Source organism: Pedobacter zeae (assembly GCF_014196715.1).
Taxonomy (GTDB): Bacteria; Bacteroidota; Bacteroidia; order Sphingobacteriales; family Sphingobacteriaceae; genus Pedobacter; species Pedobacter zeae.
The window spans coordinates 572,570-687,912 of the sequence record NZ_JACIEF010000001.1; the positions used below are offsets into that span (position 1 = coordinate 572,570).

General features: G+C 40.3%; 92 protein-coding genes, 1 tRNA gene and 2 pseudogenes (2 of these 95 running past the window's edge). 55 read left to right on the top strand and 40 right to left on the bottom strand.

What is annotated here, in order from left to right; genetic code table 11:
* From GGQ60_RS02280 to tsaB, 6 genes are all read left to right on the top strand, one after another.
* Positions 1–777, top strand: partial view of a sensor histidine kinase gene (locus GGQ60_RS02280; RefSeq protein ID WP_221235858.1) — the 3' portion only. Its footprint begins 285 nt before the window's first position; only the last 777 of its 1,062 coding nucleotides appear in the window; the start codon falls outside the window, past its left edge; the stop codon is at positions 775–777.
* A complete protein-coding gene (locus GGQ60_RS02285) occupies positions 755–1,489 on the top strand; it encodes a LytR/AlgR family response regulator transcription factor (protein WP_183759776.1) in 735 nt (244 codons plus the stop codon). Before GGQ60_RS02280 ends, GGQ60_RS02285 begins: the two co-directional genes overlap by 23 nt.
* A 443-nt stretch (positions 1,490–1,932) precedes the next feature.
* Entirely contained in the window at positions 1,933–2,091 is a 159-nt protein-coding gene (gene rpmH, locus GGQ60_RS02290) for a 50S ribosomal protein L34 (protein WP_010601723.1), read from the top strand.
* A gap of 65 nt (positions 2,092–2,156) precedes the next feature.
* Positions 2,157–2,555 (top strand): ribonuclease P protein component, encoded by a 399-nt coding sequence (locus tag GGQ60_RS02295; protein ID WP_183759777.1) that lies wholly within the window; start codon positions 2,157–2,159, stop codon positions 2,553–2,555.
* A complete protein-coding gene (yidD, locus tag GGQ60_RS02300; RefSeq protein ID WP_025142648.1) occupies positions 2,539–2,769 on the top strand; it encodes a membrane protein insertion efficiency factor YidD in 231 nt (76 codons plus the stop codon). Before GGQ60_RS02295 ends, yidD begins: the two co-directional genes overlap by 17 nt.
* A 377-nt stretch (positions 2,770–3,146) precedes the next feature.
* Positions 3,147–3,842: a tRNA (adenosine(37)-N6)-threonylcarbamoyltransferase complex dimerization subunit type 1 TsaB gene (gene tsaB, locus GGQ60_RS02305; protein WP_183759778.1), complete on the top strand. Its 696-nt coding sequence runs from the start codon at positions 3,147–3,149 to the stop codon at positions 3,840–3,842.
* A 2-nt stretch (positions 3,843–3,844) separates the two neighbouring features.
* Here the strand turns inward: tsaB and GGQ60_RS02310 are convergent, their stop codons facing one another.
* Entirely contained in the window at positions 3,845–5,257 is a 1,413-nt protein-coding gene (locus GGQ60_RS02310; protein ID WP_183759779.1) for a DUF5723 family protein, read from the bottom strand.
* Between the two features lie 49 nt (positions 5,258–5,306).
* Complete coding sequence (locus GGQ60_RS02315; RefSeq protein WP_183759780.1) at positions 5,307–6,875, bottom strand: hypothetical protein; 1,569 nt, start codon at positions 6,873–6,875, stop codon at positions 5,307–5,309.
* 90 nt (positions 6,876–6,965) lie between these two features.
* On the opposite strand from GGQ60_RS02315, the gene GGQ60_RS02320 reads away from it, so the two are divergent.
* The 3 genes from GGQ60_RS02320 (at position 6,966) to GGQ60_RS02330 (ending at position 10,960) form a co-directional block, all read left to right on the top strand.
* The gene (locus GGQ60_RS02320) at positions 6,966–7,352 is read left to right on the top strand and encodes a DUF423 domain-containing protein (RefSeq protein WP_183759781.1); all 387 of its coding nucleotides are present in this window, start codon (positions 6,966–6,968) and stop codon (positions 7,350–7,352) included.
* The gene (priA, locus tag GGQ60_RS02325) at positions 7,352–9,832 is read left to right on the top strand and encodes a replication restart helicase PriA (protein WP_183759782.1); all 2,481 of its coding nucleotides are present in this window, start codon (positions 7,352–7,354) and stop codon (positions 9,830–9,832) included. Before GGQ60_RS02320 ends, priA begins: the two co-directional genes overlap by 1 nt.
* Before the next feature lie 471 nt (positions 9,833–10,303).
* Positions 10,304–10,960: a protein-L-isoaspartate(D-aspartate) O-methyltransferase gene (locus GGQ60_RS02330; protein WP_183759783.1), complete on the top strand. Its 657-nt coding sequence runs from the start codon at positions 10,304–10,306 to the stop codon at positions 10,958–10,960.
* Between the two features lie 88 nt (positions 10,961–11,048).
* On the opposite strand, the gene smpB is transcribed toward GGQ60_RS02330, so the two are convergent.
* Positions 11,049–11,498 (bottom strand): SsrA-binding protein, encoded by a 450-nt coding sequence (gene smpB, locus GGQ60_RS02335; protein WP_183759784.1) that lies wholly within the window; start codon positions 11,496–11,498, stop codon positions 11,049–11,051.
* Between the two features lie 1,209 nt (positions 11,499–12,707).
* On the opposite strand from smpB, the gene GGQ60_RS02340 reads away from it, so the two are divergent.
* Positions 12,708–13,187 (top strand): TlpA family protein disulfide reductase, encoded by a 480-nt coding sequence (locus GGQ60_RS02340; RefSeq protein WP_183759785.1) that lies wholly within the window; start codon positions 12,708–12,710, stop codon positions 13,185–13,187.
* Positions 13,188–13,271: 84 nt separating this feature from the next.
* Here the strand turns inward: GGQ60_RS02340 and GGQ60_RS02345 are convergent, their stop codons facing one another.
* Both GGQ60_RS02345 and GGQ60_RS02350 read right to left on the bottom strand, forming a co-directional pair.
* The gene (locus tag GGQ60_RS02345; protein WP_183759786.1) at positions 13,272–15,137 is read right to left on the bottom strand and encodes an Nramp family divalent metal transporter; all 1,866 of its coding nucleotides are present in this window, start codon (positions 15,135–15,137) and stop codon (positions 13,272–13,274) included.
* The gene (locus GGQ60_RS02350; RefSeq protein ID WP_183759787.1) at positions 15,124–15,786 is read right to left on the bottom strand and encodes a metal-dependent transcriptional regulator; all 663 of its coding nucleotides are present in this window, start codon (positions 15,784–15,786) and stop codon (positions 15,124–15,126) included. Before GGQ60_RS02350 ends, GGQ60_RS02345 begins: the two co-directional genes overlap by 14 nt.
* A gap of 127 nt (positions 15,787–15,913) precedes the next feature.
* Here GGQ60_RS02350 and GGQ60_RS02355 point away from each other — a divergent pair, with 127 nt between their 5' ends.
* Positions 15,914–16,384 (top strand): Lrp/AsnC family transcriptional regulator, encoded by a 471-nt coding sequence (locus GGQ60_RS02355; protein WP_025142637.1) that lies wholly within the window; start codon positions 15,914–15,916, stop codon positions 16,382–16,384.
* 238 nt (positions 16,385–16,622) lie between these two features.
* Here GGQ60_RS02355 and GGQ60_RS02360 read toward each other — a convergent pair whose 3' ends face one another.
* The 3 genes from GGQ60_RS02360 to GGQ60_RS02370 form a co-directional block, all read right to left on the bottom strand.
* On the bottom strand, positions 16,623–17,285 hold the full coding sequence (locus GGQ60_RS02360; protein ID WP_183759788.1) for an alpha/beta fold hydrolase: 663 nt from the start codon (positions 17,283–17,285) through the stop codon (positions 16,623–16,625).
* The gene (gene ung / locus GGQ60_RS02365) at positions 17,285–17,965 is read right to left on the bottom strand and encodes a uracil-DNA glycosylase (RefSeq protein ID WP_183759789.1); all 681 of its coding nucleotides are present in this window, start codon (positions 17,963–17,965) and stop codon (positions 17,285–17,287) included. Before ung ends, GGQ60_RS02360 begins: the two co-directional genes overlap by 1 nt.
* A gap of 190 nt (positions 17,966–18,155) precedes the next feature.
* Positions 18,156–18,674 (bottom strand): thioredoxin family protein, encoded by a 519-nt coding sequence (locus tag GGQ60_RS02370; protein WP_183759790.1) that lies wholly within the window; start codon positions 18,672–18,674, stop codon positions 18,156–18,158.
* Positions 18,675–18,787: 113 nt separating this feature from the next.
* Here GGQ60_RS02370 and GGQ60_RS02375 point away from each other — a divergent pair, with 113 nt between their 5' ends.
* Both GGQ60_RS02375 and GGQ60_RS02380 read left to right on the top strand, forming a co-directional pair.
* Positions 18,788–19,327 (top strand): DUF2892 domain-containing protein, encoded by a 540-nt coding sequence (locus tag GGQ60_RS02375; protein WP_183759791.1) that lies wholly within the window; start codon positions 18,788–18,790, stop codon positions 19,325–19,327.
* A 115-nt stretch (positions 19,328–19,442) separates the two neighbouring features.
* Entirely contained in the window at positions 19,443–21,464 is a 2,022-nt protein-coding gene (locus GGQ60_RS02380) for a M3 family metallopeptidase (RefSeq protein WP_183759792.1), read from the top strand.
* A gap of 82 nt (positions 21,465–21,546) precedes the next feature.
* Here GGQ60_RS02380 and GGQ60_RS02385 read toward each other — a convergent pair whose 3' ends face one another.
* Positions 21,547–22,044 (bottom strand): YdeI/OmpD-associated family protein, encoded by a 498-nt coding sequence (locus GGQ60_RS02385; protein WP_183759793.1) that lies wholly within the window; start codon positions 22,042–22,044, stop codon positions 21,547–21,549.
* Between the two features lie 154 nt (positions 22,045–22,198).
* Here GGQ60_RS02385 and GGQ60_RS02390 point away from each other — a divergent pair, with 154 nt between their 5' ends.
* The gene (locus GGQ60_RS02390) at positions 22,199–22,753 is read left to right on the top strand and encodes a pyridoxamine 5'-phosphate oxidase family protein (RefSeq protein WP_183759794.1); all 555 of its coding nucleotides are present in this window, start codon (positions 22,199–22,201) and stop codon (positions 22,751–22,753) included.
* Positions 22,754–22,847: 94 nt separating this feature from the next.
* Here GGQ60_RS02390 and GGQ60_RS02395 read toward each other — a convergent pair whose 3' ends face one another.
* The 6 genes from GGQ60_RS02395 to GGQ60_RS02420 form a co-directional block, all read right to left on the bottom strand.
* Entirely contained in the window at positions 22,848–23,060 is a 213-nt protein-coding gene (locus GGQ60_RS02395; RefSeq protein WP_183759795.1) for a hypothetical protein, read from the bottom strand.
* Between the two features lie 126 nt (positions 23,061–23,186).
* Positions 23,187–24,896 (bottom strand): lysine--tRNA ligase, encoded by a 1,710-nt coding sequence (gene lysS, locus GGQ60_RS02400; RefSeq protein WP_183759796.1) that lies wholly within the window; start codon positions 24,894–24,896, stop codon positions 23,187–23,189.
* A 101-nt stretch (positions 24,897–24,997) separates the two neighbouring features.
* Positions 24,998–26,914 carry an AMP-dependent synthetase/ligase gene (locus GGQ60_RS02405; RefSeq protein ID WP_183759797.1) on the bottom strand — a complete coding sequence of 639 codons (1,917 nt, stop codon included), beginning with the start codon at positions 26,912–26,914 and terminating at the stop codon, positions 24,998–25,000.
* A 314-nt stretch (positions 26,915–27,228) separates the two neighbouring features.
* The gene (locus tag GGQ60_RS02410) at positions 27,229–27,555 is read right to left on the bottom strand and encodes a HesB/IscA family protein (protein WP_183759798.1); all 327 of its coding nucleotides are present in this window, start codon (positions 27,553–27,555) and stop codon (positions 27,229–27,231) included.
* 80 nt (positions 27,556–27,635) lie between these two features.
* Positions 27,636–28,049 carry a Fe-S cluster assembly scaffold IscU gene (iscU, locus tag GGQ60_RS02415; protein ID WP_039476200.1) on the bottom strand — a complete coding sequence of 138 codons (414 nt, stop codon included), beginning with the start codon at positions 28,047–28,049 and terminating at the stop codon, positions 27,636–27,638.
* Positions 28,050–28,168: 119 nt separating this feature from the next.
* Complete coding sequence (locus tag GGQ60_RS02420; protein ID WP_183759799.1) at positions 28,169–29,380, bottom strand: IscS subfamily cysteine desulfurase; 1,212 nt, start codon at positions 29,378–29,380, stop codon at positions 28,169–28,171.
* Between the two features lie 117 nt (positions 29,381–29,497).
* On the opposite strand from GGQ60_RS02420, the gene mce reads away from it, so the two are divergent.
* Together mce and GGQ60_RS02430 are read left to right on the top strand one after the other, a co-directional pair.
* Positions 29,498–29,905: a methylmalonyl-CoA epimerase gene (gene mce, locus GGQ60_RS02425; RefSeq protein WP_183759800.1), complete on the top strand. Its 408-nt coding sequence runs from the start codon at positions 29,498–29,500 to the stop codon at positions 29,903–29,905.
* 317 nt (positions 29,906–30,222) lie between these two features.
* On the top strand, positions 30,223–30,510 hold the full coding sequence (locus GGQ60_RS02430; protein ID WP_183759801.1) for a hypothetical protein: 288 nt from the start codon (positions 30,223–30,225) through the stop codon (positions 30,508–30,510).
* Positions 30,511–30,512: 2 nt separating this feature from the next.
* Here GGQ60_RS02430 and GGQ60_RS02435 read toward each other — a convergent pair whose 3' ends face one another.
* Together GGQ60_RS02435 and GGQ60_RS02440 are read right to left on the bottom strand one after the other, a co-directional pair.
* The gene (locus tag GGQ60_RS02435; RefSeq protein ID WP_183759802.1) at positions 30,513–31,202 is read right to left on the bottom strand and encodes a hypothetical protein; all 690 of its coding nucleotides are present in this window, start codon (positions 31,200–31,202) and stop codon (positions 30,513–30,515) included.
* Positions 31,203–31,210: 8 nt separating this feature from the next.
* Positions 31,211–31,378: a hypothetical protein gene (locus tag GGQ60_RS02440; protein WP_183759803.1), complete on the bottom strand. Its 168-nt coding sequence runs from the start codon at positions 31,376–31,378 to the stop codon at positions 31,211–31,213.
* A gap of 287 nt (positions 31,379–31,665) precedes the next feature.
* Here GGQ60_RS02440 and GGQ60_RS02445 point away from each other — a divergent pair, with 287 nt between their 5' ends.
* The 9 genes from GGQ60_RS02445 to GGQ60_RS02485 all read left to right on the top strand — a co-directional run bounded on the left by GGQ60_RS02445 (position 31,666) and on the right by GGQ60_RS02485 (position 38,626).
* Entirely contained in the window at positions 31,666–31,914 is a 249-nt protein-coding gene (locus GGQ60_RS02445) for a type B 50S ribosomal protein L31 (protein ID WP_025142617.1), read from the top strand.
* Between the two features lie 72 nt (positions 31,915–31,986).
* Positions 31,987–33,153 (top strand): putative sugar nucleotidyl transferase, encoded by a 1,167-nt coding sequence (locus GGQ60_RS02450; RefSeq protein ID WP_183759804.1) that lies wholly within the window; start codon positions 31,987–31,989, stop codon positions 33,151–33,153.
* A 2-nt stretch (positions 33,154–33,155) separates the two neighbouring features.
* Positions 33,156–33,608: an RDD family protein gene (locus tag GGQ60_RS02455; RefSeq protein ID WP_183759805.1), complete on the top strand. Its 453-nt coding sequence runs from the start codon at positions 33,156–33,158 to the stop codon at positions 33,606–33,608.
* A gap of 17 nt (positions 33,609–33,625) precedes the next feature.
* Positions 33,626–34,387, top strand: a complete 762-nt coding sequence (gene tpiA, locus GGQ60_RS02460; RefSeq protein WP_183759806.1) for a triose-phosphate isomerase — start codon at positions 33,626–33,628, stop codon at positions 34,385–34,387.
* The gene (gene prmA, locus GGQ60_RS02465) at positions 34,388–35,230 is read left to right on the top strand and encodes a 50S ribosomal protein L11 methyltransferase (RefSeq protein ID WP_183759807.1); all 843 of its coding nucleotides are present in this window, start codon (positions 34,388–34,390) and stop codon (positions 35,228–35,230) included.
* Positions 35,231–35,340: 110 nt separating this feature from the next.
* Positions 35,341–36,693 (top strand): UDP-N-acetylmuramate--L-alanine ligase, encoded by a 1,353-nt coding sequence (locus GGQ60_RS02470; RefSeq protein ID WP_183759808.1) that lies wholly within the window; start codon positions 35,341–35,343, stop codon positions 36,691–36,693.
* A 78-nt stretch (positions 36,694–36,771) separates the two neighbouring features.
* Positions 36,772–37,092, top strand: coding sequence for a helix-turn-helix domain-containing protein (locus tag GGQ60_RS02475; protein ID WP_183759809.1), 321 nt, complete (start codon positions 36,772–36,774; stop codon positions 37,090–37,092).
* A 119-nt stretch (positions 37,093–37,211) separates the two neighbouring features.
* Positions 37,212–37,691 carry an Lrp/AsnC family transcriptional regulator gene (locus tag GGQ60_RS02480; protein ID WP_183759810.1) on the top strand — a complete coding sequence of 160 codons (480 nt, stop codon included), beginning with the start codon at positions 37,212–37,214 and terminating at the stop codon, positions 37,689–37,691.
* 5 nt (positions 37,692–37,696) lie between these two features.
* Positions 37,697–38,626: an EamA family transporter gene (locus GGQ60_RS02485; RefSeq protein WP_221235859.1), complete on the top strand. Its 930-nt coding sequence runs from the start codon at positions 37,697–37,699 to the stop codon at positions 38,624–38,626.
* 136 nt (positions 38,627–38,762) lie between these two features.
* Here the strand turns inward: GGQ60_RS02485 and GGQ60_RS02490 are convergent, their stop codons facing one another.
* From GGQ60_RS02490 to GGQ60_RS02510, 5 genes are all read right to left on the bottom strand, one after another.
* A complete protein-coding gene (locus GGQ60_RS02490; RefSeq protein ID WP_183759811.1) occupies positions 38,763–39,881 on the bottom strand; it encodes a GNAT family N-acetyltransferase in 1,119 nt (372 codons plus the stop codon).
* A gap of 71 nt (positions 39,882–39,952) precedes the next feature.
* Entirely contained in the window at positions 39,953–40,144 is a 192-nt protein-coding gene (locus GGQ60_RS02495) for a hypothetical protein (protein WP_183759812.1), read from the bottom strand.
* 87 nt (positions 40,145–40,231) lie between these two features.
* Complete coding sequence (gene scpB, locus GGQ60_RS02500) at positions 40,232–40,798, bottom strand: SMC-Scp complex subunit ScpB (protein ID WP_183759813.1); 567 nt, start codon at positions 40,796–40,798, stop codon at positions 40,232–40,234.
* A 251-nt stretch (positions 40,799–41,049) separates the two neighbouring features.
* Positions 41,050–44,031 carry a ligand-binding sensor domain-containing protein gene (locus GGQ60_RS02505; RefSeq protein WP_311634554.1) on the bottom strand — a complete coding sequence of 994 codons (2,982 nt, stop codon included), beginning with the start codon at positions 44,029–44,031 and terminating at the stop codon, positions 41,050–41,052.
* A 13-nt stretch (positions 44,032–44,044) separates the two neighbouring features.
* Entirely contained in the window at positions 44,045–44,830 is a 786-nt protein-coding gene (locus GGQ60_RS02510; RefSeq protein WP_183759815.1) for a LytR/AlgR family response regulator transcription factor, read from the bottom strand.
* Positions 44,831–44,954: 124 nt separating this feature from the next.
* Here GGQ60_RS02510 and GGQ60_RS02515 point away from each other — a divergent pair, with 124 nt between their 5' ends.
* Together GGQ60_RS02515 and GGQ60_RS02520 are read left to right on the top strand one after the other, a co-directional pair.
* Positions 44,955–45,680 carry a ferritin-like domain-containing protein gene (locus GGQ60_RS02515; protein WP_183759816.1) on the top strand — a complete coding sequence of 242 codons (726 nt, stop codon included), beginning with the start codon at positions 44,955–44,957 and terminating at the stop codon, positions 45,678–45,680.
* A 19-nt stretch (positions 45,681–45,699) separates the two neighbouring features.
* Entirely contained in the window at positions 45,700–46,611 is a 912-nt protein-coding gene (locus GGQ60_RS02520; protein ID WP_183759817.1) for a ferritin-like domain-containing protein, read from the top strand.
* 154 nt (positions 46,612–46,765) lie between these two features.
* On the opposite strand, the gene GGQ60_RS02525 is transcribed toward GGQ60_RS02520, so the two are convergent.
* Positions 46,766–47,890: a CofH family radical SAM protein gene (locus GGQ60_RS02525; protein ID WP_183759818.1), complete on the bottom strand. Its 1,125-nt coding sequence runs from the start codon at positions 47,888–47,890 to the stop codon at positions 46,766–46,768.
* 209 nt (positions 47,891–48,099) lie between these two features.
* Here GGQ60_RS02525 and GGQ60_RS02530 point away from each other — a divergent pair, with 209 nt between their 5' ends.
* Both GGQ60_RS02530 and GGQ60_RS02535 read left to right on the top strand, forming a co-directional pair.
* Entirely contained in the window at positions 48,100–49,344 is a 1,245-nt protein-coding gene (locus GGQ60_RS02530) for a M16 family metallopeptidase (RefSeq protein ID WP_183759819.1), read from the top strand.
* Complete coding sequence (locus GGQ60_RS02535; protein WP_183759820.1) at positions 49,337–50,608, top strand: M16 family metallopeptidase; 1,272 nt, start codon at positions 49,337–49,339, stop codon at positions 50,606–50,608. Before GGQ60_RS02530 ends, GGQ60_RS02535 begins: the two co-directional genes overlap by 8 nt.
* A 120-nt stretch (positions 50,609–50,728) precedes the next feature.
* On the opposite strand, the gene ppnP is transcribed toward GGQ60_RS02535, so the two are convergent.
* The 3 genes from ppnP to GGQ60_RS02550 are packed head-to-tail and all read right to left on the bottom strand — an operon-like array spanning position 50,729 to position 54,920.
* Entirely contained in the window at positions 50,729–51,010 is a 282-nt protein-coding gene (gene ppnP, locus GGQ60_RS02540; protein WP_183759821.1) for a pyrimidine/purine nucleoside phosphorylase, read from the bottom strand.
* 5 nt (positions 51,011–51,015) lie between these two features.
* Positions 51,016–52,914, bottom strand: coding sequence for a DUF3858 domain-containing protein (locus tag GGQ60_RS02545; RefSeq protein ID WP_183759822.1), 1,899 nt, complete (start codon positions 52,912–52,914; stop codon positions 51,016–51,018).
* Positions 52,914–54,920, bottom strand: a complete 2,007-nt coding sequence (locus GGQ60_RS02550) for a DUF3858 domain-containing protein (protein ID WP_183759823.1) — start codon at positions 54,918–54,920, stop codon at positions 52,914–52,916. Before GGQ60_RS02550 ends, GGQ60_RS02545 begins: the two co-directional genes overlap by 1 nt.
* Positions 54,921–55,198: 278 nt before the next feature.
* Between GGQ60_RS02550 and guaB the strand changes: the two genes are divergently transcribed.
* From guaB to trxB, 7 genes are all read left to right on the top strand, one after another.
* Positions 55,199–56,668 (top strand): IMP dehydrogenase, encoded by a 1,470-nt coding sequence (gene guaB / locus GGQ60_RS02555; protein ID WP_183759824.1) that lies wholly within the window; start codon positions 55,199–55,201, stop codon positions 56,666–56,668.
* A 633-nt stretch (positions 56,669–57,301) separates the two neighbouring features.
* Positions 57,302–59,881: a TonB-dependent receptor gene (locus GGQ60_RS02560; protein ID WP_183759825.1), complete on the top strand. Its 2,580-nt coding sequence runs from the start codon at positions 57,302–57,304 to the stop codon at positions 59,879–59,881.
* Between the two features lie 331 nt (positions 59,882–60,212).
* Positions 60,213–60,806, top strand: a complete 594-nt coding sequence (locus GGQ60_RS02565; protein ID WP_183759826.1) for an LOG family protein — start codon at positions 60,213–60,215, stop codon at positions 60,804–60,806.
* Between the two features lie 171 nt (positions 60,807–60,977).
* Positions 60,978–61,439 carry a MaoC family dehydratase gene (locus GGQ60_RS02570; protein WP_183759827.1) on the top strand — a complete coding sequence of 154 codons (462 nt, stop codon included), beginning with the start codon at positions 60,978–60,980 and terminating at the stop codon, positions 61,437–61,439.
* A gap of 56 nt (positions 61,440–61,495) precedes the next feature.
* The gene (locus GGQ60_RS02575; RefSeq protein ID WP_183759828.1) at positions 61,496–62,035 is read left to right on the top strand and encodes a hypothetical protein; all 540 of its coding nucleotides are present in this window, start codon (positions 61,496–61,498) and stop codon (positions 62,033–62,035) included.
* 241 nt (positions 62,036–62,276) lie between these two features.
* Positions 62,277–63,905 (top strand): acyl-CoA carboxylase subunit beta, encoded by a 1,629-nt coding sequence (locus GGQ60_RS02580; RefSeq protein WP_183759829.1) that lies wholly within the window; start codon positions 62,277–62,279, stop codon positions 63,903–63,905.
* Between the two features lie 144 nt (positions 63,906–64,049).
* Positions 64,050–65,006, top strand: coding sequence for a thioredoxin-disulfide reductase (trxB, locus tag GGQ60_RS02585; protein ID WP_183759830.1), 957 nt, complete (start codon positions 64,050–64,052; stop codon positions 65,004–65,006).
* A 208-nt stretch (positions 65,007–65,214) separates the two neighbouring features.
* On the opposite strand, the gene pbpC is transcribed toward trxB, so the two are convergent.
* The 3 genes from pbpC to GGQ60_RS02600 form a co-directional block, all read right to left on the bottom strand.
* The gene (gene pbpC / locus GGQ60_RS02590; protein ID WP_183759831.1) at positions 65,215–67,596 is read right to left on the bottom strand and encodes a penicillin-binding protein 1C; all 2,382 of its coding nucleotides are present in this window, start codon (positions 67,594–67,596) and stop codon (positions 65,215–65,217) included.
* Between the two features lie 179 nt (positions 67,597–67,775).
* Entirely contained in the window at positions 67,776–68,324 is a 549-nt protein-coding gene (locus GGQ60_RS02595) for a transposase (RefSeq protein ID WP_221235860.1), read from the bottom strand.
* 232 nt (positions 68,325–68,556) lie between these two features.
* Positions 68,557–74,148, bottom strand: coding sequence for an MG2 domain-containing protein (locus GGQ60_RS02600; protein WP_183759832.1), 5,592 nt, complete (start codon positions 74,146–74,148; stop codon positions 68,557–68,559).
* A gap of 126 nt (positions 74,149–74,274) precedes the next feature.
* Between GGQ60_RS02600 and GGQ60_RS02605 the strand changes: the two genes are divergently transcribed.
* On the top strand, positions 74,275–74,781 hold the full coding sequence (locus GGQ60_RS02605) for a nuclear transport factor 2 family protein (RefSeq protein WP_229685067.1): 507 nt from the start codon (positions 74,275–74,277) through the stop codon (positions 74,779–74,781).
* A 166-nt stretch (positions 74,782–74,947) separates the two neighbouring features.
* Here the strand turns inward: GGQ60_RS02605 and GGQ60_RS02610 are convergent, their stop codons facing one another.
* Positions 74,948–75,352: a hypothetical protein gene (locus tag GGQ60_RS02610; RefSeq protein ID WP_183759833.1), complete on the bottom strand. Its 405-nt coding sequence runs from the start codon at positions 75,350–75,352 to the stop codon at positions 74,948–74,950.
* A 178-nt stretch (positions 75,353–75,530) separates the two neighbouring features.
* Positions 75,531–78,095 carry a type I DNA topoisomerase gene (gene topA, locus GGQ60_RS02615; RefSeq protein ID WP_183759834.1) on the bottom strand — a complete coding sequence of 855 codons (2,565 nt, stop codon included), beginning with the start codon at positions 78,093–78,095 and terminating at the stop codon, positions 75,531–75,533.
* Between the two features lie 387 nt (positions 78,096–78,482).
* Between topA and GGQ60_RS02620 the strand changes: the two genes are divergently transcribed.
* Positions 78,483–78,995, top strand: coding sequence for a glutathione peroxidase (locus tag GGQ60_RS02620; RefSeq protein ID WP_183759835.1), 513 nt, complete (start codon positions 78,483–78,485; stop codon positions 78,993–78,995).
* Positions 78,996–79,497: 502 nt separating this feature from the next.
* Here the strand turns inward: GGQ60_RS02620 and GGQ60_RS02625 are convergent.
* Together GGQ60_RS02625 and GGQ60_RS02630 are read right to left on the bottom strand one after the other, a co-directional pair.
* Positions 79,498–80,334: an MBL fold metallo-hydrolase gene (locus GGQ60_RS02625; protein WP_183759836.1), complete on the bottom strand. Its 837-nt coding sequence runs from the start codon at positions 80,332–80,334 to the stop codon at positions 79,498–79,500.
* Between the two features lie 45 nt (positions 80,335–80,379).
* Entirely contained in the window at positions 80,380–80,823 is a 444-nt protein-coding gene (locus tag GGQ60_RS02630) for a MarR family winged helix-turn-helix transcriptional regulator (RefSeq protein WP_183759837.1), read from the bottom strand.
* A gap of 173 nt (positions 80,824–80,996) precedes the next feature.
* Here GGQ60_RS02630 and GGQ60_RS02635 point away from each other — a divergent pair, with 173 nt between their 5' ends.
* Complete coding sequence (locus GGQ60_RS02635) at positions 80,997–82,229, top strand: MFS transporter (protein ID WP_183759838.1); 1,233 nt, start codon at positions 80,997–80,999, stop codon at positions 82,227–82,229.
* Between the two features lie 242 nt (positions 82,230–82,471).
* On the opposite strand, the gene GGQ60_RS02640 is transcribed toward GGQ60_RS02635, so the two are convergent.
* Positions 82,472–83,506, bottom strand: a complete 1,035-nt coding sequence (locus GGQ60_RS02640; RefSeq protein WP_188834840.1) for a LacI family DNA-binding transcriptional regulator — start codon at positions 83,504–83,506, stop codon at positions 82,472–82,474.
* Positions 83,507–83,603: 97 nt separating this feature from the next.
* Entirely contained in the window at positions 83,604–83,735 is a 132-nt protein-coding gene (locus GGQ60_RS22935) for a hypothetical protein (RefSeq protein ID WP_260300562.1), read from the bottom strand.
* A 230-nt stretch (positions 83,736–83,965) separates the two neighbouring features.
* Here GGQ60_RS22935 and GGQ60_RS02645 point away from each other — a divergent pair, with 230 nt between their 5' ends.
* From GGQ60_RS02645 to GGQ60_RS23135, 16 genes and pseudogenes are all read left to right on the top strand, one after another.
* Positions 83,966–87,115: a SusC/RagA family TonB-linked outer membrane protein gene (locus GGQ60_RS02645; RefSeq protein ID WP_183759839.1), complete on the top strand. Its 3,150-nt coding sequence runs from the start codon at positions 83,966–83,968 to the stop codon at positions 87,113–87,115.
* Positions 87,116–87,119: 4 nt separating this feature from the next.
* On the top strand, positions 87,120–88,838 hold the full coding sequence (locus GGQ60_RS02650; protein ID WP_183759840.1) for a RagB/SusD family nutrient uptake outer membrane protein: 1,719 nt from the start codon (positions 87,120–87,122) through the stop codon (positions 88,836–88,838).
* An 89-nt stretch (positions 88,839–88,927) separates the two neighbouring features.
* On the top strand, positions 88,928–91,954 hold the full coding sequence (locus tag GGQ60_RS02655; protein WP_183759841.1) for a SusC/RagA family TonB-linked outer membrane protein: 3,027 nt from the start codon (positions 88,928–88,930) through the stop codon (positions 91,952–91,954).
* Positions 91,955–91,975: 21 nt separating this feature from the next.
* Positions 91,976–93,679 (top strand): RagB/SusD family nutrient uptake outer membrane protein, encoded by a 1,704-nt coding sequence (locus GGQ60_RS02660; protein WP_183759842.1) that lies wholly within the window; start codon positions 91,976–91,978, stop codon positions 93,677–93,679.
* Between the two features lie 105 nt (positions 93,680–93,784).
* Positions 93,785–95,614, top strand: coding sequence for a glycoside hydrolase family 2 protein (locus GGQ60_RS02665; protein ID WP_183759843.1), 1,830 nt, complete (start codon positions 93,785–93,787; stop codon positions 95,612–95,614).
* The gene (locus GGQ60_RS02670; RefSeq protein ID WP_229685068.1) at positions 95,614–96,708 is read left to right on the top strand and encodes an endo-1,4-beta-xylanase; all 1,095 of its coding nucleotides are present in this window, start codon (positions 95,614–95,616) and stop codon (positions 96,706–96,708) included. Before GGQ60_RS02665 ends, GGQ60_RS02670 begins: the two co-directional genes overlap by 1 nt.
* 140 nt (positions 96,709–96,848) lie before the next feature.
* Positions 96,849–99,488, top strand: coding sequence for a glycoside hydrolase family 2 TIM barrel-domain containing protein (locus GGQ60_RS02675; protein ID WP_183759844.1), 2,640 nt, complete (start codon positions 96,849–96,851; stop codon positions 99,486–99,488).
* A 61-nt stretch (positions 99,489–99,549) separates the two neighbouring features.
* The gene (locus GGQ60_RS02680) at positions 99,550–102,009 is read left to right on the top strand and encodes a glycoside hydrolase family 2 TIM barrel-domain containing protein (protein WP_183759845.1); all 2,460 of its coding nucleotides are present in this window, start codon (positions 99,550–99,552) and stop codon (positions 102,007–102,009) included.
* A 10-nt stretch (positions 102,010–102,019) separates the two neighbouring features.
* A complete protein-coding gene (locus GGQ60_RS02685; RefSeq protein ID WP_183759846.1) occupies positions 102,020–103,207 on the top strand; it encodes an alginate lyase family protein in 1,188 nt (395 codons plus the stop codon).
* Position 103,208: 1 nt separating this feature from the next.
* Positions 103,209–104,381 carry a glycoside hydrolase family 88 protein gene (locus tag GGQ60_RS02690; RefSeq protein WP_183759847.1) on the top strand — a complete coding sequence of 391 codons (1,173 nt, stop codon included), beginning with the start codon at positions 103,209–103,211 and terminating at the stop codon, positions 104,379–104,381.
* Between the two features lie 59 nt (positions 104,382–104,440).
* Complete coding sequence (locus GGQ60_RS02695; protein WP_183759848.1) at positions 104,441–105,907, top strand: glycoside hydrolase family 30 protein; 1,467 nt, start codon at positions 104,441–104,443, stop codon at positions 105,905–105,907.
* 16 nt (positions 105,908–105,923) lie between these two features.
* Positions 105,924–106,748: an SDR family oxidoreductase gene (locus GGQ60_RS02700; RefSeq protein WP_183759849.1), complete on the top strand. Its 825-nt coding sequence runs from the start codon at positions 105,924–105,926 to the stop codon at positions 106,746–106,748.
* A 43-nt stretch (positions 106,749–106,791) separates the two neighbouring features.
* Positions 106,792–107,961, top strand: coding sequence for a mannonate dehydratase (gene uxuA, locus GGQ60_RS02705; protein WP_183759850.1), 1,170 nt, complete (start codon positions 106,792–106,794; stop codon positions 107,959–107,961).
* 403 nt (positions 107,962–108,364) lie between these two features.
* Complete coding sequence (locus GGQ60_RS02710; protein WP_183759851.1) at positions 108,365–108,598, top strand: hypothetical protein; 234 nt, start codon at positions 108,365–108,367, stop codon at positions 108,596–108,598.
* A gap of 222 nt (positions 108,599–108,820) precedes the next feature.
* Positions 108,821–108,894 (top strand) — tRNA-Arg (locus GGQ60_RS02715).
* Between the two features lie 158 nt (positions 108,895–109,052).
* A pseudogene (locus GGQ60_RS23135) lies at positions 109,053–109,295 on the top strand (putative glycolipid-binding domain-containing protein); the annotation flags it as partial.
* An 82-nt stretch (positions 109,296–109,377) separates the two neighbouring features.
* Here GGQ60_RS23135 and GGQ60_RS23140 read toward each other — a convergent pair.
* The 5 genes and pseudogenes from GGQ60_RS23140 to GGQ60_RS02745 form a co-directional block, all read right to left on the bottom strand.
* Complete coding sequence (locus GGQ60_RS23140; RefSeq protein ID WP_373284797.1) at positions 109,378–109,584, bottom strand: RidA family protein; 207 nt, start codon at positions 109,582–109,584, stop codon at positions 109,378–109,380.
* A gap of 460 nt (positions 109,585–110,044) precedes the next feature.
* Positions 110,045–111,145 (bottom strand): serine hydrolase domain-containing protein, encoded by a 1,101-nt coding sequence (locus GGQ60_RS02730; RefSeq protein WP_183759852.1) that lies wholly within the window; start codon positions 111,143–111,145, stop codon positions 110,045–110,047.
* A 197-nt stretch (positions 111,146–111,342) separates the two neighbouring features.
* Positions 111,343–112,531: pseudogene (locus GGQ60_RS02735) on the bottom strand (TraM recognition domain-containing protein); the annotation flags it as partial.
* A 456-nt stretch (positions 112,532–112,987) separates the two neighbouring features.
* Complete coding sequence (locus GGQ60_RS02740) at positions 112,988–113,974, bottom strand: S41 family peptidase (protein ID WP_183759853.1); 987 nt, start codon at positions 113,972–113,974, stop codon at positions 112,988–112,990.
* Positions 113,975–114,399: 425 nt separating this feature from the next.
* Positions 114,400–115,343 carry the 3' portion of a transposase gene (locus GGQ60_RS02745; RefSeq protein WP_183759854.1) on the bottom strand. 94 nt of this gene lie beyond the right edge of the window, so 944 of the gene's 1,038 nt are visible here — the last part of the coding sequence; the start codon falls outside the window, past its right edge; it ends in the stop codon at positions 114,400–114,402.

Genomic DNA, 115,343 nt, shown 5'->3' on the forward strand with positions numbered 1-115,343 from the left:
CTTCTCGTTTTTGCCGGTTATAAGGCTTATCAGGATTTCTATAATTTTTCCTTTGCTTTCCGCGGGCTCCTTTCTTTTATGTGCCTGGGATGGTGCGCATTGGCCAATATATTATGGTACAGGCTCGAAGAGCAATCCGAAACACACGAAAGGCTTACTGCAGCTAAAAGCCTGGCCAAAGAAGCAGAACTGAATAAATTAAGACACCAATTACAGCCACACTTTCTGTTTAACAGTCTAAATTCTGTATTTGCGCTGACCATGGTGAACCCGAAAGAAGCAGGGGTGATGATTACCAAGCTGGCTTCATTCCTTCGTGGTACCTTAAAACGAGATGACGAATTATGGGTTTCGGTAGAAGAGGAGATGGAATATATCCAATTATACCTTGATATCGAAAAAGTGAGGTTTAGCCATAGATTAAACGTAGAGGTAAATGTAGCCGAAGATACCCTGAAACTCTGCCTGCCCGGTACTTTGCTGCAGCCAATTGTAGAAAATGCAATTAAATTCGGGCTTTACAATACTTCTGCAGGCATTACCATTAAAATTGATGTTACCGTTGAATATAATATCTTACAATTGCGCGTACAGAATCCTTTCGATCCGGAGATGAAGGCCGCAGGCGGAACAGGTTTTGGTTTAAGTGCCATTAAACGCAGGTTATATCTGTTATTTGCAAATACCCATTTATTACAAACCGATATTGAGGCAAATAATTTATATATTACCACCCTAAAAATTCCACAGAAAAATGATCAGAACAATACTAATTGACGATGAGCCTTTAGCAAGAGATATTGTAAAATTTTATCTTTCCGATCATGCAGAAATAGAGGTTGTGGCCGAATGCAGTGATGGATTTGAAGGCTTAAAAGCAATTACCCAATACAAACCCGATCTGATTTTTCTGGACATCCAGATGCCGAAGATCAGTGGTTTCGAAATGCTCGAACTGGTAGAAGATAAACCTGCAGTTATTTTTACCACCGCTTTTGATGAGTATGCTATTAAGGCATTTGAAGTGAATGCAGTTGATTACCTGCTCAAACCGATCGATAAATCGCGCTTTGATGCAGCCATTAAAAAGTTGCCCAATAAATTAAACAAAACCGAAAATACCGAAGCAGTTTTAGATGCAGCCGCATTAAGTCCTGCGCAAAACAATAGGGTAGTGGTAAAAAAAGACGGCGTAATCAAAATTATCCCTGTAGCAGATATCAATTATTTGGAAGCAGATGATGATTATGTAAAATTAAGTACCGTTGAAGGTTCGTTCTATAAGAATAAAACCATGGCTTATTTCGAACAGACGCTTGATGCAGCCCAATTTATCCGGATACACCGCTCTTACATCATTAACCTGGCGCAGGTAACCAAAATAGAACTTAAAGAGAAAGACAGCTATGTGGTGTTATTAAAATCGGATATCTGGTTGCCGGTAAGTAAAACAGGCTATGTGAAATTGAAGGCGGCTTTAGGTTTGTAAGAAGATAGATTCTTTTAAAAGCGGATCATTAGTCCTAATTTATGGAAAGCAATCAACTGCGCAAATTATTGGTTGTCCTGCTTTCCGTTACAATCTTTTTTGCCCTTCAACTGTGCTTCAGGCAGGCAAAAAGGATTTCCACTGCCCTCAGATTTTTTTCGGTGGCAGGTGCTCCTATTAACAGCCTGTGTTCCTTTCCGGCGCATTAGATGATGTGCATCCCTTAGGCACGAATCCAGGGGTAGAAAAAGTGCAATACGCCTATTTTCGTTCCGCATCAACGTTTGACGAAAGTGATATATACAAGCCATTAGCCTCATTTTCCAAAAAAGATTTTCTACATTTGCATTTAAATAGAAAAATAATAATTAATCACTCTTGCATTTGTAGAGAAATCGCTTTATATTTGCACCTCTTAATTTTACAACAGATAATATACAGTCATGAAAAGAACATACCAACCTTCGCAAAGAAAGAGAAGAAACAAACACGGCTTCCGCGAAAGAATGGCAACAGCTAACGGCAGACGGGTATTAGCATCACGTCGTGCTAAAGGAAGAAAAAGATTAACAGTTTCTGACGAACGCAAGCATAAAGCATAATTTTTGATTGCTTTTCCGTTAATCCGGAATTGGCAGATCAAAATCTGCACTTATCAATCAAAACTATGTACACATTCAGGAAAGAAGAACGGTTATGCAGCAGGAAACATTTAGACCTGTTGTTTAAAAACGGTTCTTCTTTTTTATTATACCCTTTTCGCGTTTCTTATCTTTTTATCGATCAACCGGCTGATGTGCAGGCACAAGTGGTTATCAATGTTCCTAAAAAAAGATATAAACGCGCCATTGACCGTAATCTGCTCAAACGCCGCATCCGCGAGGCCTATCGCCTAAATAAACAAGATAAATTATATCTTCCATTACCTACCGATAGGGGATTGCTTTTGTTTTCCATCCAGTTTGTCGGTAAGGATAAGTATGAATTTGCTTTTATCGAGAAAAAACTGATCGCTACCTTTAAGCGTTTCCATAATTTAATCCAGCCCAATGAAATTCATCAATAAAATTTTTGGTTGGTTTTTTTTAGGTTTGATCAAAATATATCAATACGCCATATCACCTATGCTTGGGGCAAATTGCCGTTTTACACCAACCTGCTCACAATATGGTATAGAAGCCATTAAAAAACACGGACCCTTTAAAGGTGGCTGGCTGGCACTAAAACGCATTGGCAGGTGCCATCCCTGGGGTAAACACGGGCATGATCCGGTACCGTAACGGGGTTTATCAGGCATTAGTTCATTAGTTATTAGTTAATTGGTTCAATTTCATTGGTTTGCTTTTCAAATCGCTTGTTGTTTTATATAACGCCGGTCAAAGCGGCCATCACTTACACCGCATATCAGAACAGGGAAATCTATTTTTTTGGTTTTAATTGTCTTTAGATTACACTATCATCAATATTGTTCTGTAAAAAGTTGTTCGTCATGACTTTATAGTCGTTACTTTGCATTCAGCTAGGCCATAGCACGGTATCTTTGTTCTACTTAAATCCGGCCTAACTTACTTTGGACTTAGGACTAAAGACTGCAGACTAACGCTACCCATCTTCCATAATCCCTCTTCCATTTTCCATTTTTACTTATCTTTGCCTCATGGCTAAAATACTTCAAATAGAAACCGCTACAGCAATCTGTTCGGTAGCATTATCTGTTAACGGCGAAACGATTTCATTTAAAGAAGAGAAAGGACAAAATCTGCATGCCGCAAACCTTACTCTGTTTATTGATGAGGTGGTTAAAACTGCAGGGTTAGGCTACCGGGAATTGGATGCGATTGCCATAAGTAAAGGACCGGGCTCTTACACCGGTCTGAGGATTGGTGTTTCTACTGCCAAAGGGCTCTGTTATGCCTTAGATAAGCCTTTAATCGCCATTGAAACATTGGAAATGATGGCAGCAGGTTTTTTAGCTGAAAACCCGGGTTATTCAGGTTTGATCTGCCCGATGATAGATGCCCGGAGGATGGAGGTATATACAGCTGTTTTCGATCCTTTATTAAACCTGTTACTGCCAACTGAGGCCAAAATTATCGATGAAACAAGCTTCAGTACTTTTCTTTCTCAGCAAAGCATTACCTTTTTGGGGGATGGAGCTGCTAAATGTGCCGAGGTTTTAACACATCCGAACGCAACGTTCAACACAGGTAATTTTAATTCTGCACCCTATATGTCGAAATTAGCCAGCCAGGCTTTTGATAAAAATAATTTTGAGGATGTAGCTTACTTCGAACCTTTTTACCTGAAAGATTTTGTGGTTACCCAATCTAAAAAACAACAGGCGCAAGGTTAAGCTTATTTTCTTTTAAAGATCGAAAACAGGCTTTTAAAGAAACTGCCACCATCACTTTTATCATTAATGCCGGGTATGATATCGGCAAATTGTGGATGATTAACCACATTGCCAAATTTAATGCCTACCCCCATATAAAAAGAAGCACCATTAGGTCCGCTGCCTACAGAAGCATCCTTTTTAATTGTTCCGATGGTTTGGAAACTCGTTGCAACTAAATTATCGGTGCCTAAAAACAGTTCGAAATTGGGGGTTTGATATTTACCTTGTAAACCCACCATAAAAACACCGTTTAAATTATACAAAGGCGTTATGCTCCCCGAAAAATCGTTGGCAATAAAGGTATTTACAAAGGCAATATCTCCTCCTTTGTAAAACAGGTTTTTCGAAACAGCCAATGCAGGTTTATAAAAGCCATAACGTTTAGACAGGTAAACATCCAGCTTGGCATTGGTAGGGGCCAAAAACTTTTTAGGCTGCTGAGCAAGAAGAAAGATATCTTTTATCTCCTGGTTGGTATTGGATTGGTTACCCTCCAGGTTTTCGATCACTTTCGATTGATTTATGGTAGTGCGTTGTGTATTGCTCCGCCACCATATAAAACCCAGATCTTTAACGTTAGCCATTAAAAACAAACCTCTTTTGGTAGTATAATTGGTTCCAAAGCCCAATGATAAACCCGGGTTTTTGAAATTAGGGAAGAAATTTTTCTTGTCTACTTCGTTAAAATCAGAAAAGTTGGCCGAATAAGTTCCATCTAAACCGATCAGCATGGCCGAAGCGTCCGGATCGACATAGAGATAGGAATTGGAAATATCGAGTTTGTTATACAGGATTCCGCTCAATAAACTGGCTTTTAAACCAAAGGCAAGCCTCTTGTTCCAGTTTTCGCGGTAAGTAAAGCTGAACTGGTGGTAACTTTGTTCGTATCCTTTTGTATCGAATATGCCAGTGTATGGTCTACCTGGTGTAAAACGTTCAAAAGAATCAAAAATAGCCAGGGTTTCATTAGTGTAATCGATATGGGCATCCGACCTGATCTGCCATGCAAATCCCATTTCTTTTTGGTACTTGTATGATTTGAAGAGCCTGAAGGTGGCCACGTAAACGTTACTGTTTTCGAAAAAATGGTTAATTTCTCCCGTGCCGATCGGTAAACCCGAAGTATTGTACTCACCCTCCTGGGTTAATCTTCTGATAATGTATTTAGAGCTGCCCTTATTGATTGCGTTTACTCCAAAATATGGCAGAAAGAAATTCGAAGAAAATTTTCGCGACGAATCCAGCGTAAAGGATTTTTGAGAAGGGTTTTCGAATGCATCAAACATGGTTTTCGTGCCAAAAAGTGCATATTGTTGTGCATTTGTAACCCCAAAGCTGGTTAAAGCCAGTAAAACGAGTAAAAGTTTCTTCATGTAAATAGTTTTATTTGGGATAATTTTTATCAGCGGTTACTTAACGAAATTAACGGTTACTTAACGAATCTGGTATTTCTGGTTTTAAATATTTGTTTAAAAGCAAGTTAGTTATGAATTTGTTCCGGTCTGCACTCATCTGGTAATAAAAAGTATCGAAACTTTTTAAACCGCTATCGGCCCTTAAATGTTTGTAAAAACCCAATTGTATGGTGTTCCTGAAAATATCCGCCGAATTTTTAGCATTTATATAATAGCTTACATTCGAAGTAGTCGAAATCTGATTAACCGCATCCAAATACTGTGGGGTTTGGATCAAAAGCCTGTTATTTTTGTAATCATTTAAAAACGACTGGACGGTACTTGCATTATTGGCCATAATTAAATTATTATCTATTATGGTATAATATGGCCTTCCGAATTTTTTAAAAGGCTCGCCAAAGTAGCTGTATAAAATATCAGATGATTTAAATAGCCTGATGTCTTCATTGTAGTCGGCACTCACATCCAACAGGAGTTGTTTTACTTTTTCGCCATCTGATAAAGAAATTGCTCCTAATTTTTCGGTTGTGCTTAACTGGAAAAGTATAAACTGGTTTTTCGTATAAACTGGGAATATTGCATTCAGGTCTGTTCGATATTCGTCCTTTACTTTTTTGATTACTTCACTGCTTTTTTTGCTTAATTTCTTCTGTTCTTGCCAGTTATTGAGTTTTTTTAACCATGTTTTATACTCATCGTAGGCATACAGGGTATAATTTGCCGTATTGTCTGGCAATATATTCTGTATTGAAGTGCTTTGCGGGGCGGTGTTTTCAAACAGTTTAAGGTAGTTTTGCTGATCCTTTAACTCCGTATTTCCGCTAAAGAGGATCTTTTCTTTGCTAAAGTTGTAATTGAGTACTGCAAAGGTGTTCTGTTTATTAAAAATGGCAATTTCTCCGTTGATGTTTCCTGCAATGATATTCTTTAACAGTAAAGGAGCCTGGTTAAAGTTGATGTAAACATGTACCAGCACATTTTTAATCTGCCGGTTATTCTCTTTAATATAATCGGTAAATGGATTTTCAGATAAACGTACATTGGCATCGTTAATCAGCTTTAAGGAAGTAGAAACGGTTAAAACCTGACCGTGAACGCCAAGATAAACCAGCAAACTATCCTTTAACTTAATGGTGTAGAGTTCTTTTGAGCTTTTGCTGACTGCTTTCTTGGCTTTTAGTTCCGTGTAGAATTTTTTAATGTCGTTATGGGGCTGTACCTGTAAAGTGATCAGGAAATTTAAAGTTTTATTGGAGTCGGGCAATACACTAATGTATACCTGTTGATCTTTTAGGTATTTGTTAAGTCCATTATCATCTATGATTTCTGCTTTTAATCGTTTTAAGAGGTTCATTTTATCCTTTCCTAAAACCTTTTGGATAAGCTGCTGGCCTTCCATAATATCATAAAAACCTTTGTCGTTCTGAAAAGAAAATACCAGGGCGGCATTATTGGTTGCAGATTGCAGGGCAAGGTCTTTCGCATCATTATCTGTACCCAATTTCGAAAAATAGAGGTAAGCCATAAGGGCTACGCCTAAAAATAATGCACTTGTTAGAATTATGATCTTTTTCATCTACCGTGCAACAAATTTAATTTATTACATTGATTAGTGAGAAGTTCTGGGTCAATTTATTAATTTAGCGACTGCTACTCGCAAATCATTATGAATAAACGAATAATCCTTACTGCTTCTTTTTTTGGTGCTGTTGCTGTTTTACTGGGTGCTTTCGGAGCCCATGGTTTAAAAGCCTTAATCGATGGACCATCACTTGAAATATGGCAAAAAGGTGTTGATTATCAGTTCTATCATACCTTTGCATTATTATACCTTTCTACTTTTGCACGCTACCGGAACAAGCTGATCAATATTGCCTACTTCTGTTTTACATCTGGAATTATTCTTTTTTCAGGTTCGCTGTATTTGTTGGCTACACGGAGTATCTCGCACTTGGCTTTTACGGAGTTTATTGGTCCGTTAACACCAATTGGCGGACTTTTATTGGTGCTGGGATGGATAATGCTCTTTTTTGCTGCATTTAAAGATAAATAATGAACAGTTTTGAAAACGATATTTTTACAGAAAGAGAAACACTTTTTGTTGAAGTTATTTTGCCTTTATCTTTGGCGAAAAACTATACTTATCGTGTGCCCTTTGATCTGAACGATCAAATTGCCATTGGGAAACGTGTGGTGGTTCAGTTTGGGAAACACCGCATTTATACAGCGCTTATCAGTGGCATTACTACTGTTCCACCTATCGTATACGAAGCAAAATACATTATAGATGTGGTAGATGCCGAACCTGTAATTACACCTACCCAACTTAAATTCTGGAGCTGGATGACCGGCTATTACATGTGCAACGAAGGCGATGTAATGGCTGCCGCATTGCCTGCCAGTTTAAAACTGGCGAGCGAAACCATCCTGATCCTTCGCGAAGATTATAACGGTAATGCCGATCTCACCGATAAGGAGGAAATCATTATCGGTGCTTTAAAACAGCAGGAAAAGCTTACGGTTAACGATGTTTCTAAGCTGCTCGGACAGAAAACAGTATATCCGATCATCAATCATTTACTGGATAAAGAGTTGATCCTGGTGGCAGAAGAGGTGGTACAGAAGTATAAACCTTTGCTTAAATCGTTTGTAATATTGAACGATTTTTATAGCGATGAAGAGAATTTAAAGCAGTTATTCAATGTACTTGATAAAGCACCTAAACAATTGGATGCGTTGTTAGGCTATCTTAAACTGAAAAAATCTAATTTGCCGGTTTCTAAAGAACAGCTTTTGGCTGAAAGCAACTGCGGGCCGGCCGCATTCAAGGCTTTAACCGATAAGGAAATTTTCGTGGTAATGAAAAGGCCGGTTAGCCGTTTAGCCGTTCATGATGAAGAGTTTAATACCAATTTCGAACTGAACGAAAGCCAGCAGAAGGCTTTAAGCCAAATTAACGGGCATTTTGAAGAAAAAGAAGTGGTTTTGCTGCATGGGGTTACCGCATCGGGAAAAACACAGGTTTATATTAAACTGATCGAAAAAATTATCCAGAATACAGATGGGCAGGTGTTATTCCTGCTTCCCGAAATTGCATTAACCACGCAGATTGTTGAGCGTATAAAACATTATTTTGGCCATTCGATCGGGGTATACCATTCCAAATTTAACAATAGCGAAAGGGTAGAAATCTGGAATAAAGTAAGAACAGGTGCATATAAGGTAATTTTGGGTGCCCGCTCAGCTGTTTTCCTTCCTTTTCAGCATTTAAAATTAATTGTGGTTGATGAAGAGCATGAGTCATCTTATAAGCAATACGATCCTGCACCACGTTACCAAGCCAGGGATGCTGCTATTTACTTAGGGTACCTGCACCAGGCAAAAGTGGTTTTGGGTTCGGCCACCCCATCTTTGGAGAGTTATTATAATGCTTTACAGGGAAAATATGGTCTTGTAGAGATGAAAGAACGTTTTGGCGGGGTTCAGTTACCTAACCAGCAGGTAGTGAGCATTTCTGAAGAAACTAAGAAAAAAACAATGAGTTCATATTTTTCGAGTGTCCTGATCAAAGATATTGATCTCGCTCTTTCTAAAAAAGAACAGATTGTTTTGTTCCAGAACAGAAGAGGTTATGCCACCATTCTCATCTGCGCAACCTGTGGGTATACGCCGAAATGCGTAAATTGCGATGTCAGTTTAACCTATCATAAAAGCAGTGGCAAATTACACTGCCACTATTGCGGTTATCAGCAGAGCAGTGTCAATGTCTGTCCGGCTTGTGGCTCCGTTCATGTAGAGCAAAAAGGATTTGGTACCGAGCGTATAGAAGAAGAACTCAGATTACTTTACCCGGAGGTAAGCATTGCCCGTTTGGATATGGACAGCACCCGTACCAAAAATGGTCTGCAGCAGATCTTAAACGACTTTCAGGAAAAGAAAACAGATATATTAATCGGTACACAGATGGTGGCTAAAGGATTGGATTTCGATAACCTGAGCCTGATCGGTGTAATTAATGCCGATACTTTATTGGGATATCCCGATTTCCGTGCCTACGAACGCAGTTTCCAGTTGCTGGCACAGGTGGCGGGCAGGGCAGGACGTAGGGCCGATCAGGGAAATGTTTGTATCCAAACTTACGATGCTGAAAACAGGATCATCAGGCAGGTAGTGAACAACGATTATGAAGGCATGTACAACGACGAAATTGCCGAACGGGAGAAATTTCTGTACCCGCCATTTTCGAGGATGATATTTTTGTACGTTAAACATAAAGATTCTCATGTTTTGGACCACGCTGCACTTACACTGGCTAATATCCTTAAGGCAAAGTTCGGTAAAAGGGTTTTAGGCCCGGAACAACCTTTAATTAGCCGCGTCAGGAACCTTTATATCAAACAGATCATCATCAAAGCAGATAAACATACAGCTATTCAGAAAGTTAAAGATGCTTTAAGAGAAACCCTGACAGAGTTTAATGCAACGAAGGAATTTAAAGGCGTTTTTACCCAGATTGATGTAGATCCGTATTAGCCTGGATTATTAATGTTACCTTTTGGTTGCTAAATCGGCTTTTTAATTTAAAGCGGCCATCACCCTGAATTTCAGTGGCTTTCCTGCTTAAAAGATGCTGACCACGAAGTAGCTACAAGGCAGTTGAAAACACTATTTCTGCTTATAAAATGAATTCAGCATGATGAATTGGTTCAGCCATGGGCGTTTACAAAACAATTTTTCATTAAATAATGATGGAGTTCAGGTTATTAAGAAATGACCAGATGATCGAGTTTTCAATGATTGAAGAGGGTTAGATTATTCTATTATTTGGATCCTTTTATCATCTACTCATATCAATCCCATTCACTCATTAAGCAATTCAGTCATTCAATCCTTAACTGATGTGGATAATGTATCATTCTCTAATTCAGGTAATCCATTCACTAATTCTATCATTCTCTCATCATACCCTTGTATCGCCGTTCAAGAAACGTTAATTTTGATTTCATGGCATACAAATTTGTTGATAATTACCGGGAACGTGGGGCGAGGAAAAAACTGGTAGAACTGTTGAAATCTCGTGGGATTGAAGATGAAAATGTGTTGAAAGCTATAGGGAAAGTTCCGAGGCATTTCTTTTTCGACGAAACTTTTTGGAACCAGGCTTATAAAGATATTGCTTTCCCGATAGGTGATGGACAAACCATATCGCAGCCTTATACCGTTGCTTATCAAAGCGAATTGCTCCATATTAAAAATGGCGATAAAGTACTCGAAATCGGAACGGGTTCAGGCTATCAAACCTGCATTTTAATGGAACTGGGTGCAAATGTTTTTACCATAGAAAGACAGGAGAATATCTACAACAGAACTATTCAGGTTTTACCCGGAATGGGTTACAGGCCTACTTTTTATTATGGAGATGGCTCAAAAGGAATTGCAGCCCATGCCCCTTACGATAAAATTATTGTAACGGCAGGCGCACCCTTAGTACCTGAAATTTTATTGAAACAGTTAAAAATTGGGGGTATCCTGGTCATTCCTGTGGGGGATGAAAAAACCCAGAAAATGGTCACAGTTATCCGCGTAAGTGAAACAGATTACGAAAAAATTGTACTGGATACGTTTAGGTTTGTGCCTTTGGTAGGTGATCAAGCGTGGTAATTAAGTTCTGAGTTTGGAGATCGGAGTTTTGAGTAAATTCTACTTGGGATAAATCTTTCAAACTCTAAACTCTCAATTCCAAACTAACTTACCGTTTCATCGCCCTGTCCAACTCGCGTTTCGTATCCCTATCCTTAATGCTGTCGCGTTTGTCGAATTCTTTTTTACCCTGAGCTAAGGCAATTTCCATTTTAGCAAACCCCCTTTCATTGATGAAAATGCGTAAAGGAACAATGGTATAACCTTTTTCCTCTCCTTTTACTTTCAATTTTCTAAGTTCTTTCTTTTGCAGTAATAAAGCCCGGTCGCGTTTAATATCGTGATGGTAAAAAGAACTGTGGCTGTATTCAGAAACATGCAGGTTACGCACGTAAAGGATGCCACCGATAAACGTGCAGAATGCATCGGTCATGTTGGCTTTTCCTTGTCTGATCGCTTTTATTTCCGTTCCCAAAAGGGCAATACCCGCTACGTACTTATCTATCAGATTGTAATCGAAGTAGGCCCTTTTGTTTTTTATGTTGATGTCGTTTTTCAAAATTTAATAAAGTGTATGTTATGGTAATATATACATTTGTATATAAAATATAATATCGGGCTGCAAATATCCTAAAAATTGGCGTGATAATTTAGTTTTAATTTAATTGTATAGCAAGAAGTCAAGTTTCTTGGCAATATGCATATTTAACTTGATATCTTTGATATTGGGAAATGTACGGACTGTTTCTTTTGGCTTCTTTAGTCCCGCTTTTTGCTGCAACCAAAGCAGAAAAAGCTTTTGGTTTCCGCGGCAATCGGGTTTATTTAACGTAGGCCGGTGCAAGGAAACAAACCTTTTGTCATTTTACAAGCCCCTTGTTCCTTAAACCCGACAGGAGCGAACACGCAGTGCAAAGGAGTAAAGCGGATGGCGGGACAACAGTATCTATGAAAAACTGACATTCGTTTTCTGGCTATGGTACTTGTATTGGAGAGAAGTCAGTTTTCTTGGCGATGTGCATATTTAAACTTGATATCTTTGATATTAGGAAATGTACGGACTGTTTCTTTTGGCTTCTTTAGTCCCGCTTTTTGCTGCAACCAAAGCGGAAAAAGCTTTTGGTTTCCGCGGCAATCGGGTTTATTTAACGTAGGCCGGTGCAAGGAAACAAACCTTGATCATTTTACAAGCCCCTTGTTCCTTAAACCCGACAGGAGCGAACACGCAGTGCAACGGAGTAAAGCGGATGGCGGGACAACAGTACCTATGAAAAACTGACATTCGTTTTCTAATTATGGTGCTTGTATTGGAGATAAGTCAAGTTTCTTGGCAATGTGCATATTTAAACTTGATATCTTTGATATTGGGAAATGTACGGACTGGTTCTTTTGGCTTCTTTAGTCGCGCTCTTTGCTGCAACCAAAGCAGAAAAAGCTTTTGGTTTCCGCGGCAATCGGGTTTATTTAACGTAGGCCGGCGCAAGGAAACAAACCTTTTATCATCTTACAAGCCCCTTGTTCCTTAAACCCAACAGGAGCGAACACGCAGTGCAAAGGAGTAAAGCGGATGGCGGGACAACAGTATCTATGAAAAACTGACATTCGTTTTCTGGCTATGGTACTTGTATTGGAGAGAAGTCAGTTTTCTTGGCGATGTGCTTGTGAAACCTGATTTCTTACACATAAAATGCTCATCGGTTTGTAAAAGCTAAGGATATATTATTAAGTTCGTATTTATTCAATTAAGTTTGAACATAAAATACCTAAAATGAAGTTCAGAAACCTACTTTTAATCTTATTACTAGCCCTTACTTTCCAGGTAAAAGCACAACAGCCAACTTTGTTGCCCCAATTTACTTTTTACCGCCTGGACGGGAAAGCTTTTTCTAATACCGATATTAAACAAGGCAAAAAGAATCTCTTTATACTATTCGATTGTACCTGCGAGCATTGCCAGCGCGAAAGCAAAATCCTGAATACTAATTATGCTAAGTTTAAGGATGTAAATATTTATATGATTACCATGGATGAAGGTTATATCATTCCGCAGTTTTTCGATTCCTATGCCAAAGGTTTAAATGCGAAACCTAACGTACTCGTATTACAGGATAAAAAACGCATGTTTATTCCAACATTTTTACCGAAACAATACCCTTCCATGTATTTATACTCACCTGCAGGTAAATTATTAATGTACCAATCGGGCGATGGAGGCATTAATAAGCTCATGAAGGTTGTGAATAAATAATCATTTTTTTAACCACAGATGTACCCTAAGCATAGATTCCCTGCTTTTTAGCTGTGGTTAATCATCATTTATAGCTGAACAACCTTACCTGATAATCAATACAGGAATATTTACCTTGTGCCTAACCGAATCTACTGTAGTGCCGAATATTAGGTCTTTTAAACCCTTATGTCCGTGCGCCCCCATCACAAGAAGTTCTATTTCATGCTGGTTACTGATACCGGCAATGGCTTTGCCCGTACTGCCAAATCCGATGAAAGGGGTAGAGTCGTAACCCAGATCTTCGAGATTGGCGCGGTATTTTTCGAGGTTTTCGGCATCGCTTTTCGTCTCATGGTCCATTACGTCCTTTCCAAGGTACCGCGCAGCAGCCGTTTCTACCACATGGATCAGGTAATAATGGGCGTCTTTACCTCCCTGGATTAAGGCATGACGGATGGTGTTTTTATCGTTTTTAGAAAAATCGACAGCAATACCGATCCGTTTATAATTAATTTTATCAATTTTACCGATATCCAGGGCATTTCCATGAGGTACAAGTTGCCGCCAGGTTTCTTTTTTCCGCTCTAATAAAGGATGGAAAAAAATGTAAAGTAATAGCAGTACGATCAGGATCAGCACAGGTAGTACAATTACGTAAATCCACCAGTTGTTTGCTTCTTTTGCCCAACCGCTTATTTCTTCAATTACCAGTTTTACATTAAGCGCAATAATGGTGATGGCACTTGCCCAGGCCAATACCTTTACCCATGGTTTGATCGCAAAATCTTTCATCAGTTTTTTATCTGAGGTAAAATGGATCAGTGGGATAATGGCAAAACCCAGTTGCAGGCTCAACACCACCTGGCTTAATACCAATAATCCGCCAAGGGCATCGTCTCCATAATGAAGAATAGTAAAAAATGCAGGGATAACGGCCAATAAACGGGTAATTAAGCGGCGCAACCAAGGCTGAATTCTTAAATTGATATGCCCTTCCATAATAATCTGTCCGGCTAAGGTTCCCGTTACTGTAGAGCTCTGTCCGGCAGCAATTAGTGCAATGGCAAAAAGGGTTGGGGCTACATGGCCGAAAATATTCGAAAGTAGTTTATGCGCATCCTGAATTTCAGCCACCTCGTGCAGGCCGTTTTTATAGAAAGCTGCTGCAGCGAGGATCAATATCGCCGCGTTAACAAAAAAAGCAAGGTTTAACGCTACCGTAGTATCAATCAGGTTAAATTTTAGGGCTTCTTTTATCCCTTTGTTGCTCCGTTCAATCTTTCTCGTTTGCACCAGGGATGAATGAAGGTATAGGTTATGTGGCATTACAGTTGCCCCGATAATCCCGATGGCAATATAAAGGGCATCACCATTTAATATTGAAGGCTCAAATCCTTTGGCGATTTCTTTTATAGAAGGTTCTACAATAAACATTTCGACTAAAAAGGAAATCCCGACAATAAAAACCATCGAAACAATAAAGCCCTCCATAGCCCGCATTCCCTTATTTAATAAGAACAGCAGTAAAATGGTATCGAAAATCGTAATAGAGATGCCCCAGATCAGCGGCAATCCAAATAGGAGCTGTAAACCGATGGCCATTCCAATGATTTCGGCCAGATCGCAGGCAATAATCGCTGTTTGTGCCAATACAAATAACGGGATGTTTGCCCAGCGTGGATAAGCCTGTTTTGAGGCCTGGGCTAAATCCAGCCCACGTACAATGCCCAAACGGGCACTTAGCGATTGTAAAAGCAGTGCTATGAGGTTCGACATGAGTAAAACCCATATCAATTGGTACCCGAATTTACTGCCGCCGGCCAGATCGGTGGCCCAATTGCCCGGATCCATGTAGCCTACACTGATTAAATAAGCTGGTCCGATAAAGGCTAAAATCCTTCTCCAACCCTTACGTTTATCTGTATTTACACTCTGATGTACTTCACTTAACGATTCAGTTTTTGCCATCGCTGCTGATTAAAATGTGTTTTGCAACTTCTCTACTAATATTTATCTGTTTATCGGATAATCTGATTTCTACTGAACCATCGAAATCGGTAATATCACTGATGTGGATCTGTTTGCCCAATGTAAGCCCCAGCTTTTCCAAATGTTTTAAAAATGCCGAGCTGTGCTGGCTAACGCCGGTAATGGTACCAGAATCGCCCATTTTTAATTCGATCAGTTTTATAAACTGGGTTTTGGCAAATCTTCCGTTTTTATCTGGGATTGGGTCGCCATGAGGGTCTGCTTTTGGAAAACCCAAAAACTCATCCAACCTTTCAATGAGCTCAATTGATTTAATATGTTCTAATTCTTCGGCCACATCATGTACTTCATCCCACTTAAAGTTTAATTTGTTTACCAAAAAAACTTCCCATAACCTATGTTTACGTACAATATCAATTGCAGTATTTTTTCCGGTCTCCGTTAAAGTTACGCCCTGGTATTTTATATAATCAACCAAACCTTTATCTGCTAACTTTTTGATCATGTCGGTAACCGACGCCGGTTTGGTTTGCATCTGCTCGGCAATGGCATTGGTTTGTACATTGGTTGTTTTCTCGGCGAGATGATAAATCGTCTTCAGATAGTTCTCTTCCGTATAACTTTGCATTTATGTTTATCTAATTAAATTTTTAGGTAAATCTAAAAATTTTTATTTAAAATATATATGATAAATTATGTTAAAATTTAGAATATAATTTGGTTATGTTTGTAATCTCAAATACCTTTAACACCTTATGGCATCTGAATTAGATAAAATTGACTTTAAAATTTTAAGAATCCTTCAAGAAAACGGAAGAATTACCAATTTGCTTTTGTCTCAAGAAATAGGTTTATCGCCTGCTCCAACATTAGAGCGTGTACGCAAACTGGAAATGGCAGGATATATCAAAAGTTATCACGCCTTAGTAGACGAAGAAAAATTGGGATTAGGGATCAAGACTTTTATCCAGATCCAGCTCGATTTTCATAAAAACAATACCATCCAGATCTTTTTGGACGAGGTTAACCAGATCAAGGAAATTACAGAATGCCACCACGTAACCGGACAGGCAGACTTTCTGTTAAAGGTATATGTGAAAGACATTAAGGCTTACGAAAGGCTGATTATGGATAAGATCAGTAAAATTTCGGTGGTTAAAACTTTCCAGACCATGATGATCATGTCGACAACCAAAAAAGAGCCTATTGTACCGTTAGAATATTAGACTTAAGTATTTTAATATAGGATGTTGCGATGATAAGCCACGCCAGGCCGTCATTTCGAGCGGAGTGCAACGCAGTCGGGAAATCTGTTTAGATAGATCTCTCGATTTCGCTATGCTTCAGTCGAGATGACGACTGTTTATATAAAACTGTAGGTAGTATTTATTTAGGTATCCTTTTTTACTATAAAGGTAGCAAGTCCAATCCTGAAATGAATTCAGGGTGACGGATCTAGTCATGTTAATTGATTTTGCTATTCAATATCATTTCATTAATAATTTCCGAGATTTCCCTCGCATTTTGGTAAACCATAAAGTGTGTTCCTCTTTGGATCACGAAATCGGGTTTTGACTTTTTGGAATAGAGGATTTTGTCATTCGTACCGTGGATGTGGAAAATTCTTTCCGGTTTAACCTTATTCTCCCAGCTTAATATACTTCCTATGGCCCATTTCAATAAATAGGGATCTGTATCCTTAATAATTTTGCCCAGCAATGTTTCCTCACTGCTGGACCGTGTGCCGAAATAATAATTCTGAGTGAATTTATTCGATGATTTTAAAAGCTTGGCCGGAATCAATTTTAACAGGCCAAGTTTCCCCGCCAGGCGGTATATTGCTGGCAGATGGGTACTTAACATGGTACTCGAAATAATTATGGTTGTTAAAGGGTTTAATACTTTGGCTATTTCAACTGCAATCATTCCACCAAAGGATACTCCAATCAGTGCGAAAGGTTGTGACTGATCGATCATTTTACTTAACCTTCTGGCATAAGCAGCCAGCGATTCATTTTTAACCGGATCAATCCAATCGATATGAATGATATTGATTTTTTCATTGAGTTTAAGCTTTGAAAAAATCCTTTTATCCGCACCTAATCCACTGATAAAATAAGCATTCATTATGCCGGCAGGTTCCAGTCGATAGGTTTTAAGTTGTTTTGCACCAAAAGCTGGTTGGCTTTTGAAAAGTGTTTAGAACCAAAAAAACCATTATAGGCAGAAAATGGCGATGGATGCGCAGCAGTAAGTACATAATGTTTTTTTTGATCAATTAATGTCGCCTTTTGCTGTGCGTATTTACCCCACAACAAGAAAACAATGTGTTCGCGTTTTTGAGATAATGCTTTAATAATTTCATCTGTAAAAATTTCCCAGCCGCGGTTTTGGTGCGATCCGGCCTCTGAAGCACGAACCGTTAATGTTGCGTTCAGCAACAATACACCCTGCTCAGCCCAGTGGGTTAAATGACCATGATTTGGTGATTTAAAACCTTCAATATCGCTTTCTAATTCTTTATAAATATTTTTTAATGAAGGCGGAACTGCCACACCACGCTGTACCGAAAACGATAATCCATGTGCCTGGCCTGCACCATGATAAGGATCCTGGCCTAATATCACCACCTTAACCTTATCAAAAGGAGTAGTGTTTAATGCATTAAAAATGTCTGCGCCCTTTGGATAAACCGTTACACCCTTGTTTTTCTCTTCCAATAAAAATGACTTTAGGCTTTTCATGTAGTCTTTTTCAAATTCTTCCTCTAAAACGGCTAACCAACCTGGTTCTAATGCTGCAGACATAATAAATAATTGATGTAAGATGTATTAAATGTAAAAATGTAAAATGGATTTCGAGTGTGTTTGTAAATAAATTTTTATTAATGGTTTGATAGATTATGGTTAATGGCTTGTACAGTTAGCATAAACCAACAGGCCATCAACTACTGAACCATTAGACTATCAACAAGAACCAAAAAAACACTCAAAAAGTTTAAGACTTCTTCTTGTATATTGCTAATAAATCACCTTCAAGGCTTGTTTTTGGACCTTCGATAATCCTGCCAAGTTCTTTTCCCTTTTTATCTAAAACAATAAATGTAGGCACCCTCAAAACGTCAAGACCATCTAAAATGCCATTTTCAGCTTTTTTATTACCATCAACTGCAATAATTTCGACGTTTTTTTCCTTAAAATGTAGCGCATCCAAAATTTTAAAGAAGTTCGGAACATTTGCCTTACTGTCGCCACACCAGGTGCCTAAAACAATTTTGATCTTCTCATTTTTAACCAGTTTTTTAAGTTCGATCATTGTAGCGGCATCGGGTATATAAGCAGCGTAAAGCGGATCGTACATTTCCTTAAATTCAGGAAATGTGGTAATTCCCTCGCGCGTGCAGGCATTAATCAGGATATCTTTATTATGAACCTGATCGTGGATTTTTTTATTTACTTCTTGTGCAGACACGTTCATGGCAAGTACAATTAGGGTTATAGATAATAGAATTTTCATATCGGTAAACTGTTTTTTTTGAGCTTTGTAATTTTTAATGAAATTATTGTTTTAAAATCTAATTTCTGCCATTTAAACACGATATTTGCAAAAAAAATATTAGAATAAAATTTATGCCAAATATTATCAGATTAATTGCGGGGTTTGCTTTACTCGGTGGCGCAGTAGCTTTATTTGTTTTCGGTTTCTGGCCTTGGGGCATTATTGCCATTTTATTGGGAATAATTGTACTTGTAACTTATTTCTTTAATGAGAACATGCTGTTGGCACAATGGTTCCTCAGAAAGGATAACATGCCTAAGGCAAAAAAGTTTTTGGATCGGATAACCAATTACGAAACTCAATTGATCAAAGTTCAGCACGGTTACTATAATTTATTAATCGGTTTAATTGAAAGTAGAACAGCACCAATGCAAAGTGAAAAATATTTCAAAAAATCACTTGCTTTAGGGATGCAGATGGACCATAATGTGGCATTGGCAAAATTAAGTTTGGCCGGTATTGCCATGGCTAAACGTAACAAACGCGAAGCAACCATGTACCTTGCAGAAGCTAAAAAAGCAGATAAAAACAAATTATTAGCGGATCAGATCAAACAGATGAAAGACCAGATGGGCATGATGGACAAGCAACAGCAGGTTCGTTACCGATAAATTTTAAAGCCATTTCTTAACCGGAATGGCTTTATTGTTTCAGCTCAGTTTTGTTTGTTTGAAATTGCAGCTTATAAATTGCTATTTTTATGGATAACTTAACTTTTAAATATTCATGAAAAAAGTACCTTATTTACCCATGCTGGCTTTCTTGGCCATTCTTGGTGCCTGCCACAACAAAAAGGAGGCTGAAGAAAGCAATGGAAGTTTTTCCCCGGCAAATCCTTTTTTTAAAGTAAGCGAACTTGCCTTTCATGCCCCAGCTTTTGATAAAATTAAAAATGGCGATTTTAAACCGGCCCTTGAAGAAGGCATGAAGCAACAAATGGATGAAATCCGGAAAATTGCTGAACAGGCTGATGCACCTAGTTTTGAAAATACCATTTTGGCCATCGAAAAAAGCGGACAGCTTCTGAGCCGGACAAGTATGGTTTTTAACCTGCTCACGGGTGCCAATACAAATCCCGAACTGCAAAAAATTAAAGAAGAAGAAGCACCTAAGTTAACGGCAAATAGCGATGCCATTTATTTAAACACCAAACTTTTTAACCGGGTAGAAAACCTCTATAAACAAAAAGATCAGCTAAAACTTGATGCCGAATCGCTGCGTTTACTGGAGTATTATTACCAGAAATTTGAACTGGCAGGAGCGAAGTTATCTGATGCCGACAAAGCCAGGCTTAAAGAGCTGAATAAAGAAGAAGCTACATTGAGCGCAAAGTTTACTGCACAGTTACAGGCAGCAGGTAAAGGCCTTAAAAATACGACCCAACAGCCCGAACTGCAATCAATGAGCGATCGCGCCAAAAGGGAAGAACTTTTTAAAAAGTCGTGGAACAGGGCAGAAAAAGGCGATGCGAATGATACCCGTAAAATAATCTCAAGAATTGCGCAAATCCGTTCTGCCCAGGCTGCATTGCTTGGCTTTAAAAATTATGCCGCTTGGAAACTGCAGAATCAGATGGCCAAAACACCGGAAGCTGTAGAAGATTTTTTTAAGAAAGTTATTCCACCTGCTACAGCTAAAGCAAAAAGCGAAGCAGCAGATATACAGGCTGTAATCGATCAGCAAAAAGGGGGCTTTAAACTCGAGCCATGGGACTGGGATTTTTATGCCGAACAGGTTCGTAAAGCAAAATTCGATTTGGATGAAAACGAGGTTAAACCCTATTTTGAGTTAAATAAGGTGCTTGTTAACGGCGTTTTTTATGCTGCAACGCAGCTTTACGGCATAACTTTTAAAGAGCGTAAAGATTTACCTGTTTACCAGGAAGATGTTCGTGTTTTTGATGTGATAGACAAAGATGGGAAACAGCTGGGCCTGTTTTATTGCGATTACTACAAGCGCGATAACAAAGACGGTGGTGCATGGATGGACAACCTTGTTCCTCAATCTAAGCTGTTCGGCACTATACCGGTAATTTATAATGTCTGCAATTTTGCCAAACCCGAAGCCGGGAAACCTGCATTAATTAGTTTTGATGATGTGACAACCATGTTCCATGAATTTGGACATGGCTTACATGGATTGTTTGCCAACCAGCAATATCCGAGTTTATCGGGAACGAACGTAGCCCGTGATTATGTGGAATTTCCTTCCCAGTTTAATGAGCATTGGGCTTCCGATCCAAAAATATTAAAGAATTACGCCCTACATTACCAGACAGGTGCCCAGATGCCACAGGCTTTATTGGAAAAGATTAAAAAGGCAAGTTCATTTAATCAAGGCTATATTTTTACTGAGGCTTTGGCAGCAGCCGATCTGGATATGCAATGGCATACCATTTCTCCGGGTTTACCCTTGCAGGATGTAGACAAATTTGAAGCAGAAGCTTTAAAGAAAACCCATTTAAACTTATCGTACGTGCCACCACGTTATCGTTCCAGCTATTTTTTGCATATCTGGAGTAATGGCTATGCCGCTGGTTATTATGCCTACAGCTGGACTTCGATGCTTGAAAATGATGCTTTTTCGTGGTTCCAGGAGAATGGAGGATTAACCAGGGCAAATGGCCAACGGTTTAGGGATATGATTTTATCTAAGGGAAATACCGAAGATCTTGGTAAGATGTTTTTTGATTTCAGGGGGCATCATCCTGATATTAAACCCATGCTTAAAAAGCGCGGATTATTATAAACAGAGCAGTATAGAGTACAAAGGGCAGTTAACAATTGGCCTTTGTACTATAATACCTGATTCACGTTCTGAAATTATGGCTTTAAATCCCATCTCTACCGATAAACCGTTCTTTACCCAGGAGAAACTGGATAGCCTTCTTTATATTCCGGTCTACCGATTCTTCGGTTTTAAGATTAGCAATGTAGCGTATAATTTCCTTTTGCAAATAAGGGGCAAGACCATCAAATACATCCTTGGCTTGTTTATTTTCTGCTAGTGCCTGTACAAATTTAGGATTTGCACTTATTGTTCGTTCTTCAGTATCAAATTCAATTTCGAAAGTTGCAGTATCGCCAACATCTTTTCCTGCCGCTTTTCGCATAGGTGTGTTCAGATATAAACGCCAGGCACCGGCATATTTAACCAAGGTTTGTTTAAACGCGTAACCGTCTATTTTCATGCTGACCGGAAGTTGTCCCCTGTCTCTTCCGGATTGATGGAAAACAGCGTTCAGCACATCCTCTGGTATAAATACAAAAGGATTAATACCTATAATTTTAATCTCGGCCTTAAAAGCTTCCGGTTTTTTGATATCCATTCATTAAAGATATTGCCTTTGATCAAAACTCCATAATTTTTGAGCAATAAATCAAACGCTATAATTAGCTGTTGCCCCTCCATTCAGGGCCTTTTGCCAGAAAGTTAAAACCAAATTCAATTTTCCTTTGTAGTTGATATAAACATATTATATCATGGCAACATCACAAGAAGGAAGTACGAACAATACTCAGGAAGAAAATAACATTAAAGATCTGGGTGGCAAAGCAGCCATCGAAAAACTTAAAGAATTGGCGGAAAAAGCGGAAAGTTGTTTTTTTTGCACGAATATTAAAACCGGAGTTCCATTATCAGTACGGCCAATGGCTATTCAGCAGGTTGATGATGAAGGCAATATTTGGTTTATGAGCATGAAAGACAGCCATAAAAATGATGAAATTTCTGCCGATCCCTTTACACATTTGCTATTTCAGGCAGGTGCGCATTCAGGTTTTGTAAACATTTATGGTATTTCGGAAATCAGCAGGGATCAAAATAAGATCGACGAACTTTGGAGTCCGTTTATTAAAACCTGGTTTCAGGGAGGGAAAGACGACCCAAACCTCACACTGATTAAAGTGATCCCATCTGAAGGGTATTACTGGGATACCAAACACGGTACCGCTGTTGCATTTTTAAAAATGGCGGCATCCGTAATTACCGGGAAAACCATGGATGATTCTGTAGAAGGAGCTTTAAACGTTGATTAGTTGGCTCAAGTGTTTAAATCGGTTAACCGTTTAAAGCGGTTAACTGGTTAATCGTTAAATTAACTGCAAACTGAAAATTGATACTGACAATTGACTACTTGTCTCCTAAATAATCGAATCCTTCAAATTCTTCTCTTTGTGCCCTTTTGCTTAAGATATCATCTTCTTCGGTTTCTTTTCTGGAGAAAAATAAAGCTTCTGCCTGGATTCTTTTGATCAACTGGCGTACTAGGGTTAAATCGAAGGCATCCTTGCTTAATTTGATGCAGTATTCTCTTTCGTTGATTTCTAAACTTGACGTATTCATAGTGTATTATTTAACTGTCGGTGAGTGTAAATATAGAAAAGGCCTGCTAAACAATTGTTAGCAAGCCTTTTAAGTTTTTGTTATGTTTATGTTAACACCAAAATGGTGTTTTATACGTTCAACTTTCTATTTCTGTGATAAAAACAGGCCATCGTCAGTTTTAGCTACTTTTAAAATACCCTTACCAGTTAACGATTTCAGTGTGGTATCCCATTTTTTATTGCTCCAGTCGGCCAATTTGGCTTTTACGTCTGCTAAAAGATAGTGCTCATCTTCAGCAACCAGCGAATATAGTTCGGTTTCTTCTGGTGTTAATTCTATTCTCTTTTTCTCCGGGCGCATCTGCGGGAAGAATAAAACCTCTTGAATGGTACTTTGATTGGTCATCAACATTACCAAACGGTCAATACCGATACCTAAACCAGAAGTAGGGGGCATACCATATTCCAAAGCACGCACAAAATCCTCATCCATGGCCATTGCTTCGTCATCACCGCGTGCTGCCAGCTTCAATTGATCCTCTAAACGTTCTTTCTGATCAATCGGATCATTTAATTCTGAATACGCATTGGCGATTTCCTTTCCATTAACAAATAACTCAAAACGTTCCACTAAACCTTCTGCATTGCGGTGTTTTTTAGCCAATGGGGTCATTTCAATTGGATAATCGGTAATGTATGTTGGCTGGATTAAATTGGCCTCTACCTTCGCTCCGAAAATCTCGTCAATTAGTTTGCCACGGCCCATGGTCGAGTCGATTTCAATGCCTAAATCTTTGCAGGTTTGGGCAATTTCATCTTCGGTCATGGTCGAAACATCAATGCCTGTATATTTTTGGATCGATTCGTACATGGTCAGTTTCTCGTAAGGCCCTTCGAAATTAATTTCGTTATTGCCTACTTTTACTATGGCTGAGCCGGTTGTGGCAACAGCCACTTTCTCCAGGCATTCTTCTACCATAGCCATCATCCAGATATAATCTTTATAGGCTACGTAGATTTCCATTGAAGTAAACTCAGGGTTGTGCGTACGGTCCATCCCTTCATTACGGAACATTTTACCGAACTCATAAACACCGTCGAAACCGGCAACGATTAACCTTTTCAGGTAAAGCTCGTTGGCAATACGGAGGTAAAGCGGCATATCAAGGGTGTTGTGGTGCGTAGCAAACGGACGTGCGGCAGCGCCACCATGAATAGGCTGCAGGATAGGGGTTTCTACCTCCATCCAGCCCTGGTTATCAAAATAACTGCGCATGGTATTGATCACCTTGCTGCGTTTGATGAAAATCTGCTTATAATCAGGGTTTACTGTTAAATCTACGTAACGCATGCGGTAGCGTAGCTCTGGGTTGGTAAAACCATCATAAACGTTTCCTTCATCATCACGTTTAACAATCGGCAGCGGACGTAATGATTTAGCTAAAACTTTAAATTCAGTAACGTGAATAGATATTTCGCCGGTTTGCGTAGTAAAAACATAACCTTTTACACCAATAAAATCGCCGATGTCTAATAGCTTCTTAAATACCGTATTGTAAAGGGTTTTATCATCACCAGGACAAAGTTCGTCTCTTTTTAAATAAATCTGGATACGACCGGTTGAATCCTGTAATTCAGCAAAAGATGCGGCACCCATTATATTGCGTCCCATTATACGGCCGGCTAAACTAACGGTCTTATAAGCGGTTTTATCTTTTTCGTAATTGGCTAAAATATCTGCAGCAGTTACGTTAATTTCGTAAGCTTCTGCTGGGTAAGGCTCAATGCCCAATTGGCGTAATTGTTTTAACGACTCACGTCGTAATTGCTCTTGTTCTGATAATCCTATACTCATTTCGGGTATTTTTTGCAAAAGTAAGAATTTACTTCGTCATTGTGAGGAACGAAGTAGTCATAATATCATAGAAATTGATTTTTTCGAAAGCCGGGTTTCGATTATGATTCAGCTTCTACACCTTCCTCATACATTTCGTTAATGGCCTCTGCATATTTCTTTTCTACAATACGGCGTTTAACCTTCATGGTTGGCGTGATTTCACCTTCATCGATATTGAAAGGGTTGCGTTTGATCTTAAAGTTCCTGATACGTTCAAATTTAGCCAGTTCGGTTGATATCTTTTTGATGTCCTGCTCCATCCAACTGATAATTTCAGGATTACGGATAAAAGGATCGGCTTCTTCAAAAAACGATGGTTTCAGCTTAAACGTTTCTTCCAAAGTTTCCCTGTTCGGGATAATGATGGCTGTAATAAATTCACGTTTATCGCCAATCAGGAACAATTGATCAATCTTCGGACTTTTCAGATAAATATTTTCTACAGGAGTAGGATATACGTTTTTGCCATAAGCATTAACAATCATGTTTTTCAAGCGATCGGTAATCTGCAGGTTTCCTTTATAAAAGCGGCCGATATCTCCCGTGTGGAACCACCCATCTTTGTCGATCGCTTCAGCAGTTTCAGCAGGTTTGTTAAAATAACCTTTCATTACACAGTGTCCGCGCACAATTACTTCCCCTTCGGCACATTCAAAATCTTCTTCAAAAGTATTATGCGTTTGTATGCTCAGCATTTCTTTGCTTTCTACATCCTGTATACCCACTTCTATGCCTGGAATAACACGTCCTACAGTACCATAAACCTGCCGGTGGTATTCTGTTACCGACATTACGGGTGAGGTTTCTGTTAAACCGAATCCTTCCAGGATTTTAATGCCCAGGTCGCCAAAAAACTCCCCCACATTTTTAGGTAAGGCAGCTCCGCCTGAAATCATGAATTTTAATCTTCCCCCGGTTTTTTCTTTAATTTTGCTGAATACCAGTTTCTCGGCAATTCCTTTCTTTGCCGATAAGATTAAACCCGGTTTTTCACCTGCTTCTTTAGCTACCCGGTATTTATTACCGGTTTCTAAGGCCCAGGTAAATATCCTCGCTTTGGTACCGCCTCCCGCAGTTCCTCCTTTTATTGCTTTATCGTGTATTCGTTCCAATAAACGGGGAACGCAGCTCATCACCGTTGGACGCACTTCGCCCATATTTTTCGCCAATAACTCTAAACTTTGTGCAAATGCAATTTTACAGCCCTGTGCGCAGCAAACATGATAGGTAGCCGTGCGTTCGAATACGTGCGATAATGGTAAAAACGAAAGAAAAGTTTCGGTCTGGTCGATCACCGGGATCTGTTGCAGGCAAACCTCTACATTTTTAACAAAATTATGATGGGTAAGCATTACGCCTTTGGGTGTTCCGGTAGTGCCTGAAGTATAAATTAATGAAGAAACATCCTGTGGTGATACCAGGCTTCTGCATTGGTCAATTTCGGCTCTCTCTGCAGCCGTAACCTGATGTTTAAGGGCAAGAATATCCGAAAAAGCAATTATTTCTACGTTAACATCTGCCGGAATGGCAACTTTTTCAAAATCCTTAAATGCCGGGATGATGTATTTTAATTCCTTGCAGTTGGGAGCAACTTTTAAAACTTTACGGTATAGAAAATTATTCCCGATAAGAATGGATTTTATGCCAGAATCGTTGATGATATAAGCCACTTCCTGTTCAGAGAGGGTAGGATAAATAGAGACATTGATGGCACCAATCTGCTGAATGCCCTGATCATAATAGACATATTCAGGTGAATTTTCGATCATTAAGCCCAAACGGTCGCCCTTTTTGATTCCCTTTTCTAAAAAGAATGCCGACACGGCATCTGCTCTCTTCAGGGTATCTTCGTAAGAAATTTCTGCCCATTCTGCACCTTGTTTGTGGATCAGGAAAGTTTCTCCGGGTTTATGTATATTCTTTACAACATTCCTTAATAGGGTAGGAACAGTTGAAAATTCGTTAATTAGTGGCATGCTCGTAATTGGTTCGCTGATTATAATTAACAATTATAACGCTTTTTGGTTTAAAAATACAAATTGGCTTAAGGGTTTCGTTGTTCAGGTAGGTTTAATACTGTTTTGGTTTCACTTCGATATCGTCATTTCGAGCGGAGTGAAACGAAGTCGAGAAATCTGTCTCAAGATAGATCTCTCCGCTCCACTGCGTTTCGGTCGAGATGACGACGCTTCATCTAAATCTTCGTGAAAAACGCAGAAAAACAAACCTCCAGAAACACAAAAAAGGTTCCATGAAATGAAACCTTTTTATAAAAATTAGTTCGACTCGATTAAACTGAGAAACTTTCGCCGCAACCGCAGGTACGACTGGCGTTAGGGTTTACAAAGTTAAAACCTTTTCCGTTTAAACCGTCGGTGAAATCTAATTCAGTGCCGGCCAGATACAGGAATGATTTCATATCCAAAGCGATTTTGATCCCTTTATCTTCAAAAAACTGATCACCCTTTTGCTCTTCGTTATCAAAATCCAAATTGTATGATAAACCCGAACAACCACCACCTTTTACGGAAACGCGTAAAAAATAGTCAGAACCCATTTCCGAATCCTGCATTAAGTGAGCTATTTTTTCTTTTGCTTTATCTGTTATCGTAATCATAGTATCAGGATTTGAATATCGAGTATCAAGATAAAAATCGAATCGTTGTCTCGATACTTGATACTAAATGCTTATTATTATTAGTGGTGCGATTTTTCCAGTGCAATAGCTTCTAAGCCATTTTTAACACGGTAATCATTAATCGCAGATTTAATTGCATCTTCAGCCAATACAGAACAGTGGATTTTAACCGGAGGTAAAGCCAGTTCTTCTACAATATCCATGTTATCGATGGCCAAAGCCTCGTCAATTGTTTTTCCTTTTAACCATTCTGTAGCCAAAGAAGAAGAAGCAATAGCCGAACCGCAACCAAATGTTTTAAATTTAGCATCGGTAATTACGTTGTCTTCTCCAACCTCAATCTGTAAACGCATTACGTCGCCGCACTCAGGTGCACCAACTAAGCCTGTACCCACAAATTTGCTGTCTTTATTTAAAGTACCTACGTTACGTGGGTTATTGTAATGATCAATTACTTTTTCTGAATATGCCATGATTTTATTTCTTAAGCCTCCTTTCGGAGATAATTTTATTTATTAATTATCAGTTTGGCGATTTGCCCAAGGTTTTTGGGATTAACCTTCTACCTTAAGCCTCCAGCCTTTTATCTTTCTTAGTGTTCAGCCCACTCAATTTTGCTCAGGTCGATTCCTTCTTTAAACATTTCCCAAAGTGGAGAAAGTTCTCTTAAGTGGTTAACTGCTTTTTTTGTCACTTCGATTGCCTGATCGATCTCTGCTTCTGTAGTAAATCTTCCCAAACCATAACGGATAGAAGAATGTGCTAAATCATCCGATAAGCCTAAACTTTTTAATACATACGATGGCTCTAATGAAGCAGATGTACAGGCAGAACCTGATGAAACTGCCAAATCGCTCATTGCCATCATTAAACCTTCACCCTCAACATATTTGAAAGAGATATTGGCTACATGCGGTAAACGGTGTTGTGTATTACCATTTACATAACTCTCTTCCATTTCACTCAGGCTGGATTCTAATTTATCGCGTAAAGCAGCTAAACGGATCGATTCGCTTTCCATTTCTAAACGGCACAACTCGCAGGCTTTACCTAAACCAACAATACCAGGAACATTTAAAGTACCCGAACGCATACCACGTTCATGGCCACCGCCATCCATTTGTGCAGTAACTTTAACCCTTGGGTTTTTACGGCGTACATAAAGTGCGCCAACGCCTTTCGGGCCATACATTTTATGCGCCGAAAAAGCCATTAAATCGATACCGTCTGCATTTACATCAACAGGAATTTTTCCAACTGCCTGTGTAGCATCGGTCATAAATAAAGCACCATGTTTATGGGCAATGGCTGCAATTTCTTTAACCGGTTGTATTACGCCGATTTCGTTATTGCCATACATAATGGAAACCAAAATGGTTTCAGGGGTCATGGCAGCTTCCAATTCAGCTAAATCAATTAAACCATCTTCTTTAACGCCTAAATACGTTACACGTGCACCATTTTTCTCTAAATGTTTGCAAGTATCTAAAACGGCTTTATGTTCAGTAACCGCAGTAATGATGTGGTTACCTTTATCTTTGTACATTTCAAATACACCCTTAATAGCCAGGTTATCGGCTTCGGTTGCACCTGATGTAAAAATAATTTCTTTTTCAGTACAGCCGATCAATTTGGCTACCTGCTCGCGTGCATAATCTACACCTTCTTCGGCCACCCATCCAAAGGCATGGTTACGGCTTGCGGCGTTTCCAAATTTTTCAGTAAAGTAAGGTAGCATTGCTTCCAGCACACGTGGATCTAACGGTGTTGTAGCATTATTATCTAAATATATCGGCTGTTTCATCTCTATTCTGTTAATTATAACACAAAGATACGAAAAAACTTATTTAACAATTATAAATAATAGCTATGAGCTTATAGATAAAAGCCGCATTTTTACATTCACATAACCTTCTAATCTATGAATAAGATAGAACACATCGGCATCGCGGTAAAAGACCTTAACCGTTCTATAGCGATTTATCAGAAACTGCTCAATACTGATTGTTATAAAACGGAGCAGGTGGCATCAGAATCTGTCAATACCGCTTTTTTTAAAACAGGCGAAAATAAGGTGGAGCTGCTTCAGGCTACAGCTCCCGACAGTGCCATTGCTAAATTTATCGAGAAAAAAGGAGAGGGGATTCATCATATTGCTTTCCTGGTTGATGATATCCTGGCCGAAATGGAACGTTTACATCAGGAAGGCTTTGTATTGCTTAGCGAGTCGCCCAAAAAAGGAGCCGATAATAAAATGGTATGTTTCGTACATCCAAAAGATACCAATGGTGTGCTGATCGAAATCTGCCAGGAGATTAAATGGCTGTAGGGGATGGAACGTGGAAGAGGTGAAAAGGAAGATGGTGTAATGCCTTTATTCCTTCCTTCCGATTTTTTCTGAAGCTGCCTGAAAGGTGCCAATTGAAATTATTTTTACAAACGGATGGTTCCGTATTTCATCGCACCCTGCAGTCCTGCTATCCGCTATAGTCCCGATGAAGAATCGGGAGCTGCCGCTTTTATCAGGTTTATTTAACTTCAGGCTGTGGCTTTTAGGGGAGTGTAAATTGCCTAAATCCAGTATTAACTAATCATATTCTAATAGCCCTGATCTTTAAAATCCAATAGCCATAAAAATCTTATTCTATGTCATTAATTAATATCATCAGTAAAGATTTCGATATAGCCGAAAACCTTTCCGAGAGCCGGTTGCGGGAGGTAATGGTTGATGCATTTGCCTACCTCATCGATAACGATTTCCCTAAACTGGTCCAGATTTTATATAAAGCAGATGTAGATCAGTATAAATTAAAAGAATTATTGGAAACAGCAGAAGGCTCAAGTTCTGCAGAAGTAATTGCCGACGCGTACCTTTCCCGTCAGAAAGCCAAAATAGAAACCTGGGCAAAATATAGTCAGAAGAAAGATTCGTAGATTTATTCCTGTGAAGGATTAAAGCGGTTGTACATGTCCATATCAAAAAATGAAACAGAGTTGATCTTGTCGGCCTTTAATACAAGATCTGTTTTCAGTTCGTCGGTATTCGCTACCGAACCATCTTCGATATAACTGGCATAAACCGTTAAATACTGGGTGGTAAAAACCAGTTCCTTATCATCGGCCTTGCGGTAGCCGCTAAAAGCTGGTGTAATGCGGATATAACTTGTAGTAAAGGGTTTAGGCAGTTCTTTTACCCAGCCGATATAAAATTTACCACTGTCCATGGTAAACTGTAAGAGGTGTGCATCAAAAAAAGACGAACTCAGTAATAACTCAAATTCATTTCCTGAAGTAGATATGGCTCTTTTAATGGCTTTTAGCCTGTCGATAAACAGATTGGCGATTTCTGTTGCAATTACAGCAACAAATAATGACATGCTGGTGGTGCCGAAATACGGGGTATGAATGGGAAGTAATTTGCTGAGGTGTATCATGGTTTCAGGCCAGATGGCAATCAGGATTGCCCTTAACAAAAAACATGCGCCCAATAAAAGAATGCCTGCAAAAGCTGAATTTAATAATATCCGCTGGCTTTCGAGCCGGTATTGCACATACCTTAGGTACCTGAACCTGATTAGAATATAGTAGCCGCCTACAAGAGGGAACAAAAGTAGGTTAAAAGGCATCTATAAGGCTATTTCTTGTTTTTATCCTTCTCTATTTTTTTAAAAATACTCGATTCCATTAAGGAGCTTACCATTTGGATAATCCTTGGCTGGGCAAAAAAATCGGGACTTTTGATATAGAGCTTTCCACTGCTATTGGTGTGGATAATGCCATCTAATTCGCCATGTTTTCTCATACCTCAAATTTAAACATATTTTTTAAATATCTGAAAAACAATATTAAGTTCAAAAAAGTTTGATTTAACCGGCGGATGTTTAAGTATCTTTTGGTTGTTTAAGATGTAAGAACCATATAATTTAAAAAACTTTATTTAGGCTTGTAAATCAAAAATAAAATTAAGATATTTGCATCCTCTAAAACAGAGGTAGAAAAGACTAATAGGAAATATCATAAGCGTTGTTGCCAGCAAATTGCAAAAACGTTCTTGATGCTTTCACACAAATAACTAAAAATAATATTCAAATGAAAAAAGATTTGCACCCAACAAGCTACAGACCAGTTGTTTTCAAAGATATGTCTAACGAGTATGCTTTCTTAACAAAATCTTGCGTAGATACTAAAGAAACAATTAAATGGGAAGATGGTAATGAATATCCTCTTTATAAATTAGAGATCTCTCATACTTCACACCCTTTTTATACTGGTAAAATGAAATTGGTTGATACTGCAGGACGTATCGATAAATTTAAAAACCGTTACGCTAAGAAATAATTTAAGCTGTAAAAAGCATTTTTTGAAGTCCCTTTGCCAAAAGCATCGGGACTTTTTTTATTTTTGCTACTTATGACAATCAATCTTTTTGATGATGCCAGTTGGACGTCGCTCCGTCCGCTTACTTTTACCAGGCCTGTGGCTGATTTGCGTGTGGGTATTTTAACCATTGCAGAAAAATGGGGTAGCTATTTAAATGCCGATTTTGGTTTTTGTACCCAGGATTACCTTTCCGTAAAATTTGCACCAAAACCCAATGCCGGTTTATTTATAAACGGTTCTGTTTGCCCGGATGAAGCTTTGCTTAATGCTGTTTCTAACCTTAAAACTGGCGAAGCACTTTATAAAAAAGAGGTTGTTATAGCTTATATTGCCGATCAGCATAACCTTAAAGCGGTTAAAACGCTAAAGCCGATTGAATATTCAGGTGATATTGTACAGATCGTTTATCCTGAAAATATCTTCGGCCATAACCCGGCTGAAATCAGAAAAGATTTTAAATTGTTGACCCAGGGGCGTACTTCTGCAAGCATCAGTAGCACCAATCAATTGCTCGGCGACGATATTTTTCTCGAAGAGGGGGCCAAAGTTGAATGCAGTGTGCTCAATAGCGGTTATGGTCCGATCTATATCGGTAAAAATGCCGAAATATGGGAAGGCTCTTTAATCAGGGGATCTTTTGCACTTTGCGAAAATTCATCGGTAAAAATGGGGGCTAAAATATATTCGGGTACTACCATCGGTCCGAATAGCCGTGCCGGCGGCGAAATTAATAACGCCGTAATCTGGGGAAACTCAGCCAAAGGCCATGAAGGTTATCTGGGTAATTCGGTTATGGGTGAGTGGTGCAATATCGGCGCCGATACCAACAACTCGAATTTAAAAAACAACTATGCTGAAGTAAAACTTTACGATTACGAAAGCGAAAAAATGCGCAATACCACTCTGCAGTTTTGCGGATTAATTATGGCCGATCATGCCAAAAGCGGTATCAACACGATGTTTAATACCGGCAGTGTGGTAGGAGTTGGAGCCAATGTTTTTGGTGGCGGTTTCCCGCCACACCACATCGCCGATTTTAGTTGGGGCGGTGCTGCTGGTTTCGATACCTATAAGTTGCACAAAATGTTCGAAACAACCGAAAAGGTGTTTGCAAGAAAGGATGTAGCCTTTAATGAGGTTGAAAAAAACATCCTGACCAAAGTATTTGAATTAACCGAATCGTATAGGCGATTTTAACCATGAGGAAATATAAAGCTAATATTACAAAAAAAATTAATGCATCTATTTTAGATTACGGACTCTTTTTTGTCTGTTTTGTTGCTTATCTTATTTTTTTTGGAGATCATACTGAAGAAGGAAAATATGCCATATCAGGAAGTGGTGTTTTGCCTGTTTTTATCTTTTGGTTACTTTATTTCGTGGTTGCAGAAGGTATGTATGGAGCTACGTTAGGGCATCAATCATTTAATTTAAAAGTTGTAACCTTGCATGGCGAAAAAATTGGATTTACCCAGGCAGTTAAACGACGTTTTTTTGACCCTATCGACTTTTTTTGCTTTGGGTTCATTGCATTTCTTCTTGTTAAAAATTCAGAAAAACATCAGCGGGCGGGTGATGCATTTGCAAAAACACTTGTAATTGACATAACAGATCCCGAACAAAATTTAGGACCAATAAGACCTTTTAATTAAAATAAAACTAATACAAAATGAGAAAAAAGATTGTTGCCGGTAACTGGAAAATGAACTTGGACTACAACGAGGGTATTTCGTTGTTCAGCGAAATCGTAAATATGGTTAAAGATGAGCGCAAAGGCGATCAGTTGGCCATTATTTGCTCGCCATTTATTCATTTAAACAGCTTGGCAAAATTGGGGGGTAACGATGTTAAAATTGGCGCTCAAAATATCAGCGATAAAGAAAGTGGTGCTTACACCGGCGAAACTTCTGCTAAAATGGTAAAATCTGTTGGGGCAGAATATGTAATTTTAGGTCACTCAGAACGCAGGCAATATTTTGCGGAAAGTGATGAATTATTGGCTGTAAAAACTAAAGCTGCTTTGGCACATGGCTTAACTCCAATCTTCTGTATTGGCGAAACTTTGGATGAACGTAATAACGGCAGCTATTATGAAGTATTGAAAAAGCAACTGGTAGAAGGCCTTTTTGGTTTAACAGAAGAAGATTTCAGGAAAATCGTCATTGCATACGAACCGGTTTGGGCTATCGGAACCGGTTTAACCGCTTCACCGGAGCAGGCACAGGATATCCATGCTTTCATCCGCAGTGAAATTGAGGCAAACTATGGTTTCAATGTAGCTGATGATACCACCATTTTATATGGCGGTAGCTGTAACCCAAGCAATGCGGCAAGTTTATTCTCTCAAAAAGATATTGATGGTGGACTGATTGGTGGTGCATCGTTAAAATCACGTGATTTTACAGATATTATTAAAGCATTAAACAGCTAAATGCAATACATTAAAGCAATTTTTACATTCAAAGGTATCGAGGATTATCAACAGGATTTGCTCATCAGCGATCTTGCCGATTTGGGCTTCGATACTTTCGAAGATAGTGAGGGCGGTTTTACGGCTTTCGTAATCAAGGATAATTTTAATGAGCAGGAATTAAAAGAACTACTCGCAAATTATAGCGAAGAATTTGCCACAGATTATACCCTGGAAGACGTTGCCGATGAAAACTGGAATGCCGAATGGGAGAAAAACTTCAGCCCGCTGATTATTGATGATGTATGTTATGTAAGGGCAACCTTTCATGAGCCACAACCATCATATCCTTATGAGATCGTGATCGATCCGAAAATGGCCTTTGGTACCGGCCACCACCAAACCACCACAATGGTGATACAGTATATTTTAGCTGCCGACCTGAAAGATAAAAATATCCTTGATATGGGCTGTGGAACCGGAATCTTAGCGATTCTGGCAGCAAAACTGGGTGCTAAAAGTTTGATGGCCATCGATTATGATGATATCTGTTATGAAAGCACGGTAGAAAATGCCGCCCTTAACCATGTAAATAACTTAAAGGCGCTTTGTGGGAGTAAAGAGGTCATTCCTGATGATGAATATGATGTTATTTTCGCCAATATCAACAGGAATATCCTTTTAGATCAGATCCACCGTTATGCCGAAGTTTTAAAAAACGGGGGCAAAATCTTCTTCAGTGGCTTTTATTTGGATCCTGATCTTGGAATGATCACGGCCGAATGTGCTAAATATGGCATTAAATACGTTGATCATAAACAGAATGGTGATTGGGTAGCCGCACAGTTTGAGAAAAATGGGTAAGGTTAAAAGTTAGACGGTTGACGGTGAGAGGCTAAAGAACTTAGATGTTTGCCCTTCGGTCTTATGTCTCAAATCTCGCATCTCAAATCACCTCTCTAAAACAAAAAAATATGCGCATACATTTTATAGCGATCGGTGGGAGTGCCATGCATAACCTGGCCATCGCCTTACATAAAAAAGGGTACCGGATTTCAGGTTCCGACGATGTGATTTTTGAGCCTGCGAAATCGCGTTTGGATAAATATGGTTTATTGCCGGCTGAAATGGGCTGGGATGAAAACCGGATATCCAAAGATTTAGATGCCGTAATTTTAGGCATGCATGCCCGGATTGATAATCCTGAATTATTGAAAGCGCAGGAATTAGGTGTTAAAATCTATTCCTACCCTGAATATATTTACGAGCAGAGCAAAAATAAACTTCGTGTAGTAATTGGCGGCAGTCATGGTAAAACGACCATTACCAGCATGATTTTGCATGTGTTAAATTATTACAAACGTGATTTCGACTATCTTGTTGGTGCACAGCTGGCCGGTTTTGAAACCATGGTAAAAATTACAGAGGAAGCACCTGTAATGATTATAGAAGGTGATGAATATTTATCTTCACCGATTGATAGAAGGCCTAAATTTCACCTGTATAAAGCCAATGTTGCCGTAATCAGCGGTATTGCATGGGACCATATCAATGTGTTTCCCACTTATGCCGATTATACCTTGCAGTTTGATAAATTTATTGATACCATTGAAACTAATGGGACTTTAATTTATTGTAAGGCAGATGCTGATTTAAACCAGATTGTAGCATCATCAAAAGCGAATATTAACAAAATCGGTTATACCATCCCTGAACACGAAATCAGGAATGGAATCACTTACCTGATGCCGGAACAAACCGCGTTAGAGATTTTTGGGGATCATAACCTGATGAATCTGAATGCGGCTAAACTGGTATGTGCCCAGTTGAACATTTCAGAAAATGAATTTAATGTGGCCATTGCTTCCTTTACCGGGGCTGCTAAGCGTTTAGAAGTTATTGCTGCGGATGAATCGACCAATGTATACAAGGATTTTGCACACTCGCCCTCAAAGTTGAAGGCAACCATAGAGGCGGTAAAAACGCAGTTTACCCACCGTAAACTGGTTGCCTGTATCGAACTGCATACTTTTAGCAGCTTGAATAAAGATTTTCTGAAAGAATACGCAGGTGCGATGGATAAGGCAGATGAAGCTATTGTATTTATTGATATTAAATCATTCGAACAGAAACGTATGGAACCTTTTTCAGAGGATGATGTGCAACAGGCTTTTGCTAATCCAAAACTGAAATTTTTTAATGATGCGGCAAAGTTGAAAAGTTACCTGCTCAGCTTAAATTATAAGGATACCAATCTTTTGATGATGAGTTCTGGTAATTATGCAGGTTTTGATCTGCCTGAATTGGCCGCGGCTTTAAAAAAATAGATATGAGACCCGAGATATCAGATATGAGATACTGAACTTCTTCCAAATCTCACATCTGGTATCTCAAATCTAAAAATTATGAAAAGCATCGGAGATCGCATTAAACAAAGCAGGATTGCCTTAGGTTTAAGTCAGGCTGATGCTGCTAAAAAATTAAATATTTCTACTCCGGCTTTCTGTAAAATTGAGACAGGCCAAACAGATCTCAACATTTCCCGTTTACTCCAGATTGCCAAAATTTTTAAAGTTCCGGCTGTGCAATTGATCGATGATAAAGCTGCTGCTACTGATCCATCGGCAGAACTGGCTGCGCTCAAAAAAGAACTCATCGAAAAAGAAGAGGAAATTAATAAACTACGTAAAAAAGTAATTGATCTCTACGATAAACTTGGCATATAAAATTTGGTTTACTATGTGTTGTTCCGATTAATTGTCATATATAAATAATTAAAGAGAATAAAATTCATTTTATTTTATATTATGTTGAATTTTATTCGAAATAAATTTATTTTTATCGCATGGTAATCGAAAACAATTTTAGTCTGGATCATACCGATCTGGCTATACTCAGGTTGATGCAGGATAATGCCCGGATCTCTAACGTTGATTTAGCTAAGGCATTGGACCTTGTTCCGTCGGCAGTGCTTGAACGGGTAAAAAAACTGGAAAGAAAAAATGTGATTATCGGATATAATGCCAAGGTGAATCCTGTTGCAGTAGATTTAAAATTACTGGCTTTTATTTCGATGAAATCATCACAAAGCTTCAGCTGCAATGATACGGCAAGTGAGCTGGCAAAAATTCCGGATGTACAGGAGGTACATGTAATTGCTGGTGATGATTGTTTCCTGGTTAAGGTAAGAACAACAGATGCTGCCTCTTTAATGGCTTTAGTGCGCCATGAGTTCAGCAAGATTCCCAATATTTTATCAATGAAAACCACTATCGTGCTGGAAACAGTGAAAGAACAACAACAACTGGTAATCCCTCAAAAATAAAAATCATGACAAATTTAAATAAAACAGCATCTCCGGTAATGGTTTACTTCGCATTTGCCATTGTTTACATCGTTTGGGGTTCTACCTATTTTTTTATTCAGAAAGCCCTGGGCGGTTTCCCGCCTTTCATTTTAGGGGTAGTCAGGTTTTTTATCGCCGGAATTTTAATGTTAGGTTGGTGCAGATTTAAGGGAGAAGATATTTTTAACCTCAAAACCATTAAAATTGCTACTGTAAGTGGTGTTTTAATGCTGGGGTTAGGAAACGGCATTGTAATCTGGGTAGAGCAGTTTATTCCAAGTGGCCTGGTTGCCATTATGGTAGCCTCGGCGGCTATATGGTTTGTAATTCTGGATAAATCGCACTGGAAAGAAAACTTGAGCAATAAATACATTGTTTCCGGCCTGATTATTGGCTTTTTAGGTGTGGTACTATTGTTTGGTAACCAGCTTTTACAGGCGCTTGATCAACCGCAGAGTAACCTTCAAATTATTGGCATGGTATTGCTGGTTTTCGGACCTGTTGCCTGGGCTGGAGGATCGCTTTATTCGAAATACCATCCCACTACCGGGAGTTCGGTTTCGGTAAATACAGGCTGGCAAATGCTAATGGCCAGTGTTGCCTTCTTGCCTGGCAGCCTGATCAAATCTGAATTTAAAACGCTTGATTGGGCAAGGATTCCGCTTGATGCATGGCTGTCTGTTATTTATCTTATTTTATTTGGCTCTATAGCTGCCTTTAGTGCGTATGTATGGTTATTAAAAGTGCGTCCGGCTACACAGGTGAGTACCTATGCTTATGTTAATCCGGTAGTGGCCGTACTGTTAAGTCTGACCTTTACCAACGAGGTAATCGGTCTTACCCAGGTGATCGGGCTCGTAATTATTTTAGGGAGTGTACTGTTAATTAACCTGCCTAAGTACAAAAATGCGTAGATTTTTACAATCGCTATTCCCATCATTCTCCTTAAGTTGAGCATGATGGGAATAAAAAAAACTGTGGAGACACTGACCCTTGCAGGCATTTCGCTATTAATGAAAAATCAGTAAGCTCCGATCGAACGGCGAAGGATTAAAATACCTTGCGCATTGTTAAATGTTTTTTACCAAAGGTTGCGCCAGTGGCTTTATGGATTGCAATCATCTGTTCATTAAAATCACCTACCCAGCTTAATTCCAGTTCTTTATATTGGTTTTTAGGTAATACATACTCACCCAGGCGGATAAAGAGGACAGATTCTAAACCATGTTTCTGGTATTTTGGCTTTGTACCCATAACAATGGCGCGCATACGCGTAACGCCTACCCAGCGCCGGTAAGCAAATTTTAATTTTTCTATCAACCCCAGCTTTCCATTAAAACCTTTTATCATCTGGTTGGCATCGGGAATCAAGACCACAAAAGAAGCCGGTTCTCCGTTAAAGTAAGCAAACTGGATCAAATGTTCATCCATAATCGGCTCCATACTTTTAAAGCTTTCTTCGAGCGTTTCTTTTTTAATCGGCACAAAGTTTTCGAAATTTTGCCAGCCATCGTTATAGATTTCCATCAAATCGTTAATGTATTTGCTGGCATTGGCCTTGCTAAAATACTCGAAGGTATAACCCGGTTTATTTCTTACCCAATTGGCAATTTTGGTAAAACGTTCGGGGAAGGGGATGGTAATATCGATATGGTTGGTTAATTGTTCGTATTGGGTAACGAAGCCATATTTTTCAAAAAGCTTATGGTAATATGGGAAATTGTAATTCATACCAAATGAAGGCGGGGTAAAGCCCTCTACCAATAAGCCCCAAAAGCTATCGTTCTCACCAAAATTAATCGGTCCGTCCATGGCTTTCATGCCATTTTCGATTAACCATGCTTTAGCCGTATCAAACAAGAGAAATGCTGCTTTTTCGTCGTCAATACATTCAAAAAAACCCATCCCGCCCGTGGGCTGCTCATAATGGTAAGCCTTTTTTTCGTTAATAAAAGCGGCAACACGTCCAATTAACTTTCCGGCATCATCTTTTAAAACCCAGCGCGTACACTTTCCGTGGCTGAAAAAAGTGTTTTTATCAGGATTAAAAACGTTTTCTACCTCACTATCAAGCGGACAGATCCAGTTTTTATCGTTCTTATAAAGTAGTTTAGGCGTATTGAGAAAGTCTTTTTTTAAAGATGGGCTATTTACTGGTAGTATTTGCATGGACAGATTTTAAAATTAAAAAGCATCCAACCAAGCGGTGGGATGCTTTTCAAATATATGTTTTTTAAATATTAATAATCGTCGTCGTCGTCGTCGAAATTATCGAAATTGTCAATATCATCTAAAGGCATGTCAAAATCATCATCGTCGTCATCCAGTTGCTTTTTTTTCGTTGTTTGAATGTCGTCATCTTCAAGATCATCATCTTCGTCTACCTGTTTCTTGGTAGTAGGCTTGGTTGGGAGTTTCTTTGGCGCTTTCATAACACAAAAATAAAAATTGCTTTTATAGTTTAAAAATACAAAAAAACTTTTTTTAATAACAAGCTGGAATCAAATAAATTAATTTATTTATTCTGCATTTTCTCCAACAGTATTTTCTTCTTTGACGATGTCTTTTAACTGAGGGAGTTGGTTCAGGTTGTTCAGGCCGAAATAATCCATAAATAAGGAGCTGGTGCTGTAAAGGATTGGCCTTCCTGGTGTTTCTGCCTTCCCATCAATGCTGATGAGTTCTTTTTCAAGCAGGCGTTGTACGGAATAATCTGAATTTACACCTCTTATCTGTTCAATTTCCAGTTTGGTAATGGGCTGCCGGTAGGCAATAATGGCCAGTGTTTCCATAGCAGCCTGGCTTAATTTCTTTTTCGACCGGTGTAACTGGAGCTGATTTACGGTTTGGTGGTAATCTTTTTTAGTAAGGAATTGATAACCGTTGTTTAAATAAACCAGTTCTATGGCAAAGTCTTCGTGGCTGTATTTTTCTTTAATCTGTTCGATGCTTTCGAATACCTGGGTTTCGATAAACTCTTCATTAAAGATCGCATTCAGGGCAAGTATGATTTCCTGTACGCCTATGCTTTGACTGGAAGAAAATACAAGGGCTTCGATGTGCCTGGTGATGTTGTGATTGGGCATATGCAAAAATAAAATTTTTGGGCATAAAAAAAGCGGTCTCGCTTTTAAAAACAAGACCGCTTTCAACACACAAATGAAACCTGAATTAAGATATAGTTTTAGGTTAGGTTATTAAATCTCTATATCAATTCTATAAGAACGTCTTTGATAAACATTATCGTTTATTTCTAACACAAGTTTAAGGCTAAAGAAGGTTCGATCAGTGTTCTATTTAGTGAGTGGTATTAATAATTGAGTAAACGGTAAAATTTCTATTTTAATGGTATGGAAATAGATACAGTGGTACCATTTATCGGGTTCTGCCTTACGTTTAAGTGTATAGGTTTTGCTCCAATCTGCCCTAAAAGGTGCAATCTTTCTTTGGTTAACTGCATACCTTTACTAATGTGGGTATCCTTTTTCTCCTTTAAAGAGTTATCAATTCCTATTCCATCGTCGATAACTTCGATATTCAAATAAAATTGATCCTGCAGTTTAATATTGATCTGAATTTCGCCGCCGGTTTCTTTTGGCATAATTCCGTGCCATATTGCATTTTCTACATAAGGCTGCAACAACATGGATGGAATAAAGGTTTCTTCTTTATCAATTTCTTCTTCAATATTAATAAGGTACTGCAGTTTATCACCAAAACGGTTTTTCTCCAGTTTTAAATAAAGGTTGAGGTATTCTAATTCTTCCTCTAAAGAGATGTAGCTTTTGGTACAGATCTCTAAGTTTTTCCTGATTAACCTGGCAAAACCCGTTAAAACTTTGTTTGCCGATGCCGTATTTTGCGTATTGATATAATGTTGAATGGAATTCATTACATTAAAAACGAAATGAGGGTTCATCATTGCCTGCAAGGCTTGTTGCTCCAACATTAAAACTTTGTTTTTCAACCGGAGTTGTTCCTGTTCTTTATCTTTCTGCTCACGGGTAATGTAAACAGCTACTTTGTAAAAAATATAGGCTACAAGCAGTATTAAAATGGATAAGAACCACAGGCTTTGCCAAAAATGCTTTTTAATGGTAAAAGAAATTTTTGCAGATTCGCCCCAATTGCCGTTTTGGCTTTTGGCACTTACCTCAAAAACGTAATCGCCAGGTTGCAGCGCAGAAAAATCTAACCGCCTGGTCCTGGTTTCTATCCAGTCTGAATTTTCGTTCAAACGGTAACGATAGGTAATATCGCTAGTCGTAAAATCAACCGCACTAAAGGTAAACAATATGGTGCTGTTGCCCGTTTCAAAGGTGAAGTTCCCCTGGTTTATTGGTAAGCGTTCATTATCCTTAATAATGGAGGTTACATAAACCTTTGGCAGGTTTTTAATAATGTTCTTATTGTTGTACTTGAATAAAACAAGCCCTTTGTTTGTGGCAAAATAAGCCGTGCTGTCATCAATAAATAAATTGTTGATATCATCGCTCAAGAGGTCTTTCCCGTAATCGAAATTAACCACGCTAGGCAAATTGGGGTAATCTGTAATTTTGTTAACCCCTTTATTCGTCAAAACCCATATTTCGTTATTTTTTACGAAAATTTTAGTACAGATATTATTGGTTAAGCCATTTTTTTGGGTAATCTGAGTGGTAATGCGGTTATGTTTATAAAAGATCAATCCATAACCATCGGTTGCCAACACAAGTGTTCCATCAGTTAATTCCTGTATATCATTTATCCTTTTGGTAAGCAACGGATGATTTTCGTAGTGTTTGATGAGTTTGCCTTTTGCAAACTGTGATAAACCGTTTACGTTCGAAAACCATAAACTGCCTTCACGATCGTAAAAAACATGGTAGGAACGATCTTTAAAAAAATCTTCCTTTTCCCTGTATTTTGCGGCATTAAACTCAAATTTGTTGCGTTTATCGGATAAGAAAACCACACCTGATGATAGGGCAAGGGCTAAATGGTTATTGTTCTCGCCAATACTGAAGTGCTTGATCACAAACATGGAGTTGTTCGATTCCTTTAAATAACTTACTTCATCATTGCCTTTGTAAATATTCTTGAAAACACCCATGCCATAATCGGAGGCAAAATAAACCGACTGATCTTTTGGATCGAATGTAATCTGTTTGATGGTTTTATACTTTTTAAAATCGTCGAGACCAACTTCATTAACCTGGTAGTTATGGATGTTCAGTATATCGATAACGGCATCGTCTGTACCCAACCACAAGCGGTTTTTGCCATCTTTGGTAATGCTTTTAATTACGTTACTGCTAAGGCCCGATTCTGCGTCGATAATGGACAAGCGGTTGTTCGCATTCGGAAGCATGTAAATCCCCTGGTTGGTGGCAAACCAAATGTTCTGGTTATTATCTTTTATTACCTGGTTAACAGCAATATCCTGTAAATATTGAACGGTTTTGCCTCTTTTATCAAGGGCAAAAGCACCATTGGCGTTTGATAACCATACTTCTTTACTGGTAACATCGTAATAAAAATAGCCCGACATATTTTTGATCAGGTTCTGTGGAATTGGGATCAGATCGTTAATGATACCATGCCTGTATTGCTTTAATCCGCCACTGTCTAAATAAAATAACGACCGGTGTGTGCTGTTAGCCGCAGTCATATAAGAAAGTGGCTGTACTTTCGATTTCACCAGGGAAAAAGTTTTTCCATTAAACCGCTGTACGCTTAGATCGCTGTACGCGAAAATATTTCCCTGCTCGTCCTCATGGATAAAAGCGTTAATAAACTTATCGTTTGGGTTAGGGGAGATATATTTTTTGATCGTTTTTCCATCCCAGCAAATGATCAGGTTGGCATTGGTGCCCAGCCAGATCCGTCCGGCTTTATCAACCAGAAAGGAAACAATTACCGTGTTGAAATTGAGTTTTTTTAACAGTTCATCGTTATCCTGGTTATAAAATTTTCCCTCTTTCAGGTAACTCAGCTGACCATTGAGTGCAAAAAACCATAAACGGCCCTCTTTGTCTTCTTTGATCTGAAGGATCTGGGTATCCGGAAGTCCATCTTCTATCGTAAAATTCTGAAAATTTGTGCCATCAAAACGGCTCAATCCGTTATCGGTTGCGATCCATATAAAACCTTTTTTATCTTGTAAGATGTAATAGCAGTTATTGCTGGCCAGCCCGTTTTTGGTATTGTAATGGGGGAGGTAAGTGGTTTGCGCAAAAAGATTTTCAGGAGAAACAATTACCAGGTTTAAAAATAAAAAAGCAATAAAAGTACGGCAGAAGCTGAACTTCGGGATAGCTTTTTGAGCCAATGGTTTCACGTTTAGCCGCAGACTAATGATCACTGTTTGCTTTGGTAAATAATTTTATTTTTTCAAAAAAATCGCTTGCTCTTCTTCTCGAAATATTAATGCTTTCGCCGTTTTTCAGGAAAACCTGTAGTCCGTTCTTCGAATTATATTCCTTTAAGTGGTTAAGATTGATGATGCTGGATTTATGGATCCTTACAAACTGATCGGTTGGCAGCAGTTCTTCAAACTCTCTTAAAACTTTAGAAACGGTAATTTTATCATGGTTGTTTAAGTGTACAATAGAATAATTACTATCTGCTTCGATATAGATAATGTCATCAATATCGATCATTTTAAAACCTTGCCCGTAGGGTAAAGTCAGCTTCCTGATTTCGGCCCTGGAGCTCAGACTGGAGACTAAATTATTGATTCTTTCGTCGTTTTCATTCTGGCCTTTAAACAGTTTAATATGTTGAAAAACCTTCTCCACAGCAGTTTTAAGTTCGTCGATATCAATTGGTTTTAAAAGATAATCGAGCGCATTGGCCTTAATCGCTTTTAGTGCATATTGATCATAAGCGGTGGTAAATATTACTGCGGCACGATGTTTTTGTGCATCGGGAATCAATTCAAATCCATTGCCTCCGGGCATGGCGATATCCAGAAAAATCAAATCAATAGGATGATGAGCCAAAATATCTTTTGCCTCGCCAACAGATCTTGCGATACCGGTAATTTCTACCTGCGGGCAGTTCTGCTGAAGTAAAAAAAATAGCGATGAGCGGGCAAATTCCTCATCATCAACAATAATGGCTTTTAATATTGTCATAGCTTAGGTTGGTGAATGTATTAAAATGGTCTTATAAAAAAAAATACAAATCAAAAAAACCGGTGTTCAAATTGTCACGTATGTATCATCAAACGAATTCAAAACCACTAAACATTAGATGAGTATGAAAAACAATGAACTAGAAACAAAAAGTGAACTTCAGGATGAAAGTTTATTTGACAAAACTGTAGGCAGGAGATCTTTTCTTCAGTATGCAGGTGCAAGCGCTGCCGGTATTGCCTTGGTAGCTGCGGGTTGTAGAAAAGATCGCGGTTACGATAATCCTGTAATGGGAGGTGCAACATTAGATTTTAAAGATGATTTCGGAGTGTTAAACTATGCATACGCTCTGGAGCAATTGGAAGCTGCATTTTATGTAAAAGTTGCTTCAGCTCCGCCTGCGAGCTTTACTGCTGCTCAAAAAGCCTATTTTCAGGATATTCAGTTCCATGAGATTGCACACAGGGAGTTTTTTAAAGCGGCCCTGGGTACAGCTGCAATAGGAAGCTTAGAGGTAAATTTCGAATCAATTGATTTCACAAGCTCTGCCAGTGTTTTAGCAACTGCAATGGCTTTTGAAGATTTAGGTGTTGCGGCTTATAATGGTGCCGGACCAAGACTTAAAAACGGGACCTTTTTATTATTAGCAGGTAAAATTGTTTCTGTTGAAGCCCGTCATGCTGCCTATGTTCGTGATTTGATTTCGAACGGATCATTTGCAGATCTTAATAGTCTTGCTTCATTGGGTGCCAATAATTCAGCCGGATTAGACGCTGCTTTAACGCCGGATAAAGTCTTAAATATTGCTAAGACTTATATCAAAACCAAAATTAATGTTACCAATCTTTAATTTTTAAAATCAGAAAATCATGAATATCGTAAATATATTAGAAGAAATTGAAAAAGTTGATGGTGAAATCTATGAGAGATTAAATCCAAGAAGAGCCGCAATGAAAAGCTTTTTCAACATCGGAAAGAAAATTTCATTAGCAGCAATGCCTTTAGCTTTAGGTTCAATGTTCCAGAAGGCTTATGGACAAACCACTTTACCTTCTGCGGTTGTTGATGTATTAAACTTCGCTTTGTCGTTAGAGTATTTAGAATATCATTTTTATAATCATACTATTGTTGGTATAACAAAGAAAAACCAAGATGGTACTACTAACAACAATGTAATCGATGTTACATTTACATTTCCTAATGCGGCCGGTTTGGCGGCTATTACCACCATTCGCGATCACGAAAAAGCACACGTTGACTTGTTAGTTGGTGCTTTGGGAAGTTCGGCCCGTGCACCTATTGCTTATGCTGATACCGATTTTAGGGCAGGAGGAGCATTTGCTACAGTATATTCAGATTATAATACCTTTTTAGCGGTAGCACAAGCTTTTGAAGATACCGGAGTGAGGGCATACAAGGGACAGGCAGCAAATTTACTGGTTAGTCCTGGCGTACTGCAAACTGCTCTTCAGATTCACTCTGTTGAGGCGCGCCATGCTTCACATATCCGTCAGATGCGTACTGCTGCAGGTTCTGCTGTTTATAAACCATGGGTTAGCCTTGGTGCTTCAGGGCAGGCAAATGATTCGGGAGTTGCTGCGGTTGATGCTGTTTACGCAGGTGAAGATCTAACTGTACAGGCAGGAGCAAATATTGTAGGTATTGGGGGGAATGCAGGTGTTACCAAAGCAGCTGCGGTAGAAAGTTTTGACGAACCTCTGGATAAAGCCAGTGTGGTAACTATTGCCAACTTATTTTTGAGAGACGGTAAGAAACTATAATCGTATATGATGATAGTTTGACATTATTGATTAGGTAATGTTTAGTTTAAGGTAGGGAAGTAGAACTTAGGTTCTACTTCCCTTTTTTTATCTGGATTTCGGGGACTGTGCGATTTTTTTCATTTTCCAGCACACATCCATCTATTTTACATCATTAATAGGTAATTACCTGCTCTTCCAGATGTTCTGGTAAATCCCTGTAATTGTATTTCTGTCCGCGTAACTGAGGCTCAAAACCAGCTGCCCTGATCGATTCCTGTATACCTTTTGCGGTAAAACGGTGTGGGGCACCTGCGGCCGAAACTACATTTTCTTCGATCATGATAGATCCAAAATCATTTGCGCCTGCATGTAAGCAAAGTTGCGCCGTTGTTTTTCCAACAGTTAACCAGCTGGCCTGGATATTTTTAATGTTTGGCAACATGATCCGGCTCAAGGCAATCATTCTGATGTATTCATCAGCGGTTACGGTATTGCTGATTCCGCGGAGCCTTTTCAATAACGTCCCATCATCCTGGAAAGGCCAGGGAATAAACGCTAAAAATCCATTTGCACCAGCGGGTTTTTCACTTTGCACCTGACGGATCCATACCAAATGCTCAAAACGTTCTTCGATGGTTTCAACATGGCCGAACATCATGGTAGCGGAGGTGGTGATATCCAATTGGTGGCAGGCACGCATCACATCCAGCCATTCCTGCCCGCCGCATTTACCCTTAGATATTAAACGCCTTACACGGTCGTTTAATATTTCGGCACCTGCACCCGGTAAAGAATCCATTCCGGCTTCTTTCAGTACTTTTAATACTTCGGTATGCGTTAAGCCTTCCAGCTTGGCCACATGAGCAATTTCAGGCGGACCTAAAGCATGGAGTTTTAAATCAGGATATAATTCTTTTAATTTTTTGAACAGATCGGCATAAAAGGCCAGGCCTAAATCGGGGTGGTGGCCGCCCTGTAACAACAATTGATCTCCACCCAAACGGAAGGTTTCTTCAATTTTAACCTTATAGGTTTCAATATCGGTAATATAACTTTCTTCGTGGCCGGGCCTGCGGAAGAAATTACAAAATTTACAATTCGCAATACAAACATTAGTGGTGTTTACATTACGGTCGATCTGCCAGGTTACTTTGCCGCTGGGCACTTGAATTTTTCTGAGTTCATTGGCCACGAACATCAGGGATGCCGTATCAGCATGATGGTATAAATGTACCCCTTCTTCGAGGCTTAAAAAATCAAAATGTAATGCCCTTTGGAGTAAATCGGCTGTATTCATAACACAAAGATAAGGAAAAGGGCGTGAAGGTTGAAGGTGTAAGGTTTAAGCTTTGTCAAAAAAAATAGCAATAAGCGGCAAGAGACAGGCAACCGGCGAATAGCGAGTAATTGCCATCATCCATTTTCCATCTTACATTATCCATCTTTTGTTATTTTACATCAGCCATTCTCCCTTAAAATAATATCTTTACGGTTCTAAAATTAGATATGGTAGATTTTAATCGTTTTACACTGGCCAACGGACTAAAGGTTTTGGTACATGAAGATGCCACAACCCCAATGGCTGTTTTAAATATTTTATATGATGTAGGGGCGCGTGATGAAGATCCCGAAAAAACCGGTTTTGCACATTTATTTGAGCATTTAATGTTTGGTGGATCGGTTAATATTCCCAGTTATGATGAACCTTTGCAAAGGGTAGGAGGCGAGAACAATGCTTTTACAAGTAATGATATCACCAATTATTACATTACGCTTCCCGCCGAAAACATCGAAACAGCATTTTGGCTGGAAAGCGACCGGATGTTAAGTTTAGCTTTTTCTGAAAAAAGTTTAGATACGCAAAGAAACGTAGTAAGCGAGGAATTTAAGCAGCGTTACCTTAACCAGCCTTATGGCGATGTGTGGTTAAAGTTGCGCCCGCTGGCTTATAAAAAGCATTCGTACCGGTGGGCTACCATTGGAAAAGAACTTTCTCATATCGAAAATGCTACAATGGATGACGTTAAAGCATTTTTTAAGAAACATTATACGCCGCAAAATGCCATTTTGGTTGTTGGCGGGAACGTGAAGACAGAAGAGGTAAAAAAACTGGCCGAAAAATGGTTTGAACCGATTCCTGCGGGTGAAAAATATATCCGCGATTTGATTCAGGAAGATCCGCAAACCGAAGCCAGACAGGAAACCGTAAAGGCAAATGTACCGCTCAACGCCATTTATATGGCTTTTAAAATGCCTGGGCGTTTAAATGAAGATTATTATGCTTTCGACCTTTTATCAGATATTTTATCGCGCGGACAATCTTCCCGTTTGTATAACAGCCTGTTAAAGGAACAGCAGCTTTTTAGCGATATCAATGCCTATATTTCGAGCAGTTTAGACCCAGGTTTGTTTATTGTTGAAGGTAAATTGGTAGAGGGTGTGGCAATCGAAACGGCAGAAAAGGCCATCTGGGCTGAACTGGAAAAGTTAAAGACTGAACTGGTTTCTGAAACCGAATTGACCAAGGTGAAGAACAAGGTAGAATCGGTACTTGTATTTTCAGAGATGGGCCTGCTGGATAAAGCAATGAACCTGGCATACTATGAATTACTCGGTGATGCCGCTTTATTGAATCAAGAAACGGGAGCATTTTTAAAGGTTAGTGCAGAAGATATCAAAAGGATATCAAACGAAACTTTTAACCCAAACTCATCATCAACTTTATATTATTTAACCGAAAAGAATGCTTAACCGACAACAGCCACCTGATTTTAAGCAGGTATCGACTATAAATTTTATCCAGCCCGAAAAAAAAGTATTAGATAATGGTGTCCCCGTTTTTACGATTTATTCCGGAGAGCAGGACCTTGTGCGCATCGAGTTTATTTTTGAAAACGTAAACTGGAAACTCGAAAAACCTTTACAGGCGATAGCGGTGAATTCGCTGATCAATAATGGAACCATTAAATTAACGGCAAAGGAAATAGCAGAACAGATTGATTTTTACGGTGCATTTTTTCAAACTGAATATGTGCAGGATCAATCGTTGGTAACACTTTATACATTAAATAAACATTTGCACTCGGTACTGCCGATCGTAAAAGATGTTTTATCTGCCAGCCAGTTCCCACAGCACGAACTTGATATCTACATCCAGAACCAGAAGCAAAAACTGCAGGTAAACCTGAAAAAGAACGATGTTCTTTCAAGAAAGGAGTTTGCTCATGCTTTATTTGGTAATACGGCCTATGGCGTAAATATAAAAGCTGAGCATTACGATGCTTTAAAGCGAGAAGACCTGATCGAATATTTTAAAGCGGCTTATGCGCCAAACAACTGCACTATTGTAGTTTCCGGAAAATTTAACGATGCCGGTTTTAATCTGCTGAATGATGCTTTTGGAAAGGATTGGGAAAAAAGTAATGCGGTAAAAAACAGTTTTAATTTCAGCACTAAGGATAAAAAGAATATTTATATCGAAAAACCAGAGGCCTTACAATCTGCGATCAGGATTGGCCAACTGGCGATTAACCGTAAACACGAAGATTTTTCTGGACTCCAGATTTTAAATACGGTTTTGGGTGGTTACTTTGGATCGCGTTTGATGAACAACATTCGTGAAGATAAGGGCTATACTTACGGCATTGGTTCGGGTATTTCATCATTGCAACAGGCAGGTTATCTTTTTATTGCTACAGAAGTGGGTGCTGATGTTTGCCCGGCAGCCCTGCAAGAGATTTATAAGGAAATAGATATTCTTAAAAATGAACGGATAGGAGAAGAAGAGCTTAACCTGGTACGGAACTATATGCTGGGCTCGATGCTGGGCAGTTTGGAAAATGTATTTTCGCATGCCGATAAGTTTAAAAATATTTACTTCTCTGGCCTGGATTACTCGTATTATACCCACTATATCGAAACCGTGAAAAGTATTACCGCTGAAGAATTATTGACACTGGCCAATAAATACTTTACCACAGAAAACTTTACTGAAGTGGTTATCGGGAGGAAATAAATTTTAATTGTTCTCTAGAGAGCGTCATTTCGAGCGGAATGCAACGAAGTCGAGAAATCTACCGAGATAGATCTCTCCATTTCACTGCGTTCCAGTCGAGATGACGATCCTAACCTAAATCTACCTATACTGGCATAAATATGCGGTTTGTACGGTCGTTTTTACTTTAAACGATGAGTTTGCGGGCACTTCAAAATTACTTCCGGCCTTAATGTGCTGCCAATCTAAACTACCTGGTAAAAGCGCAGTAAGTTCGCCCTCTATTACATGCATTATTTCTTTCTGAGCCGTTCCGAAGGTATACGCTCCTGGATTAATAACGCCGACAGTCGATTTTCCTTCAGTGCTTTCATAACCTAAGGATTTAACATTGCCATCAAAATATTGGTTTTCAGTAATCATGCTAATTATAATGTTTTTGCTAAGACAGCTTTTTGTTTATCAGCCTGGTAAATCTTTTTATAAAAATCGACGTATTCGCCATATTTTTCAGGGGCATACTTCTTATTGTTCATGGTTTGTGTGCGGTTATAAACAATAGTATTGTCTTTTACACTGAATTTTGCGGTATACGATCCAAATTCGGATGTAATGCTGATGTCTTTTGGTAAAAACTCTACGTTATAACCCTTAGGCAGGACATAACTGATTTCATCATCATCATTATAACCAAAAGGAACGGCAAAATAGGTTTTCCGGTTTTCTACCTTGAGCGGCACATTCTCATGGCGGTTAATCTGGTTTACCACCAAAAACAACTTATCGCCGCCCCTGGTTAGTATAGGATTGGTTTTAAAATTGATTTCTTCTGTAAGTACAGGTACTGTTTTATCGGGTTGTACATATTTGTAACTGGTGAGTTGTGCCATCGGAATGGGGCTACCTTCTATAATTTTTTTCCTGAGTTCAACAGGTTCCATCAGGGTCATTGAAAGATTTTCTTCAAACTGCGCATTGGCATAGGTGGACCTGATTTCAGAATCTGCCGTACCATCTTCGGCCAGTATAATTTTGGTTTTTCTGATCTGGTAGTTTGCCTTCGCATTATAAACAGGCGTATGTACAATTTTGCCTCCGTTTTCGGTAACCATCAGTACATTTCGGTCAGAATTGCTGTAACCAATAAAACCCATTGGCGTGTATTGGCTGGTGCACTCTAAAAAGGTAGTATCTTTTTCAAGCGGGACACATAAAATCATATGGTTGGCCTGCCCCACACTGGAATAATCAGGATTTAGGCTTGGCATATCATTTCCAATTACAATCAGATTTGAGGGGATACCGGCTTCGTTAAGCAAGGCTTTCATGTAATTTGACAGAGCTTTACAGTCGCCATAATTTACCTGTGCCACTTTTTCGGCCAAAATCGGCCTAAAGCCACCGATGCCTAACTGAACGCTTACATACCGGGTATTCTGCTGCAAATGGTTATATAAAATCCTGATTTTCTCTTTAGGTGTTTTAGCATCTTTAATTAAGTTCTGCACCATCAGCCTGGTTGCTTCAGGAAGTTTATTTCCTCCCTGGTTGAGGTTGAATAACCATGAACCGAAATTTTGCCAGTTATCGAAATTTCCTGATGAACCATCGTATTCGAACTGGTTGGGAGCAGCTTTAACCCAGGCACAAACATTATCGATCCCCGTACTTAAAGGCTCGCTTGAAATGGCGGCAACATTAGTGCTTTTCCATTTGTATTGTACCTTTTCACCAATAATTACCGAATCGGTTGGTAAATTACGGCTGGTGAGGTAACGCATTTTGTAGTTTTTTGCCTTTTGGATAGTATAGGCCGATTTTTCTACCGAAACGCCAAAACCTTTAATATCGCGCCACGATGGAAAAGAAAGCAATCCATTATAATCCTGGCTGTAACTATATTCTATCGTGTAAGGATAATTTACGCTTGCAAATTTTAAGAGCTTTAACCTGTTGTCTTCGAATATCGAGAAATCGGAGATCAGGCTTTGGTCTTTAATGTCAGAACTTTTGTAATCTTTAACTTTTTTGCCGTTGGCATCGTAAAGGGTAGCCTTGATGTTGTAAATGCTGCTGAATTTATCATAAACCTCAGCCATTTCGCTATATTCTTCGCCGGCTTTGTTCAAGATGGTGATGGCTACCTTATAATCCATTCTTGCCGCACCCAAACCCTTTATATCGAAAAAAGATTCTTCATTCCTGATTACCACAGCTGCATCGGTTTTCAGGTTTTCAGGAATTTTGGTTACATCGTAATCTGTTTGTGCAAATACACTGCCCATTGATGCCAGTATTCCAATTGCTAAACTTAAATAGTATTTCATTAGCCTTTCTTTTTAAATACGATCTGCTCGGCCTGTTTTTCTACCACGGTTTTAAACAATTCTTTTAAATCGAAATATTCTTCCGGGGTATAAAATGATTTATTGACATTAATGATGCTTTTTACCAGCAGGGTCTTACCTTCCGACAGGTAATTGATGGTGAAAGTGCCATTTTCTTCAGGAAGTTTGTAAATACCACCTTTTGGAAGTTTATCAATTTCATATTCTTCGGGGAAGGTTACCGTAATGCGGTAACTTTCCTTAAATGGATAGGCAAAATCAACAGGGAATTTGCGCTGCTCCAGTTTGAAAAGATTCTCTTTTGTTCTTTCGAAAAGGAGAGGGGTAAAATACACTAGGTTACCGGCTTCTTCTACGTTATCCTCAATCACCACGTCCATACTTTCACTTAACAGCTCATCGAGGTTATCAAGGTTGTCTATTTTATAGGTAGAAACTTCAAGGCCGGTTTTATCTTTTTTGAAAGCTTTAATAAATTCCGTTTCGTTATTGGTTTTCCGGTATTTATTGCGCAGGTTTAATGCTGCATAACCTTTTGAGTACTGGTTGATTTTCCCCGATAGTTTATGCTCTTTATTCAGCACCATATTGTATACAAAAATCTTTTCGCTTGCAATACTGGGTTCGGTAGAAAGCCATTTTCCGTTCAGGCTTTTAAAATCCATATAATAGCCCTGGTGACTCAGGTTTTCGTAATCCAACATCCCGGCGGGCAGATCCTTATCGGTAGCATCAAGGAAATACAGTTGGTTCCCGATCTCGGTTACGGCAATCACATTGTTAAATGCCGATATCAATGGATAACCCGGGTGCATCCCGTTTTCCCTTGTACTGATCAGTACCGGGTAAGCTTCGATTTTTGCCTCTTTTAATAAGCTCAACAGGGCCAGGTTGATATCGCCAGATGAACCCGTTTTCTTTTCGAAGAGCGTTTTAGGATTGGTACCACTCGAATATTTTGAATAGCTTTTATCCCATTTAACATTGTTTTTAACATGGTTCAAAATGAGTTTTACGCTTGCCAGTGTATCTTTTTCCCCCTTTAAAATGCCAGGAAGTGCCGATTTTGCATAACTGTTTTTATTGATATAAGCGCCAAAGTTTTCATCCTGTGCAAGTTCATTGATAATTTTAGACCACGAACCATTGTAATCCCGATAAATATCATTTGGGAAGTTGGTTGACTTCAGCTCGAATTCTATTTTCGGATTGTAGTCATCCATGGTGGTAACATAAGGTTCATCCTTTAGTGCAGGAACATTGGCTACGCAGTATTTATCGTATACTGCATTGGAATTTAAGCCGGATATGTAAGAGGCATTCACATTTTGATGAAGCGGATGATCGATCTGGTAATAGCCACTCATATTGGTCTTATAATTAAAGTATTCGGGTATTCTTACATTATATTCAGACCAGAGTGTTGGAACACTCGACTGGAATTTCCATCCGTGCAGTTGAAATATAAAATCTGATTTGATTTTGTATTTAAATTCGATGATCGATCCTTCCTTTACATTTGGAAGCGCAAATTTTTTAATCACATAGTTTTTATTAAACTCTTCGGTAAATTTGGCGTCCTTGTTGAGCTTACTCGTAATCATTTTGCCATCAACCATGTTATAGGTTGCTGCGTCCATATAATTAAGGTCTTCTTTCGCAGATCCGCTGTTTTTGTAAAGTTCTACCCTGAAATTGGCCAGATCATAACCATTTTTGTTCAGGATTTTATAACGGATATGCCTTTCGAAAACATAAATAAAGCCGTTTGTAGTAGGGCTGATTTCAAAATAACAATCGCCAACATCGAATAATTTAATAGCTGCTGCCGAAGAATCCGGGCCAGAAACCTTGGTTTCAAATTCTGCAGGGGCAATTTTTCCGAATTTAAATTCTCTTTTAACGTTTTGGCCGGTTTGGGCATAGAGAGAGCCTACTCCAATGCAAAGCATTAAAGTCAGAAACCTGAGAGCATTTTTCTGCATGATATAAATAGTTTGTTTGTTGGTGCAATTATAAAAACAATCTTTTAATTATTTAGAAATAATTGTAGGCCGGTACCCAATTTTAAAGGGGCATTATACATCAAGCTTTGCGGTTATACTTCTTACTTAATCACGATACTTAAACATTGGTGATAATCGCTCCATTTAACGCAATTGTCAGACAAGCTCAATATTTAAGCATTTTTATCTTTATGCTTTTATTTTCGCGTTATTTCCGTATCTTTGCCTGGCAAATAATAAATCCTAATTTATTTGCTATGCAACTCGATTCCACAAAATTTATTGCCACAGGTTTAACTTACGACGACGTCCTTTTGGTGCCTGCGTATTCAGAAATTCTGCCGCGTGAAGTAAATACATCTACTTTTTTAACCAAAAAAATTAAACTTAACGTTCCGTTGATCTCTGCAGCAATGGATACCGTAACAGAAGCCGAACTTGCCATTGCCATTGCGCAAAATGGGGGGATCGGGATGTTGCACAAAAACATGACTATCGAAAGGCAAGCAGCTGAGGTGCGTAAGGTAAAGCGTTCGGAAAGTGGAATGATCCAGGATCCTGTTACCTTACTGGAAACTGCGGTTGTGGCCGATGCTTTCAAAATCATGAAAGAACATAAAATAGGTGGAATCCCGGTAGTGAGCAGCGATAATAAATTGGTTGGTATTATTACCAACAGGGATCTGCGTTTTCAGAAGGATATGAAAAGACCGGTTTCTGAAGTAATGACGAAAGAAAACCTCATCATTGCACCGGAAGGTACTACATTGGTACAGGCCGAAGAAATTCTTCAGAACCATAAAATTGAGAAACTTCCGGTAGTAAGCAAAGATGGTTACCTAAGCGGTTTAATTACTTTTAAAGATATTTCGAAAGTTAAAAACTACCCGGTTGCCTGTAAAGATGAACGTGGCCGTTTACGCGTAGGCGCTGCGGTTGGTGTTACAGCCGATACCCTATTAAGGGTTGATGCTTTGGTTGCAGCCGGTGTTGATGTAATTACCATCGATACTGCGCACGGACACTCGAAAGGTGTGGTTGATAAATTAAAAGAAGTTAAAGCTAAATACCCTGATCTGCAGGTTATTGTTGGGAATATTGCTACCGGTGCTGCTGCGAAATTTTTAGCTGACGCCGGGGCTGATGCCGTTAAAGTAGGTATTGGTCCGGGTTCTATCTGTACCACAAGGATTATTGCCGGTGTTGGAGTTCCTCAGTTATATGCAGTATATGAATGTGCCAAAGCATTAAAAGGTACTGGTGTACCGGTTATTGCAGATGGTGGTATTAAACATACCGGCGATATTGCAAAGGCTATTGCTTCGGGTGCAAGTACCGTAATGGCAGGTTCTTTATTTGCCGGGGTAGAAGAATCACCGGGTGAAACCATTATCTACGAGGGACGTAAGTTTAAATCTTACCGCGGAATGGGATCGATCGAAGCCATGGAGCAAGGCTCTAAAGACCGTTATTTCCAGGATGTGGAAGATGATATAAAAAAACTGGTTCCTGAAGGTATTGTAGGCCGTGTGCCGTTTAAAGGTACCCTGGCCGAAGTAATGTACCAGTACATTGGTGGTTTACGTGCCAGTATGGGCTACTGCGGAGCAGCAGATATAGCCGCTTTACAGGAAGCACAGTTTGTACAGATTACTGCTGCGGGCATGCGCGAAAGCCATCCACACGATATTACGATTACCAAAGAAGCGCCTAATTATACCCGATAAGGTTTAAGGCAGAAGGCAAGAGGTAGAAGGTAAATACTTACCTTATCTTTACAGATAAATAGAAAAACGGGGCATCGGTTAAGGATAGCCCCATTTTTTTGTCTCCAGACGGCCCAGTTTCGTGTCATCACGGACTGAAATTTAAATATATGGCTTAGGTGTTTTAGCAGGTCAATTTTCTTTTGAAAATGAGCGGGTCAGTGTCAATGGCACCATTAGCCCTGCTTTCTCTCCAAGTCCTCGCTCGTACCTCGCTGTGGGCTTTTCGCTCTATCAGGTTTATATTACCTTGGTCTGGTGCTGCTTGGCTTAGGCTGCTTAATGCAGAAAATACAAATCAATTACCTCGCCTTGTTTCTTGTCGACACGAACCGAATTTAGCCTAAAAGCCTTTCGGTTTTTAAACCCGCAAGGTTTCCAGGAAAATAAACCATATAAAAATCACAAAATAAAATTTGGCAGTTGGATTTTTTTAATATATTTGTCGACTAAATCTATAGGGTTTATATAATAATTATGAGGACAAATCAAAAATCACGCTTCTATTGTTGTTGTTGCCATGCTAAAACAGTAATCGAATATTTTCGAACGGGACATTAATCCAACAATAAATAAACAAACTATCAACAAATCATGAACAAAATTTTACTCTTTTTCTTTTCATTTTCGCTTTTGGCAAGCATTACTTTTGCCCAAAGTCCGATAACAGGTATTGTAAAAAAATCCAGCGGTGAGCCGGTACCGCGTGCAACGATAAAAGTAAGGGGCACGAACATCACAGTAAGTGCCGATGATAATGGTGCTTTCAAAATTGACGCAAAGCAGGAGCCTCCGTTTTACCTCCAGGTAAGCTCGGTAGGGTACAAACCCCAGGATTTTCAGATTTTAAGGTATCAGGAAACACCTATCGAACTGGTTTTGGTAGAAAGTGCACTTTTAGATGAAATCGTGGTAACCTCGCGCAGGCGTTCGGAAGTTCTGCAGGATGTTCCTATTCCGATTACCGTGATCGGAGGCCGTGCTGCTGAAAATGCGGGTGCATTTAATGTTAACCGTTTAAAAGAATTGGTTCCTTCAGTGCAGTTATATGCCTCTAATGCCAGAAATACAACCCTTAATATCAGGGGTTTAGGTTCAACATTTGGTTTAACCAACGATGGTATTGATCCTGGTGTAGGTTTTTATGTAGATGGTGTTTATCACGCCCGTCCGGCAGCAACCTCAACCGATTTTCTTGATATTGAGCAGATCGAAATCCTTCGCGGCCCACAGGGAACCTTGTTCGGGAAAAACACCACTGCTGGTGCATTCAATATCACCACCACCAAACCAACCTTAACACCAAGCGCAAAAGTAGAATTGAGTGTTGGTAATTATAATTTTATCCAGGCTAAAACATCAGTTTCCGGAGCTTTGGCAAAAGATCTTGCAGCAAAAATTTCAATTTCGGGTACACAACGCGATGGTACCATCTGGAATACCAGGGAAGAGCGCAGATACAGCGGACAGAACAACCTTGGCTTTAAAGGTCAATTGTATTACACTCCTTCAGAGAAATTACAGGTATTGTTAAGTGGCGATGTAAGCATCCAGCACCCGGCAGGTTATCCATTGGTTATTGCAGGTGTAACCACTACCGAAAGAAGTGCATACCGCCAGTATGCCAGGATTATATCTGATTTAGGCTATCAACAACCTAAGATTGATCCTTTCTCAAGGGAGATCAACACCAATACCCCTTGGCGCCACAACCAGTCAATTGGTGGTATCTCAGTAAATGTTGATTACAAAATTGGTAAAGGAACGCTTACCTCAACCACTGCCTGGAGATTCTGGAACTGGGATCCTACCAACGACAGGGATTTCTCTGAGGTAGCAGCGTTAACCAAATCGCAGGGTAATTCGCGCCACGATCAATATTCGCAGGAAGTGAGGTATGCGGGTAACCTAACCGATAAATTAAGTGGTGTAATCGGTGTTTATTTACTGGGACAGAACTTAAAAGGATTATCGCAGACAGAAGAGGTAGGTAAAGATCAATGGCGGTTTGTACAAACCAGTAATACCGGCAGTCAGGCATTATACTCAACTCCTGGTTTGTTAGATGGTTTTGGCATTAAAACCAACTCCACTATTAAATCGTTAAGTGCTGCCGTTTTTGCACAGGTTGATTGGGAAGTTTTAAAGAACCTGCACGTATTGCCAGGTTTACGCTATACTTATGATAAAAAAGATGTTGATTACGATCGGGTAACTTATGGTGGTTTACAAACTAACGATGCGGCATTACTGGCGCTTAAGGCTGCTGTATACGCAAATCAACAGTTTACAACAAAGGTAGATAACAACAATTTATCAGGTAACTTCACCGTATCATACCGCCCAAGCCATAACTTAAATGTTTATGGAACTTTTTCTACCGCTTACAAACCGGTTGGGGTTAACGTAGGTGGTTTGCCAACTACCTCAACGGGAGCAGCCGATTTGTCGGTAGCCGTAGTTAAACCGGAGTATGTACAACATTATGAGCTAGGTGCTAAAACAAAGCCATTTAAAGGTGCTATTGTAAACATCAGTTTATTTAACAGCGATATTAAAGATTACCAGACCAACGTTCAATCGCCACAGCTGGGTGTAAACAGGGGATATCTGGCAAATGCCGAAAAAGTAAGGGTAAAAGGATTAGAAGTAGACGGATCGTATCAGCTGGAAAGATTTTTAACTTTAAATGCTGCTTTGGCTTATCTGGATGGCAAATATGTCAAATTCACCAATGCTCCTCTTCCATTAGAAGAAACCGGGCATACCGAATTGGTAAATGGTGTTGCTACCCAGGTGGCATTTAAAGATGCTTCGGGAGGTAGATTGCCGGGTATTTCAAAATGGAATATCTCTGGCGGTACCGAACTGAGTACAGCAGGTAACCTGGCCACCAGGGAAGGTAGATATTTTATTGCTGGCGATGCCAGTTACCGTTCTGAATATTCATCAAACCCTACACCATCAAGTGTATTGAATGTTAAAGGTTATGCCCTGTTCAATGCAAGGCTGGGTTTCAAATCGGATAAATTCTCCCTATTTGTTTGGAGCAGAAACCTAGCAAATAAAAATTATTACGAGCAATTACAGGCTGCTGCAGGTAACTCTGGTTTATATGCCGGTGTATTGGGCGATCCAAGAACTTATGGTGCAACCATCCGTTATGCTTTTTAATAGTTAAATTAGCTTTTCTCTCTTATATTTGGTTAAAAGGAGCGGTGTAATGCCGCTCCTTTTTTGTACTAAAAAGTACTTAATATTCCCGGTTTACCGGGGATAATCAATATTGATTTTGAAGGCAAAAGTCACATTTCATCTTAAAGCCGGTCCCTGCTTTCCGTTTCTTTCCTCGCTGCCGCTCCACAATCAGGTTTATTTAAACAAGCTGCTAGTTCTCGCAAAGAAACAATGCCATTATTTCTACCGGATGGCCTGTAACAGCTTTGTGCAGAATTAAAATTTATAGAAAGCCAATAAAACCTTAACTTCGGTAAATTTTAAAAAAATGAATAAGCTTAATTCGGTTTGCGTGTACTGTGGCTCAAACTTTAATGGCGATGTACCATTAAGAAATGCGATAAAACAGTTGGCAGAAACATTGGTAAGGCAGCAGATTAAATTAGTTTATGGAGGGGGGAGTGTAGGAGTAATGGGTGTTTTGGCCGACGATGTGCTGGAACTAGGCGGTTTGGTTACCGGTATCATTCCTCAGTTCTTAATGGATAAAGAAGTTGGACATAAGGGGATAACAGAAATGATCGTGACTGAAAATATGCACCAGCGTAAACAGAAAATGGCCGATTTAAGTGACGGATTTGTGATTTTACCTGGCGGTTTTGGTACACTGGAAGAATTTTTCGAAGTGCTTACCTGGTTGCAGCTGGGCCTGCATAACAAACCCATTGGCGTATTAAATGTAAATGGTTTTTACGATCCGCTGTTTGCACAGATGGATATGATGGTCCGGAATAAATTTTTAAAACCTGCCAACCGCGACCTGGTTTTTAACGAAGCAGATGCTGAAAGCCTGATCAACAAAATGGATAATTTTTCTGCCATTCCTGACGAGGTTTGGTTTAGGGAAAGGAATTTAAGTTAACCATGCTACCGCTTTTGGTTGATAACTCATCGTTGATAGTTGAATGGCTAATGTTAGGAATAGAATCAAAAATGTAATCATGATCTGTAGCGTATAAAACGATTAACCTCAAAACAGGAAATTTATAAAACCCGCCATGCGCAAAACGCTTGACACTAATACAAAATAACAATGCAAATTATTACATCCCACGCAGAATTTGAGCAATACCTCGGTAAGGAATTAGGCGTTTCTTCATGGCACACGATTACACAGGAACAGATCAATAAATTCGCTGATGCAACATTAGACCATCAATGGATACATGTTGATGAAGAACGCGCACAGAATGAAGGTCCGTTTAAAGCAACAATTGCGCACGGTTATTTAACCTTATCTTTAATTCCTTATTTATGGAAAGAGATTGTTGATATCCAGAATTTAAAAATGGAAATCAATTATGGTATTGAAAGTTTAAGGTTTGCACAGGCCGTTACGGTTAACAGTAAGGTAAGACTAAAAGCTAAACTGGCTTCAATTATTAACCTGCGTGGTGTAACTAAAGTAAATATGGCTATCGAAATGGAAATTGAAGATCAGAAAAAGCCTGCGTTTAATGGAGAAGTGGTTTTCTTATATCACTTCAACAATTAGCTATCAGTTGTAGCATGTAGCTGATTTTTAACGTTATTAATGAAATAATTATGCAGATGAAAAAGATCAGCACATTGCTCATTTTGGTTTTAGCAGGTTTGTTTACGCTCTCCTGTCAAAAAAAACAGGAGCAAAACCTTGCCTCCGATTCATTTTTGCCGATGCAGGTCGGCAATTTATGGTATATGAACGATCAATCTTATACTGAGATAAAAGATACCGTAAGAATCAACAAAAAACTTTTTTATAAATTTTATTCCGTAGTTGGCGGCGATGCTGGCAGCATCGTTTACCTGCGGATTGATGAGCATAATAGATTGGTAGAGAGTTATCCGGATAGCCCGGATAAAATCTATATCAGGGCAGATTTTAATGCAAAAACAGGGGATAAATTTTTTACCACCGGAGCAAAAGACGAAAACGACAATGAAGTAACTGTTGTTCAAAAATCAGATCAGGAAATGACCTTCTCTTTCGATCCCGTTTATCATCCCAATCTGAAAGGGCATCCCTATGAAGTCAAATATATCAAGGGCAGGGGCTGGGCCGAAAAGTATCAAAAAATAAAAATCGATGGGGTAGTTTATAAAGGATAGTTTGACACTGCTCGTTTGGCAGTTAGCATTTAACTTTCTTTGTAAATAAAACTTTGTACTATTTTCTTTGTATGGTTCCCCGAAGATATAAGAAGATTACCGCAGAAATTTTAAAGTGATAACTCTGCGATCTGTTTGGTTTAAAAAAACAGCGTGAGGTACACTAGGGTTAAGCCTTCCTGTAGACCAGAAACCGATTTGGTCAATACTGTTTTTCTAAAATTAAATTTAAATTGCCTCCATGAATATCGAATTCAATAAAAATGAGGATGTGAATAAACAGCTGGTTTACGAGCTGAAAACCAAACTCAAAAAAATCTATCTTGGTGGAGGCGAAAAAAATGCCGCGAAGCAAAAGGAAAAAGGAAAACTTTTAGCCCGTGAGCGCATTGCCTATTTAATCGATAAAGATTCCAACTTTTTGGAGGTCGGTGCCTTTGCAGCTGATGGTATGTATGCCGCGCAGGGTGGATGTCCGTCTGCAGGAGTAATCTGTGGTATCGGCTATGTAAGTGGCAGGCAGTGTATGATTGTGGCTAACGATGCAACTGTGAAAGCCGGAGCCTGGTTCCCGATGACGGCCAAGAAAAATCTCCGTGCACAGGAAATTGCAATGGAAAACCGTTTGCCGGTAATTTACCTGGTAGATAGTGCAGGGGTGTACCTGCCAATGCAGGATGAAATTTTCCCTGATAAGGAACATTTCGGACGGATGTTTCGTAACAACGCCATCATGTCGTCGGAAGGTATTGTACAAATTTCGGCCATTATGGGGGCCTGTGTAGCAGGTGGGGCTTATTTACCGATTATGAGCGATGAAGCTATGATTGTTGATAAAACGGGGTCGGTATTTTTGGCGGGGTCATATCTGGTAAAATCGGCCATTGGCGAAGAAGTAGATAACGAAACGCTGGGTGGGGCAACCACCCACTGCGAAATATCGGGTGTTACTGATTATAAACACCCCAATGACCAGGCCTGTTTAGATAGTATTAAAAACATCATGAGCATGCTGGGTGCACCTGAAAATGCAGGTTTCGATCGCATTGCAGCGGTTAAGCCAAAACAAAAAGAAGAAGAACTGTATGGCATTTTCCCCGAAAACAGGGATAAGCCGTACGAAATGATGGATGTAATTAACCGTTTGCTTGATGGATCTGAATTTGAAGAATATAAAAAAGGTTATGGTCAGAGTATTATCTGCGGCTTAGGCCGTATTGATGGCTGGGCGGTAGGTATTGTAGCTAATCAACGTAAAGTGGTGAAATCGAAAAAAGGGGAGATGCAGTTTGGTGGGGTAATTTATTCGGATAGTGCCGATAAAGCCTCACGTTTTATCATGAACTGTAACCAGAAGAAAATCCCTTTGGTGTTTTTACAGGATGTTACCGGTTTTATGGTGGGAAGCCGGTCAGAACATGGTGGTATTATAAAAGATGGTGCCAAAATGGTTAATGCGGTGGCCAACTCTGTCGTACCAAAGTTTACCATTGTATTGGGTAATTCTTACGGCGCTGGTAATTATGCCATGTGTGGTAAGGCTTACGATCCACGCCTGATTTATGCCTGGCCAACAGCAAAAATTGCCGTGATGGGTGGCTCGCAGGCGGCAAAAACATTGCTGCAGATTCAGGAAGCTTCTTTAAAAGCAAAAGGAGAGGTTATTACACCTGAAAAAGAAGCCGGATTGCTAAAAGAAATAACCGATAAATACGATAGCCAAACCACTCCATATTATGCCGCATCACGGCTTTGGGTAGATGGGGTAATCGACCCGCTCGAAACCAGGAAAGTAATTTCTATGGGAATAGAAGCAGCTAACCAATCGCCAATTACCAGGAAATTTAATGTAGGGGTAATTCAGACCTAGTTTCTTATGCCAGGCTATATCTTAAGTGTTTTTCATCCGCCACTGTTAATAAGTAAACTATGTTGACAATGTATGCTTGTTAACAATTATTTAAAGCATTAAATTTGCATTACGATTAATGAATTTCAAACACACAATAATATAATGTCACAAGAAAATGAGCACGTTCAGTGCTTAATTATAGGTTCAGGTCCTGCAGGTTATACCGCTGCAATTTATGCGGCAAGGGCTGATTTAAAGCCGGTTATGTATACTGGTATGCAAGCTGGCGGACAGCTTACACAAACTACTGATGTAGAAAATTTTCCGGGTTATCCACAGGGTATCATGGGACCAGAAATGATGGAAGATTTCCGTAAGCAGGCAGAACGTTTTGGTACGGATATCCGTTTTGGTTATGTAAGTTCGGTTGATTTTTCTTCAACACCACATAAAATAGTGGTTGATGAAATTAAAACCATTACAGCCGATACCGTTATTATTGCTACTGGGGCAACCGCTAAATGGTTAGGTTTGCCAAGTGAGCAGCAATACAATGGTTTTGGTGTTTCGGCATGTGCGGTTTGTGACGGTTTCTTTTTTAAAGGACAGGATGTTGCCATAGTAGGTGCCGGAGATACCGCTGCCGAAGAAGCCACTTATTTGGCCAAACTTTGTAAAACCGTGCATTTATTGGTGCGCAGGGACGAATTCAGGGCGTCTAAAGCAATGGTAAGCCGGGTATTGGCTACCCCAAATATTGTGGTACACTATAATACCGAAACACAGGAAATTTTAGGTAACGGTAAAAACGTAACTGCTGTTAAAGTTATCAATAACAAAACCGGCGTTGAATCTGATATTGCTGTAGAAGGTTTCTTTGTGGCTATTGGTCATAAACCGAATACAGATATTTTTAAAGGCCAGTTAGATATGGACGAAACCGGTTATTTAACCACTAAGCCAGGTTCTACCTTAACCAATATCGAAGGCGTTTTTGCCTGTGGCGATGTGCAGGACATGTATTACCGTCAGGCGGTTACTGCCGCAGGTTCGGGTTGTATGGCCGCGCTTGATGCTGAAAGGTATTTAGCCGCTAAAGAACATCCGGTAGAAGCATAACTACAATTAACATAATTTAGAAAGAGAAACCATTACCGGTTTCTCTTTTTTTGCCTCGCAATCAATTTTTATGTAGCATTTTTTCTTATGAAAGCGCAGTTCCTAAGGCCTGCAACTTGCTATTCTCTTTTAAAGGAATGCCACTGTAATTTAAGCCATTTCAAGAATGCCCCGAGTTAGCCTTACAACACCCGGCCCTAAACATCCTTTATTCAGTACTTTTTTTCTCTTTGTCTAAAACCGTAAAAGTTTGAACCAGCCTTTCCCCGTTTTCATCAACTAAGGTTAAGGTATGTTTACCAGGCGGCGGACTAACAGCCAATTGATGAAAGTTAGTGGTGGTACTTACATATTCATTATCGATATGCCAATATATTTTAGTACCCGGATTTCTGTGCGCCGCATTAAGTACAATTTTACCCCTTGATCCATCCAGCTCTAAGGGGATATAAACCACCGCATTGTTTTTAGGGTAAATTACCTCCATTACAGTATTTCCGCCCAAAAGTTCACAACCCTCTTTAAGAGGAGGGAGAGGTTTATAGTCACTATTTTTTATTTTGTAATAGTATTCCATTGCAGGTGGTAAAATAAACCAGCTTTTGTGCTGCATGTGGGTTATACTTTCACATTGATCGGTAACCCTATAGGTACCGGTTCTGTCTAAATGGACCAATTTGTGAAAAGGACAAACAGCCGTCTTTTCGCCTGAAACCGGAACAAGCTCCTGTATGGCATCCGTACAGTATTCTGATGCTTTGTAGCCGCTTAGTTTACAGATTTTAAGTTTTTTGAGTTTGGTTGTAGGAGTTTCGAACCATTTGCCACTTGGAAATAATCTAAAGATATCAAAAAGCACGGGTGCAGCTGCTTCTATTCCTACCAGGCCAGGCCTTCCTTCACCGTCAGCATTGCCTACCCAAACACAAACTACATAGTCTGGTGTTAAGCCAATGGCCCAGGCATCACGAAAACCAAAACTTGTTCCTGTTTTCCATGCCACTCTTTGCGATGAAGAAAATTGTTCCCATAGGCCTTCGTCACCAGGCCTCATCACTTCTTCCATGGCGTTAAAAGTGGCCCAAATTGAACCATGGTCTAAAAAGGAGGTACGTTGATAATCTTTTTCAGTTTTATTGTTGCTGTTGAAATACCTTGCAGGTTTATAATCTTCTGGATTATACAAACCTTTATAGGTATTGAAGTGATTCAGCGTACGTACTAATCCCATGTAGGTGTTGGCCAAATCCCACATGGTTACCTCGCTACCTCCTAAAATTAAGGATAGGCCATAGTGATCTGCGGGCTGGTTTAAAGTACCGATCCCTAATTTCTTAAGCTTATCGTAAAAACGCTCATATTTGTATTGTTGCAACATTTTTACAGCTGGGATATTTAAGGAGCGGCTCAGCGCTTTATCTGCAGCTATGGCACCATCATAGCCAAGATCGTAATTTTGTGGCGAATAGCCTGCTATTTGAGTGGGGATGTCGGGAATGAGTGTGTGCGGCAATATAAAGCCATCATTCATCATACAGGCATAAAGCAAGGGTTTCAGGGTACTGCCAGGACTTCTTGGGGCTTTAATCATATCCACGTGGCTTTGCAATCCGGTATTTTCCGGCTGATAGCTGTTACCTACATAACTGACCACCTGGCCCGTTTTGACATTGAGTACCAGGGCCGCAATATTGTTGATATCGTTTGCCCTGTAACGGTTGTTGTACCGTTTTAACAGCGCATTAACTTTTAGCTGGATATTTTCATCCAGTGTAGAAGTAATTCTGGTAGAAGGAATTTTAAGGCTGGCCCGCTCTGCTTTAAAACGGTTCAATAGATGTGGTGCATTTTGAGGTAAGGGCATAGGCTTGCCCGGAACCGGCTCGAGCTTCGATAAATTAGCGGTAGCCTGATCGATGTATTTTAGCTGGGCGAGTTTATCCAATAAATCGTTTCTCTTTTTGATCAGCCTGGTCGCATTTTTACCGGGATGAACCAACGACGGGCTGTTAGGGAGAACGGCTAATGTAGCCATCTCGCCCCATGAAAGTGTTTTAGCATTGCGGCCGTAATAACGCCAGCTTGCTGCTTCTAAACCAACAACGTTGCTTCCAAATGGTGCATTTGCAGCATATAAGCCTATAATTTCTTCTTTAGAATATTTTACCTCTAAACGTAAAGCTAAAATCATTTCCAGTATTTTTTGCCAAACGGTCCGGTCTTGTTTACGTGATAAACGGATTACCTGCATGCTTAAGGTACTGCCGCCACTCACTACACTTTTTGCCTTCCAGTTTTGACGCATGGCCCTGCCCATGGCCAGTATATCTACACCAAAGTGGCTGTAAAACCGTTTATCTTCAAAAGCAATAATACAATCTTTAAATTTAACGGGGACGCTATCCGCTACAGGGAAGCGCCACTGCCCGTCGCTGGCAATGGCAGCACTTAATAGATTGCCGTTGCTGGCCTCAATAACATAGGAGGTAGGCGTTTTGAAAAGCTTTGATGGTAATGAAAAAAGGAAAGCCAAAAGCAGTGCAAAGCAGATGAGATCGGAAATAAGGAAAGCTTTTGAGATTTTGTTCATTCTGCTGTTGAAACCCATCAGGTTTTAAACCTGGTAGACTTAATTTATTTTGTTATTTTATTTCGGTTCGTGGAGACACGAACCATGGCTATTTATTAAAGTATTGTAATTTAACTGCATTAAAATAATATACCTTATTGCCATTGTTCGTGTCCCCACGAACCACTCATTTTTACTGTTTAAAATTCTAATCTTAGATCCTTTAAAAAAGCATAGCTTAATTCATTCATTTCGTAAAAAGACGCTGAAGAATATTGATATTCTTCGGGCTCTGTTGCCAATTGCCAGTGTTCCGTACATGGGTTATTGTGTAAATAATCTAACTTTTGAAAGGCAACTTCTGGAGTATATAAGTGTATCGCTAATGAATCTCTCTGCCAAAATTCATAATTTTTATTAATGGAGTTAGTATAAAAATTAATAAGCTCACTTGGACTTAATAGTTTTTTGAACTCGTGGGCCGTGTATTTTAAAAATGAACCCTGGACAGTTTCTTTTCCATTTAGTTCATTTGTCCGCCAAATGGTATGTGTATGATTGGGCATAATAACAAAAGCGAAAACATCCAATTTATTCAATTTACTCAGATGCTCAAATGAACTTAAAATGATATGTTTAAACTCGTCTTTCTCCAACAATTTTTGCCATTTATTAATGGTAGCAGTCCAAAAATAAATTTGTCCAATTTCAATGTAATTCTTTCTTCTGATTTCAAATAATTTATCCATTGCTATTAGATTTTGGTTTATGGAGATGCTAGTGGTTAGGCGTGTTTTTAAGTTACAGTTCGTGGAGACACGAACAGAGGCTATTGGTTCGAATAAAATTACTCATCCTTTTTAGATTTCAATTTTGTCATGGTTCGTGGAGACACGAACCATGGTTATTTATTAAAATATTATAATTAACTGCGTTAAATAATACACTTATCATTCGTGTCCACATGAACCATTCATAATTCTATTTCACCACCTCTACCCATTTACCAGGTTCTGTGGCCGAAATATCATTGTTGTACATCGCTTCACATTGAACAGCTGATAAATAATATTTGCCCAGATAAGATGCATTAAGCAATACTTTATAAACCAGGCTTTCACCTTGCCTGATATTAAAATACGTAAAAACACGGTCGTCCCTGATATCCTGGTAGGTATATGGCGATGAAGCCAAAATACTTTGGTTATCATTTACCCTGGTATTGATAATTTCCCAACCCGAAGGAAAAATCTGGGTTAAGGCCATTTGCTCATAATAGCCCATTCTGCCAGGGTTTTTTATCGTTACCTCCGCATAGAAATCTGTTCCCTGTTTTAAGGTAGTAGGATCCAAAACTTTTCCGTTTAAACGTTTGTAGCTCACGCTCATATCCAAAACATCCGGGCGGTTAGGTAGGAAGTTATTCTGACCTGCAATTGGCTGTCCTTCTAAAACCAAACGCACAAACAATACATTATTGCCATTATTGGTAACGGAGGCCGTATTACCTTTAAAGGTTACCGGCGTACTATTGATATACTGATTCGAACTTACCGGTGCGGTTTTTCCATCCAATACATATTGGTACTGCAATTTATTTGCCGATTGGTTCGAACCGCAAAATTTTGCAATGGCTAACAAACTGTAAGCTGTTGTTTGTGTACTGTACCAGGTGTTTTCGCCAAGTTTTGCTGCTAAAGGCTGTAATAAACCGGCAGCTTTTGCTTTCTGCCCGAGCAGGGTTAACGTTTCCAAAATCATGGCCTCATCGCGCACATCAGAGCCATAAGTTCCGCCCAGTTGTTTGTAAGCCGGGATGGATATCTCTAAACCTCTGATCATGTTCTGAGCCACATCGTTCTGTCCGGCAAGTTTATAGGCAGCTGCCAGGCGCCATTTTGCAGCTACCGATAGGTACTCGAAAGCTTTTAAGCGGTTCATGGCTGCCATTTCAGGCTTTTTAGCCAGGGCAAGCATGTATAAACGGTATGCCTGCAACAAATCGCCCCCATAAAAATTATTGCTGTTTGGTGCCCAGTTTGTTGCTTTTGATTTTTGAAAGCGCAGTAACTCATCTAAAAGTCCAACGGGTAAGGTATAACCTGCATTTTGGGCTTCAACCAGGAAATGACCGGCATAATTACTGCCCCACTCGTCAGATGTACCTTCTCCCGGCCAGTAAGATAAACCACCATCTGTAGTTTGGAAACCTTTCAGCCTGGTTATCCCGGCTTTGATATTTTTTTCTGTTTTGGCTTTCTGCTGTTCGTTCAATGGGCTTAACCGATCTAGAAATAGCTGCGGGAATATGCCCGAAGTGGTCTGCTCTACACAGCCATGTGGGTATTGGATGAGGTACCCCAATCTTTTGCCAAGGTTGATTGCCGGGATAGATGAAACTTCCAGTGATCCGGAGTTGGTACCTGTCATTCCGATCGGTAAATAGTTTACTGCCCATTTAGTATGTGGCTGCACCGTTGCTGAGACTACATTAGTTACATAAGGGTTTGGATTTCTGATATCCATTTCTACATCGTAAACTGTTTTTTCAGCTCCGCTCTGTGCAATTACTTTTACTTTGGCAATTCCCACAGTATTTGGTGCTTTAACTTCGAAATAGGTCATTTGCTCGCCTGTTTGTTTGTAGTAAAGCTGCTGTTTATTGGTACCCTGAACAATGAGGTTACTGGCCTGAAGCTGAACAGATACATTTTTAAGGTTATTCTCTGTAGCAAACACCGTAACAGGTAAGGTGAAACTTTCACCCGGACCAATTACCCGTGGAAGAGTAGCCAATACCATTAATGGCTTTTTAACCTGAACCGATTTTTCTGCAAAACCATAAGCTGCTTCTTGTCCGGCAACTACCATGGCCCTTACCGCACCGATATATTGAGGCAATTTAAATTTATGCGTTTTACTTTCTCCCTTGCCTATGGTAAAAGGACCCATAAATTTAACTACAGCTGTAAAGCGGTTTGCTTTTGCCGGGTTGAGGTTTTTATTGATGGTTCCATCACCGCCTATACTTAAAATGCGTTCTAAATTTCCTCCCCAGGCACCTAATACATAATCGAATAAATCCCATGTTTTAACGCCCAAACCTTCACGGGCATAAAATGCACCATGTGGATCGGGTGTTTTAAAACGGGTTAAATCCAACAGGCCTTCATCTACCAGGGCAATGGTATAAGTCATGGCTTTGCCGTTTTGTTCGCCCACCGTGATCGTGTTTTCGGTTTCGGGTTTAATTTTATCAGCCATCTTAATGGTCGGCTTCAGGATGGTTTGCGGATCTTCTATCGAAAGTGGGATTGCCCCGTACATCCTGATCGGTAAATCATTAACGGTTTGTGCATGAGGCTGTAATAATGTGATGTTGGCAAAAACATTTGGTGCCATTTCTTTCTCGGCCTTAAACTTAAACTGTGTTTGCCCGGCTTTGGTATCCAGCCAAAATGTTTTTATTACGCGGCTTCCGTTCTCAATGGAGATTAAGGCCCGTCCGTTTTTTCCCGTTGGGATGGTTAGGGTTATATCTTCCCCAACCGTAAATTTCTCTTTGTTAGCCGTAAAAGATAGCATAGATGCCTCTGTAGGGTTATTCGCTTGTTCGCGCTGTGCCCATCCTGGCCAATCTATATAAACCGATTTTCCGGTAACATGTCCGCCGTTTACATCACGTACCAAAATTAAATACCGGCCCCATTCTGGCTCGTCTACGCGCAAATTCCAGCTTCCTTTTCCATTAAACAGGTTTACCTGGTGGCTTTCTACCAGTTTGTTGTATTGGTTTTGGGTAAAGTTGGCGTAAGTATACTGGTCGTCCTGTTCCCACCACCAGCGCCATTGTGTTTTGTATAACTCTACCGTAACGGTTTTGGTGCCGCTTAATAATTTTCCATCGGTATTTACATTCACAATTTCAACTTTATGCTCTTTTCCGGTAACCAGCATGCCACTTAACCGATCGCCCTTTTCGGTACGGATTCCTAAATAGCTATGGTATACATGATAGGGAATGCTGAAATTATCGATACTGAAATTACCTCCCGGTTCGAAAACTTTGGTGGTGAAATTTGCCCTGAGGATACCCGGGGCAGTATGGTTCTCGTTTAAACTGGTATTAACCTGAGCAGTGCCATTCTGGTTTAAGGTGCCTTCGAAAATGGTTTTAACCTGCGATTGGAAGTTTACCGTTGGATTATCAAAACTGAAACCTTCAAAACCTTTAAACTTGGTTTCGGTAGTGTTTAAGTTTACATCAACCTTCGCCCTCAGGTTTTGGGCAACTGCGCCAAACAGCCATTTAGCCGATAGGGTAGCAGCAGCTGTTCCGGTACTTAAGTATGCCCTGTTTCCAATGTTGAAGTCAATTTTCAACCGGTTCGGCATTACTGTTTCTATTTTTAACGTTTTGGTAAATGTAGCGCCACCGGCTTTAACCTTAGCCATCCAGTTGCCGGTAGGAGCAGTACTTTCTGTAGTGGTTTTAAAACTATAGAACCCATTTAAAGGCTTGCCATTGATCAATCTTTTATAAAGTTGGCCTTTGGGGTTATAAAACTCCATGGTTACCGGATAATTAGTCGGGAGTTTTTTAAGCTTGTCTTCCAAAATAAATGAAACAAATAAGCTGTCGCCTGGCCGCCAAACGCCACGTTCTCCATAAATAAAGCCTTTTAAACCGCTTTGAACTACATCCCCGCCCACATCGAACCTGCTTAAAGGAAGTGAACTTCCATCGTCTAATTTAAGGTAGCCACGTTCCGAGCCATTTTTAGCGATTAATAAGAATGGTTGGCGCTTCAGGTCAAAGCTTGCAAAACCATCACCATCAGTTTTAGTCGTAAAAATGATCTGTTTTTGGTAATCCATCAGTTCGAGGTTTACGCCGCTTAGCGGTTTTGCCGTCAATAAATCGGTTGCCACAACAAGCATGCTGTTATCATTGCCCCGTTTGGCTACTAAACCAATGTTTGAGGCAATTAAGTTTCTGCTTGCCCAGCGCTGGTTGGTGTAGAAGGAAGGCGTACATGGATTGTCTTTGTCATTCCACCTGTAGTTTTCAGGATAATAGTTATTGTAATGTTGCCAAAAATCGTCGTCTTCATCAATCTTCTCCCCATAACCCTCATCGTCACCATATTCATTTTCCTCATCACTTCCATCCGCTTTTCCTTCCCCGGTTTTACAGTTGTAGGCGTTATATTCCTGCCTGAAAGCGATGGTAACACGGTACATGGCACCGGGCTCAGTACGAATCATTTTATCAAGGTCGAGTGTAAAACGGTTCTTTTTATGAAGATTTAAAGCTTTATCTTCATCCAAACGAACGGTTTTCTGTAAAATTGGCTTTGCCACCCTTCTAAGTTCGTTTCCGTCTTTATAACTATTGGTTTGGAAAAACTGGGGGATGTTGTTTTCGTAAATTTTAATCACCGTTACATCAACGGCTTTCAGGTTAATGGCCTCGAAAGGCAAAACCAATTTTCCTGAATTAGGCAAAATACTTCCGCTGCCCGCAATGGTAACGGCAGGTAGTTTATCTTCAAAAACGAGGTTGGCCACTTTGCCATTTGCAAGCGTCTTTGCATTGATATTTTCAACTCCAGCATTTACACTCAACGTATAGTTACCTTTAAGTTCTTCGGCAGCGTAAACTTTAACCTGGCTGGCATCTATGGTATATCTTAAATCGCTCAGGTTACCAAGCGTGATCATGCCGGTTAAATCCTGACCTACACCAAGGGGTTCAGAAAATTGCACCAATGCATAATCTTCTTCACCCTGAATGGCTTTTATATCCAGTATTTCGAATTTATTGATTGCCGGAACACGGATATCTACTGTTCCTTTTTGCCCGGCATCAATGGCATCGCCATCCCAATCTATTGTTAAAGTTTGGTCGTTTCCGGTTTTTTTTATGCTGTCGATAGTGAATTTTGAAGTGTTTTTGGACAGATCGTGCTGCCATTTGATTTTTAATTTCTGATCAAAATCCAGTGAAACCGTTTTCTCAATTTTGCTGGTTTCTTCCACATCGGCTGTAGCTACTTCGCCTGTTAACTTCATATAATCCAGGGAAGTATTGTTCTGTGAAACCAAGCCATTCTGCGAAAGCATAATGCCCGGTGTAATTACTTTAAACTCAAAATCGAAATCTTCGAGGCCTTTTTCTGTGGCAGAAACTTCCGACAACTTAAATGTAGCTTCGTATTTTTTGCCTGGTTTCAGGTTTTCGTCAGGTCTAAATTCAACCGTTTGCGGGTCTATCCAATAGGCTTTTCCCGAAATAGAAGGGGAGAAGTCGAAAAGCTCACGCGGATCGGCTTTGCCCAAATCATGCATACCTGTAGCGGCATTTGCCAGGTGCACGCGTATAAAACTCTTTTTAGAAATGGTACCCGAAGTATATGCTTCGATATATTTTGCGTATGCCTGGTTTTCTTCGTAGTTTTTCTTCTTTTTATTGAAATAGATCAATACAATTGCCGCTATTGAAACAGCAAGCAAGCCGATAAAAATCAATTTCTTTTTGGGAGATGATTGGTAGGTAGATGGTTTTTCCATGAATGAAATTCGTTAAGATAAATGGTAATGTTTGCGGTTGCCGCAATTGCTATGCCGTAATTACACAGATTAAATCGAACACCCGCTATTCTATCTGAAAATTAAGTAAAATCAATGTTAAAATAAATGATGTTGAAAATTAAAGCGAATGGTTTGTTCATTTGCATGGATTTGGATAAGTTTACGGCATTAAACTCAATACAACCAGATATGATCAGGAAACTCTTAATTTTTTCGTGTTTATTAATTTCTTCACATTTTTGTTTTGCGCAGAAAGCCGAGGTAGAAAATGCGGTTACGCAATTGACCAAACTCATGATTAGTCCGGATAGTGCAGCTTTGGATAAAATATTGCTTAATAATTTAAGTTACGGCCACTCGAGTGGAAAAATACAGACTAAGCAGAAATTTATGCACTCATTACTTTCCGGGGAATCTGATTTCGTTGATATTAACTTAACCGATCAATCTGTTATTATTCAGAATAAAACAGCCTTGGTTAGGCATACCCTAAATGCTAAAACAAACGATAAAAATATTCCCGGTAATGTAAAACTGTATATTCTTTTAATCTGGAGTAAAGAAAGAGCAGGATGGAAGTTGCTTGGCAGACAGGCGGTTAAAGTGCCTTAGGTTAGTTTGGAGTTTTCAGTTTTGGGAGCAGGAAAACGTCCTTGTATCCAATTCATTTCCGGGTTGTTAATTTATTTGTCCCGGGGCTACGGGTCGAAATAGTAACCGTACTTTAAAGCTATTGAGTGGAAGCTCCGAACTTACCACTATAAAGGCCCAATTTAACTTACTTGATCATCACCCCAGGTCTGTTCACTAATGGTATTTTGATCAGATTTGAATCGATAATACTTTCAGGTAAGAAAATAAATTTCTTGTCGTAAATGGTGCTGCCAATGTAATAGCTTAACCAGTATTCGTTGGTTAAGCCAAAAACTTCAGGATCAATGGCTTCCACACCAGCGAAGGAATTTGCTTCCATGTCGCCAACAAAGTGTCTTAATACAGAGGTTTTTACCTGCTTTCCGTCTTTTTCGCCATAACCTTTGGAGCTGATCAAAACATTGGTTATGGGTTCGTTTTTTAAATTAATGAGATAAACTGTCCAGCTTCTTACTTCAGGAGTTTCGCCCATTAATACAACAGCCATTGCAATATCTTCAACTCTATTTTCTGGTAAATCTGCTTTCAAAGGGGGGTAACTGTTTAAATTGTTTAATCGGTTAATTGCAGGTATTAAATTTTGAATTTTTGTCTGTCATGTTCAGCTTGCCGAAACACTTACTTATGTTCTTCAACCGGCTCAGGATGACAATACTATTAATTGACTATGCTCGCAATTTTATCTTGGTAATCCTTTAATTCTGATCCTATTTTTTCTTTGCTACCGCCTTTTTTGCTGGTGCTGCTTTTTTCTTTGCCGGTGCTTTTTTCTTCGTTTCGAAAGCATTGGGTACCTGCTCCTCAATCATCTTCTTAACTGTTTCCAAATCAATGCCGGCCAATTCTTCCGGTGTGTATTTTTGCTTGGTCGCTTCGTTGTTCCTTAATTTGAGCATTAATTTGCCAAAACGGATGAACGGGCCCCAACGACCATTTTCGATCGAAATTTTTTCTGCGTCCCAGGTTTTAATGTACCTGTTGGCTTCTTTTTCAATTTTTTTACTAATTAAAGTCTCGATGTTTTCCTGGGTAAGGTGATCAAAATCGTAACCTTTTGCCGGGATATTGATAAAAAGATCGTTCCATTTAATAAATGGGCCGAAGCGTCCTTTGCCTTTTGTAACGCCTAAACCTTCGTAATAAGCGATGGGAGCATCATCATCCATTTTTTGGCGGATAATTTCAACAGCTCTGTCGTAAGTAACCGATAAAGGTTCTTCATTTTTAGGCAGTGAGATGAAACTTTCGCCCCATTTTACATATGGCCCGAAACGGCCAACGCCGATTACAACTTCCCTGCCTTCAAAATCAGGCAGCTGGAAAGGAAGTTTGAACAGCTCTAAGGCTTCATCCAGGGTAATGGTCGCTACAGATTGGTTACGCATTAAGCTGGCGTAACGCGGTTTTTCTTCCTCGTCAAGCTCTCCGATCTGCACCAGAGGGCCAAATTTACCCACTTTGGTATATACATTTTTGCCGGTTGCCGGGTCTATACCCAATAAACGTTCACCTGTAGCACGTTCAGCAGTTTCCAAGGTGGTTTCTACCTCACTGTGGAAAGGATTATAAAACGAATGCAGCATTTTGGTCCACTCCTGTAAACCCTGCGCAATTTCGTCGAATTCTTTTTCTACTTTGGCGGTAAAGTTAAAATCTACAATACCTTTAAAATGTTCTACCAGGAAATCGTTCACCACCTCACCAATGTCGGTAGGGAAGAGCTTCGATTTTTCGGCACCGGTAATTTCAGATTTAATTTCTTTTTTTACCTGTCCATCGGCTAAAACGAAAGCAGTATACTTACGTTGTTTACCTTCCCTGTCTTCTTTAACCACATAACCACGGTTTTGTACCGTTGAAATGGTTGGTGCATAGGTAGATGGACGGCCAATGCCCAGTTCTTCCAGTTTTTTAACCAAACTGGCCTCTGTATATCTTGCCGGCGGGCGCGAATAACGCTCCGTTGCCTGCATTTCTTTTAAAAATAGTTCCTGGTCCTTGCTTAAAGGAGGTAAAATTGCTCCACCTTCTTTTTCTTCATTTTCCTCATCATCGGTTGATTCGAGGTAAACTTTTAAGAAACCATCGAACTTTAATACTTCACCTTCGGCAACCAGATATTCTTTTCGTGTTGAAGCCGTAATCTGAGCCGTTGTTTTCTCGAATTGTGCTTCGCTCATTTGTGAGGCAATAGAACGTTTCCAGATCAGATCATACAAACGTTTTTCCGAAATATCGCCATCTACGGTATGCCTGTCGAAATAGGTCGGGCGGATGGCCTCGTGAGCTTCCTGTGCGCCTGCCGATTTGGTTTTATATACCCTTGGCTGGTGGTATTTATCGCCGTAAGCTGATTTTATTTCAGCCGCTGCAGCATTTATAGCCGTTTCTGATAAGTTTACAGAGTCTGTTCTCATGTAGGTAATCTTACCGGCCTCGTACAGTCTTTGTGCCACCTGCATGGTTCTCGCAACCGAAAAACCTAATTTCCTCGAAGCTTCCTGCTGTAAAGTGGAAGTGGTAAATGGAGCAGCCGGATTACGTTTTGAAGGCTTTGTTTCCAGGCTCGAAATATTGAACCTGGCATTGGCACAATCCTGAAGAAATTTTTCAGCTTCAGCTTCATTTTCAAAACGTTGTGGTAATTCTGCTTTTACCGTTTCTTTTCCTTTGCCCGTTGAAAACTGTGCCGTGATTTTGTAGGCTGCCGTTGCGTTGAAGTTTAAAACTTCTCTTTCCCTGTCAACAATTAAACGTACTGCAACTGATTGTACCCTGCCGGCTGACAGCGATGGTTTTACCTTTTTCCATAGCACTGGGGAGAGTTCGAAACCCACCAAACGATCTAACACCCGGCGTGCCTGCTGGGCATTTACCAGGTTATAATCTATTCCGCGCGGACTATCAATCGCTTTTAAAATTGCAGGTTTGGTAATTTCATGAAAAACAATACGTTTCGTTTTCTCTACTTTTAAGCCTAAAGTTTCGAACAAGTGCCAGGAAATGGCTTCCCCCTCGCGGTCCTCATCGGATGCTAGCCATACCATTTCGGCTTCTTTAGCAAGTTTTTTCAACTCGGCTACTACGTTTTTCTTATCCGCAGGTACTTCGTAGGTTTGGGCAAAATTATTTTTGATATCAATGGCCATATCGCCTTTAACTAAATCACGAATGTGACCATAGCTCGATTTTACAAGAAAATCTTTGCCCAGGTAGCCTTCTATAGTTTTAGCTTTTGCAGGTGACTCGACGATTAATAAATTTTTTGCCATGAAATACGTTTTTGTGCAAATAAAGCTATAATTAAAGCATAAATCCAAACCTCAAGAGAATTTAATACATTTTTTTTTATGAAGTCAGGTGTGATATGTTGGTTTATAGCGCTATTTTAATAGGGTTATTGTTTTTTGGAAAGCAATGCCGGCAATTCATAGCAATGGCTTTGCCCCGTCCTTTACTGCAAATCCTCACCCTCGTTTTCCCTGTCTGCGGGTTTTACGCTCCGGTCGGGTTTAGATGGCTTGGAAAGTGCTGCTATTTAGGTTATAATTGAAATCTTTAAGGTTTTTAAAAACCCCATAGATTTGTATAATTTACAGCTACATTACATCACGACAACTTATTTGTAACTATATTCGTATATTAAAATAAAAACAGCTATGATCAGTACAATCTTAATCTTATTAAACTTATTGGTGTCGCCACCGAAAAATGTTTACGATTTCAGCTTTAAAACCATTGATGGTAAAGAAATCAAGTTATCTAAATTTAAAGGCAAAAAGATCTTAATCGTTAACACGGCTTCAAAATGTGGTTTTACCCCTCAATATGAAGATCTGGAAAAACTTCAAAAAGAATACGGTAAAAAAGTGGTACTGATCGGTTTCCCGGCGGGCAACTTTGGCGGCCAGGAGTTTTCTACCAATGCCGAGATTAAGGAGTTTTGTACCGGCAAGTATAATGTTTCGTTTTTACTTGCTGAGAAAAGCAGTGTAAAAGGCGACGATATCAGTCCGCTGTTTAAATATTTAACCTCGCAGACCAATACAGAAGAACAGGGCGATATTAAATGGAACTTTGAAAAATTCCTGATCAACGAAAAAGGAGAGCTTGTTCACCGTTTCCGTTCTAAAACAAAACCTACCGACGAGGCAATTGTTAAATACCTGTAGGAAAGTGGTAAAATAAACAATGTAAGGGGAATATTGAATAATCTTTCTCTTTTCAAATAAGTTAAAGGTAAAATGGTAAACAGCTATTTTACCTTTTTTTTGTTGTGCTGATTTATTTTATAAGTAGAAACTACATTTTTATCTGTCTGATAGTTGCTGTTTGGTTAACTATCCTGTTTAAAGAACCTCTAATAACTTACCGGGGGAGCTCGAGTAAAGCCCGGTTTACTTGGTAGCTTGCTGTTGCGCTACGGCTGGGGGGATGTTGGCATTAGACATCTAAGAAACAAGAAAGGGGCTTAAATCCATAAGCCCCAATAAACCAAACAAACTATTTATGAAGTATATATATAACTCCATTCTAATTAAAATGTTTTTGGAATAATTAATTTATTTAGATTTTTTTAGCTGCTATTCGTTATATTTTATGATAAACGGGCTTAAAATGCTTAAAATAAGCCATTATGTAACAAAAATGCAGTTTGTTTTTGACTTTAGGATGTTAAAACAGATTTAGTTGTGCTGATTGGTAAATATATGGGTCGAATGAGTAGCTTGTTGTATTGTTTCGGCTTTCGCCTACGTAGTAAAGCGCTGTTTCTTCGTATCTCGAGGCTACCTTCACCAAAGTGCTGCCGGCCACGTTTTTAAAAAGCTTTTCAACCAATTCGGGGTTATTATTGTCTTTTGATAAATGACTCAACAATAAATGGCTCATGTAAGCAGGCTTGTGGTTCATAAAAAGCTCCAGCGCCTGTGCGTTGCTCAGGTGTCCATGTCCCCCCATAATCCTTCTTTTTAAGAAATAGGGATAATGGCCATTCTGTAACATGTCGGTATCGTAATTGGCTTCCAGAAAGGCTGCGTGGCAGTTTTTAAAATGGGTGATCAAACGATCGCATACCGTACCGATATCGGTAAAAACACCAACCCTGATATTGTTACACTCTACGGTAAAACTGTAGGGGTCTGCTGCATCATGAAATTTTGAAAATGCCGAGATTTTTAAATTGCCGATCTCGATACATTGCAGGTGGTTTAGCGGGAAGATATTGTTTTCGTCTAAAAGCAATCTGCTGCTTTTAAGTGTTAACGTGCTGATATATACCGGTAATTTGTACTTCTTTGCAAAAACGGTCAGGCCTTTAATATGGTCGCTGTGTTCGTGTGAGATAAAAATTGCCTTAATTTTGCTGATCGAAAGCCCCAGGCGGGTCATTCGTTTTTCAACTTCCCTGCAGGTGAGGCCTACATCAACTAAAACCGCTTCGTTATCGTTGCCCACATAGTAACAATTGCCGTTACTTCCCGAATTTATTGATGTAAAATATAGTGCCATTTTCTGCTTGCAAGATAAGGCTTATTTAGCTAAAGAAAAAGCAGGTTATGCTTTTACGCCATTGTGCTCTACCAGCCGCGACAGGAGGGGAAGAAAAGCCTGAATGAGGTTAAGTTCTTCCGAAGAAAATATTTTTTCCAATGTTTGTGCCAGCCATTCTTCTTTGATTTTACGGCTGGCAATAAGGTGTTTTTCGCCCAATTTGGTTAAACCGATAAATACTTTCCTTTTATCTTCCTCGCTCGGGAAACGTTCTACACATTTTGCCTCAAACAAACCGTTTATGATCTGTGAAATGGCCTGTTTAGATACCCTTTCCATATCGGCCAGTTCGGTAGATAGCAGTTTCCCATGCGTTTCCAGCAGCGACATGGTTAACAGCTCTGCATTGCTGAATTCGGAACTTACGTTCTGCCGGCGCAACTGGCGGGTTAAACGCGTAACCGTGCTTCTTAATTTTGCTGCAATCTCTTGTGTTTGAGTAGGCATATTAATGGTAAATAAACTTTACAAATATAAGCTTTTATTTTTATTTGTTATTTTTTGTTTTTTTCTGAATGGCGTTATTTATGATTTTTGGGTGATAAAAGTAAGTGTTTTGCGTTTTTTCGTTTAAGCTAATTTTTCTATTTTTGTAAAGTTACTTTACTAATTTTAAACACATGAGTATTTTTCGTTCACTAAGGCATTATAATTACAGGTTATTTTTTACCGGTCAGGCTATTTCGCTGATCGGCACATGGATGCAGCGTGTAGCCATCAGTTGGTTGGTTTACCGTTTAACCGGGTCGGCTTTTCTGCTGGGGTTAATTACTTTTTTAAGTTTAATCCCTTCGCTGGTTCTGGCGCCCTATGCAGGAAGTTACGTAGACCGGCATAACAAGTATAAAATTTTAGTGATTACGCAGGTATTACTGATGCTGCAGGCAGGCACACTGGCTTTGCTGATCTGGTTTAAAGTGTATGGCATGTTCTGGATCGCTGTACTTTCTTTGGTACAGGGCCTGGTAAATGCTTTTGACGTGACTGCCCGCCAATCATTAATGGTAAATTTAATTGATGATAAAGAAGATCTGCCAAATGCCATTGCGCTCAACTCGTCGATGTTTAATGCCGCAAGGTTGATCGGGCCGGCCCTGGCAGGTGTAATGTTGAGTACCTTGGGGGAAGATGTCTGTTTCCTGATCAATTTTATTAGTTTTATTGCAGTGTTAGGCTGTTTATTAATGATGAAACTTAAGCTCACTGCACATCAAAAAGCAACAGAAAATATCTGGATCGATCTAAAAAAAGGATACGATTACCTTAAATCGTCGCCAGATTTGGCCTCGATGGTTTTATTGATGGCTGCTTCCAGTTTACTGGTGATTCCTTTTACCACTTTATTACCGGTTTTTGCGAAAGATATATTTAATGGAAATGCTACAACCTTTGGATGGTTCGAAAGTGCAGCAGGATTCGGTGCATTTTTCGGAGCAATCTATATGGCTACCTTAAAGACAGGTCAGAACCTGCAAAAAGTGGTCATGTCTGCCGGTATTTTACTGGCGATTTCTGTTGTGGCCCTGGCCATATCACCATCGCTTATTATGGCTTTGTTTTGTACGGGGCTTGCTGCCCTGGGTTTAATGGCCCAAACTTCCTCTATTAATACCTATCTGCAAACACATGCCGATGATGTGATGAGGGGAAGAACCTTAAGTTATTACATTATGGCTTACCAGGGGGTATTGCCAATAGGAAGTTTGTTGATGGGGTACCTGGCACATCTTTTCGGAACACAGGTGGTAGTGGCTTTCGAAGGGGTTGCGGGCTTGCTGATTGTTGCCGCCTTTGTGTACCATGAAAAACACAGAAATCAATTGAAAAATAAGTTTTCCTTATTTGGAAATTAATTAATAAATGATGGTTAACAGCCTTTGCATTCCGAATGCAGGATAAAAATCGTTGGTTACCATTATGGAGTGAAGGAATATTAAGGTTTGGTGCAATTTGTTTCCCGCAGATGGCAGATGATAAGCGCAGATTTTAGCATAAAAACGCCAAACGCTTAGTTAAGAAATAATACGAATTGGTGCAATGTGGTTCCCACAGATTTGGGGTAGAACGCTAATCGCCAAACGCTTGCCGCCAACCACTACCCGTGCACAACCAGCTTACAATCTACCATTATCTTTTGGTAGTTCCTGATATCGATTTCCTTATTGATTAACTGAAGCAATAATTTTATTGCATTTGTGCCTACCGATTCAGGATTTTCTTCAATAGAGGCAATAGGGGGCGAATTGAGGTAACTGATGAAAGAGGTGTTCCCAAATCCTATACATTCAATTTTGTTAAAATTCGGGTAATTGATCGATTTCAGGTATTTTATGGCATCAAACAGGATCGGCTCTTTAAATGCCACCAGTGCCGTAGGCACATTTTCTGTATCGGTAAATAATTTCTTAATGGCCGAGATGGTATTTTCGGGATCAAAATCGGTATAGGCAACCAATTGTGAAGAAAAAGGCAGTTGATTATCTTTTAACGCATTGATGTAGCCATTAAAGCGATCGTGCGTGAAATTAATCATTTTCGGGCCGCCTAAATAGGCGATCTTCTGATGTCCGCGGTCTATTAAAAATTTTGTCGCCTGGTAACAGCCCTGAAAAGTATTGCCCAAAACTTTATGGCAGCTTAAGTTAAAACTCGGGTTCCGGGTATAATATACTACCGGAATGCCCATGTTTTCGAACTGGTTTAAATGCGCAAAATCCTGAGTGTGTTTTGAGATCGCCACAATTAAACCGTCAACCCGGTTACGCAATAACATATTTGCCGATTGGATCTCTTTTTCCAGGTCATCATGCGATTGGCTGATGATGATATTGTATCCATTCTGTGTGGCAAATTGCTCTACGCCATAAATGCTGCGCGTAAAAAAGTGATCTAACAGGTTGGGTAGAATAATACCGATGAGATGCGATTTTCTCTCCTTTAAATTAATGGCTGATTTGTTGGGCAAGAAGTGCAGCTCGCGGGCCAGTTCCTGTACACGTTGTTTCGTGTATTCGTTTATGGTGGGGTAGTTATTAAGGGCCTTTGATACTGTTGAAACGGACATCTTTAACTTTTCAGCCAAGAATTTTAGTGTAACAGGGGTATTGTTCATCATCTTTTCCAATATCATTGCATAGTTAAGAAAAAAACGTAATTATTTCAAACGTTTGAAATGGAGTTGAAGTGTATTTTGCAATGTTTTGATCTATTTAAAACGTTTTAATCTTTTAAGCTTTTCTAAATTCGTCATACCAATACAAACTAACCAAATAAAATATGATGAAATCATTACTCACTTCTTTCGGCTTTACAAGGGCAATTACTGAAGTATCAGGCGTAATTGCAAGCGCTACCCTCATTTTGTCTCAAAAGTATTACACTTTAAAGACCGAATCATATCATTCTCAAGACGCTTAAGCGCAACGTTCAGGCATTTTCCTGACCGCTTGATTGAGCACATGGCGGGCAATTTTTTTACACTGAATTAGCTGGGTTTGTACCATACCAACCTATTTAATAAGGACCGGCTGCGCACTGAATTTTAACAAAATAGATAATATTTATTGTAATTATGGATAAACTTTACAATTTGAAAAGCACTTTACCATCTGTTGGGGTTCAAAAAATCCAATGGCTAAAAATGCTTTATACCTTCACTTTTCTTTTGCTGATCTGTTCCTCCTTTGCAGCCTTTGCACAAACCACGGTAACTGGTACGGTAAAAGATAACAAGGGCATTACTTTACCAGGGGTAAGTGTGCGGATAAAAGGAACACAGATTGGTACAGTTACCGATGATAATGGAAAATACACCATTAAAGGTACTAACGGAAATTCTGTATTGGTTTTTGTTTACGTAGGCTATGCTACAAAAGAAATAGCAGTTGCAGGTAAAACGGTAATCAATGTTACCATAGAAGACGATGCGCAGGGATTAGACGAAGTAATGGTGGTGGGTTATGGTACACAGAAAAAATCAACGTTAACGGGCGCAGTTGCACAGATCAGTTCTGAAGACATCATGAAATCGCCAACCCCAAACCCAACCAATAGTTTAATTGGCAGGTTACCTGGTTTACAGGCCGTTCAAACCAGTGGGCAACCTGGGGCCGATGCTTCTACACTTAAAGTACGCGGCGTAGCTACTTATAATAATTCTTCGGCAATTGTTGTGGTAGATGGAATCGAAAGGCCAAGTTTTGCGGATGTAGATCCTAATGAAATTGAAACAGTAACCGTGTTGAAAGATGCTGCTTCCACCTCAATTTATGGTATCAGGGGAGCAAATGGTGTAATTGTAATCACCACGAAGCAGGGAAAAATTGGTAAACCACGGATTACCTATACCGGTAATGTGGCTTTACAGACCTATACCGGTTTGGCCGTTGGCTTAAACGCTTACGACAATGCCCGCCTGCTCAACCAGGCTTATAAAAACGATGGCCAGGCAGCTCCTTTCGCTGATGATGAACTGCAAAAGTTTAAAGACGGATCTGATCCTGTCGGCTATCCGGATGTACAATGGTTTGATTATCTAACACGCAAATTTTATCCTCAAACGGCACACAATATCAATATTAACGGCGGAACCAGAATTGCCAAATATTTTGTTTCTGCTGGCTATTCCTTTCAGGATGGGATTTTTAAAAAATTCGACTCGCCTTATGGCATCAATACAGTGCCTAATTTTAGCCGTTACAATTTCCGTTCTAATGTTGATTTACAACTGAATAAAGATTTTACCGTTGGGATTAAGCTCGGCGGCCGTTTTTCTAACCGCTACCAGCCATCCGGCCTGTTGTCTTCGTCAGCATTCTCTTACGACACAATCGAAGGCATGATCTCGCGTATTCTGCAGGTTCCGGCTTATGCCTATCCGGTTACTTTGCCTGATGGCAGAATTACGGCAAACCCGAACGTGGGTACCAACATCTGGAATCCTTATGCCATTTTAACCCGTTACGGAACACGTAACGACGATAGCAATACCATTGAAAGTACTTTTAACCTCGAATATAAATTAGGGTTTATTACCAAAGGTTTATCTTTTAAAACCAATTTTGGCTACGATTCTTATTTTGTAAACCAGCAACGTAGAAATGCAAACTGGGCTGCTTATGTTTATGACCGTAAATCGGGTGCTATTACGCTTTCTACTGATACCAGGAACCGTGATGAGCCTTTAAGCTCCATTATCAGTGTTACGCAGGGAAGTACAAATTATAACCTGCAAACAGGTTTTTATTACGACCGCGATTTCGGTAAAAGCAATGTATCTGGTTTAATTTTGGGTACCCGCCAACTGGTGCGTACCAATGGTGGCGATATTTATACCGCACCGCCAAGAGCCGCACAAGGCCTGGTTGGAAGGGTTACCTATAACTATGCACAACGGTATTTTGCAGAATTTAATGCCGCTTACAATGGATCCGAAAACTTTGCCTTTGAAGGTTTCTTAGGTTTTCCAAGTCAGCAATATGGCTTTTTTCCATCATTTTCTGCCGGATGGACCGTTTCTAACGAACCTTTCTGGAAAAAGAACAATGCCATTACCTATTTAAAATTCAGGGGAAGTTATGGCTTGGTTGGTAACGATCAGGGAATTGGCAGGTTTTTATTCCTAACCAGTTATACCTCCATTCCAACAAGTGTTTTTCCGGCACTTCAATTTGGTTCACCCAATTCGCCAACCACTTACCCAACCATCTATATTCCGGATAATGGTTTAGGCAACCCGAAAATTACCTGGGAAACCGGAACAAAACGGAACCTGGGCATGGAGGCACGTTTCTTAAAGGATGCCTTAAAATTAAACGTCGATGTATTTGACGAAACCCGTAAAGATATTTTAACTTCTCCAAAAGATCAGCTTTTATCTTTTGGCCATATCTATCCATCGCTAAATGTTGGTGTGGTTTACAATAAAGGTTATGAAGTGGAACTGGATTACCAGGGTAAAATCGATCAGTTTAGCTTCGGATTGAACGGGCAGTTGAGTTACGCGAAAAATATAGTTAAAAACGCATCAGAACCAGCCGGAACACCTGATGCCCAAAAAACGGAAGGAAAGCCGGTAGGGCAGTTTATCGGTTATCTGAATGATGGCTTTTATACCTCAGCGGCTGATGTTGCTGCTTCAGTTAAACCGCAGGGCGTTACACCGATTCCCGGTGATCTGAAATTTAAAGATTTAAACGGGGATGGGGTGATCACCCCCGATGATCGGACCTCGATCGGCTATTCACCAAATCCAGAATATATTTTTAGCCTTACGCCAAGGTTGGCCTACAAAGGCATCACGCTATCGGTAATGTTCCAGGGAGTGGCCCATGTAAGTTCGAACGTTATTTTAACGGAACAAAATAACGGGCAGCAGATGTATCCGTTCATGCTTAATGCCTGGACACCTGAAAATGCTGCTACGGCAACCTGGCCGGCATTACATGCAAGGGGCTATACAGGATTAAATTACTCGCTTAACGATTTTATCCTCCAAAATGCAGCATACATTAAATTAAGGAACGTAGAGTTAGCCTGGACTTTACCGCAAGCCTGGACAAGTGCTTTGAAAATTGGAAGCATCAGGGTGTTTGCCAACGGACAAAATCTATACACATGGACGAAGTTTAAAATGTATGTAGATCCTGAAAACTTAAACACCGTAAACCAAACTTTCCCGCTTCAATCACTTTATCCATCATCTAAAGTTTTCAATCTTGGTGTTAACGTTAATTTTTAATCAGATGAAAAATTATAAAATATACTCTTTAGTTTTTTTGCTCACACTCCTTACCATTTCCTGTAAAAAAGATTTCTTAAACAGGACGCCGGAAATTGCTTTGGATGATAATGGGGTATTTGCCGATCCGCTTAGGGCAGCAAGTTATGCTGATGCGGCATACAATTATATGATTAATGATTATGCGAGGTTTAATGATCACCGCGGATCGACTGCCCAGGCTTCTGATGAAGCCGTATCAGGCAACTCCGAATCCAGTGTTACCACATTAAACAGGGGATTATACCATGATCATTCCAATTCTGCATCTTTAAACGATATGCGCGATGTTTGGACCAGGTGTTATGCCGGTATCGCTATCAACAATAAAGTATTGGCCAGAATGGCCGGCGTGCCTGCTGCCACCGTTTTTCCGAAACAGCGAATTGAAGGTGAAATGCGTTTTTTACGTGCTTTTTCCTATTTCGAACTCATCAAAAGATTTGGTGGCGTGCCGATAATGGATAAGGAATATAGCGTAAACGACGACATTAATTTTCCAAGAGCCTCTTATCAGGCCTGTGTCGATTTTATTATTGCCGATTTAGATAAAGCCGTTACCTTACTCAACAACGATGCCGATAATGGAGCTTCAAATTATGGAAGAGCAACTAAAGGCGGCGCATTAGCCCTTAAATCGCGGGTGCTTTTATATGCAGCAAGTCCGCTTAATAATCCCAATAACGATAAAGCCAAATGGCAACTGGCAGCAGATGCAGCCAGTAAGTTAATGGATGGCACCAGTGCCGGCCAGACTTATGCCTTGCAATCTACCTATGCTGATATATTAAATATGGCTTCCTCTCCTGAATACATTATGATCAAAATCAGGGGCCCAAGGGCAATTGACGGAATTTTGGCAGATTATGCCATGTCTCCGGGTTCTGGTGGGGCACAGGGCCAGATGAATCCAACCCAGAATCATGTGGATATGTACGAAATGGCAAATGGCAAAGCCATTACAGATGCAACTTCCGGGTATAATCCTCAGCAGCCGTACCTCAACAGAGATCCCCGTTTTTACGCCAATATTCTGTATAATGATCAGGCCTGGCAAGGTAAAAAGATCGAAATGTGGTCTTCCACTTCATCAACGGGTGTAGTTACTTATGGTAAAGATTGGAACCCTACAAATATTATCTATACCGCTACCCGGTATTACTGCAAAAAATACTGGCCGGAAACCTATGTGCGTTTGGGCGGTACTTCGGGTACAGCTTTAATTAATTATATTTTCTTTCGCTATGCCGAGATCATGTTAAACTATGCCGAGGCCCAGAATGAAGCAAATGGTCCGGATGCCTCCGTTTACAAACAATTAACGGATATCCGTGCCCGCGCAGGAATTGCTGCTGGTGCCAACAACCTGTATGGCTTAAAAGCCAATATGACCCAGGACGAGATGAGGCTAGCCATCCGCCACGAACGTGCGATAGAACTGGCTTTCGAAGATCACCGCTGGTACGATATTATGCGCTGGAAAATCGGCCCTCAGGTTATTGCTACCCCGATGTATGGAATGAACGTGGTTAAAAACAGCAATGGTTCATTTACTTATACGCCGGTGGTACTGGGACCAAATTTTCAAAAAACATATACTGCCAAACAAGATCGTTACCCTATTCCCAGGTCTGAGATTTATAAGAGTAATGGGGTGTTAATCCAAAATCCGGGATGGGAATAAACCATATGTTTAATATCACGCAAAACAGATTTTATTCAGTTATGAAATTATCAAAATCAAAATATATAGTTTGCTTTCTTTTTTTGTGGATGGCAGTACTAAAAGTTAGCGGGCAAACACCCGATGAGGCGCTTACTGTTACCAGCAAAGTTTTAGATCAGAACAAAGCACCACTTCCCGGCGTGGTAATTACCATACAGGAAGATAAAAGCAACAGATCAGTCACAACCGGTATGGATGGTTCTTTTACCCTTCAAACTACATCAAGCGATGTGCTTGTTTTTAAAATGATCGGTTATGGTTTGGTGCTTAAACCTGCATTGGAGGTAAATCAGGCGCCGGTTATCTTAAGCAAAACGCTCGTAGATGCCGGAGATGACGACAATGTGTACATTCCGTTTGGTGTAAGAAAAAGAAGGGAGATTACCGCAACCATCAGCACCTTAAAAGCTGATGATCTTCCCCAGATCCCTTCATCTTCCTTGAACAATGTGTTTTCGGGCCGCCTATCAGGTTTGGCTATTATTCCAAATGGTTCACAGCAGCCTGGTTATGATGTATCCAGTTTTCTGATCCGCGGACGTTCATCCTACAACAATAACCAGGAACCACTGGTATTGGTTGATGGTGTGGAGCGCGATTTTAAATCGATGGACTTGGGCGAAATTGAAAGTATAAGCGTATTAAAAGATGCCGGAACCATCGCCTGGTATGGCATGTATGGGGCAAACGGTGTAATTTATGTAAAAACCCGCCGCGGCAGTGCTACATCAACCAAGGTTACTTTTGATGCACAGGCCGGTATACAACAGCCGCTGAATATTGCCAGTCCGCTTGATGCCTATTCTTATGCAACACTTTATAACGAAGCGCTTGTAAACGGAGGCGCCGCACCAGCCTATAATGCTACGGCCTTACAGGCTTATCAAACCGGTTCTGATCCTTACCGGTACCCAAACAATAATTTTGTTAAAGATTATATCAGGCAGGTGGCGCCTACACAACGTTATGTAGCTACTGTTACCGGCGGTAACGCTTTTATTAAATATTATACACTGGTAAGTGCTTACAATCAATCTGGTATCTATAAAGGTGGTAATAACCCTACTTATGATGGCAATACCAATTTTAACCGTTATAACCTGCGCACCAATATCGATCTGCATGTAAGCAAATCATTGGATGTATCTCTTGATATTGGCGGACGCATTACCAACCTTCGCTTTCCGAATATTGGCACAGGCACCTTCTTAAACACGGTGTATGGTACTCCGGCAAATGCTTTTCCGGTGTTAAATGCCGATGGAAGTTATGGCGGAAATTCGATCTTTCCGGCCAATAATCCCTTGGCGATGTTGGAATCGAGAGGGGTAAGTACCGATTTAACCAGGAATTTATTGGCTACAATAACTGCAACCCAGAAACTGGAAAGCATTACCAAAGGCTTATCTTTTAATGTATTTTATTCTTATGATGTAGCCGGAACATACCGTTATGGCTTTAACCAGACTTACGCCACTGTTGATCCATTTGCTCCGGGTGGTCCCGCTACTTATGGCACCGCATCTATTGTGAGTTATGCAGCCAACTCTTTTATGGGTAACCTGCGCAGGAACGAGTTATGGTTAGGTTTCGATTACGATCGTACTTTTGGTAAACATGGCATCAAGTTTACCACACGTGGCTCAAGAGCTAATTATTCAACCTTTACCGCTCTGGATCAGCGTAGGGAAGGCTGGTCTAACCGCCTGTCGTATAATTATAACCAACGTTATTACCTGGACCTGATCGGAACGGTTTCCGGTTCTGAAAGTTTTGCCCCAGGAAAACGTTACGGTTTCTTTCCGGCGGCTTCGGCAGGGTGGATATTGTCTGACGAAAGTTTTATGAAAGGTGCCTCCGGGTTTCTTGATCTGTTAAAAATCAGGGGTTCATATGGCTTGGTTGGGAATGATGCTACCGACAATTTACGCCGTTTCGCTTTTAACGATTATTTTAACAGAAGTGGTACCGGGTATAATTTCGGCACCAGCTACACCGGGGTAGGCGGTACCGAGCAAAGGCCTTTGGCCAACCCTAATTTAACATGGGAAAAGGCTTATAAAGGCAGCATTGGTTTCGATGCAAAATTGTTTAAACAAGCGCTGTCTGTCAGTGCTGATTATTTCTCTGAAGACCGGAAAAATCTGTTAACCAACTCATTACTTCCAAATGTGCTTGGCCAAACCCTTTTACAGGTAAATGAAGGGGAGGCATCTTACAAAGGTTTTGAAACCAACCTTAATTTTTACAAAAAAATCGGTGCTGTAGATCTAAATCTGTTTGCAAACTATACCTATACCAAAAGTAAAATCATCTCGATAAACGAAGGCGCCGGTATTCCGGCTTACCAATCGAGGGTTGGCCACGAAGTTTCCAGTGTAATTCAGGGCACAGGTTATGTAAGCAGCATGTTAGAAGCTATCGGAATTTTCCAGTCGCAGGCAGAAGTAGATGCCTCACCGGTACAACGTTTTTCAAGAACAGTTGGACCTGGTGATATTAAATATAAGGATCAGAACAATGACGGTGTAATCGACAACCTCGACTTTGTAAACACCGATTTCAACTTCGTTCCAAAATCTTTCTATGGTTTTGGTGCAAGTGTAGCCATGAAAGGTTTTGATCTGAACTTTCTTTTTCAGGGCATGGGTGGCCGAAGCATCAGCATTCACGATTTGGTTATTTCGGGCAACGCTACAACAGGTTATATTAACCAGTTTAGTGTAGACCGTTGGACCCCAACCAACCCGGATGCAACCTATCCAAGGTTATTGGTGGCCGATCGCGGTAACAATACGCAGAATTCTGATTTCTGGGTGCGCTCGGGCGATTACCTGAGGCTGAAAAATATTGAGTTAGGCTATTCGCTTCCTGCATCGTTTGTGAAGCGTTTAAAACTATCTCAGTTAAGGTTTTATGTAAGCGGATTAAACTTATTGACGTTTGATAAACTCGGCAATCTACCCATCGATCCGGAATTACCTGAATCTGGTTATGCTTACGGAACAGCATCATCGGGTGCTTATTACCCTTATATGAAGATCTATTCATTTGGATTGAACTTGAAATTTTAACTAAACTGTAATCTTAACAAGATGAAAAAAAATATATACTACATACTTCTTGCCGCATCAGCAATTTATATGGCAGGTTGTAAAAAAGATGGTTTTTTGCAAGATGGTGCAGTTACGCCAAATGGCGATGTTTCGGAAGCCCAGGTTTGGGCAAATCCTGATTTTGCCCGGAACTTTTTAAACAATATTTATGCTACACTTTCTGACCGTTATAACCTCGATAATGATGGGGCTATGTTGGCTTCCGGTAGTGATGAGGCCGTAAATTCCAATCTTAATTCCAATATTAATATTTTAAATAACGGCACCTGGGGGCCTGTCAGGGTGGTAGATGATGTGTACACCGCAATGTATACCGGCATCCGTAAAACCAATATGTTTTTGGTTAATGCGCCAAAAAGTGCCATTATCCCCTCTGATGGTTTAACCTTTGCCCAGGATATTGCGCGATTGCGTGGCGAAGCGTTCTTTCTAAGGGCATTCTTTCATTTCGAACTGGTAAAACGCTATGGCAGTGCCGTATTGGTTACCAGGGTTTTAAATGCCGATGAGAATTTAGATTTACCACGAAACACTTTTGATGAATGTGTGGCGCAGATTTCTTCAGATTGCGATTCGGCAATTGCCCGGCTACCATTGGGCCCAACTGATTGGGCGGTGGCCAGCAGGGGCAGGGCAACTCAAACGGCTGCAATGGCATTAAAAGCAAGGTTATTATTGTATGCGGCAAGCCCTCAATACAACCCCAGTGGCGATGCAGCGAAATGGCAGGCTGCCGCCGATGCCGCCAAGCGGGTAATGGATACGGGCAAACATGCCATTTACTCTTCCTACCCAAATATCTGGTTGTGGAACGTATCAGGGGCGGCCTATAATACCGAAGTTATTTTTGCTACGCAAACCCTTAATACCAATAGCATCGAAACCAATAATGCACCCATCAGTTATGACGGGGCAAACGGCCGCACCAACCCTACACAGGAACTGGTTGATGCCTTTGAGATGAAAACAACCGGGCGCCCGATTAGCGATGTTGCTTCGGGTTATAACGCATCAAATCCGTATGCAAACAGAGACCCGCGGTTGAATTTTGCTATTATGTATAATGGCTCTACTTTTAAAAGTAAACCTGTTGAAACATTTGTTGGCGGTAAAGATGGTTTGGGTTTAAATGTGAACGCCACAAAAACCGGATATTATTTACGTAAGTTTTTAAGTGAAAGCGCGGTATGGAATAACTCTTCCAATACCAATGTGCGCAGGCCGTGGATCTTCTTCCGCTATGCCGAAGTATTGTTAAACTATGCCGAAGCATTAAACGAAGCGCAGGGCACAGCAGCTTTACCACAGATTTTATCCAGTTTAAATGCACTCCGTAACCGCTCAGGGGTAGCCATGCCAGCTTTACAAACGACCAATCCGGCCGGAAACGGTTATGTGGCGCCAACCAAAGAAGAACTGCGTAAACGGATCCGTAACGAACGCAGGGTAGAGTTATGTTTCGAAGAACACCGTTTTTACGATGTGAGAAGATGGAAAGAAGGCGAAACAAGTTTCAACAAAAATGTAACCGGTATGCGGATCAGCCTGGTTTCGCCAGGGGTTTATAGCTACCAGCCTTTCGTGGTCGAAAACAGGGTTTTCACCGCAAAAAATTATCTGTATCCAATTTCGCAAAACGAATTAAACAGGGCGCCATCACTTAAACAAAATGCAGGATATTAATCAAAAAATTAAATTGCTCAAATTTAGGCCGGTCGTGGGAACATCGTCCGTTAATTAATTGTTAGTTTTGGAAACGATCAATTAATTTATAATAAAACTTAAGTTATGCTGAAAACAACCTATAGCGCATTTTTAATCTGCTTTTCGCTCCTTTCATCAATCAGTTACGGTCAGGTTACCGCTATACAAAACATTCAGGGCCGGAAAATCCAGAGCCTTAATGGTAAATGGAATTATATTATAGATCCTTACGAAAACGGGTATTACGATTACCGTCATGATCCGTTCGATCAATCGAAAACCGGAACCGGGGGGTATTATGACGATAGGGTTCAGAAAGATAAATCGGAGCTGATCGAATACGATTTTGACCATTCGCCCCAAATGAATGTTCCCGGAGATTGGAATTCGCAGTCCGAAAAATTAGAACTTTACGAAGGCAATGTCTGGCTCCGCAAAAAGTTCGATGCCAAACCCGAAAAGGGGAAAAGGTATTTCGTATACTTCGGTGCGGTAAATTACGAAGCCCATGTTTACCTGAACGGTAAAAAATTAGGGGTGCATAAAGGCGGGTTTACCCCCTTCCAGTTCGAGGTAACCAATAACTTAAAAGCTGGCGAAAACTCCATTGTACTTAAAGTAGATAATATTCGCAAACAGGATGAAATTCCAACGGTAAACACCGATTGGTGGAATTACGGGGGCATTACACGCGATGTTTTTTTAGCCGAATTTCCTGAGCATTTTATCAGCGATTATAAACTTCAATTGGTTAAAGGCAATAATAACCTGTTAAATTTTTCGGTAAAACTTGCCGATGCCACTGCCGGACAGGAAATAACGCTTTCTGTTCCTGAGCTGAAGCTGGAGAAGAAATACAAAACAGATGGCGAGGGCAAAGTTACAGATGAGTTTACCTGGAACAATTTAAGCTTGTGGTCGCCGGAAACACCAAAATTATATGCCGTAAATATTAAAACCGATAAGGAAAATATTAACGATAAAATTGGTTTCAGAACCATCCGTGTTGATGGTGACAGCCTCCTGTTAAATGGTAAATCTGTTTTTTTAAGGGGAATATCGCTACATGATGAGAACCCGCTTTTAGCCGGCCGTTTACGTGGCGAGGGCGATATGCGCATGATGTTGCAATGGGCAAAAGACATGAACTGCAACTACGTTCGCCTGGCGCATTACCCGCACAACGAAGAAATGATTCGCCTTGCTGATGAAATGGGATTATTGGTTTGGGCCGAAGTACCGGTTTACTGGACCATCAGCTGGACCAACCCGGCAACCTATGCCAATGCAAAACAGCAATTAACTGATTTAATTGTACGCGATAAAAACCGGGCAAGTGTAATAGTTTGGTCGATCGGGAATGAAACCCCACTTAGCGATGCCCGTTTAAGTTTCATGAGCAACCTGGCTGAAACCGCCCGCTCACTGGACGATACCCGTTTGGTAGCCGCCGCTTTAGAGGTGCACCGCGAAGGAAACAACATCATTTTAAACGATCCTCTGGGCGAAAAAATTGATTTGGTTAGTTTTAACGAATATGCCGGCTGGTACTGGGGGGGTAATCCTTCCGAAATTACCAAGTACAATTTCGACATCAAATATAAAAAACCAGTGGTGATTACCGAGTTTGGCGGCGATGCACTGGGTGGTTTCCATGCTGATGAAAACACCCGCTGGAGTGAAGAGTACCAGGAAGCATTGTATAAAAACCAGATTACCATGCTCACCAAAATCGGCGCTTTGCGCGGCATGACGCCATGGATTTTAACCGATTTCAGGTCGCCGAGAAGACAACATCCCATTTACCAGAATTTCTGGAACCGTAAAGGCCTGATCAGCGAAACAGGCAAGAAAAAGAAGGCTTATTATGTGCTGAAAGACTTTTACGACCAAATACAGCTTAAATACAAATAATGATGAACAGATTAACGAAAATTAGTTTCGCTTCGAAAGTCGTGATTCCGGTGGCGCTGTTAGCCATTTCCTGTGCCAAATACAAAAGCACCAGTATCGATCCCGGAACGGTAACACCAACGCAATCAACGGCAGAAATTACGTTAAAAAGTATGCCTTTCCCCATGGGCGCTGCTGTTAATGTAAGCCTGTTAAAAAGCAATACTAATTACCGCAATCTGGTTATTAAAGAATTTAATAGTGTTACGGCAGAAAATGCCATGAAATTTGCATCCGTGCATCCGTCAAAAGATACCTATACCTGGAGCGATGCCGATTACCTGGTTGATTTTGCCGTAGCCAATGGAAAAAGAGTACACGGCCACACGTTGAATTGGTATAAATCATTACCAGATTGGGTAAATAATTTCCAGGGTACCACGGCCGAATGGGAAAATCTCTTAAAAACCCACATCCAAACCGTTGTAGGGCATTTTAAAGGTAAAGTAGCCTCTTGGGACGTGGTAAACGAAGCCGTTAACGAAGATGGCACCATGCGGCCAAGCATCTGGTTACAAAAATTGGGTGTCGATTATATCGGCAGGGCATTTCAGTACGCGCATGAAGCCGATCCAAATGCACTACTGTTTTACAACGATTATGGTCACGAATTTGGCCCCACCAAACGTACCGCAATCCTGAACCTGGTTACAGATTTGAAAAATAAAGGCATTCCCATTGATGGGATCGGCCTCCAGATGCATACCCGCGTTACGCAGAGCGATGCCAATCTAAGTGCCGCTATCACTACAGCAGCGGCAACAGGTTTAAAAATCCACATTTCAGAGATCGATATTTCTTTAAATCCTGATAACCTGCAAACCATGACCTACACCACTGCCTTGGGCGAGCAACAGGCCGCAAAATACAAAGCCATTGTTAAAGCGTATAATGCCATCCCTAAAAGTCAGCAATATGGCATTACGCAATGGAATGTTACCGATGCTGATAGCTGGATCCCATCAAATTACAACCGTCCGGATTGGCCATTGCCTTTTGATGCACAATACCAGCGAAAGGCAGCTTATCAGGGAATTTTAGATGGCGTTAAATAAGGTGAACAGGAAAATTCTCCGTGCCTCCGTGGAAAAAAGGGTTTAGCCAGGGAGAAATAAATCACAACAACCTGCGCCTTTGTGGTCAAAAAAAAACATAGCAACACAAGCCCAATAAAGCGAATTGAAAAACTAAACGAATGTTAAAAGCGAAATCACTTTTTTTACTACTTATTGCAGCAACTACAGGCTTAACGGGTTTTGCCCAGGATGGCGGACGGAAAATCATCAGTTTAAACGATCAATGGGAGTTTAACAAAGAGAACGGGCCGGTAGAGCGGGTAGATCTTCCACATACCTGGAATGATAAAGATGTATTAGATGATGCGCCTGGTTATTACCGTGGCTTGGGCATTTATAAACGCAAACTAAAGCTCGATGAAAGCGTAAAAGGCAAAGCTGTATTTTTGGTTTTTAACGGCGTGGCGCAGGAAGCAGAAGTTTTGGTAAATGGCCGTTCTGCAGCCAAACATATCGGCAGTTACACCCGTTTTATCGTACCCATTTCTGCCTATCTCAATTATAAGGATGATGTAATCGAAGTTAGGGCCAATAACCGTTTCAACGAAGACATTCCCCCTTTAACGGCCGATTTCACTTTTTTTGGTGGTTTATACCGTAACGTAAGCTTATTAATTGCCAACCCGGTTCATTTTTCACAGAAAGACCATGGAAGCAGTGGTGTTTTTATCACTACGCCACAGGTTTCGGCTTTAGCTGCAAGTGTACAGGTTAAAAGCACTATCGATAACACTTTGGCTGCACAAAAAGTGCAGGTGATCACCACTATTTTTGATGCAAAAGGCAGTGTAGTTAACAAGCAAACCAGTGCGGTAACGATCCATAAAAACGAAAATAAAACGATCATTCAGGACATTAAATCGGTTCAAAAGCCCGAGTTATGGTCGCCGGAAAACCCTTACTTATACCGCGTGGTTACCCAAATTGTCGATGTTAAAACCAACGCTGTAATCGATCAGGTAGCTAATCCACTCGGTTTCCGCTGGTTTAGATTTGATGCCGCGAAAGGATTTTTCTTGAATGATAAACCCCTGAAAATCATTGGTGCAAGCCGTCATCAGGATTACGAAAACAGGGGTAATGCCACACCCGATGCGCTGCAGATCAGGGATATTGAGCTGCTTAAGGCCATGGGCGGGAATTTTTTAAGGGTAGCGCATTATCCGCAGGATCCGCAGATTTTAGAGGCCTGCGATCGCCTGGGCATTCTGGCCTCTGTAGAAATTCCGGTGGTAAACACCATTACCGAAACAGAAGCTTTTACAAGCAACTGTTTAAATATGCAAACGGAAATGATCAGGCAGCATTTCAACCACCCCAGTGTGATCATCTGGGCATACATGAACGAGATTTTGCTTCGCTTAAAGTTTTCGAATGATAAAGCCCGTCAGCAGGTTTATTTTACACATGTACGCGAGCTTGCACAAAAACTCGACAGTTTAACCCGTAAGCTGGATCCATCACGTTACACCCTTTTGGTTAACCACGGCGCCTGGGATATTTATAACAAAGTAGGTTTAACTAAAATCCCAATGATTGTGGGCTGGAACCTGTATTCTGGCTGGTATTCGGGCGTTCCGGAAGATTTCGGCAAATTTTTAGACCGCCACCATAAAGAGTTGCCCAATACCCCATTCATGGTAACCGAATACGGGGCAGATGCCGATCCGAGGATCCGGTCTTTTTCGCCCATCCGTTTCGATAAAAGTGTAGAGTATGGCCTCAAATTTAACCAGGTATATTTAAATGCCATGTTGAGCCGGCCTTTTGTAGCAGGCGGAATAGCCTGGAACCTGGCCGACTTTAACTCCGAAACACGCGAAGAAACGATGCCACACATCAACAATAAAGGTTTGTTAACGATTGGGCGGCAGCCAAAAGATACGTATTTTCTATACCAGGCTTATTTATTGGGCCAGCCTTACCTTAAAATCACCTCCGCGGCATGGCAAGACCGCACAGGTATAGCCGATTCTGCTGCTTTAACCAGCACCCAGCCCGTCCAAATCGCTACGAACTTAAAATCTGCCGAACTTTTCGTTAATGGTAAAAGTTTGGGAATAAAAGATGCTGTTGATCACCTGATCGATTGGCAGGTGCCTTTTGCCAACGGGAAAAATCAATTACGCGTGGTTTCGGGCGATCAGAACGATCAGGCAGAGATTCATTTCCAGTTGCAGCCCTTTACCTTTAACGATAACCGGGTTCCTTTTAAAAACATCAACATCCTTTTAGGAGCCAAACGCTTTTACATCGACGATCAGGAGCATCAGGTTTGGATACCCGGCCAGCCTTATAAACCGGGTGCCTGGGGTTGGATAGGGGGCGAGCCCTACAAAGGAACCAATAACCGGATTACCTATGGCAGCGACAAAAATATTTTGGGTACCGGTAACGATCCGGTTTATCAGACACAGCAGGTAAACATTAAACAGTTTAAATTCGATGTGCCTGATGGCGAGTACGACCTTGCCCTTTACTTTGCCGAATTGGTTGGTGGCGAAACCAAAGAAGCCTTGGCTTATAATTTAGATAATAACCATAAAAAAGAGGTAGAGGAGCAACGTGTGTTTGATGTTTCTATCAATGGAACGGCATTTTTGCCCAAACTCAACCTGGCCGCAGATTTTGGTTATACCACAGCGGTGAAGAAAACCACCCGCATTACCGTACAAAACGGCAGTGGCATTTCGATTGATTTTAAACCCATAGCGGGTAAACCCTTGTTAAATGCCATTCAGCTCCGAAAAATCTATTAATCCATAAAATAATGAACCCTTTTTTATCGATCGACGTTTAAAAATTTAATATCCATCCCACATGTTAAAGCAAATTGCCCGTATATCTTTATTCATTATGCTCTTCACCAGCCAGTTGTTGTTTGCGCAGCAATCAGTTCGTTTAAATAACAATTGGGAGTTTTTAAAGCAGGATTTGGGCGGGATCTGGGAAGCCGTTCGGCCTGTTGGTATGGGCAATCCGGAGGCGGTACCCCTTTGGCAGAAAGTAAGTTTGCCGCATTGTGTAAATGCAGAAGATGCGGTCGATCCTGATGTAAACTATTACCAGGGGCCGGCCTGGTACCGTACACAACTTAACATCTCTAACCCCTATCAAAACGGCAGAACCATCCTGCATTTTGAAGGTGCAGGGCAAAAAACAGAGGTTTACGTATATACCACCAAAGTGGCTACGCACGTTGGAGGCTACGACGAATGGAAGGTTGATATTACCGATGCGGTAGCTGCTTTTAAAAAGACCGATGTTTATCAGAAACAGTTTAAAGGTAAGGTTCCGGTTTCGATCAGGACCGATAATTCCAGGGACCTCGAAATGATCCCTTCCAACCTGTCTGATTTTAATGTTTATGGCGGTATTTACCGCTACCTCAACCTGGTGTATGCACCAGCGCTTTCAGTAGATCAGCTATTTGCCAAAGCAGAGGTAGATGCGCAGGGCAAGTTGGGTAAGTTAAGTGTTAAGGCCAGGTTTTATGATCCCGCTCATGTTGGCGGTGCAGGCATTAAATTTAAACTGGTTGCGCCGAATGGTAAAATTGTAAGGGAAACAGATAAAAAAATAGCGCTTTCCGATGATTTAAAGCTCTGGGAGATCGAAATTAAAAAGCCTGCTTTATGGAGTACCGGTCAACCGCTGCAGTATACCTTGCAATATGAAGTTACCGCCACAACAGGCAATTACAAAGGAGAAGAGAAAATTGGCTTCCGTCATATCGAATTTGTAGAGAAAGGGCCATTTAAGCTAAACGGAAAACGTGTATTGTTGCGTGGCACACACCGCCATGAAGATCATGCAGGTGTGGCAGCAGCCATGACTGAAGGGATGATCCGCCAGGAAATGCAGATGATGAAAGATATGGGGGTTAATTTTATCCGTTTGGGCCATTACCAGCAATCGCGTATTGTATTAAACCTTTGCGATAGTTTGGGCATTGTGGTCTGGGAAGAAATCCCCTGGTGCCGTGGCGGTTTGGGTGGGAATATTTATCAGCAACAGGCCAAAAGAATGCTCACCAATATGGTAGCGCAGCACTATAACCACCCGGCCATTATTATCTGGGGCATGGGCAACGAAAACGACTGGCCGGGCGATTTTCCTGAATTTGATAAAGAAAAAATCAGGGCTTTTATGAAAGAACTGAACGATCTTTCGCACCAGCTCGATCCATCCCGTTACACGGCCATCCGCCGCTGCGATTTTTGCAGCGATATTGTAGACGTGTATTCGCCCTCTATCTGGGCCGGCTGGTACCGCGGGGCCTATACTGATTATAAAAAAGCTTCGGAAGACGAGTTTGCCAAAGTGAAGCGTTTTTTACATGTGGAATGGGGGGGCGATAGCCATGCGCTGCGCCATTCCGAGAATCCCGATAAAGCCTTAAGTAAAATCAAGACCGGAGGCAGTGCCGATGAAAGGGCCGGCGATGCCTCGTTATACGGTGGTGCCGCCAGGATTTCAAAAGATGGCGACTGGAGCGAATCGTACATTACCAATCTCATCGACTGGCACTTAAAAGAACAGGAAAATATGCCCTGGTTAAGTGGAACAGCCTACTGGCCTTTTAAAGATTTTTCTACACCGGTACGTCCGGATAACCCGGTGCCCTACGTCAATCAGAAAGGGGTAGTAGAGCGCGATTTCACTAAAAAAGAAGCCTATTATGTTTTCCAGTCCTACTGGACAGAAAAACCGATGGTACACATTTACGGGCATACCTGGCCGGTACGCTGGGGCAATGAAGGCGAGCAAAAAATGGTTAAAGTTTATTCGAACTGTAACGAGGCAGAGATCTTCTTAAATGGTAAAAGCTATGGCAGTAAAAAACGCAACAGCCAGGATTACCCTGCTGCCGGCCTGCGCTGGAACCTGCCTTTCGTAAAAGGCGAAAACACGGTTAAAGTTATCGCCAGAAAAGGTAAAGAAATGGTGACCGATGAAATTAATTTTACTTATCAAACCGAAAAATGGACCAAACCAGCTACATTGGTATTGAAGAAAATCGACCAGCAGGATGATGTGGCCACTGTTGAAGTGAAGCTTTTGGATGAGCAAGGGCTGTTGTGTTTAGATGCCATCAACTGGATAAGATTTGGTTTAACTGGCGATGGTAAATTAATTGATAATCAGGGAACTTCTTCAGGATCCCGGAAAGTGCAGGCTTATAATGGCAGGGCGGTTATCAGGGTAAAATTAAACCAGGGGCAGAGTGTGGTAGCTGTACATGCCGAAGGATTGAAAACTGTTTTTACAACATTATAATCGTTAAACCATGAAAAAACTTATCCCATATACGTTCATCGCACTGCTCTTTTTCAGCGGAAGGGTATATGCCTCGCAAAAGCCAGATCCGAAAGGAACTGAGTTCGAAAAAAAGGCTGCGGCACTGCTAAAAAAGCAGATCCTGGCCGAGGCTGCCTGGGCCATGCAACAAAAGCCAATAACGGTAACCGCTTCATCTTCGGCGCGAAGTGCCGGCGGGAAACATGATTTTTTCTCCGAAGCCGATTATTTCTGGCCCGATCCGCAAAACCCCAACGGACCCTACATCAACAGGGACGGATTAACCAATCCCGATAACTTTCTTGACCACCGTAAAGCCATGGTGCGTTTCAGCAAGATTATCGGCGCCCTGGCTTCTGCCTATAAAATTACCGGCGATGAAAAATATGTTCAGGTAGCGGTTAAACATTTTCAGGCCTGGTTTATCAATGCCGAAACGTTAATGAACCCCAACCTGCTTTTTGCGCAGGCCGTAAAAGGCAAATTTACCGGCCGTAATTATGGCATTATTGATACCATTCATTTAATGGAGGTGGCGCAAGGTGCTTATGTGATGCAAAAAGCCAAAGCTTTTGACCCAAATACGGCCAGGGGTGTTAAAAAATGGTTTGCCGATTACACCTTGTGGTTAAATACCAGTAAACCAGGCATACAGGAGAAAACCGTCAAAAACAACCATGCTACCTGTTGGGCCATGCAGGTAGCCTCATTTGCCAAACTATGTGGCGACGAAAATATGCTCGATTCCTTACGCAACCGTTATAAAACCATTTTGCTGCCCGGCCAGATGGAAACTGACGGCAGTTTCCCGTTGGAAATGGCCAGAACAAAACCTTATGGCTATTCGATCTTTAACCTCGACGCCATGACCATGCTCTGCCAAATCCTGTCCGGCCCAAAAGATAACCTATGGAACTTTGAAACTGCCGACGGCAAGTCAATCAAAAAAGGAATCAATTACCTGTACCCGTTTATCGCTGATAAAAGCAAGTGGACCTTAAAGCCTGATGTGATGTACTGGAATAACTGGCCGGTTGCACAGCCTTTTTTATTGTTTGGTGCGGTAGAATTTAATCAGTCTAGCTGGTACCAAACCTGGGCAAAATTAGACCACCAGCCACAGGTAGAAGAAGTCATCAGAAATTTACCCATCCGCAACCCATTAATCTGGTTATAACATGAAGATAAAATTAACTATAATAGCCTTAAGTATATTGTATTTCAGTACGGTAAAGGCACAGCAGGTAAATGTGGCCAGGGCTTTTGCATCGGCCGCTAAACAAACCGAGGTATTGATCAAAAATGTAGATTCGGCAAGGAAAATTAAACCTAACCTGGTTTCGCCGCGTACCGTAGAAAACGGGCAGTTTAAAATGGTGGTCTCAAAAGACTGGACCAGTGGATTTTTCCCGGCAGAGCTTTGGTATTTCTATCAATACACTAAAGATAAAAAGTGGCTCAACCTGGCTGAAAAATACACCGAAGATATTAAAAAAGAGCAATTTAACAGAGGAACGCACGATCTGGGTTTTATGATCTACTGCCCCTTTGGTAACGGATACCGTTTAACCGGCAATCCGGCTTATAAAGCGGTCATTATCCAGGCGGCTAAATCACTCTCCACCAGGTTTAATGCCACGGCAGGTGTAATCAAATCGTGGGACCACAATGGCGATAAATGGAAATACCCCGTAATTATTGATAACATGATGAATCTTGAACTCCTGTTCGAAACCACCCGCTTAACCGGCGATTCGTCTTTCTACAAAATTGCGGTAAAACATGCCAATACCACCATGAAAAACCATTTCAGGCCCGATTACAGTTCTTATCATGTGGTCGATTACGATACTTTAACCGGCAATGTACGCCAGAAAGTAACCGCCCAGGGTTATGCAAACGAATCGGCCTGGGCAAGGGGGCAGGCCTGGGGATTATATGGGTATACCATGTGTTACCGCGAAACTAAAAATAAAGCATATCTGGCTCAGGCCGATGGTATTGCAGGCTTTATCTTAAACAATAAAATTACCCCGGCCGATGGGATTCCTTACTGGGATTACAACGATCCAAAAATCCCCGATGCCTCAAGAGATGCCTCTGCTGCATCCATTACGGCTGCTGCACTTTACGAACTGGCAAAATACAGCAGCCATGGTCAAAAATACAGAGCTGCGGCCAACAAGATCTTAAATTCGCTCAGCACCAACTATACCAGTAAAATTGGCACCAACTACGGCTTCATCCTGGAACACAGTACCGGGCACCGTCCGGCAAAATCCGAAATCGATGTGCCCATCAATTATGCCGATTATTATTACCTGGAAGCTTTACTCAGAAGTAAAAAATAAAAATGGCCGCCATGAAGTAAAGGCACTCTGCCTGGCAAAATTAAATAAAACACCTCATCATGAAACGAAGTTTAAGCATCCTGTTCATTTTGGCCACGGCATTTAATGTGTCGGCCCAGAAGAAAAAAACGATAAAGCCCCTGCAGCCTTATACTGTTGCCAATAAAAAGGTAACGGTTTACACTACGGCAGAAAAATCGGCCTACCGCATCAGTAAAACCGAAACCTTAAGTTTTACTGAAAATAAGCAACCATTTGAAACCGAGCCCTGTATTTTTGTAGATCCCACCATTACCTATCAAACCATGGTGGGCATTGGAGGTGCCTTAACCGATGCTTCGGCAGAAACATTTGCAAAGTTATCGAAGAAAAACCAGCAGGAGCTTTTAACGGCTTATTATAACCGCGATAAAGGTATAGGTTACACTTTGGCACGCACCAATATTGCCAGTTGCGATTTTTCCAGTGGAAGTTATACCTATGTGCAGGAGCACGATCAAGACCTTAAAACTTTCAGCGTAGCGCACGATGAGCAATATAAAATTCCGCTGATTAACCAGGCCATTGCGGCAGCAGGCGGTAAACTGCCTCTGTTTGTAAGCCCGTGGTCGCCACCGGCATGGATGAAAGATAACAACAGTTTAATCCAGGGCGGACATTTATTGCCTGCCTACCGCCAAAGCTGGGCCAATCATTATGTAAAATTTATTAAAACTTACGAGGCAAAGGGGATTCCGGTTTGGGGCTTAAGTGTGCAGAACGAGCCCATGGCCAAACAGAAATGGGAATCGTGCGTGTTCACTGCCGAGGAGGAACGCGATTTTATCAAAAATTTCCTGGGCCCAACCTTACAAAAATCGGGGCTGGCATCAAAAAAACTAATTGCCTGGGATCATAACCGCGACCAGATTTTCCAAAGGGCCAGTACCATTTTAAACGATAAAGACGCCGCTAAATATGTTTGGGGCATTGGTTTTCACTGGTACGAAACCTGGACAGGCAGCGGCATGCAGTTTGGTAATGTGAAGCAAACACACGAGGCTTATCCCGGTAAAGCCCTGATTTTTACCGAAGGATGTAAAGAAAAATACGATGTAAATAAATTAGACGACTGGAGCCTGGGCGAGCGCTACGGCTACTCCATGATTAATGATTTTAATACCGGAACGGCTGCATGGACAGATTGGAATATCCTGTTGGATGAAAAAGGCGGGCCCAATCATGTAGGTAACTTCTGTTTTGCGCCCGTACATGCCGATACCAAAAATGATAAATTGATTTACACCAATGCCTATTATTATATGGGACATTTTTCTAAATTTATCCGCCCGGGAGCCAAAAGAATAGGAACAGCCTCCAGCCGCGATCAATTGCAATCAACCGCATTTTTAAATACAGATGGAAAGATGGTTGTAGTGGTTATGAATCAGTCTGATCATCAATTAAAATACAGTTTATGGATAAAAGGCGAGGCTGTAACAACAACCAGTTTGCCGCACTCCATTACCACACTGGTAGTAGAATAAATAAATAGAATAAAAAATGTTAAAAGAAGTAGAAAGCTTATTTTCGCTAAAAAACAAGGTGGTGGCAGTTACCGGTGCCACGGGTGTTTTAGGCGAAGCTTTTATTAAGGGCTTGTGCGCCGCAGGTGCTACCATTGTTATTATCGGGCGGAACGAAGAAGTAGCTAAACAAAGGGTTGCTGAAGTGGCTGAGGCCGGCGGCAAAGCCATTTACCTTATTGCCGATGTATTAAATGAAGAAGACCTGGTTGCCGCAAATGCCACTATTATTAAAACATTTGGCCGCATTGATGGCCTGGTTAATGCTGCCGGCGGAAATGTGGCCGAGGCGGTCATCCAACCGGGCAGCGATGTTTTCGACCTCAATGTTCCGGCTTTAAAACAGGCTTTTGATTTAAACCTCTTCGGAACCATTATGCCCACACAGGTCTTTGGTGCAGCAATAGCTAAAAATGGGGGCAGTATTGTAAATATTTCATCTGTTTCGGCTACGCAGGCGCTCACCCGCGTACTGGGCTATTCGATGGCTAAAGCTGCTATTGATAGTTATACCAAATGGATGGCGGTAGAACTGGCCAACCGTTACCAGGATAAAATCAGGATGAATGCCATTGTACCCGGCTTTTTTATTACCAACCAGAACCGGGCATTATTAACCAACCCGGATGGCTCTTTAACGGCAAGGGGGCAGGCCATCATCGCTAAAACACCATTTAAACGGTTTGGTGCGCCTGAGGAATTAATTGGGGCTTTGGTGTATTTGCTCAGTGATGCCGCTAAATTTGTAAATGGAGAATGTGTTAAGGTAGATGGGGGATTTACAGCCTTCTCCGGTGTTTAAAAATTATCCATATTAGCATAATCAATTTGTACAGTCATAATATATGAAATATAAAAAATTAGAACAAACCTGGCGTTGGTATGGGCCAAACGATCCGGTGAGCTTACAAGATGTTAAACAGGCAGGTGCCACCGGCATTGTAACGGCACTGCATCATATTCCACACGGCGAAGTTTGGCCATTGCACGATATTCAGGAAAGAAAAGCCATTATCGAGGCTGCAGGTTTAACCTGGTCGGTAGTAGAAAGCGTTCCCGTACACGAAGCCATTAAAACCCGCCGGGCAGATGCCGGGCAGTATATCGAAAACTATAAAACCTCTCTGCGCAACCTCTCGGCATGCGGCATTAAGACCGTATGTTATAATTTTATGCCGGTTTTAGACTGGACACGCACGCAACTCGACCTGGAAATGACCGATGGATCGAAAGCGCTTTATTTTAACTGGATCGACCTGGCCATTTTTGACCTTTATATCCTGAAGCGGGAAGGTGCAGCAGCCGATTATTCGCAATCGGTTTTAGACAGGGCTGTGGCTAAATATGCTACGCTAACCGAACAGGATTTAACTGATCTCCGCATCAACGTGCTCATGGGCATCCCGAACGAAAAAGAAATCGAGCTGGAAACCTTGCGCAACAGCATTAACGAATACAAAGCCATCGGAACACAGGGCTTAAAAGAAAACCTTAAATTTTTTCTTTTATCGATCGCTGAGGTTTGTACCGAAGAAGGCATTAAAATGACCATTCACCCAGACGATCCGCCTTATGCCATTTTAGGCTTGCCAAGGATAGCCAGTACACTGGAAGATTTTAATTATATCATCAAAGAAGTAGACCAGGCTTTTAATGGGGTTTGTTTCTGTACCGGCTCTTTAGGGGCGGGTATGGGCAATAATACTTTAGAAATTTTTAACGCGGTTAAAGAACGGGTGTATTTTGCCCATTTGCGTAACGTTAAAAAAGATGAAGACGGCAGTTTTTACGAAGCAGACCATTTGGGTGGCGATGTAAACATGTACGAAATCATGAAAGCCTTATCCGAAGAAAATGCACTGCGCGATCAATCTATTCCTTTCCGTCCTGATCATGGCCACCAAATGCTGGATGATTTAGCCAAAGTAACCAACCCGGGTTATTCAGCCATTGGCCGGTTAAGGGGTTTAGCTGAACTAAGAGGCCTGGAAATCGGGGTAACGGGAAATTACTAAACACTTTGGTTTTTGTTGCCCGGAGCGTAAGATGTTTCCTGCGCCTGGTCATATTCTACTGGGCGTAGTTAATGTCATCCTGAGCCTAGCCGAAGGATCTTTCCATAATTAATTTACCACAGATGCGCACAAATAAACACCGGTTTATTTGTGCGCATCTTTTTTTACAGGTTCACCGCAACGCGGAAACTTATCTTTTCCTTCTTATAGGTCATCCTGACTGAATGTGTCATCCTGAGCGTAGTTAATGTCATCCTGAGCGTAGTCGAAGGATCTTCCCATAGTTAATTTTCATAAATGCATACCGGTGGTTTATTGTAATTTTTTCCTCTCGCCAACCGATAAACGCTTACCGCTAACCCTTCACCTTACTTATGGCTTGAAATTTGAGCGGCTTAAACTTATGGAGAACAGTACAAATCACACCAAAAAAATCTTAACGCCTTCAGTAGTCCACGATGATTTACCAGAGGTTAAAAAGCCCGAGCATTTAAGGAAAGTGCCTGCCGATCAGGACAGTGCCCTGCCCGAAAATCCTGAACGGAATTACCATCACGATGAATTAAGGAGTGAAAATGCTGGCCGTAAAGAGATCCGGCAGGCGGATGATGATATCTGGAACGGGGAAGACGCTTAATCCGGCGTTTAAGCCCATTTTTTAATTCGCTGTTATGGCCGTTGCATAGGAGCGAAACGGGCTTTTTTATACCTAAAAACCGCGTAACTGCGGCTGATATTAATTTTAAGGGCTTCGTTTTTAAATACTTATTTAAAATGGAAAAATTACGTTCCAAATAGTTTAAAATATATTTTTACATATTAAATAGAACTTCTATATTTGCAGCTCATTAAAAAATGGGCCTCGGTAGCTCAGTTGGATAGAGCAACGGTTTTCTAAACCGTGGGTCAGGGGTTCGAATCCCTTCCGGGGTACAACTAGTACACAGTAACTCAGTAGAGAACTGGAAATTGATTTTTTGAAAGTTGAGGGTAATCGTGGCAATATCGTGGCACTTTTAATTCAAAGATCGAAAAAATCAATGTTTATCGTATATTGAAAGGATAGGTTCGAATCCCGCCTTACTCCTTTTACCAATGCGCTTCCGGTCAACAACCTGTCCCTGGAAGTTGGTCCGTGTAAAGAAATTAGTGTCCTGTACATCGATGTTTTGAATGACGAGGTCAAACCCGTGAGCCAGCGGTATTCGAAAAAGAACAAAGATCTCTATCTTGATGAAACCCTTGAAAAGAACTTTTCTGCCGCAATTAAGGCCGGTGGGCGACGGTTTGGTAAAAGATTATCCGGAACTTTCCAGAGAAGTTGCGAGATTTGAACGCGTTGGAGATGTGAACCCGCGGGTGGCAAAATTAATTGAACCGCATTTGTGATCACGGCTTTACAAAGTATTTCACCTTCTATTTGGGTAAATGGGCTACCAATTCAACTTCAAGTTTGGAGTCCGGCATATAGAGTCTCTCAACCTGTGTCCAGGTAGCGGTCGGAAAATCATTGTTGTAAAATTTCTTCCTTACATCATTATATTTTTTCATAGCTTCAATGTCTGTTGTATATAAATTTTCTTTTACAACATTTTCAAATGTAGCGCCGTAGTTTGAGAGTATCGTTTTTTAATTATTATACACAGAAGCAATTCCTTCGGGGGTAATATTATTTGTTACCACTCCAGAAATGTAGATGACATTATTCACCTTTATAGCCTGACTATATCATGCCGTACTATCTTGTGTTTTTCCATTCCAATGCCATTTTTCTTTCTCTATTTTGGCTGTCTGAGAAAACGCACTGTTGAAAACTATGATAAGAGTAATAGTAATAATATAACGCATCATCTAAGTTGTATTATTGAGTTAAGTTTAATATTAGGCTGATTTTACTAGCTGCAATAAATAATAGATATAACCTGTCTAAGATATGTAAATGGGTAAAAAATTATTCATTTTTATCGAATTTTTCAATAACAGAATTATGTCTGGAAGTGCTGTTTTGAAAGTAATAGATAAAAAATCTTTCACTGCTACAATTAAAGTCAAAAATACAAATGAAAGTACTTTCTGATTGGGGTTAATTATACAATATCGTTCTTACTTTTTGTAAAAATGAATTTATTTTTGCTTCTGATTGATTTTGCAGGATTATTACCGTTTTGTCATTGTCCAAATGCCTTTCTATATAGGTAGAATACCCTGGCCAACCACCAGTATGATAGACGATTCTGCGATATTTTTTCGAATTCCCAACGAACCACCCAAATCCATAATTCGTTTCTTTTCCATCGTTGGTTTTTGCGGAATTAAATATGAGCTCTTTATCTTTCGAGTCTATCAATTTATCATCATAAAGTGCTCTGTCCCATTTTAATAGATCCTCTGTTGTAGAGTTAACTGTTCCGTCACCCACGATTCCGTCTAAATAATAAGTATAAAATTCTTTACCAAAACTATCGGGAAGCACTTTATTACCTAAACTGTCTTTAACATACCCAAGAGCATAATTCTTTATTTCTTTTGGTTCAAATCTGCTCCTATAGATAAACGTATTTTTCATTTTTAAAGGTTGAAATATATTTTCACTCAAAAATCTTCCAAATGTCTTATGTGATACTTTTTCTATAATCAGAGCTAATAAAGTGTAACCCGTATCACTGTACTGGAATCTTTCGCCTGGTTGAAAAATTACTTTTGGTCTGTATTTAGCGAGGACATTAACTATATCTTGATTCGTAGCAAATTTTGTTTTATCCCATTTTTCTTCAAAAATCTCCATATAGTCAGGAAGTCCGGCAGTGTGATTAAGTAAATTTCTTATGCTAATATTTCCGTAGAAATCTAATTCAGGAATATATTTTGATATTTTGTCATCATAGTTTAGTTTCCCATGTTTTTCCAACAAAACAATTCCCATTGCAGTAAACTGTTTGGAAACAGATGCCAATTCAAATATGGTTTGGTTATTAATTTTTTGCTCGGTTTTCTCATTAGCAAAACCGTAGCCTTTTTCAAATAAGATTTTCCCTTTGTCTGCAATCAGCACATTTCCATTGAATATTTTCTGCTTAAAAAGGGAGTTGAATAAGCTGTCAAGCTGCTTATATTGAACTGATTGACCAAATGTGGAATTAAATAATAGTAGCCCAACCGATATCAATAAAAATGTTCTTCTCATAATGTATTCTTTACAATTGCCTGCCAAGTTGCAGTTCCTGCCGAAGGGTCGGATTAGATGGCTTTGAGTCAGTAAATATACAAATTTTGACCGAAGCAGATCTAAAATAACGGATTGGAAAAATTATAGTTACATTAAAATTTACCAAATTAAAAGATGAAAAAAATGAAAGAGACAATTAGGTCCCTTAAAAGATTTTATTGATTTCTGATTAAGTGATTTAAATTGGGGTCGTTTGTGATTCGTTCCATTTCGTTAATTATAATTTCCAGGACATCACTTTTTATCTGGCGGTAATTTGCTTCTATTTCCTGCTTCATATTGTCTTGTCCCTTTTCATCTAAAAAAGATATGATCTGCGGGATTTTCCGATATGCTTTCGTTCCCTGCGACACTTTAGCATTGTCGACTACGATTTCCGAATGAAAGATTTTTTGCTCGATGCGCTCATCAAAATTATCAGATACGGCTCCCACGAACATTCCCTGCGTAAGCGTGGATATTTTGGAAGCAGGAATGAGGCTGTCTAATTGTGTGGAAATAGAGGTAGATTTATCATTTTTGTTGATGCTTAAGCTTTGACGCTTCTGTAAAACCTTGCCAAACCTCTCCGAAAGATTTTTAGCGGTCTCGCCAACTACCTGACCACTGAAAATATTGCCAACGGTATTTTGTATCACCTTAGCTTCCTTATCGCCGTAGTCACGGATTAATTGTGAATAGTCCTGGAACCCCAGGCAGACAGCTACTTTGTTACTACGTGCTGTTGCAATCAAATTGTCAAGACCTCTAAAATATATTGTTGGCAACTCATCAATGATAACCGAACTCTTTAACTGCCCCTTTTTATTGATAAGCTTTACAATTCTTGAATTGTACAGACCAAGGGCTGCCGAGTAGATATTCTGACGGGTCTGGGTTGTTACCCACACACAAAATCTTTGGGGCTGCCGGATTATTGATGTCAAGGGTAAAATCGTCCCCCGTCATCACCCAATGAAGTTGCGGGCTAATCATTCTTGACAGGGGGATTTTTGCTAATGCGATCTGACCTTGTAACTGGTCTTGTGCACCGCCCTGCCAAGCATCCATAAACGGAGACAGATAATTTTCCAGGTCAGGGTATGAAGTTAAAATCGTGAACACGTCCGAATATTTTTTATTCAGCAGTTCGATCGCATGCGGAAAGGTGCAATATTTACCATTCTCATAGATTTTGAGATACCAAATAATGGCTGCAAGCAATATAATTGGGCTTTCGACGAAAAAATCCCCTTGCTTCTGGATCCACGACCTGTTAAGGTTAAGCATTATGGTATAAGCAGCTTCGTATGCATCTGAAATATCCGTCATAAAGTCGGGATTGAGCGGGTTGCAACGATGGCTCTAAGTTCTTTTAGCTCTGCCTCATCTCTCAAAATGCTATTTTCGCATTCTTTCCTGATCTGCCGGTATTCTCCGCCGGTGATGGTTTTATTGATCAATAACTCCAAAGCTCTTGCTTTCCGATTATTTTGTTCGGCAATCTGATTGGTTTTTTTGAGTTTGGTTCGCTACCGGTTTGATACTTTTCTCATCCAATTTATACCATCAGCTAAAGCATCAAGGCTTTTTCAGCAGGCTTGGTGGTATTCTAATGTCCGGCCTTTGGAGATAAAATCTTTAATACTTTAACATTAATTAGTCTTCCGCTAGTTGATATTGCCTACGAATGGACAATTGCTCCAATGTAGATCGATAGCATTTTCAATAGGTATCCAAATCATTGGCCGGTTAATCTGTCTGACAGGTTTATACCCTATGCAAGCTATTTAGGCTGGCGGGGTCAGGTGTCTAAGTTCATTATTTGCTTTTTAACCAAGTGCTAGCAGATAATATCACTTTGTCTTGTCCAGAATCGATTCCAGGCTCAACACTAACGTCCGGCTCGACGTTTTTTGGATAACCTTTACCGGTCCTGTCTGCTACATATGTTTTGGCTAGTTGAAGTTGTGTACCATTGGATAGAACAAATGTATAGTTCGCAGTGGTATATCCAGCGGAAGTTTGACCAAACGATTTGACATTAGGCAGCCCCAAAAAAGATATTGCGGTCATCTCACCACTGCTGGCTGTTCTGGAATCAATTAAGATGGCAATTTTAACGTTTCTGTTTTTACTTTTATAAGTATCTACAACCTGCCCTTTGCCAAGGAGTATACCATTCTTATTTTGCCAGGGGTATTTTTTTCCAGTCTTGCCTTCTACAAAATAGCCTGCGGTTCCATCCTCAACAAGCGCATTCAGCCCCGCAAGCATAGGCCACATATTTCCGCCGGTATTCTGACGAAGGTCAACAATCCATCCGGTAATGGTATTGTCGGTATCTATTTTTTTGATAATACCTCTAACATCGTTTGCATATTTCAATTCTTTCTCACCATCAAAACTTAGAATGGCAGGAATCTTTAACCACGCGATGCCTTCCCCTAAATATTTGCCAGCCGGTGTATCCACCAGGGGCTTCTCGCGAAATTTCTCCATCACCTTGTTTGTTACGAAAAAGGAGTGACGATCCCCAACTTCCCGAAGCTTTTGGGTATAGAAATTATAGATGATCTTTTCGTTTAAAGAATCATTTGTAGTAAATGGCAAAATCTTACTTTCTTCATTGACCTGTTTCCAGTTGAGCTTATCGGAGAACATGGAGTTTTTTTTGATAATGTTCAATATCTCCGTGTTCAATTTGATGGTGTTATCTTTTGCAACCCCGCCTTGAGCGAAGGCAAAATTTTTAAAAAAGATAATAACAGTTATGATTACGACAATCAGTTGTTGTTTATTTTTCATGTTCATTTAAATGAATACTAACTAAAACCTAGACGGGTAGAAACAGTTTTAAGTTGCATCCGCTTCATTTTTTTTAAAAGGTAGCAAAAACAGCGAAGAAAGATCTGGCCCAATAATCCCTCTTCAAACTCTCCTGGCTTCCACTTTCCTTGTCATCGATGTAAAGGTCGGATTCCGAAGTAAAATATAACCTGCTTTTAACAGGAGCATTGAGCCATAGCACATTGTTTTCTCTTACTATAGAAACCGGCTTTTCATAATAATACGTTAATGCCTGGATATTTTAGTGCCACCGCTTCAGGCAACAAAAAGCTTTTTACTTTTGGGATATAAAAGTTTTTCCAGTTATAAACGATGCCCACAGGTGCACGGAACCCAACAGTTGCCGTTTATGGAAGCTCGGCTTTAGATAAACTTAAAGACACTCATTCGGTAAGAGGCCTGTATTCATATATTTTTTCGTATAATCTATTGTTTTTTACACAGGAATATACCCTTGCTGCGATTTTTAATCGGATTGCATTCAGTACTGACATTTTGTGTTTTCCTTCTATATTCATTTTACGATGATAATAAGCCTTAATATCCGGAATAAATCTTTTGGCCAGAACGGCAGAGTTATGTAGCAGGGCTTTCATTTTTTTATTGGCAATTTTTGATATCCGGGTTTTCTTATAGACCGTGGTACCCGACTTATAAGGGAAGGGCGCTATTCCTGCGTAGGATGCGAACTCTCTGATGGTCCTTATGTTTTTGAATTCGTTGGTGCAGATGAGGATTTCCAATGCAACCACGGGCCCAACGCAGGGCACTGACTGCATTAAGGTCATCAACCGGTTGGTTTCTTCATCTGCTTTCCATGTTGCCTCAATTGAATCTTCAACATCCTGTATATCCAGCCTAAGGGCATCGGTACTCCTGGAGCAAAGTCTGTTGTTTTGTTCGATCAGACCTTTCTTCACAAAGCCTGCCGTTTCTTTTAAGGGTACCTGCATAGCGATATGAAACGATTGTAACCGCTTTCTCAAGGTGGCTAAACCGGCCAGCTGTTCGATAATTGGTCGCCTTGGTATCCTTAATCTTAATACATCCCTGGATTTGTAGAGGTAGAGGGCGATTCTTTCAGCATCTTTTTTATCGGTTTTGCCCCTGATTAAACCCAATGAATTTTTAATGCGAAGAGGTGGGTCCACTACGGTATCGATTTTAAGCGTCTTCAGTTTGTTGATGAGGTGATTACCATAAATGCCTGTATTTTCCATTCCAGCTACTGCATTTCTGGTGGTAAACTTCAAAGACGCTTTCAGGTGTAGCAGATGATCCTTGATTGCTTTTGGTTCATTGAGGATGGTATTATGGACCAAAATAG

Coding starts and splice junctions, on each gene's coding strand:
- GGQ60_RS02285 (WP_183759776.1), top strand. CDS start 755: ATGATCAGAACAATACTAATTGACGATGAGCCTTTAGCAAGAGATATT.
- rpmH (WP_010601723.1), top strand. CDS start 1,933: ATGAAAAGAACATACCAACCTTCGCAAAGAAAGAGAAGAAACAAACAC.
- GGQ60_RS02295 (WP_183759777.1), top strand. CDS start 2,157: ATGTACACATTCAGGAAAGAAGAACGGTTATGCAGCAGGAAACATTTA.
- yidD (WP_025142648.1), top strand. CDS start 2,539: ATGAAATTCATCAATAAAATTTTTGGTTGGTTTTTTTTAGGTTTGATC.
- tsaB (WP_183759778.1), top strand. CDS start 3,147: ATGGCTAAAATACTTCAAATAGAAACCGCTACAGCAATCTGTTCGGTA.
- GGQ60_RS02310 (WP_183759779.1), bottom strand. CDS start 5,257: ATGAAGAAACTTTTACTCGTTTTACTGGCTTTAACCAGCTTTGGGGTT.
- GGQ60_RS02315 (WP_183759780.1), bottom strand. CDS start 6,875: ATGAAAAAGATCATAATTCTAACAAGTGCATTATTTTTAGGCGTAGCC.
- GGQ60_RS02320 (WP_183759781.1), top strand. CDS start 6,966: ATGAATAAACGAATAATCCTTACTGCTTCTTTTTTTGGTGCTGTTGCT.
- priA (WP_183759782.1), top strand. CDS start 7,352: ATGAACAGTTTTGAAAACGATATTTTTACAGAAAGAGAAACACTTTTT.
- GGQ60_RS02330 (WP_183759783.1), top strand. CDS start 10,304: ATGGCATACAAATTTGTTGATAATTACCGGGAACGTGGGGCGAGGAAA.
- GGQ60_RS02340 (WP_183759785.1), top strand. CDS start 12,708: ATGAAGTTCAGAAACCTACTTTTAATCTTATTACTAGCCCTTACTTTC.
- GGQ60_RS02345 (WP_183759786.1), bottom strand. CDS start 15,137: ATGGCAAAAACTGAATCGTTAAGTGAAGTACATCAGAGTGTAAATACA.
- GGQ60_RS02350 (WP_183759787.1), bottom strand. CDS start 15,786: ATGCAAAGTTATACGGAAGAGAACTATCTGAAGACGATTTATCATCTC.
- GGQ60_RS02355 (WP_025142637.1), top strand. CDS start 15,914: ATGGCATCTGAATTAGATAAAATTGACTTTAAAATTTTAAGAATCCTT.
- GGQ60_RS02360 (WP_183759788.1), bottom strand. CDS start 17,285: ATGAATGCTTATTTTATCAGTGGATTAGGTGCGGATAAAAGGATTTTT.
- ung (WP_183759789.1), bottom strand. CDS start 17,965: ATGTCTGCAGCATTAGAACCAGGTTGGTTAGCCGTTTTAGAGGAAGAA.
- GGQ60_RS02370 (WP_183759790.1), bottom strand. CDS start 18,674: ATGAAAATTCTATTATCTATAACCCTAATTGTACTTGCCATGAACGTG.
- GGQ60_RS02375 (WP_183759791.1), top strand. CDS start 18,788: ATGCCAAATATTATCAGATTAATTGCGGGGTTTGCTTTACTCGGTGGC.
- GGQ60_RS02380 (WP_183759792.1), top strand. CDS start 19,443: ATGAAAAAAGTACCTTATTTACCCATGCTGGCTTTCTTGGCCATTCTT.
- GGQ60_RS02385 (WP_183759793.1), bottom strand. CDS start 22,044: ATGGATATCAAAAAACCGGAAGCTTTTAAGGCCGAGATTAAAATTATA.
- GGQ60_RS02390 (WP_183759794.1), top strand. CDS start 22,199: ATGGCAACATCACAAGAAGGAAGTACGAACAATACTCAGGAAGAAAAT.
- GGQ60_RS02395 (WP_183759795.1), bottom strand. CDS start 23,060: ATGAATACGTCAAGTTTAGAAATCAACGAAAGAGAATACTGCATCAAA.
- lysS (WP_183759796.1), bottom strand. CDS start 24,896: ATGAGTATAGGATTATCAGAACAAGAGCAATTACGACGTGAGTCGTTA.
- GGQ60_RS02405 (WP_183759797.1), bottom strand. CDS start 26,914: ATGCCACTAATTAACGAATTTTCAACTGTTCCTACCCTATTAAGGAAT.
- GGQ60_RS02410 (WP_183759798.1), bottom strand. CDS start 27,555: ATGATTACGATAACAGATAAAGCAAAAGAAAAAATAGCTCACTTAATG.
- iscU (WP_039476200.1), bottom strand. CDS start 28,049: ATGGCATATTCAGAAAAAGTAATTGATCATTACAATAACCCACGTAAC.
- GGQ60_RS02420 (WP_183759799.1), bottom strand. CDS start 29,380: ATGAAACAGCCGATATATTTAGATAATAATGCTACAACACCGTTAGAT.
- mce (WP_183759800.1), top strand. CDS start 29,498: ATGAATAAGATAGAACACATCGGCATCGCGGTAAAAGACCTTAACCGT.
- GGQ60_RS02430 (WP_183759801.1), top strand. CDS start 30,223: ATGTCATTAATTAATATCATCAGTAAAGATTTCGATATAGCCGAAAAC.
- GGQ60_RS02435 (WP_183759802.1), bottom strand. CDS start 31,202: ATGCCTTTTAACCTACTTTTGTTCCCTCTTGTAGGCGGCTACTATATT.
- GGQ60_RS02440 (WP_183759803.1), bottom strand. CDS start 31,378: ATGAGAAAACATGGCGAATTAGATGGCATTATCCACACCAATAGCAGT.
- GGQ60_RS02445 (WP_025142617.1), top strand. CDS start 31,666: ATGAAAAAAGATTTGCACCCAACAAGCTACAGACCAGTTGTTTTCAAA.
- GGQ60_RS02450 (WP_183759804.1), top strand. CDS start 31,987: ATGACAATCAATCTTTTTGATGATGCCAGTTGGACGTCGCTCCGTCCG.
- GGQ60_RS02455 (WP_183759805.1), top strand. CDS start 33,156: ATGAGGAAATATAAAGCTAATATTACAAAAAAAATTAATGCATCTATT.
- tpiA (WP_183759806.1), top strand. CDS start 33,626: ATGAGAAAAAAGATTGTTGCCGGTAACTGGAAAATGAACTTGGACTAC.
- prmA (WP_183759807.1), top strand. CDS start 34,388: ATGCAATACATTAAAGCAATTTTTACATTCAAAGGTATCGAGGATTAT.
- GGQ60_RS02470 (WP_183759808.1), top strand. CDS start 35,341: ATGCGCATACATTTTATAGCGATCGGTGGGAGTGCCATGCATAACCTG.
- GGQ60_RS02475 (WP_183759809.1), top strand. CDS start 36,772: ATGAAAAGCATCGGAGATCGCATTAAACAAAGCAGGATTGCCTTAGGT.
- GGQ60_RS02480 (WP_183759810.1), top strand. CDS start 37,212: ATGGTAATCGAAAACAATTTTAGTCTGGATCATACCGATCTGGCTATA.
- GGQ60_RS02485 (WP_221235859.1), top strand. CDS start 37,697: ATGACAAATTTAAATAAAACAGCATCTCCGGTAATGGTTTACTTCGCA.
- GGQ60_RS02490 (WP_183759811.1), bottom strand. CDS start 39,881: ATGCAAATACTACCAGTAAATAGCCCATCTTTAAAAAAAGACTTTCTC.
- GGQ60_RS02495 (WP_183759812.1), bottom strand. CDS start 40,144: ATGAAAGCGCCAAAGAAACTCCCAACCAAGCCTACTACCAAGAAACAG.
- scpB (WP_183759813.1), bottom strand. CDS start 40,798: ATGCCCAATCACAACATCACCAGGCACATCGAAGCCCTTGTATTTTCT.
- GGQ60_RS02510 (WP_183759815.1), bottom strand. CDS start 44,830: ATGACAATATTAAAAGCCATTATTGTTGATGATGAGGAATTTGCCCGC.
- GGQ60_RS02515 (WP_183759816.1), top strand. CDS start 44,955: ATGAAAAACAATGAACTAGAAACAAAAAGTGAACTTCAGGATGAAAGT.
- GGQ60_RS02520 (WP_183759817.1), top strand. CDS start 45,700: ATGAATATCGTAAATATATTAGAAGAAATTGAAAAAGTTGATGGTGAA.
- GGQ60_RS02525 (WP_183759818.1), bottom strand. CDS start 47,890: ATGAATACAGCCGATTTACTCCAAAGGGCATTACATTTTGATTTTTTA.
- GGQ60_RS02530 (WP_183759819.1), top strand. CDS start 48,100: ATGGTAGATTTTAATCGTTTTACACTGGCCAACGGACTAAAGGTTTTG.
- GGQ60_RS02535 (WP_183759820.1), top strand. CDS start 49,337: ATGCTTAACCGACAACAGCCACCTGATTTTAAGCAGGTATCGACTATA.
- ppnP (WP_183759821.1), bottom strand. CDS start 51,010: ATGATTACTGAAAACCAATATTTTGATGGCAATGTTAAATCCTTAGGT.
- GGQ60_RS02545 (WP_183759822.1), bottom strand. CDS start 52,914: ATGAAATACTATTTAAGTTTAGCAATTGGAATACTGGCATCAATGGGC.
- GGQ60_RS02550 (WP_183759823.1), bottom strand. CDS start 54,920: ATGCAGAAAAATGCTCTCAGGTTTCTGACTTTAATGCTTTGCATTGGA.
- guaB (WP_183759824.1), top strand. CDS start 55,199: ATGCAACTCGATTCCACAAAATTTATTGCCACAGGTTTAACTTACGAC.
- GGQ60_RS02560 (WP_183759825.1), top strand. CDS start 57,302: ATGAACAAAATTTTACTCTTTTTCTTTTCATTTTCGCTTTTGGCAAGC.
- GGQ60_RS02565 (WP_183759826.1), top strand. CDS start 60,213: ATGAATAAGCTTAATTCGGTTTGCGTGTACTGTGGCTCAAACTTTAAT.
- GGQ60_RS02570 (WP_183759827.1), top strand. CDS start 60,978: ATGCAAATTATTACATCCCACGCAGAATTTGAGCAATACCTCGGTAAG.
- GGQ60_RS02575 (WP_183759828.1), top strand. CDS start 61,496: ATGAAAAAGATCAGCACATTGCTCATTTTGGTTTTAGCAGGTTTGTTT.
- GGQ60_RS02580 (WP_183759829.1), top strand. CDS start 62,277: ATGAATATCGAATTCAATAAAAATGAGGATGTGAATAAACAGCTGGTT.
- trxB (WP_183759830.1), top strand. CDS start 64,050: ATGTCACAAGAAAATGAGCACGTTCAGTGCTTAATTATAGGTTCAGGT.
- pbpC (WP_183759831.1), bottom strand. CDS start 67,596: ATGAACAAAATCTCAAAAGCTTTCCTTATTTCCGATCTCATCTGCTTT.
- GGQ60_RS02595 (WP_221235860.1), bottom strand. CDS start 68,324: ATGGATAAATTATTTGAAATCAGAAGAAAGAATTACATTGAAATTGGA.
- GGQ60_RS02600 (WP_183759832.1), bottom strand. CDS start 74,148: ATGGAAAAACCATCTACCTACCAATCATCTCCCAAAAAGAAATTGATT.
- GGQ60_RS02605 (WP_229685067.1), top strand. CDS start 74,275: ATGATGTTGAAAATTAAAGCGAATGGTTTGTTCATTTGCATGGATTTG.
- topA (WP_183759834.1), bottom strand. CDS start 78,095: ATGGCAAAAAATTTATTAATCGTCGAGTCACCTGCAAAAGCTAAAACT.
- GGQ60_RS02620 (WP_183759835.1), top strand. CDS start 78,483: ATGATCAGTACAATCTTAATCTTATTAAACTTATTGGTGTCGCCACCG.
- GGQ60_RS02625 (WP_183759836.1), bottom strand. CDS start 80,334: ATGGCACTATATTTTACATCAATAAATTCGGGAAGTAACGGCAATTGT.
- GGQ60_RS02630 (WP_183759837.1), bottom strand. CDS start 80,823: ATGCCTACTCAAACACAAGAGATTGCAGCAAAATTAAGAAGCACGGTT.
- GGQ60_RS02635 (WP_183759838.1), top strand. CDS start 80,997: ATGAGTATTTTTCGTTCACTAAGGCATTATAATTACAGGTTATTTTTT.
- GGQ60_RS02640 (WP_188834840.1), bottom strand. CDS start 83,506: ATGATATTGGAAAAGATGATGAACAATACCCCTGTTACACTAAAATTC.
- GGQ60_RS22935 (WP_260300562.1), bottom strand. CDS start 83,735: ATGAGGGTAGCGCTTGCAATTACGCCTGATACTTCAGTAATTGCCCTT.
- GGQ60_RS02650 (WP_183759840.1), top strand. CDS start 87,120: ATGAAAAATTATAAAATATACTCTTTAGTTTTTTTGCTCACACTCCTT.
- GGQ60_RS02655 (WP_183759841.1), top strand. CDS start 88,928: ATGGCAGTACTAAAAGTTAGCGGGCAAACACCCGATGAGGCGCTTACT.
- GGQ60_RS02660 (WP_183759842.1), top strand. CDS start 91,976: ATGAAAAAAAATATATACTACATACTTCTTGCCGCATCAGCAATTTAT.
- GGQ60_RS02665 (WP_183759843.1), top strand. CDS start 93,785: ATGCTGAAAACAACCTATAGCGCATTTTTAATCTGCTTTTCGCTCCTT.
- GGQ60_RS02670 (WP_229685068.1), top strand. CDS start 95,614: ATGATGAACAGATTAACGAAAATTAGTTTCGCTTCGAAAGTCGTGATT.
- GGQ60_RS02675 (WP_183759844.1), top strand. CDS start 96,849: ATGTTAAAAGCGAAATCACTTTTTTTACTACTTATTGCAGCAACTACA.
- GGQ60_RS02680 (WP_183759845.1), top strand. CDS start 99,550: ATGTTAAAGCAAATTGCCCGTATATCTTTATTCATTATGCTCTTCACC.
- GGQ60_RS02685 (WP_183759846.1), top strand. CDS start 102,020: ATGAAAAAACTTATCCCATATACGTTCATCGCACTGCTCTTTTTCAGC.
- GGQ60_RS02690 (WP_183759847.1), top strand. CDS start 103,209: ATGAAGATAAAATTAACTATAATAGCCTTAAGTATATTGTATTTCAGT.
- GGQ60_RS02695 (WP_183759848.1), top strand. CDS start 104,441: ATGAAACGAAGTTTAAGCATCCTGTTCATTTTGGCCACGGCATTTAAT.
- GGQ60_RS02700 (WP_183759849.1), top strand. CDS start 105,924: ATGTTAAAAGAAGTAGAAAGCTTATTTTCGCTAAAAAACAAGGTGGTG.
- uxuA (WP_183759850.1), top strand. CDS start 106,792: ATGAAATATAAAAAATTAGAACAAACCTGGCGTTGGTATGGGCCAAAC.
- GGQ60_RS02710 (WP_183759851.1), top strand. CDS start 108,365: ATGGAGAACAGTACAAATCACACCAAAAAAATCTTAACGCCTTCAGTA.
- GGQ60_RS02730 (WP_183759852.1), bottom strand. CDS start 111,145: ATGAGAAGAACATTTTTATTGATATCGGTTGGGCTACTATTATTTAAT.
- GGQ60_RS02740 (WP_183759853.1), bottom strand. CDS start 113,974: ATGAAAAATAAACAACAACTGATTGTCGTAATCATAACTGTTATTATC.